This is a genomic window from Streptomyces sp. NPDC048370 (genome assembly GCF_043200825.1).
GTDB lineage: Bacteria > Actinomycetota > Actinomycetes > Streptomycetales > Streptomycetaceae > Streptomyces.
The window spans coordinates 151873-263184 of the sequence record NZ_JBICYI010000001.1; the positions used below are offsets into that span (position 1 = coordinate 151873).

General features: G+C 72.1%; 103 protein-coding genes and 2 pseudogenes (1 of these 105 only partly in view). 41 read left to right on the forward strand and 64 right to left on the reverse strand.

What is annotated here, in order from left to right:
* From ACGFYP_RS00605 to ACGFYP_RS00615, 3 genes are all read right to left on the reverse strand, one after another.
* Positions 1–2368, reverse strand: a 2368-nt coding sequence (locus ACGFYP_RS00605; RefSeq protein ID WP_393485096.1) for a M12 family metallopeptidase, incomplete at its 3' end; no start/stop codon positions are given.
* 36 nt (positions 2369–2404) lie between these two features.
* Positions 2405–2701 (reverse strand): antibiotic biosynthesis monooxygenase, encoded by a 297-nt coding sequence (locus ACGFYP_RS00610; protein WP_361955483.1) that lies wholly within the window; start codon positions 2699–2701, stop codon positions 2405–2407.
* Positions 2702–2806: 105 nt separating this feature from the next.
* Positions 2807–3874 carry a M28 family peptidase gene (locus tag ACGFYP_RS00615; RefSeq protein ID WP_393485097.1) on the reverse strand — a complete coding sequence of 356 codons (1068 nt, stop codon included), beginning with the start codon at positions 3872–3874 and terminating at the stop codon, positions 2807–2809.
* A gap of 206 nt (positions 3875–4080) precedes the next feature.
* On the opposite strand from ACGFYP_RS00615, the gene ACGFYP_RS00620 reads away from it, so the two are divergent.
* Entirely contained in the window at positions 4081–4626 is a 546-nt protein-coding gene (locus ACGFYP_RS00620; RefSeq protein ID WP_393485098.1) for an EF-hand domain-containing protein, read from the forward strand.
* 77 nt (positions 4627–4703) lie between these two features.
* Positions 4704–4925 (forward strand): hypothetical protein, encoded by a 222-nt coding sequence (locus ACGFYP_RS00625; protein ID WP_361955477.1) that lies wholly within the window; start codon positions 4704–4706, stop codon positions 4923–4925.
* Here ACGFYP_RS00625 and ACGFYP_RS00630 read toward each other — a convergent pair.
* Positions 4922–6739 carry a S8 family serine peptidase gene (locus ACGFYP_RS00630; RefSeq protein WP_393485985.1) on the reverse strand — a complete coding sequence of 606 codons (1818 nt, stop codon included), beginning with the start codon at positions 6737–6739 and terminating at the stop codon, positions 4922–4924. The genes ACGFYP_RS00625 and ACGFYP_RS00630 overlap by 4 nt on opposite strands.
* 231 nt (positions 6740–6970) lie before the next feature.
* Between ACGFYP_RS00630 and ACGFYP_RS00635 the strand changes: the two genes are divergently transcribed.
* From ACGFYP_RS00635 to ACGFYP_RS00645, 3 genes are all read left to right on the forward strand, one after another.
* On the forward strand, positions 6971–7636 hold the full coding sequence (locus ACGFYP_RS00635) for a response regulator transcription factor (protein ID WP_361956303.1): 666 nt from the start codon (positions 6971–6973) through the stop codon (positions 7634–7636).
* Positions 7633–9039: a sensor histidine kinase gene (locus tag ACGFYP_RS00640; protein WP_393485100.1), complete on the forward strand. Its 1407-nt coding sequence runs from the start codon at positions 7633–7635 to the stop codon at positions 9037–9039. Before ACGFYP_RS00635 ends, ACGFYP_RS00640 begins: the two co-directional genes overlap by 4 nt.
* A 259-nt stretch (positions 9040–9298) precedes the next feature.
* On the forward strand, positions 9299–10783 hold the full coding sequence (locus ACGFYP_RS00645) for an alpha/beta hydrolase (protein WP_393485101.1): 1485 nt from the start codon (positions 9299–9301) through the stop codon (positions 10781–10783).
* 10 nt (positions 10784–10793) lie between these two features.
* Here ACGFYP_RS00645 and ACGFYP_RS00650 read toward each other — a convergent pair whose 3' ends face one another.
* Positions 10794–11072: a hypothetical protein gene (locus ACGFYP_RS00650; protein WP_393485102.1), complete on the reverse strand. Its 279-nt coding sequence runs from the start codon at positions 11070–11072 to the stop codon at positions 10794–10796.
* A gap of 176 nt (positions 11073–11248) precedes the next feature.
* On the opposite strand from ACGFYP_RS00650, the gene ACGFYP_RS00655 reads away from it, so the two are divergent.
* Positions 11249–11440, forward strand: coding sequence for a hypothetical protein (locus ACGFYP_RS00655; protein WP_361955467.1), 192 nt, complete (start codon positions 11249–11251; stop codon positions 11438–11440).
* Between the two features lie 39 nt (positions 11441–11479).
* On the opposite strand, the gene ACGFYP_RS00660 is transcribed toward ACGFYP_RS00655, so the two are convergent.
* A complete protein-coding gene (locus ACGFYP_RS00660; protein WP_393485103.1) occupies positions 11480–12694 on the reverse strand; it encodes an aromatic acid exporter family protein in 1215 nt (404 codons plus the stop codon).
* A 202-nt stretch (positions 12695–12896) separates the two neighbouring features.
* Here ACGFYP_RS00660 and ACGFYP_RS00665 point away from each other — a divergent pair, with 202 nt between their 5' ends.
* On the forward strand, positions 12897–13625 hold the full coding sequence (locus ACGFYP_RS00665; protein ID WP_393485104.1) for a VOC family protein: 729 nt from the start codon (positions 12897–12899) through the stop codon (positions 13623–13625).
* A 36-nt stretch (positions 13626–13661) separates the two neighbouring features.
* Here ACGFYP_RS00665 and ACGFYP_RS00670 read toward each other — a convergent pair whose 3' ends face one another.
* Positions 13662–14294: a hypothetical protein gene (locus tag ACGFYP_RS00670; RefSeq protein WP_393485105.1), complete on the reverse strand. Its 633-nt coding sequence runs from the start codon at positions 14292–14294 to the stop codon at positions 13662–13664.
* A gap of 160 nt (positions 14295–14454) precedes the next feature.
* Between ACGFYP_RS00670 and ACGFYP_RS00675 the strand changes: the two genes are divergently transcribed.
* Positions 14455–16032: a GMC oxidoreductase gene (locus ACGFYP_RS00675; protein WP_393485106.1), complete on the forward strand. Its 1578-nt coding sequence runs from the start codon at positions 14455–14457 to the stop codon at positions 16030–16032.
* A gap of 58 nt (positions 16033–16090) precedes the next feature.
* Here the strand turns inward: ACGFYP_RS00675 and ACGFYP_RS00680 are convergent, their stop codons facing one another.
* Entirely contained in the window at positions 16091–16576 is a 486-nt protein-coding gene (locus ACGFYP_RS00680) for a carboxymuconolactone decarboxylase family protein (protein ID WP_393485107.1), read from the reverse strand.
* A gap of 2 nt (positions 16577–16578) precedes the next feature.
* A complete protein-coding gene (locus ACGFYP_RS00685; RefSeq protein ID WP_393485108.1) occupies positions 16579–17652 on the reverse strand; it encodes a dihydrodipicolinate reductase in 1074 nt (357 codons plus the stop codon).
* Between the two features lie 128 nt (positions 17653–17780).
* On the opposite strand from ACGFYP_RS00685, the gene ACGFYP_RS00690 reads away from it, so the two are divergent.
* From ACGFYP_RS00690 to ACGFYP_RS00700, 3 genes and pseudogenes are all read left to right on the forward strand, one after another.
* Positions 17781–18140 carry a DUF779 domain-containing protein gene (locus ACGFYP_RS00690; RefSeq protein ID WP_393485110.1) on the forward strand — a complete coding sequence of 120 codons (360 nt, stop codon included), beginning with the start codon at positions 17781–17783 and terminating at the stop codon, positions 18138–18140.
* A 20-nt stretch (positions 18141–18160) separates the two neighbouring features.
* Positions 18161–18567, forward strand: a pseudogene (locus ACGFYP_RS00695) (phosphodiester glycosidase family protein); the annotation flags it as partial.
* Between the two features lie 150 nt (positions 18568–18717).
* On the forward strand, positions 18718–19518 hold the full coding sequence (locus ACGFYP_RS00700; RefSeq protein WP_393485111.1) for a VOC family protein: 801 nt from the start codon (positions 18718–18720) through the stop codon (positions 19516–19518).
* Between the two features lie 65 nt (positions 19519–19583).
* Here the strand turns inward: ACGFYP_RS00700 and ACGFYP_RS00705 are convergent, their stop codons facing one another.
* The 3 genes from ACGFYP_RS00705 to ACGFYP_RS00715 all read right to left on the reverse strand — a co-directional run bounded on the left by ACGFYP_RS00705 (position 19584) and on the right by ACGFYP_RS00715 (position 22453).
* Complete coding sequence (locus tag ACGFYP_RS00705; RefSeq protein WP_393485112.1) at positions 19584–21167, reverse strand: hypothetical protein; 1584 nt, start codon at positions 21165–21167, stop codon at positions 19584–19586.
* A 138-nt stretch (positions 21168–21305) separates the two neighbouring features.
* Positions 21306–21500 (reverse strand): hypothetical protein, encoded by a 195-nt coding sequence (locus ACGFYP_RS00710; protein ID WP_137991798.1) that lies wholly within the window; start codon positions 21498–21500, stop codon positions 21306–21308.
* Between the two features lie 113 nt (positions 21501–21613).
* Entirely contained in the window at positions 21614–22453 is an 840-nt protein-coding gene (locus ACGFYP_RS00715; RefSeq protein ID WP_393485113.1) for a phosphatidylinositol-specific phospholipase C/glycerophosphodiester phosphodiesterase family protein, read from the reverse strand.
* 270 nt (positions 22454–22723) lie between these two features.
* On the opposite strand from ACGFYP_RS00715, the gene ACGFYP_RS00720 reads away from it, so the two are divergent.
* A complete protein-coding gene (locus tag ACGFYP_RS00720; RefSeq protein ID WP_393485114.1) occupies positions 22724–23749 on the forward strand; it encodes a beta-propeller fold lactonase family protein in 1026 nt (341 codons plus the stop codon).
* 9 nt (positions 23750–23758) lie between these two features.
* On the opposite strand, the gene ACGFYP_RS00725 is transcribed toward ACGFYP_RS00720, so the two are convergent.
* The 9 genes from ACGFYP_RS00725 to ACGFYP_RS00765 form a co-directional block, all read right to left on the reverse strand.
* Positions 23759–24442 carry an ABC transporter ATP-binding protein gene (locus ACGFYP_RS00725; protein ID WP_393485115.1) on the reverse strand — a complete coding sequence of 228 codons (684 nt, stop codon included), beginning with the start codon at positions 24440–24442 and terminating at the stop codon, positions 23759–23761.
* Entirely contained in the window at positions 24435–25457 is a 1023-nt protein-coding gene (locus ACGFYP_RS00730) for an ABC transporter ATP-binding protein (RefSeq protein WP_393485116.1), read from the reverse strand. The genes ACGFYP_RS00725 and ACGFYP_RS00730 overlap by 8 nt, the downstream gene beginning before the upstream one ends.
* A complete protein-coding gene (locus ACGFYP_RS00735; RefSeq protein WP_393485117.1) occupies positions 25454–26290 on the reverse strand; it encodes an ABC transporter permease in 837 nt (278 codons plus the stop codon). The genes ACGFYP_RS00730 and ACGFYP_RS00735 overlap by 4 nt, the downstream gene beginning before the upstream one ends.
* Positions 26283–27248 carry an ABC transporter permease gene (locus ACGFYP_RS00740; RefSeq protein ID WP_393485118.1) on the reverse strand — a complete coding sequence of 322 codons (966 nt, stop codon included), beginning with the start codon at positions 27246–27248 and terminating at the stop codon, positions 26283–26285. The genes ACGFYP_RS00735 and ACGFYP_RS00740 overlap by 8 nt, the downstream gene beginning before the upstream one ends.
* Positions 27249–27271: 23 nt before the next feature.
* Positions 27272–28879, reverse strand: a complete 1608-nt coding sequence (locus ACGFYP_RS00745) for an ABC transporter substrate-binding protein (RefSeq protein ID WP_393485119.1) — start codon at positions 28877–28879, stop codon at positions 27272–27274.
* A gap of 99 nt (positions 28880–28978) precedes the next feature.
* A complete protein-coding gene (locus ACGFYP_RS00750) occupies positions 28979–30055 on the reverse strand; it encodes an acyl-CoA dehydrogenase family protein (protein ID WP_393485120.1) in 1077 nt (358 codons plus the stop codon).
* The gene (locus tag ACGFYP_RS00755; protein WP_393485121.1) at positions 30052–31248 is read right to left on the reverse strand and encodes an acyl-CoA dehydrogenase family protein; all 1197 of its coding nucleotides are present in this window, start codon (positions 31246–31248) and stop codon (positions 30052–30054) included. The genes ACGFYP_RS00750 and ACGFYP_RS00755 overlap by 4 nt, the downstream gene beginning before the upstream one ends.
* Positions 31248–32213, reverse strand: a complete 966-nt coding sequence (locus ACGFYP_RS00760) for an NADPH:quinone oxidoreductase family protein (protein ID WP_393485122.1) — start codon at positions 32211–32213, stop codon at positions 31248–31250. Before ACGFYP_RS00760 ends, ACGFYP_RS00755 begins: the two co-directional genes overlap by 1 nt.
* A gap of 123 nt (positions 32214–32336) precedes the next feature.
* Positions 32337–32933 (reverse strand): helix-turn-helix domain-containing protein, encoded by a 597-nt coding sequence (locus tag ACGFYP_RS00765; RefSeq protein WP_393485123.1) that lies wholly within the window; start codon positions 32931–32933, stop codon positions 32337–32339.
* Positions 32934–33009: 76 nt separating this feature from the next.
* Between ACGFYP_RS00765 and ACGFYP_RS00770 the strand changes: the two genes are divergently transcribed.
* From ACGFYP_RS00770 to ACGFYP_RS00780, 3 genes are all read left to right on the forward strand, one after another.
* Entirely contained in the window at positions 33010–33996 is a 987-nt protein-coding gene (locus tag ACGFYP_RS00770) for an NAD(P)/FAD-dependent oxidoreductase (protein ID WP_393485124.1), read from the forward strand.
* 41 nt (positions 33997–34037) lie between these two features.
* Positions 34038–34937 carry an SDR family oxidoreductase gene (locus ACGFYP_RS00775; RefSeq protein WP_393485125.1) on the forward strand — a complete coding sequence of 300 codons (900 nt, stop codon included), beginning with the start codon at positions 34038–34040 and terminating at the stop codon, positions 34935–34937.
* Between the two features lie 121 nt (positions 34938–35058).
* Positions 35059–35838: a VOC family protein gene (locus tag ACGFYP_RS00780; protein WP_361955422.1), complete on the forward strand. Its 780-nt coding sequence runs from the start codon at positions 35059–35061 to the stop codon at positions 35836–35838.
* 48 nt (positions 35839–35886) lie between these two features.
* On the opposite strand, the gene ACGFYP_RS00785 is transcribed toward ACGFYP_RS00780, so the two are convergent.
* The 5 genes from ACGFYP_RS00785 to ACGFYP_RS00805 form a co-directional block, all read right to left on the reverse strand.
* Positions 35887–36720: an enoyl-CoA hydratase/isomerase family protein gene (locus ACGFYP_RS00785; protein ID WP_393485126.1), complete on the reverse strand. Its 834-nt coding sequence runs from the start codon at positions 36718–36720 to the stop codon at positions 35887–35889.
* 108 nt (positions 36721–36828) lie between these two features.
* A complete protein-coding gene (locus ACGFYP_RS00790) occupies positions 36829–37581 on the reverse strand; it encodes a PIG-L deacetylase family protein (protein ID WP_393485127.1) in 753 nt (250 codons plus the stop codon).
* Between the two features lie 84 nt (positions 37582–37665).
* The gene (locus tag ACGFYP_RS00795) at positions 37666–38565 is read right to left on the reverse strand and encodes an SIS domain-containing protein (RefSeq protein WP_393485128.1); all 900 of its coding nucleotides are present in this window, start codon (positions 38563–38565) and stop codon (positions 37666–37668) included.
* A 121-nt stretch (positions 38566–38686) separates the two neighbouring features.
* On the reverse strand, positions 38687–39985 hold the full coding sequence (locus ACGFYP_RS00800; protein ID WP_393485129.1) for an alpha/beta fold hydrolase: 1299 nt from the start codon (positions 39983–39985) through the stop codon (positions 38687–38689).
* Positions 39986–40138: 153 nt separating this feature from the next.
* On the reverse strand, positions 40139–41599 hold the full coding sequence (locus tag ACGFYP_RS00805) for a cellulase family glycosylhydrolase (RefSeq protein WP_393485130.1): 1461 nt from the start codon (positions 41597–41599) through the stop codon (positions 40139–40141).
* Between the two features lie 188 nt (positions 41600–41787).
* Between ACGFYP_RS00805 and ACGFYP_RS00810 the strand changes: the two genes are divergently transcribed.
* Positions 41788–42951 (forward strand): ABC transporter ATP-binding protein, encoded by a 1164-nt coding sequence (locus ACGFYP_RS00810; RefSeq protein ID WP_393485131.1) that lies wholly within the window; start codon positions 41788–41790, stop codon positions 42949–42951.
* Between the two features lie 16 nt (positions 42952–42967).
* On the opposite strand, the gene ACGFYP_RS00815 is transcribed toward ACGFYP_RS00810, so the two are convergent.
* From ACGFYP_RS00815 to ACGFYP_RS00830, 4 genes are all read right to left on the reverse strand, one after another.
* Complete coding sequence (locus tag ACGFYP_RS00815) at positions 42968–43912, reverse strand: ABC transporter substrate-binding protein (protein WP_393485988.1); 945 nt, start codon at positions 43910–43912, stop codon at positions 42968–42970.
* Positions 43913–43971: 59 nt separating this feature from the next.
* On the reverse strand, positions 43972–44646 hold the full coding sequence (locus tag ACGFYP_RS00820; RefSeq protein ID WP_393485132.1) for an ABC transporter permease: 675 nt from the start codon (positions 44644–44646) through the stop codon (positions 43972–43974).
* The gene (locus tag ACGFYP_RS00825; RefSeq protein ID WP_393485133.1) at positions 44643–45323 is read right to left on the reverse strand and encodes an ABC transporter permease; all 681 of its coding nucleotides are present in this window, start codon (positions 45321–45323) and stop codon (positions 44643–44645) included. The genes ACGFYP_RS00820 and ACGFYP_RS00825 overlap by 4 nt, the downstream gene beginning before the upstream one ends.
* 221 nt (positions 45324–45544) lie before the next feature.
* Positions 45545–45784, reverse strand: a complete 240-nt coding sequence (locus ACGFYP_RS00830; RefSeq protein ID WP_361962128.1) for a DUF6381 family protein — start codon at positions 45782–45784, stop codon at positions 45545–45547.
* A gap of 122 nt (positions 45785–45906) precedes the next feature.
* Here ACGFYP_RS00830 and ACGFYP_RS00835 point away from each other — a divergent pair, with 122 nt between their 5' ends.
* Positions 45907–46380 (forward strand): hypothetical protein, encoded by a 474-nt coding sequence (locus tag ACGFYP_RS00835; RefSeq protein ID WP_393485134.1) that lies wholly within the window; start codon positions 45907–45909, stop codon positions 46378–46380.
* On the opposite strand, the gene ACGFYP_RS00840 is transcribed toward ACGFYP_RS00835, so the two are convergent.
* From ACGFYP_RS00840 to ACGFYP_RS00900, 13 genes are all read right to left on the reverse strand, one after another.
* On the reverse strand, positions 46367–46759 hold the full coding sequence (locus ACGFYP_RS00840) for a VOC family protein (RefSeq protein ID WP_393485135.1): 393 nt from the start codon (positions 46757–46759) through the stop codon (positions 46367–46369). The genes ACGFYP_RS00835 and ACGFYP_RS00840 overlap by 14 nt on opposite strands.
* Positions 46760–46923: 164 nt before the next feature.
* Complete coding sequence (nadE, locus tag ACGFYP_RS00845) at positions 46924–47754, reverse strand: ammonia-dependent NAD(+) synthetase (RefSeq protein WP_361962122.1); 831 nt, start codon at positions 47752–47754, stop codon at positions 46924–46926.
* A gap of 109 nt (positions 47755–47863) precedes the next feature.
* Entirely contained in the window at positions 47864–48778 is a 915-nt protein-coding gene (locus tag ACGFYP_RS00850; RefSeq protein WP_393485136.1) for an amino acid ABC transporter permease, read from the reverse strand.
* Positions 48775–49440 carry an amino acid ABC transporter permease gene (locus ACGFYP_RS00855; protein WP_361962118.1) on the reverse strand — a complete coding sequence of 222 codons (666 nt, stop codon included), beginning with the start codon at positions 49438–49440 and terminating at the stop codon, positions 48775–48777. The genes ACGFYP_RS00850 and ACGFYP_RS00855 overlap by 4 nt, the downstream gene beginning before the upstream one ends.
* 10 nt (positions 49441–49450) lie before the next feature.
* Positions 49451–50293: a glutamate ABC transporter substrate-binding protein gene (locus tag ACGFYP_RS00860; RefSeq protein ID WP_361962116.1), complete on the reverse strand. Its 843-nt coding sequence runs from the start codon at positions 50291–50293 to the stop codon at positions 49451–49453.
* Between the two features lie 40 nt (positions 50294–50333).
* Complete coding sequence (locus tag ACGFYP_RS00865; RefSeq protein ID WP_393485137.1) at positions 50334–51074, reverse strand: amino acid ABC transporter ATP-binding protein; 741 nt, start codon at positions 51072–51074, stop codon at positions 50334–50336.
* Positions 51075–51276: 202 nt separating this feature from the next.
* Positions 51277–51726 carry a type II 3-dehydroquinate dehydratase gene (gene aroQ, locus ACGFYP_RS00870; RefSeq protein ID WP_393485138.1) on the reverse strand — a complete coding sequence of 150 codons (450 nt, stop codon included), beginning with the start codon at positions 51724–51726 and terminating at the stop codon, positions 51277–51279.
* Between the two features lie 76 nt (positions 51727–51802).
* A complete protein-coding gene (gene pcaD / locus ACGFYP_RS00875; protein ID WP_393485139.1) occupies positions 51803–53020 on the reverse strand; it encodes a 3-oxoadipate enol-lactonase in 1218 nt (405 codons plus the stop codon).
* Positions 53017–54387: a 3-carboxy-cis,cis-muconate cycloisomerase gene (gene pcaB / locus ACGFYP_RS00880; RefSeq protein WP_393485140.1), complete on the reverse strand. Its 1371-nt coding sequence runs from the start codon at positions 54385–54387 to the stop codon at positions 53017–53019. The genes pcaD and pcaB overlap by 4 nt, the downstream gene beginning before the upstream one ends.
* Entirely contained in the window at positions 54384–54950 is a 567-nt protein-coding gene (gene pcaG / locus ACGFYP_RS00885; protein ID WP_393485141.1) for a protocatechuate 3,4-dioxygenase subunit alpha, read from the reverse strand. Before pcaG ends, pcaB begins: the two co-directional genes overlap by 4 nt.
* A complete protein-coding gene (gene pcaH / locus ACGFYP_RS00890; RefSeq protein ID WP_393485142.1) occupies positions 54947–55726 on the reverse strand; it encodes a protocatechuate 3,4-dioxygenase subunit beta in 780 nt (259 codons plus the stop codon). Before pcaH ends, pcaG begins: the two co-directional genes overlap by 4 nt.
* A 20-nt stretch (positions 55727–55746) precedes the next feature.
* Positions 55747–56442, reverse strand: a complete 696-nt coding sequence (locus ACGFYP_RS00895; RefSeq protein ID WP_393485143.1) for a CoA transferase subunit B — start codon at positions 56440–56442, stop codon at positions 55747–55749.
* Complete coding sequence (locus ACGFYP_RS00900; protein WP_393485144.1) at positions 56439–57191, reverse strand: CoA transferase subunit A; 753 nt, start codon at positions 57189–57191, stop codon at positions 56439–56441. The genes ACGFYP_RS00895 and ACGFYP_RS00900 overlap by 4 nt, the downstream gene beginning before the upstream one ends.
* 146 nt (positions 57192–57337) lie before the next feature.
* Here ACGFYP_RS00900 and ACGFYP_RS00905 point away from each other — a divergent pair, with 146 nt between their 5' ends.
* On the forward strand, positions 57338–57796 hold the full coding sequence (locus ACGFYP_RS00905) for a MarR family winged helix-turn-helix transcriptional regulator (protein ID WP_393485145.1): 459 nt from the start codon (positions 57338–57340) through the stop codon (positions 57794–57796).
* A 26-nt stretch (positions 57797–57822) separates the two neighbouring features.
* Here the strand turns inward: ACGFYP_RS00905 and ACGFYP_RS00910 are convergent, their stop codons facing one another.
* Positions 57823–59520 carry an IclR family transcriptional regulator C-terminal domain-containing protein gene (locus ACGFYP_RS00910; protein ID WP_393485146.1) on the reverse strand — a complete coding sequence of 566 codons (1698 nt, stop codon included), beginning with the start codon at positions 59518–59520 and terminating at the stop codon, positions 57823–57825.
* 161 nt (positions 59521–59681) lie between these two features.
* On the opposite strand from ACGFYP_RS00910, the gene ACGFYP_RS00915 reads away from it, so the two are divergent.
* Positions 59682–60872 carry a 4-hydroxybenzoate 3-monooxygenase gene (locus tag ACGFYP_RS00915; protein WP_393485147.1) on the forward strand — a complete coding sequence of 397 codons (1191 nt, stop codon included), beginning with the start codon at positions 59682–59684 and terminating at the stop codon, positions 60870–60872.
* Between the two features lie 201 nt (positions 60873–61073).
* Here ACGFYP_RS00915 and opcA read toward each other — a convergent pair whose 3' ends face one another.
* Positions 61074–61997, reverse strand: a complete 924-nt coding sequence (gene opcA / locus ACGFYP_RS00920; RefSeq protein ID WP_361962096.1) for a glucose-6-phosphate dehydrogenase assembly protein OpcA — start codon at positions 61995–61997, stop codon at positions 61074–61076.
* Positions 61998–62199: 202 nt separating this feature from the next.
* Between opcA and ACGFYP_RS00925 the strand changes: the two genes are divergently transcribed.
* Positions 62200–63108: an oxidoreductase gene (locus ACGFYP_RS00925; RefSeq protein ID WP_393485148.1), complete on the forward strand. Its 909-nt coding sequence runs from the start codon at positions 62200–62202 to the stop codon at positions 63106–63108.
* A gap of 27 nt (positions 63109–63135) precedes the next feature.
* Here the strand turns inward: ACGFYP_RS00925 and ACGFYP_RS00930 are convergent, their stop codons facing one another.
* From ACGFYP_RS00930 to ACGFYP_RS00945, 4 genes are all read right to left on the reverse strand, one after another.
* Positions 63136–64437 carry a sugar ABC transporter permease gene (locus tag ACGFYP_RS00930; protein ID WP_393485149.1) on the reverse strand — a complete coding sequence of 434 codons (1302 nt, stop codon included), beginning with the start codon at positions 64435–64437 and terminating at the stop codon, positions 63136–63138.
* Positions 64434–65213 carry an ATP-binding cassette domain-containing protein gene (locus tag ACGFYP_RS00935; protein WP_393485150.1) on the reverse strand — a complete coding sequence of 260 codons (780 nt, stop codon included), beginning with the start codon at positions 65211–65213 and terminating at the stop codon, positions 64434–64436. The genes ACGFYP_RS00930 and ACGFYP_RS00935 overlap by 4 nt, the downstream gene beginning before the upstream one ends.
* A gap of 72 nt (positions 65214–65285) precedes the next feature.
* Entirely contained in the window at positions 65286–66377 is a 1092-nt protein-coding gene (locus tag ACGFYP_RS00940; protein WP_393485151.1) for a sugar ABC transporter substrate-binding protein, read from the reverse strand.
* 169 nt (positions 66378–66546) lie between these two features.
* Entirely contained in the window at positions 66547–67461 is a 915-nt protein-coding gene (locus ACGFYP_RS00945; RefSeq protein ID WP_393485152.1) for an EamA family transporter, read from the reverse strand.
* A 79-nt stretch (positions 67462–67540) separates the two neighbouring features.
* On the opposite strand from ACGFYP_RS00945, the gene ACGFYP_RS00950 reads away from it, so the two are divergent.
* From ACGFYP_RS00950 to ACGFYP_RS00960, 3 genes are all read left to right on the forward strand, one after another.
* Positions 67541–68470, forward strand: a complete 930-nt coding sequence (locus ACGFYP_RS00950; protein WP_393485153.1) for a LysR family transcriptional regulator — start codon at positions 67541–67543, stop codon at positions 68468–68470.
* A gap of 81 nt (positions 68471–68551) precedes the next feature.
* Entirely contained in the window at positions 68552–68905 is a 354-nt protein-coding gene (locus ACGFYP_RS00955) for a VOC family protein (protein WP_393485154.1), read from the forward strand.
* A 153-nt stretch (positions 68906–69058) separates the two neighbouring features.
* A complete protein-coding gene (locus ACGFYP_RS00960; protein WP_393485991.1) occupies positions 69059–71455 on the forward strand; it encodes an ATP-binding cassette domain-containing protein in 2397 nt (798 codons plus the stop codon).
* Positions 71456–71526: 71 nt separating this feature from the next.
* On the opposite strand, the gene ACGFYP_RS00965 is transcribed toward ACGFYP_RS00960, so the two are convergent.
* Genes ACGFYP_RS00965 through ACGFYP_RS00975 form a run of 3 tightly spaced genes read right to left on the reverse strand, consistent with a single transcriptional unit; the run spans position 71527 to position 75436 of the window.
* Positions 71527–73593 (reverse strand): iron ABC transporter permease, encoded by a 2067-nt coding sequence (locus tag ACGFYP_RS00965; RefSeq protein WP_393485155.1) that lies wholly within the window; start codon positions 73591–73593, stop codon positions 71527–71529.
* A 5-nt stretch (positions 73594–73598) separates the two neighbouring features.
* Positions 73599–74579: an iron-siderophore ABC transporter substrate-binding protein gene (locus ACGFYP_RS00970; protein WP_361962079.1), complete on the reverse strand. Its 981-nt coding sequence runs from the start codon at positions 74577–74579 to the stop codon at positions 73599–73601.
* Positions 74576–75436, reverse strand: coding sequence for an ABC transporter ATP-binding protein (locus ACGFYP_RS00975; RefSeq protein ID WP_393485156.1), 861 nt, complete (start codon positions 75434–75436; stop codon positions 74576–74578). Before ACGFYP_RS00975 ends, ACGFYP_RS00970 begins: the two co-directional genes overlap by 4 nt.
* 216 nt (positions 75437–75652) lie before the next feature.
* Here ACGFYP_RS00975 and ACGFYP_RS00980 point away from each other — a divergent pair, with 216 nt between their 5' ends.
* From ACGFYP_RS00980 to ACGFYP_RS00990, 3 genes are read left to right on the forward strand one after another with little or no spacing between them, the layout of a single operon-like run.
* The gene (locus ACGFYP_RS00980) at positions 75653–75922 is read left to right on the forward strand and encodes a hypothetical protein (RefSeq protein WP_393485157.1); all 270 of its coding nucleotides are present in this window, start codon (positions 75653–75655) and stop codon (positions 75920–75922) included.
* Entirely contained in the window at positions 75916–76512 is a 597-nt protein-coding gene (locus ACGFYP_RS00985) for an RNA polymerase sigma factor (RefSeq protein WP_393485158.1), read from the forward strand. The genes ACGFYP_RS00980 and ACGFYP_RS00985 overlap by 7 nt, the downstream gene beginning before the upstream one ends.
* Positions 76491–78227 (forward strand): IclR family transcriptional regulator C-terminal domain-containing protein, encoded by a 1737-nt coding sequence (locus ACGFYP_RS00990; RefSeq protein WP_393485159.1) that lies wholly within the window; start codon positions 76491–76493, stop codon positions 78225–78227. Before ACGFYP_RS00985 ends, ACGFYP_RS00990 begins: the two co-directional genes overlap by 22 nt.
* An 88-nt stretch (positions 78228–78315) precedes the next feature.
* On the opposite strand, the gene ACGFYP_RS00995 is transcribed toward ACGFYP_RS00990, so the two are convergent.
* Positions 78316–79287: an alpha/beta hydrolase gene (locus tag ACGFYP_RS00995; RefSeq protein WP_393485160.1), complete on the reverse strand. Its 972-nt coding sequence runs from the start codon at positions 79285–79287 to the stop codon at positions 78316–78318.
* A 246-nt stretch (positions 79288–79533) separates the two neighbouring features.
* Here ACGFYP_RS00995 and ACGFYP_RS01000 point away from each other — a divergent pair, with 246 nt between their 5' ends.
* Positions 79534–80799 (forward strand): MFS transporter, encoded by a 1266-nt coding sequence (locus tag ACGFYP_RS01000; protein WP_393485161.1) that lies wholly within the window; start codon positions 79534–79536, stop codon positions 80797–80799.
* On the opposite strand, the gene cynS is transcribed toward ACGFYP_RS01000, so the two are convergent.
* Complete coding sequence (cynS, locus tag ACGFYP_RS01005; protein WP_393485162.1) at positions 80759–81229, reverse strand: cyanase; 471 nt, start codon at positions 81227–81229, stop codon at positions 80759–80761. The genes ACGFYP_RS01000 and cynS overlap by 41 nt on opposite strands.
* Before the next feature lie 107 nt (positions 81230–81336).
* The gene (locus ACGFYP_RS01010; protein ID WP_393485163.1) at positions 81337–81924 is read right to left on the reverse strand and encodes a carbonic anhydrase; all 588 of its coding nucleotides are present in this window, start codon (positions 81922–81924) and stop codon (positions 81337–81339) included.
* 129 nt (positions 81925–82053) lie between these two features.
* Here ACGFYP_RS01010 and cynR point away from each other — a divergent pair, with 129 nt between their 5' ends.
* Positions 82054–82956 carry a transcriptional regulator CynR gene (gene cynR, locus ACGFYP_RS01015; protein ID WP_393485164.1) on the forward strand — a complete coding sequence of 301 codons (903 nt, stop codon included), beginning with the start codon at positions 82054–82056 and terminating at the stop codon, positions 82954–82956.
* A 125-nt stretch (positions 82957–83081) separates the two neighbouring features.
* Here the strand turns inward: cynR and ACGFYP_RS01020 are convergent, their stop codons facing one another.
* Positions 83082–83516: an ester cyclase gene (locus ACGFYP_RS01020; protein WP_393485165.1), complete on the reverse strand. Its 435-nt coding sequence runs from the start codon at positions 83514–83516 to the stop codon at positions 83082–83084.
* Between the two features lie 195 nt (positions 83517–83711).
* Here ACGFYP_RS01020 and ACGFYP_RS01025 point away from each other — a divergent pair, with 195 nt between their 5' ends.
* Complete coding sequence (locus ACGFYP_RS01025) at positions 83712–84839, forward strand: MBL fold metallo-hydrolase (RefSeq protein WP_393485166.1); 1128 nt, start codon at positions 83712–83714, stop codon at positions 84837–84839.
* Between the two features lie 43 nt (positions 84840–84882).
* Here ACGFYP_RS01025 and ACGFYP_RS01030 read toward each other — a convergent pair whose 3' ends face one another.
* Positions 84883–87141: an MMPL family transporter gene (locus tag ACGFYP_RS01030; RefSeq protein ID WP_393485167.1), complete on the reverse strand. Its 2259-nt coding sequence runs from the start codon at positions 87139–87141 to the stop codon at positions 84883–84885.
* A 374-nt stretch (positions 87142–87515) separates the two neighbouring features.
* Here ACGFYP_RS01030 and ACGFYP_RS01035 point away from each other — a divergent pair, with 374 nt between their 5' ends.
* The 6 genes from ACGFYP_RS01035 (at position 87516) to ACGFYP_RS01060 (ending at position 92719) form a co-directional block, all read left to right on the forward strand.
* The gene (locus ACGFYP_RS01035) at positions 87516–88043 is read left to right on the forward strand and encodes a toxin-antitoxin system HicB family antitoxin (protein WP_393485168.1); all 528 of its coding nucleotides are present in this window, start codon (positions 87516–87518) and stop codon (positions 88041–88043) included.
* A gap of 147 nt (positions 88044–88190) precedes the next feature.
* Positions 88191–89081, forward strand: coding sequence for a DUF4097 domain-containing protein (locus ACGFYP_RS01040; protein ID WP_393485169.1), 891 nt, complete (start codon positions 88191–88193; stop codon positions 89079–89081).
* A gap of 244 nt (positions 89082–89325) precedes the next feature.
* Entirely contained in the window at positions 89326–90348 is a 1023-nt protein-coding gene (locus ACGFYP_RS01045) for an ATP-binding cassette domain-containing protein (protein ID WP_393485170.1), read from the forward strand.
* Positions 90348–91139, forward strand: a complete 792-nt coding sequence (locus ACGFYP_RS01050) for an ABC transporter permease (RefSeq protein WP_393485171.1) — start codon at positions 90348–90350, stop codon at positions 91137–91139. The genes ACGFYP_RS01045 and ACGFYP_RS01050 overlap by 1 nt, the downstream gene beginning before the upstream one ends.
* Before the next feature lie 69 nt (positions 91140–91208).
* A complete protein-coding gene (locus ACGFYP_RS01055) occupies positions 91209–92480 on the forward strand; it encodes a cytochrome P450 (protein ID WP_393485172.1) in 1272 nt (423 codons plus the stop codon).
* A 5-nt stretch (positions 92481–92485) separates the two neighbouring features.
* Positions 92486–92719, forward strand: a complete 234-nt coding sequence (locus ACGFYP_RS01060; protein ID WP_393485173.1) for a ferredoxin — start codon at positions 92486–92488, stop codon at positions 92717–92719.
* Positions 92720–92890: 171 nt separating this feature from the next.
* Here the strand turns inward: ACGFYP_RS01060 and ACGFYP_RS01065 are convergent, their stop codons facing one another.
* The gene (locus ACGFYP_RS01065; RefSeq protein ID WP_393485174.1) at positions 92891–93994 is read right to left on the reverse strand and encodes a hypothetical protein; all 1104 of its coding nucleotides are present in this window, start codon (positions 93992–93994) and stop codon (positions 92891–92893) included.
* Positions 93995–94135: 141 nt separating this feature from the next.
* Positions 94136–95308 (reverse strand): hypothetical protein, encoded by a 1173-nt coding sequence (locus ACGFYP_RS01070; RefSeq protein ID WP_393485175.1) that lies wholly within the window; start codon positions 95306–95308, stop codon positions 94136–94138.
* A gap of 345 nt (positions 95309–95653) precedes the next feature.
* On the opposite strand from ACGFYP_RS01070, the gene ACGFYP_RS01075 reads away from it, so the two are divergent.
* Entirely contained in the window at positions 95654–99121 is a 3468-nt protein-coding gene (locus ACGFYP_RS01075) for a hypothetical protein (RefSeq protein WP_393485176.1), read from the forward strand.
* Positions 99122–99168: 47 nt separating this feature from the next.
* Here the strand turns inward: ACGFYP_RS01075 and ACGFYP_RS01080 are convergent, their stop codons facing one another.
* Positions 99169–100158, reverse strand: a complete 990-nt coding sequence (locus ACGFYP_RS01080; RefSeq protein WP_393485177.1) for a GlxA family transcriptional regulator — start codon at positions 100156–100158, stop codon at positions 99169–99171.
* Between the two features lie 72 nt (positions 100159–100230).
* Between ACGFYP_RS01080 and ACGFYP_RS01085 the strand changes: the two genes are divergently transcribed.
* Positions 100231–101547, forward strand: coding sequence for an MFS transporter (locus ACGFYP_RS01085; protein ID WP_393485178.1), 1317 nt, complete (start codon positions 100231–100233; stop codon positions 101545–101547).
* A gap of 32 nt (positions 101548–101579) precedes the next feature.
* Here the strand turns inward: ACGFYP_RS01085 and ACGFYP_RS01090 are convergent, their stop codons facing one another.
* A complete protein-coding gene (locus ACGFYP_RS01090; protein WP_393485179.1) occupies positions 101580–102326 on the reverse strand; it encodes a class I SAM-dependent methyltransferase in 747 nt (248 codons plus the stop codon).
* A 446-nt stretch (positions 102327–102772) separates the two neighbouring features.
* Between ACGFYP_RS01090 and ACGFYP_RS01095 the strand changes: the two genes are divergently transcribed.
* Genes ACGFYP_RS01095 through xdhC form a run of 3 tightly spaced genes read left to right on the forward strand, consistent with a single transcriptional unit; the run spans position 102773 to position 107557 of the window.
* On the forward strand, positions 102773–104290 hold the full coding sequence (locus ACGFYP_RS01095) for a xanthine dehydrogenase small subunit (protein ID WP_393485180.1): 1518 nt from the start codon (positions 102773–102775) through the stop codon (positions 104288–104290).
* On the forward strand, positions 104287–106746 hold the full coding sequence (gene xdhB, locus ACGFYP_RS01100) for a xanthine dehydrogenase molybdopterin binding subunit (protein ID WP_393485181.1): 2460 nt from the start codon (positions 104287–104289) through the stop codon (positions 106744–106746). Before ACGFYP_RS01095 ends, xdhB begins: the two co-directional genes overlap by 4 nt.
* A 1-nt stretch (position 106747) precedes the next feature.
* Complete coding sequence (gene xdhC, locus ACGFYP_RS01105) at positions 106748–107557, forward strand: xanthine dehydrogenase accessory protein XdhC (RefSeq protein ID WP_393485993.1); 810 nt, start codon at positions 106748–106750, stop codon at positions 107555–107557.
* Between the two features lie 16 nt (positions 107558–107573).
* On the opposite strand, the gene ACGFYP_RS01110 is transcribed toward xdhC, so the two are convergent.
* Positions 107574–108227, reverse strand: coding sequence for a TetR/AcrR family transcriptional regulator (locus tag ACGFYP_RS01110; RefSeq protein WP_393485182.1), 654 nt, complete (start codon positions 108225–108227; stop codon positions 107574–107576).
* A gap of 70 nt (positions 108228–108297) precedes the next feature.
* Between ACGFYP_RS01110 and ACGFYP_RS01115 the strand changes: the two genes are divergently transcribed.
* A complete protein-coding gene (locus ACGFYP_RS01115) occupies positions 108298–109800 on the forward strand; it encodes a serine hydrolase domain-containing protein (RefSeq protein WP_393485183.1) in 1503 nt (500 codons plus the stop codon).
* 87 nt (positions 109801–109887) lie between these two features.
* Here ACGFYP_RS01115 and ACGFYP_RS01120 read toward each other — a convergent pair whose 3' ends face one another.
* Positions 109888–110673 (reverse strand): TSUP family transporter, encoded by a 786-nt coding sequence (locus ACGFYP_RS01120; RefSeq protein WP_393485184.1) that lies wholly within the window; start codon positions 110671–110673, stop codon positions 109888–109890.
* Positions 110674–110788: 115 nt separating this feature from the next.
* Positions 110789–111312 (reverse strand): annotated as a pseudogene (locus ACGFYP_RS01125) (sensor histidine kinase); its annotated part runs 173 nt beyond the window's last position; the annotation flags it as partial.

Below are 111312 nucleotides of genomic sequence, written 5' to 3' on the forward strand. Positions count from 1 at the left end.
CGACCACCCACATCACTTTGACGGCGCCGTCCTCGCCGACGAAGAAGAGATCGATCTGATCGTCGGTCTGCCGGGCCGTCGCCAACGCCGCGTTCGCCGGGGCCGTGTTCGGAGGTGTCAGAGCGAGCGCCTGGTTCCAAGCACCGGTGCCCACCACCCACGCGACATGGACCGCCCCGAACCTGTCGACGAAGAAGACATCGATCTGATCGTCGGTCTGCCGGGCCGTGGCCAGTGCCGCATCCTTCCGAACGGTGTCCGGCGGCGTGAGAGCGATGGGCTTGTTCCAGGCACCGGTGCCGACCACCCACATCACTTTGACGGCGCCGTCCTCGCCGACGAAGAAGAGATCGATCTGATCGTCGGTCTGCCGGGCCGTCGCCAACGCCGCGTTCTCCAGGACCGTCCTGGGGCCTGTCAGGGCGATCGGCCCGTTCCAGGCGCCGGTGCCGACGACCCACATGACGTTCACCGCGCCGGTGCGGTCGACGAAGAAGGTGTCGATCTGCCGATCCGTCTGTGTGAGGGAGCCGGGTGCTGCGGCAGGGACGACTTGTGTGGCGGTGGCGATCCGTGTGCCCGGCACCACGACGTCCGCGGCGGTCAGTTCGATGGGCCCGTCCCATGCGCCGACCCCCTCGACGAACGTCACGGCGATCGCACCGAAGCGGTCGGCGAACGTCACGTTGAGCTGGCCGTCGGTCTGGTGCTCGGTGGCCAGCGCCGCCCCGGCGGTCGTCACCCGGCCGTAGGCGTAGTTGGCGGTCGCGATGTCGCCTGCGCTCAGGCCGAGGTACTGCCCGGCATTCGAGCAGGCCGGGTTGAGGACCTCCAAGGTCGGAGGGTCCGTTTGCGGCGGGTAGTGCATGATCGAGTCGCAGTCGTACGGACCGATGGGCGTGCTGTCCGGTGCCGGACCGTAGTTGGGTGGAGTTCCGCCGACGATGGTCACGAAGGCGACGGAGTCGGGGCGCTGGTGCTCGTGCTTCAGGCCGAGCGCGTGGCCCAGCTCGTGCATGATGTGGCCGGCCGTCAGGTTCAGGGGTTCGAAGACGACCGGACCGTTCCACTGGCCGGTGTCGACCACCCACATCACGGAGAGGCGATCGTCGAAGCCGACGTAGAACAGATCGAGCTGCTTGATCGTCGGCCGGGCCGTGGCGAGCGCACCGGTGTCGGGGATGGTACCGGTGGGCGTCAGGGCCACGGGCTCGTGCCATGCGCCGGTGTCGACGACCCACATGACGTTCACGGCGCCGTCCTCGTCGACGAAGAACAGGTCCAGCTGATCATCCGTCTGCCCCACGGCCGCGAGCGCGCCTCCCGACCGCGCCTTGCCGACCTCGGTGATGCTGATGGGTTCGTGCCATTCGCCGGTGCCGACCACCCACATGACGTTGACGGCACCGTCATGACCTATGTAGAAGAGGTCGATCTGGTCGCCCGTCTGCCGGGCCGCGGCGAGTGGGGCGATGATGGACGCGGTGCCCCGACCTGTGAGGCCGATGGGCTTGCTCCAGGCGCCGTTGCCCACGACGAACACGACGGTGATCACCCCCGCCTCGTTGCCGGTGCCGACGTAGAACAGGTCGAGCTGCTCGTGGGTCTGGTGAACGGTGGCCAGTGACGCACCTGGCGTGACGGAGCCGCGGGGGGCCAGCTCGAGGGGGCCGTTCCACGTGCCGGTGTCGACGACCCACATGACGTTCACGGCGCCGTGCTCGTCGACGAAGAACAGGTCGAGCTGGTCTGCTGTCTGCCTGTCCGCGACCAGTACCGCGTTCGTGGGGACCCTTGTCTTCTCCGGGTCCGTCAAGGTGAGGGGGCCGTTCCAGGGGCCGTTGCCGACGACCCACATGACGTTGACGGCGCCGCGCCCGTCGACGAAGAACAGGTCGATCTGATCCTCCGTCTGCCGGCCCGTGGCCAGTGCCGCGCCGGGCGCCGCCGTGTTCGGCGGGGTGAGGGCGACCGGGCCGTCCCACTCACCCTTCGCGTTGACCCAGATGACCCGGACGGCCCCGCTGTCGTCGACGTACAGGCAGTCGACCTGGTCGCGCTGCTGGTGGATCGTCGCGATCGCCGCGCCGGCCGGGATGCCGGGGTAGGCCGACACTCTCACCTTCTGGCCGCCCCCGCTCCGGCCCGTGGCCGACGAGGTCTTCATCTCGTCCGGCACGATGCGGATGTAGTCCCCCTCCCCGTTGCGGGGCACGAACTGGACGATCGTGTCGCGGTTCCAGCCGGCGAGCGCGGCGTCGATCGTCACCTGGTCCGCCGAGCCGGGTGGGAACGACAAACTGTCGATCTCGTACGGGATGCGGCCCCCCGGCCAGCGCTTGGCCTTCTTGAACAGCGCGTATCCCATGAGCCGTCCCTCCGCGTCCTGGAACTCCGCGTGCGGCTACCGTCCGGGAAGCCCGAGTTCGCCGCCCTGGTAGAAGGCCTCGGTCTCCTCGACGACGTACGGAGCCATGGTCTCGCGGCGGGACCTCTCGGCCTCCGAGGACCGGAAGGCGTCGCACGCCTCCTGGGAGTCCCAGAGGGAGACGCCGGTGATCTCGTGGCCGTCCTCGGTCCAGTAGGCGTACGCCCGGTGGAGACCGTCGGGGGCGAATCCGGGGCGCCAGGCCCGCTCGAACTCGTGCAGGGTGCCCGGCTTGATGCGACGTGTGGTCACCCAGACAAAGCGCTGCTCCATCGCGGCCTCCTCGGGAACTCGGGAGCGGGGATCGATGGGGATCGGTGCGGATCGCGCTCCTTGGACCACGGTAGGTCCGAGGGGCCGTTTCCGCCTCCGAGGCGGCTACCGGCCGTGACCGGGCGCCAGGGGTGGCCGCCAGAGGGCGGCGGTGGCGGCGGTGGCGACGGCGACGGCCGTCAGGCGCGCGTGGTCGAGGGTGTCGGGGGTGTCGTCGGGCCGGTGGTAGCGGGGGTTGCGGAAGTTCGCCGTGCCGGTGAGCAGGACGGCCGGCACGCCCGCGTTCCAGTACGCGGCGTGGTCGCTGCGGCCGAGGTGGTTCAGCGGGGGCACGGCGAGGCCCGCGAGTACGCCCCTGAGGCCGTCCGGACGCGGGTCGCGGAGAGTGACGACGGGCAGCGGGGGTTCGGCGGCGCCCGCCGCACGGCGCCAGAGCTCGGCCGCCGCGGTCGAGGAGCGCCGGTGGACGACGAGGGTGAAGTCACCGCGCCCGTCACGGGCGCGCACGGCTCCGGCCGCACCCCGGAAGAGAGCGCCGAACCCCGCCGGCATCGCCTGTGTCCGGGGCCCGTCGACGAAGCAGCCGACCGACTCCAGGCAGAGCATCCCCGAGACGCGCCGGCCGTGGCGCGCCGCGCGGGCGGCGACACGCGCGCCGACGAAGCCGAGCTCCTCCATGTCGAAGAAGGCGAGCCGCACCGGGGGCGGGCTGCGCAGCCCGCCGAGCAGCCGGGCCACCTCCAGGAGCGCGGCGACACCGGAGGCGTTGTCGTCGGCGCCGGGACTGCCCACGACGGTGTCCAGGTGCGCACCGACGAGCACGGCGGGACCGTCGGCAGCCTGATCTGTCGGCCCGATCGGCAGGTCGGCGAGCAGGTTGGCTCCGGTGAGGCGTCGGTGCACGCGGAAGCGGAGGGGCGAGAGGCGGCCGCCGCCGGGGCGGTCGGTGCAGCCCGGCCGCCACCGGACGTCGAACGGCTGCCGCTCGGTCCGCCAGCCCGCCTCCGCCAGCCGGTCCGCCACACGGGCCTCCGCCCGGAGCATGGCCTCGGGCGCGTGGGTCCGGCCGCGCGGGCGGTCGGCGAGGAACGCGACGTCCTCCCGCAGCCGCGCCGGATCGGCCCGCCGGGTCAGCTCCCGCACGAGGGCGGGCACGTCGGAACCTGCCTCCATGGCGTCGATGGTGGCGTACACCGCCCGGCTCCGCCCGTTCGCGCCGGTGAGATGCCTGAGACGTGCCGGAGAGATGCCGGTGAGCTGCGGGTGACGTGCCCGTGACGCGCCGGTGCCCGACGCGCGCGCGGCCGCGCCCGAGCAACCAGACTGGGGGTTCTGCCGTCCCTCTCCATACGACCCCCCTCCCACGGAAGGAACCCGGCATGGCGACGCTCGATCCGGTCACTCGGCGGCTCCGGCGGCTCTTCGCGGTCCTGGACACCGACGACGACGGGTACGTCACCTGGTCCGACCACCGACGCGTCGTGGAGGCGTACGCCTCCGCGTACGGGCTCGCGACGGACGAACCCCGGATCCAGGCCCTGGAGCGGGCGTACTGGGCGCAGTGGCTCGGGCTGCTCACCCACTCGGCGCCGGGTGTCGAGCGGCTCGACCAGGACGGGTTCGTCGCGGCGCACCGTGCGGTGGGCTACGACACGGATCGGCCCGAGATCCTGGAGAACCTCGCGGCGGCCATCTTCCGCATCATGGACACGAAGGGTGACAAGCGCGTCAGCGCGGACGAGTTCGCCGCCTACCTCACCGTCTGGGGCGTCTCCGGCGACGAGGGCTCCGTGGCGTTCGAACGGCTCGACCTGGACCGGGACGCCTACCTCTCGCACCGGGAGATCGCCCGGTCGCTGCGGGCGTTCCATCTCCACAACGACAACCTGAACAACCCGGGAGGCATCTTCCTCGGCGTGTACTGACGTCTCGGCGTCCCGCCCACGTCCCTGCGGGCAGCGCTGACCGTGCGCGGTGGGCCGGTGTGTGGTCGGATCGGCGCATGGACGTCACTGAGGCGAACGACGGTGCGCCGGGGCCGCAGGGTCCCGGAGAGCGGCGTCGTGCCGCGCGGCGGGCCGTCGCGAGCCGGACGGCCGATCCGGCGGAGCTCGAGGAGTTCCTCGACATACTCGATCTACGGCCCGAGGTCGACCACCTCTACTCCGGCAAGGAGACCGGGCGCCCCCGCCGAAGCGGCGAGGGGCGCCCGGAGAAGGCCTAGAAGGTCAGGTTCCAGGCGTCGATCTTTCCGGTGTCCTGGCTCGCGTTGTCGTTCACACGGAGCTTCCAGACGCCGTTCGCGACCTCGGCGGAGGCGTTGACGGTGAAGGTCTGGACGAGGTTGTCCGTGCCGCCGCCGGTCCGGTTGTGCACGGTGTAGACCGTGCCGTCGGGCGCCACCAGGTCGACCTTCAGGTCACCGATGTACGTGTGCTTGACGTCCACGCCCACCTTCAGGGTGGCCGGGGCGTTGCCCGTCACGCCGCTGACCGTGATCGAGCTCTCGACGGTGGCGTTGTCGGCGATCGCGACGTCCGTGAGGTTCTCGAAGTACGCGCCGGGCGGCGGGGTCGAGCCGCCGACCGCCTTCAGCGCGTCGACCCGGCCCTCGCCGAAGAAGCTGTTGTTGGCCGTGGTGCCGGTGCACCGGCTGTCCGACGGGCAGGCCAGGTCGGTGGCCTGGACGCCCAGCTTCGTACGGATGTCCGCCGGGGTGTCGCCCGGGTTCGCGCTGGCCAGCAGCGCCGCCACGCCCGCCACGTGCGGGGAGGCCATGGAGGTGCCGCTCAGCGAGGAGTACTTGCCACCGGGGATGGTGCTGTAGACCGACTCGCCGGGCGCCGACACCTCGATGACGTTGCGGCCGAAGTTGGAGAAGGACGCCTTGGACGAGCCGTTGGTGCCGTTCGCCGCGACCGTGACCACGCCCGGCAGCTCGGCCGGGATGTCCAGGCAGTCGTTGGTGATGGTGCGGGTCACCGGGGTGGAGTCGTTGGGCGAGGCGGTGTCCGTGGTCTTGTTCGCCAGGTCGTAGTTGGCGTTGCCTGCCGCAGCGACCTGCAGCGAGCCCTTGCCCTCCGCGTACTTCTGGGCGCGGCCGACACCCTCCAGGATGGCCGCCTGGTCCACGTTGTTCGGGCAGTTGAACTGCCACGGGTCCGTGTAGTAGCTGTTGTTGGTGACCTTGAAGCCGTGGTCACCGGACCAGACGAGCCCGCAGATGGTGTTCTCCGGGAAGAAGAGCGTGCTGCCCGGCTCCGCGATGCGGACCGAGGAGATCTTCACGCCCGGCGCGACGCCGATGGCGCCCTTGCCGTTCTTGGCGGCCGCGACCGTACCGGCCACGTGCGTGCCGTGGGTGTCGACGTCGCGCCAGGCCCCGGCCCGGGTGTCCGCCTTGCCGTAGGCGCAGGAGACCGAGTCGGCGGCGTTGAAGTTCGGCGCCAGGTCCTGGTGCTGGTCGTCGACGCCGGTGTCCAGGATGCCGACCTTGACGGTGGGCGAGCCGGTGCTGACGGCCCAGGCCTGGTCGGCCTTGATCTGCGTCATGTCCGAGCGGACCGGCTCGGTGGCCGGAGCCGCCGACTGCGACGGGTTGCTCGGCAGCGCCGGGTTGTAGGCGTCGGCCGGGACGTCGGAGGTGCGGGTGGCGCCGACCTGCTGGACGCCGGAGACGGCGCGCATGGTCGAGGCGAAGGTGCCGGAGGTGGAGTGCGCCACGACGACGCCGATGGCGTCGAAGTACGAGAAGACCGAACCGCCGTTGTTCGCGACCGCCGTGCGGACGGCCGTGGTGTCACCGGGAGCGGTGATCACCAGGTAGGCCCGGGTGCCGGCCGCCCAGGCCGCGGGAGCGGCGGCCCCGCGGGTCGCCGCGGCTGCTGCCGACGCGGCGGAGGCTGCGGTGGTCAGGGGTGCCGCAGAGGCGGACGAGGGCTCCGGGATGCCGGCCGGAGCGGCCGGGGCGGCTCCGACGGGCGCGGCGAGCGCGACGACCGCTCCGAGGGCGGTGACGGCCGTGGCCGGGAGTCTCAGCCTGCTGGATATGTGGGAAAACAATGCGTCCTCCGATGGCCCGGTGACGCTGGTGGCGTCGGCCGGGCCCTGTGATGTGTGGGGTGGAGGCAAGATCCCAGAGGCCGGGAGCGGAAGGAAGCGTTCAGTCCGACAAGCCCGTTGGCGTTACACAGAGTTGACCTGACGGTGTGTCGGTCGGGGTGGGTTTCGACGCGGTTGGGCCGGTTCGTTAGGGTGGGCGCCGTGCGGGTGCTGCTGGTCGAGGACGACGAGGATCTGCGTTTCGGGGTGGCCGCCGCGCTGCGCGCCGCCGGGTTCGCGGTCGACGAGGTCGCGGACCTTCCGCAGGCGGACGAAGCGCTCTTCGTCACGCCCTACGACTGCGCGGTCTTCGACCGGATGCTGCCCGCCGGAGACGCGGCCGGGTACGTCGCGGAGCTGCGCCGCCGGGGCGGGGCCGTGCCGGTGCTCTTCCTCACGGCCCGGGACACCGTCGCCGACCGGGTCGGCGGCTTCGCCAGCGGCGGTGACGACTACCTGGTCAAGCCGTTCGCGGTGCCCGAACTCGTCGCCCGGGTGGGCAGTCTCTGCCGCCGGGCGGCCGTGGTCAGGCCGCCGGTCCACCACGTCGCCGACCTGGAGATCGACACCGCGCGGCGCCAGGTCCGCCGTGCCGGGGTCCTGCTGACGCTCACCGGGCGGGAGTTCGCGGTCCTGGAGGTCCTGGCGGCCCGCGGAGACCAGGCGGTGTCCCGGGCCGAGCTGATCGAGAGCTGCTGGGACGAGATGGCGGAGCCGCGCTCGAACGTCCTGGAGGTCCTGGTCTCCCAACTGCGCCGCAAGCTCGGGGACCCGCCCCTCATCCGTACGGTACGGGGCGTCGGCTACCGGCTGGCCCCGCCGGGGCCCGAGTGAGCAGGCTCCCGGGCCGAACGGGAGAGGCGCCGACCCGGGGGCGCACGGAGGGGGCGTCGGCCCGGGACCGGGCGCTGACGCCCACCGGGCGGGTCCTGCGGCTGCGCAGGCGGATCACCGCCCTCTTCGCGCTCACCAGCGCCGTCGGGCTCGTCACGATGGCCGTCCTCGCCGTGCGCAGCGACGACGCGCGGTGGCGCGAGCAGCTCGACCACGCGATGAACCTGGACACCACGCAGGCGATCAGCCTGCTCGTGTACGACGCGGACGACCGTCTCGACACCACCGATCTCGTCGGGACGATGGACACCGGCTGCCCGCAGTTGACCGTGCTCTCCGTGCCTCGGGACAGGTCCTCGGGCCCGGTCGTCGACCACTCCGGGGAGCGGCCCTGTCTCGTGGGGCGCCCCGCAGACGTCCTGGCCGTGGCCGAGGACGCCCTGCGCCGCGAGGAGGTCGTCGCCGTCGACGGGAGGGCGGTGGACGGGCGGCGCGTCCGACTGTTCGCGGAGCCGTTCTTCGCGCCCGACGCGGAGGGCGACGAGGGCCGGGACGGCGCGGTCGTCACCCTCTACGAGAGCACCGAGGCGCTGGCCGACCACCGGCGGACGACCTGGCTGCTGACCGCCGGCTGCGCGGTCCTTGTGGTGCTGTCGGCGGCGGTCGGCCATGTGCTGTCCGGGCGGGCGATCCGCCCTGCGCTGACGGCGCTCGGCCAGCAGGAGGCGTTCCTCGCCGACGCGGCGCACGATCTGCGCACCCCGGTCGCCTCGCTGCGGATGCTCGCCGAGACCGCGCTGCGCGGCGACACGGACGGCACGGAGGTGCTCCGCCGGACGATGCGGCTCGCGGACGGCATGGGCGGCCTCGTGGACGGGCTGCTCACCCGGGCCCGCCTGATGACCGGGGTGCAGACCCTCGCACGGGAGCCGCTGCGGCTCGACCAGTTGGTGGAGGCGGTGGTCGAGGACACCCCGGCGGAGGGGCACCGGGTGACGGTACGGACCGAGGGGACGATCGTCGTGGCCGACCCCGATCTCGTACGCCGGGCGGTGGCGAACCTGCTCGGCAACGCCCTCGCCCACGGGCACGCGCCGGGCGAGCCCGCGGACGTACGCGTCGAGGTCGCGCGGAAGGGGCGGGAGGCGACGGTGACGGTGGAGGACGCCGGTCCCGGGCTGCCTCCGGGGGTGGCGGACGCGCTGTTCGAGCGCTTCCGCAGCGGGTCGGGGTCGACGGGCCTCGGCCTGTCCATCGCCTCCTGGGTCGCCCACGCGCACGGCGGAAGCCTCACCGCCACGAGCGGCGAGAGCGGCGGATCGGGAACGGGCGGGCGCGGCGGAACGGGCGAGCACCGCGGGGCCCTGTTCGTGCTGCGGCTGCCCGCGGCAGAGGGCGGCTGAGCGCCGGCTGCCGCCCCCGGACGGGGTACCGAGGGGCCTCCTCACGAAAACCTCAGCATCGCCCCGCGAAGCTGAGGCGTACCGCACCCAGGCCCTCAGGAGCACTCCCGTGAAGCGCGCAGTCCGTCCTCGCCCCACCCTCGTCCTGACCCTCGCCGTGCTCGGCGCCACGACCCTCTCCGCATGTACGGCGTCGGCGCCGACGGAGGCTCGGAGCGACGGCCGTCCCGCCGCGGTGGACCCGGCCACGCGACCGGAGTTGAGGTCGTTCTACGCGCAGAAGCTGAAGTGGACCGCCTGTGGTGAGCTGCGGTGCGCGCGCCTCACCGTCCCGATGGACTACGACGATCCGGCGAACGGGCGGACCTTCGTGCTGCCGGTCGCGAAGTCGACGACCGCCGACCCGGCGCACCGCATGGGCTCGCTCGTCTTCAACCCCGGCGGTCCCGGCGGTTCCGGCGTCGACGACCTCAAGGGAGGCGGCGCCGATTCCTTCGGCGCCGAGGTCCGCAAACGCTTCGACATCGTCTCCTTCGACCCGCGCGGTGTGGGAGCCGGCACCCCGGCCCTGAGCTGCGACGACGGCAAGGACGACAAGGGGGCGGCCGACCCCGCGCCGGACGCCCCGCGTGACGAGCACCCCTTGAGCCCTCGTACCGACGCCGACCGGGCGGACGCCCTCGCCCTGGCCAAGGCCGCGGCGGCGGAGTGCGTCGAACGGAGCGGGGACATCCTGCGGGATGTCGGGACGCGCGACGCGGCCCGTGACATGGACGTGCTCCGGGCGGCGCTCGGCGAGTCCCGGCTCACCTATCTCGGCTGGTCGTACGGGACGAGCCTGGGCACCTCGTACGCCGAGCAATTCCCGCGCCGGGTGCGGGCGTTGGTCCTCGACGGGGCGATCGATCCCTCGCTGGACTGGCGGGCGCGCGCGCAGAGTCAGGCCGTCGGTTTCCGCCGGGCCGTCGACGACTACGCGACGTACTGCGCCGATGTCGTCGGCGCCGAGACATGCCCGGGGGCGACCCCGGACGAGATACGCGAGGTCGTCGACGGCCTTTTCACGCGGACGGCACGCTCCCCGCTCCCGGTCGACGGGTCCGAGTTCGGGGTGGACGAGCGGATGCTCATCGACGTGGTGGCGACGGCGATGTACACGCCCGAGGACCAGTGGAAGGGGCTTTCGGAGGCGCTGGCCCAGGCCGACGGCGGCGACGGTACGAAGCTGGCCGCGCTGGCCGACGGCGAGAAGGCTCCCGAAGAGGAGGAGGACGGCGGTGGGGGCCCGGAGGACGCCGGCGAGGCGACGGGCGGGCCGGCCGTGCCCGCCGACAACGAGGACGCGGCGCTCCTCGCCGTGAACTGCGCCGACACCCCGCACCCCCGTACCGCCCAGCCGTACTGGGACGCCCTCGCTCCGGCGGAGAAGGCGGCGGGGCGGTACGGCACCACGAGCGTGCTCGACTCCCTGACGTGCAAGGACCTGCCGACGGGTACGCAGAAGCCGCACCGTGTCCGCGCGGAGGGGGTGCCGCCGGTCCTCGTGGTGGGCACGACGGGCGACCCGGCGACGCCGTACGAGGAGTCCGAGAGTCTCGCGGAGCAGTTCCCCGGCGGCATGCTGCTGACGTACGAGGGTGTGGGCCACACCGCGTACGGACGCGGCGGCTCGTGCGTGACGGATGCCGTCGACGCCTATCTCGTCGGCCTGAAGCCGGTCCGTCCGGGCGCGACCTGTCGGTAGGGCGAGCCGATCAGTAGAGCCGCGGGGACATGACCTGTGGTTCGGCGCCCGGCACTTCGAGGACGCAGCGGGGGATGCCGGGACCGGCGGCGGCGCGGACCGTCGCCGGAGTCGGCGGGTCGGTCGGCAGTTCGATGTGCACGGTCACCGGGCGGTCGGCGCCGGTGGTGGCGTACCCCGTCTCCTTGCCGTCGACGAGGACCTCGACCACGGCCTTGTGGCCGGTCTGGACCGTGACGCTGACCGAGTGCCCCGCGTGGTCGATGTGGAAGTGGTGGCGTCGTCTCATGGGGTCGCCTCCGACCGGTCTCCGTCACGCCCCTCGCTCCAGCGTAGCCATCCGGCACCCGGGCGGCCTGTGATGCCCCTTGGCGCCATCACCCGAACAGCCGCCCTCCGGGCGTGCAACCCGCCGTCGGTCGGGTGCACTGGAGGGGCAAGCGTCCGCCGAGCATGGAGACGACCATGTACGAAATGCACGTCGGCATAGCACCCCGGGACGGGGTCTTCGTCTGGCACGTGGCCGCCATCGGTGGCGCGACCGCCCTCTGCGGGCAGTCGCTCCACGAGGAGCCGCTCGAGGAGCGCGAGAGGACCGACCGTCACTGCACCCCTTGTATGAGTTCTTTCCAGGAGCTGATGAACGACCGGCGGTGACTGCCGGACTTTCCGATGTGCCCGATCCCCGACCACCCCTCACACCCCCAGTCGGTCGTAGAACGCCGACAGCCTCGGCCGCCGCTCGGCGCGTTCGCGCGAGTGGCGGTCGAGTTCTTCCATCAGGCGGCGGCTGCGGTGTTCGAGGTCCAGTTCGTCGAGGATCCGGTCGATCTCGGCGAGCAGCGCTCCGTACAGCTGCCACTGGCGGGGGTCGTGCTGGACGAATCGGAGCAGCAGTTCGGCCGCGTGGTCACGGACCGCGCGGGCGGCGCGGAGTTCGCCGGCGAGCCGGTCCTCGGCGGCGTCGGCGTCCGCGCTGACGTGGGTGGAGACGAGGACGGCGAAGCTCACGAGGGTGTCGGCGACCCGGGCCAGGAGGTCTTCGAGGGCGAGCGCGACGTCCTTCGGGAAGAGGTCGGTCTCTCCTCGTTCCTTGGCGAGGTCGGTGAGCGTCCGGGCGAGGACGCGCAGGACGACGGCGCAGATCTCCAGGGTGTCGAGGCCCGTGCGGAGCACGATGCGGTGCAGGGCCCCTTCCTTCTCCTTGACGCGCGGGTTGAACCGGAGGCTGTCCTCGGCCTGGCGCAGCGCCGCGTCGACGTCGGCCACGTCGTTGTCGAGGCGGCGGGCCTCGTACAGTCGGGCGGCGGCCCGCGCGACGGGCATGGGGGTGGTGAGTCCCTCACCGATCCCCAGGAGGAGCCGGCGCATGCGTCGCGCCAGGTCCTCGATGGACTCGCCCGCCGTGCCGACCCAGACCGGCGGGACGAGGACGGTGTTGAACAGCAGCCCCACCACCGCGCCGATGAGGGTTTCGAGGACCCGGTCCCAGGCCCTGCTGGTGACCTGGGTGACGCCGAGGACGAGCATCGCGCTGATCGCGACCTCGGGGACGAACTCGTCGACGCGCACGAAGCGGCCGACCACCAGCGAGGCGAGGATGATCAGTCCGAGACTCCACCAGGTGAGGCCGACCAGGGCGCTGAACGCGATCGCGATGATGACGCCGACGACCACCGAGTTGACCCGTCGGATGCCGGTGGTGAGCGTGGAGTACAGGGTGACCTGGACGACGAGCAGCGCGGTGAGCGGGGCGGTCAGCGGGGCGGCCTCGGCGCTCAGCTGGAGGGCGACGACATAGGCGATCGTGGCCGCGGCGGTCGACCGGACGGTCTGGACGACCGCCGGTTCCCTGCGCCGCGCCCACAGCTCGGTCGCGGCTCGTCGTAGCGCAGCGCGCACGTCCCTCACCTTGTCAGGTTTCCGTACGGGTGGGCTCTTCGCATGCCGTACGTGGTGCGTACGGCGGTCGTGCGCGGCGACGGCGTGCCGGAATGGCGATCTCGCCGGGGGTACGGTGGGATGAGAGCGATCACGCGTCCACGACGGATGGATGAAGGTTGTGTCGACCTCGAGCCATGCGGTGTCCGGCGCCCCTTGTTGGGTCAGTCTCATGGCCCGCGACCTCGGCGCCGCCGAGACCTTCTACGGGGGTGTCTTCGGCTGGGAGTTCCGCCCCACCCGACTGGGTGAGGAGTTCTCCGTCGCCCTGAGTGACGGCGCACCGGTCGCCGGGATCGGCGCGCTCGCGCCGCGTCTCGCGGTGGCCGTCGCCTGGACCCCGTACTTCGCCGTGGACGACGCCGATGTGACGGCGGCCCGCATCCGGGAGCGCAGCGCCACGGTGGCCGTGGGGCCGCTGCGGTTCGGGACGGGGCGCGCGGCGCTCGCCTCGGACCGCGAGGGGGCCGTCTTCGGCATCTGGGAGGGTGAGATCATCCCCGACTGGAGCGTCGGCAAGGGCGGTGCCCCGGCCTGGCTCGAGCTGCGGACCAGGAACGCCTTCGACGCGGCGATCTTCTACGCCGAGGTGCTCGACTGGGCGGGCGAGCTGCCCGGCTGCTGTCAGGTGAGTTACGAGGACGACCATGTCGTCCTGAGCCACGGCGACATCACCGTCGCGCGGCTCTACGGGGGCGCGGTGGAGGACGCCCCCGACCCGCAGGTCAGGCCCCGCTGGCACGTGCACTTCCGGGTCCCCGACCTCGACGAGGCGGTCGAGACGGCCGTCCGTCTGGGCGGTACGACCGCTTCGGCGGTCCGGCCGTCGGGCAACGGCCGGTCGGTGGCGCTGCGCGATCCGGACGGCGGACTCTTCACGGTGGCGGACAGCGTGGAGTGACGCGGCCCTGCCTTGTTCGGGGGTGCGGCCCCCGGGTCACTCCCCCGAGTGCGCGGCGCGCCGGATCGTCGCGTCGACGAGGGCGAGGGCCTGGTCGGCGGTACGTCCCGGGGCGCGGTTCCAGGGGCCGATGAGGTCCGTCCAGCCCTGGGCGCGCAGTTCGGTGACGATCCAGGCGGCGGAGCGGTTCATGGTGTCGGCGCTGCCGTGGCCGAGGCGGTGCGCGGTGAGCAGCGCTCCGCAGAGGCACCGGGCGCCTCTGGCGTCGCGGAGCCGGTACGGCTTGTTCTGCCAGCCCCACTCGACCAGGACGCGGCGGGCGTGGGCGAGGTGGGTGGAGGGGCGTACGTCGGGCTGTCCGAGGCGGCGCCAGGCGTGCAGCCGGTCGGGCAGGATCGCGCCGAGCCGGCCGGGGAGCGGCCGCTCGGCGGGCGGCGGTGGGGCGAGGGCGTCGAGGGCGGTGGCGACGAGCTGGTCGACGGGGACGGAGAGCAGCCGACGCCAGTCCTCGGGGGCGGGCCCGACCGGGGCGGCCACCGGCTCCTTCGAGCCACCCGCGGGCTCCTCCGGGGCGTCCCAGTGGCGGACGATCTCCTGCCACGCGGCGGTGTCGTGGAGCTCGACGGCGGCGCGGTCGAGGTCGTCGGGGGCGAGGGTCGGCAGGGACATGCGCGCTCCGGGCTCGGCGGATCTCTGACTCATCAGAATGTCGGCTTTGTCCCGAACATTCTTGAGCGATCCAGCCAAAAGTTACCAATTGGTATGCCGTGACTTCCCATGCGGGCGGCAGTAGAACTCGTTCCCATTCCACCGACAGTGAGGGCTTCTCATGGCTGTTACACGCCGTGGATTCATCACGGGAACAGGTTCTATTCTCGGCACCCTGGCACTGCCCGCACACGCCTACGCCTCGGCCACCCAGTCCCGCATCCCCGCCCTGGTCATCGGCACCGGCTACGGCGGCTCCGTCGCCGCGCTGCGGCTGGCCCAGGCGGGCGTCGACGTACGCATGGTCGAGATGGGCATGGCCTGGGACACCCCCGGCCCCGACGGAAAGATCTTCGCCAACACCACCACCCCGGACCACCGGTCCTTCTGGCTGCGCACGCGCACCAAGCAGCCGCTCAGCCAGTTCCTCGGCTTCCCGCTCGACAAGGACGTCCCCCGCCACACCGGGATCCTCGACGCCGAGGAGTTCGGCGGCATCACCGTCTACCAGGGCCGGGGCGTCGGCGGCGGCTCCCTGGTCAACGGCGGCATGGCGGTCACCCCGCGCCGGGAGAACTTCGGCGCGATCCTCCCGACCGTCGACGCCGCCGAGATGTACGACGTCTACTACCCGCGCGCCAACGCCGGGCTCGGCGTCAACCACGTGGACCCGGCCTGGTGGGAGAGCGCGGCCTGCTACCAGTACGCCCGCGTCGGCCGTAAGCACGCACAGCGCTCCGGCTTCCCCTTCGTCTTCGTGCCCAACGTCTACGACTGGGAGTACATGAAGCAGGAGGCGGCAGGCTCCGTCCCCAAGTCGGCGCTGGCGGGGGAGGTCCTGTACGGCAACAACCACGGCAAGAAGTCGCTCCAGAAGACCTACCTCGCGCAGGCCCGGGCGACCGGGCGGGTCACGGTCTCACCCCTGCACAAGGTCACGTCCGTGTCCCCCGCGTCCGGCGGCGGCTACACGGTCGCCATCGACCGCCTCGACACCGCGGGGAACACCACGTCCACCGAGACCGTCCTCGCGGACCGGGTCTTCTTCGCGGCCGGCAGCGTCGGGACGAGCAAGCTGCTGACCCAGCTCAGAGCGACCGGAGCGCTGCCCGGCCTCAACGGCGAGATCGGCAAGGGCTGGGGCGACAACGGCAACGTCATGTGCGGCCGCGCCAACCACATGTGGGACGCGACCGGCAAGCTCCAGTCGTCCATGCCCACCGCCGGCATCGACAACTGGGACGCGGGCGGGGCGTTCGCCGAGGTGGCGCCGCTGCCCACCGGCATCGAGACGTACGCCTCGTTCTACCTCTCCATCACGAAGAACCCGAACCGCGCCCAGTTCACCTGGAACCCCACGACGGGCCGGGTCGAGCTCAACTGGCAGACGGCCTGGAAGCAGCCGTCGATCGACGCCGCCAAGACCATCTTCGACAAGATCAACGCGAAGGAGGGGACGATCTACCGCACCGACCTGTTCGGCGCGTACAAGATCTGGGGCGACCACCTCACGTACCACCCGCTCGGTGGCGCGGTCCTCGGCCGGGCCACCGACAACTACGGCCGCCTGCACGGGCATCCGGGCCTCTATGTTATCGACGGCGCGCTGATCCCGGGCAACACCAGCGTCAACCCGTTCGTCACGATCACCGCGCTCGCCGAACGCAACATCGAGAAGATCATCGCGACCGACCTCTGAGGCCCTGCGGCTCCGAGGCCCTGAGGACCTGCGGCTCCGAGGTCCTGCGGCTCCGAGGTCACTGCGTGGGCAGCACACACGCCGCGTCGAGGCCGAACACCCGGTTGAGCCGGCCGAACGACAACCAGGAACCGATGCTCATCGTCAGCTCCACGATCTCGGGCTGGCTGTAGTGCGCGGTCAGACGGGTCCAGAAGTCCTCGTCCTCGTCGAGACCGTGATGATCCAGGGCGTACCGCTCGGCGTACTCCGCGGCCAGCCGCGTACGGTCGTCGAAGGCATCGGTGGTGCGCCACTGGGTGACGGCGTCGGCGAACGACTCCTCGACCTTCTCGCCGTCGCGGTCGGTCCGCCAGTCGAGGCAGAAGAGACAACCGTTGATCTGCGCGATCCGCAGCCGCGCGGCCTCGAACTCCCGCAGCCCCAGGGTGGTGTGGGCGTAGACGGAGAGGGAGAAGTTCGCCGCGGCCGTCCCGATCTCGGGGACGATCTCGCCCCACACGTACTCGATCGGGTGCCTGCCCTCGGGGACGTCGATCCTCATGGTCACTTCCTTCCCAGTCTGCCCACTGCGGGGCGCAGCGGGACGTCGAGCGCGTCGTAGAGGCCGGGCTCGGCGTCCACGAGCCAGTCGACGGCGTTCACGAGCCGGCCGACGGCCGTGGCGTTCCCGCCCGCGGAGCGGTTCTCGCCCTCGTCGGTGGCCTCGACCGTGACCTCGATGCGCGGGCGGCCCTCGATGACCACCCGGTGGGCGCCCACGCCGTCCGGCGGGGTGGGCCAGTCGGGGGCGCAGGAGGGGTGGATCCGGGTGACGTGCTCGATGACGATCCGGGGTTCGCCGGCGACGACGCCCTGGACCTCGAACCGTACGGCGCCCTGGGTCCCGGCCTCGAAGACGCCCATCGTGCGGGTGGTCACGGTGGTGTCGAGGGGGCGCCGTGCCATGGTCTCGCGGATCTCGTCGAGTTCGACGCCGAGGGCCCGGGCCATCAGCCGTATCTGGCCGCCCCACACCATGGTGGGTATGGAGGGGGCGAGCATCAGCGGTTCGTACTCCATGGGGTGACCCATGCCGATGAGATGGCGGACCGAGTCCTCCTGCTCGTACGTGGAGTAGTCGAAGATCTCCTGGCAGCGGACGACGTCGACGGTGGAGCCGAGGCCGCTGACCAGCAGGGGCAGCACGTCGTTGCCCCACCCGGGGTCCACGCCGGAGACGAAGAGCGAGCCGCCGCCCTCGGCGACGGCGGCGAGCACCGGGTCGCGGAACTCGGGCGGGGCACTCCGCTGGTCGTAGAGCGGGTACAGCGCGGGTGTGACGACGACGGCGCCGGCCCGGACGGCCCGGACGACGTCGGCGAGCGCCTCGTCGGGCCGGATGTCGCCGGAGGCGGCGTACACCACCGCCCTGGGGCGGGCGGCGAGCACGGCGGCGATGTCGTCGGTCGCCGCCACCCCGAGGGGGCGGTCGAGTCCGGCGAGCGGGCCCGCGTCACGGCCGACCTTGGCGGGGTCGTGGACGAGGACGGCGGCGAGGGCGAGCCCCGGGTGGGCGTCGACGGCCCTGATGGCCGCGCGGCCGACATTTCCGGTACCCCAGACAACGGTCGGAATCATGCGGGGAGAGTAACCTGACGCACCGTCAGTTCCTAGAGGCGGGAACGACTTCGCCGGATGCAACTCGGTCGCAACCTCCCACGGTGTTCTCTGGACCACTCGACGGAGCACCGCGAAGGGGGCGGGAGATGGATCAGCCCGGCGCACGTGTGGAGTTGACCCCTGCGGCGGCCGACCTGCTGCGACGGCTGCGGGAGGCGCACGGTCCGCTGATGTTCCACCAGTCGGGCGGCTGCTGCGACGGCAGCGCCCCGATGTGCTACCTGGACGGGGAGTTCCGCACCGGAGCGTCGGACGTGCTGCTCGCCTCGCTGGAGGTCGAGGGCGTCGCGGAGCCGATCGCGTTCTGGATGTCGAAGGCGCAGTTCGAGGTCTGGAGCCACACCCGGCTGATCGTGGACGTCGTGCCGGGGCGGGGCAGCGGCTTCTCCCTGGAGGCCCCGGAAGGCGTCCGTTTCCTCATCCGTTCCCGATTGGTCGGCTCCTGATTTTCGGGCCCGCGCTGCCGCTGGGCACGGGCGACCGGGTCGGCGTACGGCACCGGCTGGTGGCGGAGGGTTCCCGCGTCCCGTACCTCTTCGCGGTGGGCGGCTGTCCGGTGCTGCGGGCGGGCGACCCGCTGCCCGGCCTCGACGGCAGGACGGCCGCCGTCCGCCCGGCGGTGGGCATCGCGACGGCGGACGGCGACTGCTCCTGATGGCGCTCGACGGCGGCCCCGAGTACCGGACCGGGCTGACGATCGCCGAGGTGGCTTCGGTGCTCGACGAGGCCGGCGCGGTCGACGGCTTCAGCCTCGACGGCGGAGGCTCCTCGACGCTCGTCACCCGGGACCGGGGCGCCGCGTCCGTCACCGTGCGCAACCACCCCTCCGGGGGCGTCGAACGCCCGGTGCCGAACGGCATCGGGATCCTCGCCGGGCGCTGGCACAGGGCCGACCCGGGGCCGACCCACCACGGCAACGCTCCGTCACCGAGCGGGGCGCGCGTGCCGTAGTTAGCGTGGGAGTCGACAACCCCCATCGAGACCGTCTGCGACAACCCATCGATCGGAAGAGAGAGTCCCGTCATGGCCGCACGACCTGAAGGCACCCCGGTCTGGTCCGACGCGATGTTCACCGACGTCGAAGGAGCCAAGACCTTCTACGGCGACGTGCTGGGCTGGACCTTCGGCGAAGCATCCTCGGAATACGGCAACTACACCCAGGCCTACCGCGACGGCAAAGCGGTCGCGGCCGTCGTCCCGCCCATGCCGGGCCAGGACGGCTCCCCCCAGTCGGCCTGGTGTCTGTACTTCTCCTCGCCCGACGCCGCCGCCACGGCCGAGAAGATCAAGAGCAACGGCGGCACCGTCCTCATGGAGCCGATGGCGGTCGGCGACTTCGGCTCCATGTGCCTGGCGCAGGACCCGACCGGCGTCACGTTCGGCGTCTGGCAGCCCGGCACGCACAAGGGGTTCGAGCTGGAGGGCGAGACCGGCTCCTACGTGTGGGCCGAGGTCTTCACCCGGGAACCCGCGAAGTCCGACACCTTCTTCACCTCGGTCTTCGGCTACAACACCCAGAAGATGGCCGACGACACCATGGACTACAAGGTCTTCGACCTGGGCGGCGAGACGCCGGTCCTGGGGCGGATGAAGATGGCGTCGGAGGACTTCCCGCCCGAGGTCCCGTCGCACATCCAGATCTACTTCGTCGTCGACAACTGCGACCAGGCGGTCGACCGGGCCGTGAAGCTCGGCGGGCAGAAGGCCTTCGGGCCGATGGACAGCCCCTTCGGGCGGTTCGCGACGATCCTGGACCCGCAGGGCGCGGTGTTCGCGGTGATCGACACGAAGACCACCGTGGGCGAGATGCCCGAGATGGTCTGAGCGGTACGCGCGACGGTGCCCGGGGCCGCGAAGGCCCTGGGCACCGTCATGCCGTGGCGTGCCCGTCAGCCGCCGTCTCGGACGGCGACGATCCCGTTGAAGACGCCGACGTACGCCGTTCCGTCGGGCCCGATGGTGATCGGGGCCCAGTTGTTGTCGTACGCCGGTCCTGTGCCGGTGAGTTGTTTCCAGGCGCGCTTGCCGGTGCGGAAGTCGACGGCCGTCAGGTACCAGGCGTCGATGCCGAGGCGGTTCGGCTGCTTCTCGTAGAAGTAGAGCAGTCCGTTGGCGGTGGAGAGCTTGGGGACGGTGGAGGGTGAGCGGACGTCGCTCTCCCAGACGGTGTCGCAGCCGCTGCCGTCGGGCCGGACGTCGATCCGGGTGGCGCCGCCGACCACGCTCCGGCCGAAGGTGAGCGTGGTGGGGTTCTCGTAGCCGTAGTTGTTCTCGACGACGAGGCTGTTGCCCCAGCTGATCAGGGAGTTGTCGGTGGTGGAGGCGCCGGAACCGAAGACCGGGACCTTGCAGACCAGGCGTTCGGCCTCGGGGACGTCGGTGCCGCGCCGGTAGACGAGGACGTTCATCCGGTCGTCGGCGTTGTCGGTGATCGCGACGAACTCGTCTCCGGTCCCGAAGAGATCGGGCGTGGTGCCCGAACCCTGGTTCACCGAGCCGGGTTTGGTGCCGGTCCCCCGGTCGTAGCTCTGCCGCCACTGGACGCGCGGGGTCCCGTCGGGGTCGGCGCGGAAGCTGTAGAGGGCGTGGTCGGAGACGATGGAGACGCCGTCCCGTGCGACGGAGAAGGAGTTCTGGATCTCCTCGCCGTCAAGACGGAGCGAGCGGAGCGTGCCGGTCGCGGGGTCGACGGTGCCGACCCGGCCGAGTCGGGTCACCCACCAGATGCGGCCGTCGTGGTCCGGCATGACGGAGGTGATGGGGTCGCAGACGCCGCTCGGGAAGAGATTGGTCCAGCTGACACAGTCGTGCGGGACGAGCGGGGTGAGATCCCAGTCGTTCTCGACGGCGAACTCCCATGTCCCGTCGGTCTTCTGACGGTGTGCGATCCGCAGGACGTGCTGGCGGGAGTCGGCGAGGACGACCCGGTCCCGGTTGTCGAGGTAGAAGTAGGCACCGCCGGAGGTGTCCTTGAAGATCTTCTCGAAGTCGAGCCGGGTGATGGCCTCGACGGTCGAGGAGCGCTGCGGCAGCTTGTACTCGGCGAGGGTGTCCAGCGTGCGCGGGTCGAGGAGCTTGAGCAGGAAGCCGGAGAACGTTCCGCAGACGGTGACGAGGCGGCCGCCCGCGTCGAAAGTGGCCGTGGCGCACTCTCCGCCGACGGCGGCGATCTTCTCGCTGGTGACCTGCGGGTCGCGCCCGAGCGGGCCGGAGAAGGGGTGGGTGCCGCTGCCGGCGCCGTCGGCGTGCATGCCGCTGCGCCCGTTGGGTGCGAGGTACGGGTGCTGGTCGGGCGCGTCGCCCGGCACGGGCCGGGCAGGCGCGGGAGCGCCCTCGTAGGCGTCGACGAGTCGGTGGCCGGGGGCCAGAGGTATGTCGTCGGCGAGTGCGGCGGGGGTGGCGAACGCGAGGGCGATCGCGCTCGACACGGCGATCAGGGCGAGCGCGCGGGCTCGTCGTGTGGGGGTGGTCAATGCGGCTCCTCGGGTGCGTACGTCGGTCGCGCCGGCGGCCGACGTTAGGCCCGAGTGTGTGAGATGTACATGGAACTGCCGTTGGTTTCACGGCCACTTCATGATCGCGCAACGAACCGACCGAGGAGTCGCGAAACGTTACGGCTTGAGGCTGCTGACGACGTTGGCGGTGGCGGCGACCCCGTTCTGGATGGTCGGCGCCATGCTCGTGCCGGCGAGGAAGAAGCCGAGCAGGGCGCAGACCAGCGCGTGGGAGAACTTGAGGCCGCCGCTGCGGAGGAAGATCACCGCCAGGACGAGTAGGAGAAGTACAACAGAAACGGACACGGCCATCGCCCACACCCTCCTTGCGCCGCGCCGGAATCGCGGCGTTCGGCGGCCAGTGTGGCGCAGCGGGAGCGCCGTCCGGCCGTACGGCATGCCTGCCGAACGGGTGAGATTCCGCGTCAGCGGTTCAGGAAGGCCCGGAGCCCGGCGAGGTCGTCGGTGTTGATGTGGTCGACGCGGGCGGCGCGCAGTTCGCTCCAGAGGGCGTCGCGGGCGGCGCCGGGCAGGTCGGGGGTGGCCCAGAAGCGGACCCGCTGGCCGCGCGTGTGGGCGGTCCGGACGATCGAGTGGAGCCGGGCGCGCTCCTCGGCGGGGAAGGGGCCGACGCCGGTCCAGCTGAAGGAGTGGGTCCAGTTGGAGCTGATGAGGGGGATGAAGGAGGCGGGCGCGGGCGCCTCGGCCGCGAGGTCGTCGAGCCGGCCGTCGTAGAAGGCGTGTCGGAAGCGCTGGGCCTCCATCGGGGCGCGGGCGGCGCGGTCGCCCGAGATGACGGGGGTCACGGCGCCGAGCCGGACGTGTCCGGCGGCGTAGCTGGACAACATCCTTCGGTACGGCCGGAGTTGGCGGTGGAGCTCCTGGTAGGCGGCGACGCCGTCGCCCTTGATGTCGATGAGCAGCTGCACGGGGTGGCGGTAACCCGGGTACACGGAGCCGTGGTTGGCGTGCACGCGGGCGAACAGCGGGTCGAGGTAGAGCGAGCGGAGGGTGCGGCTCGGGTCGAGCTCGGCGGGCTCGTGGGCGACGAGGAGCTCCCCGTCGACCAGGAAGATGTCCGCCTCGACGCTGGTGAACCCGTGGGCGAGGGCGTCGTGGAGCGGCCGGGCGTGCAGGTAGTCGTTGTGCGCGTGCGCCTGCGGCAGGGGCCGGACGCGGACGGCGACGGCGGTGCCGGGCAGCGCGAGGCCGGCGGCTCCGGCGGCGAGGGCGACGACGGCGGTACGCCGGGGCAGGGGCGCCATGGGGTGACTCCAGGGGGATCGGATCGACGCGGACCCTACCGAGTATGGGCGGCCGATCACCCCAACAGGCCTACTGTGCCCCGGAGTTGGCCCCCGAGCAGCCAACCCGACGCCGCCCGTCCGCCAGGGGTTCGCCCCACGCCACGAACGGCGACGATCTCCGGTTGCAGGCGCCGTCGAAGACGTCATGCTGGAGAGGGAGAGCACCCCCACGGTTCATCGCCTGCCTGACGCACCGGGGACAGGACGCACTGGGGACAGGAGGAGCCCATGCGCACCCTCGTTTCCCGCCTCCGGTCCGGCCGCCGTGCGGGGCGGATCCTGCTCGCCTTCCTGCTCGCCCTCGCCGGTGTGCTGGTGCCGTCATGGGAGGCCGCCCCGAGTACCGCGGCCGCGACCCCGATCGCCTCGACCCCGATCAGCGTCGGCAGCGGACCGGTGGGGGTCGCGGTGACGCCCGACGGCGATCGCGCGTATGTCACCGGCTCCCGATCGCACCGGGTGTACGTGATCGACACCGCGACGAACAAGGTCGTCCGTAGCATCGGAGGCTTCGGCCTGGCTCCCGTCGCGGTCGCCGTCGCTCCGGACGGCGGCCATGCCTATGTCGTCAACTCCGGGTCGGACAGCGTGTCCGTGCTCGACACGGCCACCGAGAAGGTCGTCGATCGCGTCGAGGTCGGCAGCTTCCCGACCGAAATCGTCCTCACCCCGGACGGCCGTCACGCCTACGTCACCAACTCCTGGTCGGACAACGTGTCCGTGATCGACACGCGGACCCGCGAGGTCGTCCGCGTCATCACCGTCGGAAGCAGCCCGACCGGGGTCGCCGTCACACCCGACGGCACCAGCGTCTACGTCGTCAACTCCGGCTACGGATCCCCTGTGCCCCTCTCGGTGATCGACACGAGAACGCACCGTGTTTCCGGCCTGTCCGTCGAGGTCGGCGGGTTCCCGTCCGCGGTGGCGCTGGCGCCCGACGGGAACCATGCGTACATCACCAGCCTGTTGGGCACCGTGTCCGTGCTCGACACGCGCACCGGTGACATCGTGGGGAGCCCCATCCCCGTCGGTTGGCACGCGCGCGATGTCGTGGTGACGCCCGACGGCCGCCGCGCCTACGTCACCGGGTACGGTACGGCCTCCGTGTACGTGATCGACGCCAGGACCGCCACGGTCGTGGGCAGCCCTCTTGAGGTCGGCGGCTCGACGGACCGGATCGCCGTCGCACCGGACGGCCTGCACGCCTATGTCACCCACAACTGTTGCGCCGCCGTGTCGATGATCGACCTCTGAGCCCGGGTGTCAGCCGGACAATCCTCGGGACTTCTCGGCGCCCACGCAGTCGGACCACTCGACCGTACGGTCGCACCAGCGGGTCAGCAGGACGCGGTCGTGGGCGACCGCGAGGAGGCCCGCACCGGACTCCGCGCGGTAGGACTCCACGGCCGCCACGAGCGCCGCCGTCGTCGAGGCGTCCAGCATCGCGGTCATCTCGTCGCAGATGAGCCAGCGCGGGCGGAGCACCAACGCCCGGGCCAGACAGGCCCGTTGGAGCTGCCCGTCGCTGACCTCGTGCGGGCGGCGGGCGAGCAGGTCCTCGGTGAGGCCCACCGTCGGGGCGAGTTCGGCGATCCGCGTCTCGGCCTCCGCGCGACGGCCGGTGGCACGGAGCGGTTCGGCGATGAGGTCGCGGAGCCGTAGCCGCGGGTCGGCGGACATCCGGGGCTGCTGGAACACCACGCCGACCGCCGTCCGCAGCGGCCGAGGCGCCCGGTGGCGCCACCCCCGTACGTCCTCCCCGTCGATCGCGACGCGCCCCGCCTCCGGGCGGTGGAGCAGCGCGGCGACCCGGGCGAGCGTGGACTTGCCGCAGCCGCTGGGGCCGAGGAGACCGACCGACTCACCGGGTACGACGGTGAGCGAGGCGCCACGGAAGACCGGCGTGCGACGGTCGTATCCGGCGGTGATGGAGTCGAGTTCAAGCACGGGGCACTCCGGGTGCGGCGGGTTCCGGGTGGTGGCAGGCCACGCCCGCCAGCGGTCGCGGCAGCGTGTCGCACGCCTCGGTCGCCCGCGTGCAGCGTGGGGCGAACGCGCAGCCGGGCGGCAGGGCGGTCAGCTCGGGTGGCATGCCGGGGATCGGGGTGAACGCGCGGTCGGGCAGGGCGTTCAAGAGGCCCCGGGCGTAGGGGTGACTCGGGCCCGGCTCGCCGAAGAAGCGGTGCGCGGCCGTCGACTCGACGATCCGGCCCGCGTACATCACCGCCACCCGGTCGGCGATCCGCTCCGCGGCCGCCAGGTCGTGGGTGATCAGGAGCAGCGCGCGGCCCTCGTCGGCGTGGCGGCGCAGCTCGTCGACGGTCCGCTCGACGAGGTCGCGGTCGAGCCCTGTGGTCGGCTCGTCGGCGAGGAGCAGCGGGGCGTCGCCGATGAGGGCGAGCGCCGTCGCGGCGCGCTGCGCGAGGCCGCCGGAGAGCTCGTGCGGGTACCGGTCGAGGTGACCGGCGGGGAACGCGGCCCGTTCCGCCGCCTTCTCGACCGCCGCGCGGCGCTCCCGCCTCCGGGCGCCCGTCAGTTCACGGACGGACTCCTCCAGCTGGGCGCGGACGGTCCGCACGGGGGTGAGGTGGGCGGCGGGGCTCTGCGGGACCAGACCGACGCGCCGTCCCCGTACCGTACGGGCCAGGGTCTTCTCGTCGGCGGCGAGCAGGTCGACGCCGTCGATCAGGGCGGTGCCGGAGGTCTCGGCGTTGCCCGGCAGGAGGCCGAGGAGCGCGGAGGCGAGGACGGACTTGCCGCAGCCGCTCTCGCCGACGAGGGCGAGGCACTCCCCCGCCGCCAGGTCGAAGTCGGCGTCGGTGACGGCGGCGACGTGGCGGCCGCCGCGCATGCTGAAGCGGACGGAGAGCCCGCGCACGCTGAGGACGGCCTCGCCGGCGCGTTCGGCGGTGACCGCTTCCAGCGCGCGTACGACGCGCGAGTCCGGGGTCGGGGCGGTCACAGCATCAGCTCCGATCGGCGGCGCGGATTGAGCCGGTCCCGCCACGCTCCGGCGAGCCCGGCGATGGCCAGGGTCGGCACGATGAGGAGCAGACCGGGGAAGAGCGTCGGCCACCAGTCGCCGGCGAGCAGCGAGGAACGCGCGGACTGGACGAGGTTGCCGAGGCTCGCCTGGTGGCTGGGGAGGCCAAGACCGAGGAAGGAGAGCGCGGACTCGTGCCACATGGCGTGCGGCACCATCAGGACGGCCGCGAGTCCGGCCTGCGGCAGGACGGCGGGCAGCAGATGGCGCACGGTCACCCGCCACCGCGAGGCACCGCCGGAGATCGCCGCGTCCACGAAGGGACGGGAGCGCAGCGAGAGGACCTCGGAGCGGACGATCCGGGCGGTCGACAGCCAGTGGGTGAGGGCGACGGAGACGATGACCGGCCAGACGCCGGGCCGGAACATGGCGACGATGAAGATGCCGAGCAGCAGGTGCGGTACGGAGGAGAAGGCGTCGACGATCCGCATCACGACCCGGTCGGTCCAGCCGCCGAGCGAGGCGGCCGCGGCGCCGACGGCGGTGCCGATGACGGTGGCGACGAGCGCGGCGACCACGCCGACGAGGAGCGAGATCCGCAGTCCGTAGACACAGCGCAGCAGCAGGTCGCGGCCGACGTCGTCGGTGCCGAAGGGGTGCTCCCAGGACGGGGGCAGGAGTTTGAGGGAGAGGTCGACGGCCTGTTCGTCGAGCTGGACGATCGGCGGGACGAGCAGGACGGCGAGGACGACCGCGCCGACGATCCCGGCCGAGGACCACAGACGCAGTCGCCGGGTACGGAGCTCAGCCATCGAAGCCCACCCTCGGGTCGGCGAGCCCGTACAGCAGGTCGGAGAGGAGGTTGCCGAGGAGGACGGCGGCGGTCGCGAGAACGGTCAGCGCGGCGAGCAGCGGGAAGTCGACCGAGGTGGCGGCCTGGACGGTGGCGGCGGCGATGCCGGGCCAGCTGAAGACGGTCTCCACGAGCAGGGCCCCGGTGATGAGTTCGGGGACGCGGGAGCCGACGAGGGTGAGCATCGGGAGCATTCCTGAGCGCAGGGCGTGGCCGAGGAGGACGGTCCGTTCCCGGAGGCCACGCGCGCGTGCTCCGCGTACCGGGTCCTCTTCGAGGGCGTCGCCGACGCCCTGGCGGACGTAGAGGAAGAACCAGGGCAGCTGGGAGACGCCGAGGACGAGGGCGGGCAGCACGAGGTGGCCCGCGACCTGGTCGAAGGTGACGGTGTCGCTGGCGGTGTCGGTGAGCCCGCCGGCGGGCAGGACGCCGAGCTTGAGGGCGAAGAACCAGATGGCGAGCAGTCCGAGCCAGAAGGCGGGGGCGGCTTCCAGGGTGTACGCGGCGGAGCTGACGGCCCTGTCGAGCAGGCCGCCCCTGCGGCGCCCGGCGAGGACGCCCAGGGCGGTGCCGAGCAGGATGGCGAGGAGGAAGGCGGTGCTGGCGAGCAGCACCGACCAGCCGATCCGCTCGGTGATGACGTCGGCGACGGGCTGGCGCATCACGCTGGAGTCGCCGAGGTCTCCGTGGAGCGCGGAGGTCAGCCACTCCCACCAGCGGGTGGTGAGGGGCTCGTCGACGCCGAGGTTGGCGCGGAGCTGGTCGAGGTTCGCCTGCGAGGCCGTGAGGCCGGCGGTGCCGGCGTAGGCCTTGACGGGGTCGAAGGGGGAGGCTTCGGCGACGGCGAAGACCGCGAAGGTGACCGTGAGGAGGACGGGGACGGCGAACAGGGCCCGCCGTCCCGTCATCCTGGCCATCGCCCCCCAGGGGAGGCGGCGGCTCACTTCTCGGCGCCCTTGGGCTTCCAGGTCTCGACGTTCCACCAGGGGCCGGACGCGAGGCCGTGGTCGTGCGGCTCCGTCTGGGTGCTCAGGCCGTCCCAGCTGTCGTTCACCACGTAGAGGTGGTCGATGTGGGTGAGGAAGGTGTAGCCGGGGTTCTTCACCAGTTCGCGCTGGACGGTGTCGTAGGCGGCGTGCCGCTTGACGGGGTCGTCGGTGCGGCGGCCGTCGACCAGGGCCTTGTCGACGGTCTTGTTGTCGTACCAGGCCATGTTGTTGAACCCGTCGCCGCCGAGGCTGGAGGTGAGCAGCAGGTACTGGTCGAAGTCCGGGTCGCCGGGCGAGCCGCCGCCGGCGAGGACCGCGTCGGTCTTCATCCGGGGCTCGATGACCTCCCAGGTGCCGCCCTGCGTCTTGATGTCGATGCCGGCCTTCTTGGCGTCGGATGCGTAGGCGAGGGCGTGGTCCTGGCGGAGCTTGTCGCCGGAGAGGTACCAGAGCGGGAACTCGGCCCGTACGCCGTCCTTCACGCGGACCCCGTCGGCGCCGGGCTTCCAGCCGGCCTCGTCGAGGATCTTCTTGGCGGCATCCAGGTCGTGGCGGCGCTCGGTGCCCTTGGCGAACCACTCGCTGTCGGTGGGGACGGGCCCGTAGGCGGGCTTGCCGGCGCCTTCGAGGATCTTGTCGACCATGGCCTGCCGGTCGACGGCGACGTCGAGGGCGCGGCGGACGGCGGTGTCCCCGGCCACCTTGTTGTGGGTGGGGAGGGTGACCGTCCGGTAGTCGTACGTCTTCGCGGTGTACGTCTTCTTCGCCTTGTCGCCCTTGAAGCCGGCGGCGAGGTTGGGCGGCAGGATGGCGCCGTCGAGGTCACCGGCGCGCAGCCGGGTGGCGCGGACGTCGTCGTCCTTGATGATCGCCATGGTGAACTTCTTCACCCGGGGCGCGCCGTTCCAGTGGGTCGGGTTGGCCCTGAAGCTGAGCTTCTCGCCCTTGGACCAGTCGGTGAGGACGTACGGGCCGGTGCCGATGGGCTTGGTGGTGAAGGCGCCGGTGTTCACGTCCTGCTTCCCCGCGACGTGCTCGGGGGCGATGCCGAGGACGGTGCGCTGGGCGAAGGGCGCGTAGGGGTACTTGAGGCGGAAGACGACGGTGTCGTCGCCGACCGACTCGACGCTCTTGAGGGCGTCGAGCTCGGTGCGGGAGGGGTTGTTCGTCTTCGGGTCGAGGATCGTCCGGTAGGTGAAGACGACGTCCTTCGCGGTGAAGAGCGTGCCGTCGCTGAAGGTCACGTCGTCGCGGAGGGTGTACGTGTAGGTGAGGCCGCCGTCGCTGATGTGGGGCAGCTTGGTGGCGAGGGCCGGCTTCAGCTTCAGGTCGGCGTCGAAGGCGAGGAGGCCGTCGAAGATCTTGGAGTTGCCGTCCTTGCCGTAGCCGAGGAGGGGGCTGAGGGTCTCGGGCTCGTAGGCGATGCCGACGACCGCGGAGTCCTTCGCACCGCCGGAGCCCGCGGCGGTCCCGCCCGGGTTCGTACAGGCCGCCGCGGTGAGGGCCACCGCTCCGGCCAGCGTCACGGCGGCCACGCCGCGTATGGATCGGGCGGTCATCGTGCCCACACCCCTCTTCAAGATCAACCGTTGTTGCGAACGACTCGCAATTAAACAGTATGTAAAGGGGTGCGGGCACGTGGGCCCCTTACCTCGGGGTCAGGCGGGGGCCGGGAGGTCGACCAGGGCGGCGATCGCGTCCTGGTGCCGACCCGCCGAACCCAGGGCGATCTGGTCGGACTTGGCCCGCTTCAGGGCGAGGTGGGCGGGGTGCTCCCAGGTCATCCCGATGCCGCCGTGGAGCTGCACGCACTCCTCGGCCGCGTGGACGGCGACCTTGGAGCAGTACGCCTGGGCGACGGCGACGGTCAGCGGCGCCTCGGGGCTGCCGGTGGCCAGGGCGTCGGCGGCGGCACGGGCCACCGCCCGGGCGTTCACGATCTCCAGCCAGAGCTGCGCCATGCGGTGCTTGAGCGCCTGGAAGGAGCCGACCGGCCGGTTGAACTGGTAGCGGGTGCGGGTGTGGCGGACGGTCTCCTCCAGGCACCACTCGGCGAGCCCGAGCTGCTCGGAGGCGAGCAGCCCCGCACCGGCGAGCAGACCGCGCCCGACGGCCGCCGTGGACGTCGCCGCGTCGGCGAGCCGGGTGCCCGAGCCGGCGCCCGTGGTGACCCTCGCGAGCGGCCGGGTGAGGTCGAGCGGGGTCGCCGTCGTGACCGTTGCGTCGGTGACGGGGACCGCGTGGAGTCCGTCCGCGCGGGGGACGAGGAGGACGTCGGCGGCGAGGGCGTCGGCGACCCCGGTCACGGTGTCGCCGGTGGGCAGCCGCCCGCCCGGGGCCGTGGACAGGGGCAGGGCGAGCACCGCGACCGTGCGGCCCGCGGCGAGATCGGCCAGCAGCTCGGCGACCGGGGCGCTCCCGGTGTCCAGGGCGAGCAGGGTCTCGGTCGCGACCACGGCGCTGGTGAGGTACGGCGCGGGGGTCACCGCGCGCCCCAGCTCCTCCAGGACCACGGCCGCCTCGCGGTGGCTCGCGCCCTGGCCGCCGAGGTCCTCGGGGACGAGGAGCCCGGCCGCGCCGATCTCGCCCGCGAGGGACTTCCAGAGGCCGGGGACGTACGGATCGCCGGTCTCGATCCGGCCGAGCAGGACGCTCGGGTCGGCCCGGTCGGCGAGCAGGGAGCGGACCGCGGCGCGCAGGTCGTCCTCGGTCTCGGAGTAGAGGAGGTCAGTCATCGCGCGAGGTCCTTCCAGGCGACGTCCTTGTCGTTGCGGGGCTCGGAGGGCAGGCCGAGGACGCGTTCGGCGACGATGTTGAGCAGGACCTCGGTCGTACCGCCCTCGATCGAGTTGCCCTTGGAGCGCAGATAGCGGTAGCCGGCGTCACGGCCCGTGAAGTCGACGAGCTCGGGGCGGCGCATCGTCCAGTCCCCGTACAACAGCCCTTCCTCGCCGAGGAGTTCCACCTCAAGGCCGCTGATGGCCTGGTTGAGGCGGGCGAAGCCCAGCTTCATGGCGCTGCCCTCGGGTCCCGGCTGTCCCGCGACGAGCTGCTGGCGCAGCCGCTCGCCGGTGAGCCGCGCCACCTCGGAGTCCACCCAGAGGTCGAGCAGCCGCCGGTGGAGGTCGTGAGTGCGCAGCTCGGGGCGGTCGCGCCAGGTCGCGGCGATCGGGCCGATCATGCCGCCCTCGCGGGGGATACGGGCGCCGCCGATCGAGACCCGCTCGTTCATGAGGGTGGTCTGGGCGACCCGCCAGCCGTCGCCGACCTCGCCGAGGCGGTGGGCGTCGGGGATGCGGACGTCGGTGAGGAAGACCTCGTTGAACTCGGCCTCGCCGGTGATCTGGCGCAGCGGCCGCACCTCGACGCCCGGGTCGGTCATGTCGCAGACGAAGTACGTGATGCCCTTGTGCTTGGGCAGCTCGGGGTCGGTGCGGGCGATGAGGATGGCCCAGCGGGCGACATGGGCGCTGGACGTCCACACCTTCTGGCCGTTGACGACCCAGTCGCCGGTGGCGTCGTCGCGGACGGCGCGGGTGCCGAGCGCGGCGAGGTCGGAACCGGCGCCGGGCTCGCTGAAGAGCTGGCACCACACCTCCTCGCCGACCCAGAGCGGCCGCAGGAAGCGCCGCTTGACCTCGTCGGAGCCGTACGCGAGGAGGGTCGGCGCGGCCATGCCGAGGCCGATGCCGATCCGGCGCGGGTCGTTGTCGGGGGCGTCGGCGGCGGCGAGTTCGGTGTCCACGACGGCCTGCAGGGAGCGCGGGGCGTCGAGACCGCCGAGGCCTTCGGGGTAGTGCACCCAGGCGAGCCCGGCGTCGAAGCGGGCGCGCAGGAAGTCGGTGCGGTCCGTGGTGGCGGGCGGGTGCTCGGCGAGCAACCGGCGGGTACGGGCGCGCAGTTCGTCGGCGTCGATCACGGTCGCCATCACGCGGCCCCTTCCGGGAGCACGACCAGGCGGCCGGTGGTGACGCCCTCGCTGACGCGCTGCACGGCGTCGGCCGCGCCCTCGAACGGGACGCGCTCGCTGACCAGAGGCTTGATCAGGCCCTTGGCGGCGTACTCGGTGAGGGTCTCGTGGCAGCGCAGGATCGCCGCGGGGTCCTTGAGGTTGTACAGGCCCCAGTGGAGTCCGACGATCGAGTAGTTCTTGACGAGGGCGTGGTTGAGGGCGGGCGAGGGGATCGCGCCGCTCGCGAAGCCGACCACGACGATCCGGCCCTCGAAGGCGACGACCTTCGCCGACTGGGCGTAGGCCTCGCCGCCGACGGGGTCGTAGATCACGTCGGCGCCCCGGCCGCCGGTGGCCTCCTTGACTGCGGCGATGACGTCCTCGGAGCGCCGGTCGACGACGACGTCGCAGCCGAGCGCCCGGGCGACCTCCGCCTTGTCGGATCCGCCGACGACCCCGATGACGGTGGCGCCGGCCGCCTTGCCGAGCTGGACGGCGGCGCTGCCGACGCCGCCCGCGGCGGCGTGGACGAGCAGCGTCTCGCCCTCCTTGAGGGCGGCGCGCCGGTGCAGGCCGAACCAGCCGGTCTGGTAGCCGATGTGGAGCGCGGCCGCCTCGGCGTCGTCGAGGGCCTCGGGGGCGGGGAGCACGGCGGTCGCGTCGGCCAGGGCGTAGTCGGCGAAGCCGCCGTACGGCAGGGCGGGGGTGGCGATGACCCGTCGGCCGTCCTCTGTCTCGCCGCAGATCTCCACCCCGGGGGTGAAGGGCAGCGGCGGCCGCACCTGGTACTGGCCCCGGCAGAGCAGGGCGTCGGGGAAGTTGACGTTGGCGGCACGCACCTTGAGGAGGAGCTGCCCCTCACCGGGTGTGGGCGTCTCCACCTCGTCGCGCTGCATCACCTCGCCCGGCTCGCCGTTCTCGTGCACTCGCCATGCCTGCATCGCGGTCCTCCACCAGCCGTCGTCCGTACTGCGCGGTCGGTCGCATACTAAGCGGTCGCTTGTGGCTGGTGGAACCATGCGCGGCGGACTTCTTGCCTTGGGCGCGCCCCCGCCCTCCGGCGCTCAGGACTGCTTCGGCCTGGCCCGTACGTGCATCCGCTCGCCCTGCGGCCCGAAGAGGCTCAGGAACTCCACCGGCCCGTCGGACGTGGGCCCGAACCAGTGCGGCACCCGCGTGTCGAACTCGGCCGCCTCCCCCGCCCCGAGGACGACGTCGTGCTCGCCGAGGACGAGCCGGAGCTTCCCGGAGAGCACGTAGAGCCATTCGTACCCCTCGTGGACCCGCGGGTCCGGGTCCTCGTACGGCTTCTCCTGCACCACCTTGTACGCCTGGAGGCCGCCCGGCTGGCGGGTGAGCGGGAACATCGTGCGGCCGTGGCGCTGGATCGGCTTGGCCCGGACCCGGGGGTCACCGGCCGGCGGCGCGCCGACCAGCTCGTCCAGCGGCACCTGGTGGGCGCGGGCGATGGGGAGCAGCAGCTCCAGGCTGGGCCTGCGCTGCCCGGACTCGAGCCGCGAGAGCGTGCTCACGGAGATGCCCGTGGAGGCGGAGAGGTCGCCCAGGGTCGCGCCGCGCTCGCGCCGGATCCGGCGCAGCCGTGGGCCGACCTCGTTGAGCACGGCGTCGATGCGGTCGTCCCCAGTCCCTGATTCAGTCATGCCTCCATCATGCCTCTCGTTGCGGAAACGGCAAGAATGTTTGTCGGGATCACGCCTCATGGGCGACGCTTCCGGCATGAGCGAACACACGGACACACACGGACTTCAGCGCTACGACGTCGTGGCGGTCGGCGGCGGCGCGGCGGGCCTGAGCGCGGCCCTGGTCCTCGGCCGCTCGCGACGCCGGACGCTGGTCGTCGACGCGGGCGAGCCGCGCAACGCCCCGGCCGCCCATATGCAGGGCTACCTCTCCCGGGACGGGATGAGCCCGGCGGAGTTCCTGGAGGTGGGACGGCGCGAGATCGCCGCGTACGGGGTGGAGTGGACGGCCGGCCGGGTGACGGAGGCGGTACGGGAAGGGGAGACCGGCGACTTCGCGGTGACCGTGGACGACGGCCGCCGGGTCCTGGCGCGCCGGCTCGTCGTCACCACCGGGCTCGTCGACGAGCTGCCCGCGATCGACGGGGTGGCCGAGCGGTGGGGGCGGGAGGTGCTGCACTGCCCGTACTGCCACGGCTGGGAGGTCCGCGACCGGGCTTTCGGGGTGATCGCACACCCCGTCTTCGGCGCCCACCAGGCGCTGATCGTCTCCCACTGGTCCCCGGACGTGATCTTGTTCCTGCACACGGCCGGACCGCTCTCCGATGAGCAGAGCGCCCAGGTGGCGGCGGCCGGCATCGAGGTGGTGACGGGCGAGGTGGCCGGTCTCGCCGTCGAGGACGACCGGTTCACCGGCGTACGGATGACCGACGGCCGGGTCGTGGAGCGTGACGTGCTCTTCGTCGGCACGCGGACGACGCCCCGGGACGCCCTGCTGGCCGCGCTGGGCGCCGAGACCCGCGAGACGCCGCTCGGCCCGTTCGTGGCGGTGGACGAGACGGGCCGGACGAGCGTGCCGGGCGTATGGGCGGCGGGCAACGCGATCGGCGCCCAGGAGCAGGTGATCAACGCGGCGAGCGGAGGCTACCGCGCCGGTGTCACGATCAACATGGAGCTGATCATGGAGGACCTTGACCGCAAGGTGGCCGCCGCCGGGCGACCGGTCATCTCGGCCGACAGCTGACGGGGCTTCAGTTCTCGCCCGCGACCCGCTATCGATGCGGCATGACGAACGAAGCGACGGACCCGCAGGGACTGCCCGCCCCTCCCCCGCTCGGCGCGAGCGCGCTGCCGCCGGGGACGTACGAGGGGAGGGTGGTGCTGGTGACGGGCGGCGGGACGGGGCTCGGGAAGGCGATCGGGGCCGAGTTCGCCCGGCTCGGCGCGGAGCTGATGATCGTCGGCCGGACGGCCGCCCGCCTGGAGGCCGCGCGACGGGAGCTGACCGGGATCGCCGGGACCCGGGTGGCGACGGCGGTCTGCGACATCCGCGAACCCGGCTCCGTCGCCGGGGCCTTCGACGCCTGCGAGGCGGCCCTCGGCTCCCGGCCGGACGTCCTGGTGAACAACGCGGCGGCCAACTTCCCCGTACCGGCGGAGGAGTTGTCGCCGAACGGCTGGCGGGCGGTCGTCGACATCACGCTGACCGGGACCTGGTTCATGACCCGGGAGTTCGCCCGCCGCCACCTCGCCGCGCGGTCGCCCGGCTCCGTCGTCAACGTGGGCGCCTCCTACGCCTGGACCGGCGGCCCCGGCTTCGCCCACTCGGCGGCGGCGAAGGCCGGCGTGAAGAACCTGGTGGAGACGCTGGCGGTGGAGTGGGGGCCGTACGGGATCCAGGTGAACGGGCTGGTGCCGGGGCTGATGCCGCACGAGGACATGACGGCCGACATCCGGGGCGCGCTGGCGCGGGCACCGCTCCAGGACGCCCGGCAGCCGGCGCTCCGCGTCGGGTACCCGCGCGAGCTGGGGTGGGCGGCGACGTTCCTCGCCTCTCCGTACGCCCGGTTCGTCTCCGGGCACACGCTGGTCGTGGACGGCGCGAACTGGCAGCGGCGCGTCCTGGTCAACGACCCGGTGGTCCCGGTCCGCGAGCAGCTGGGGCGGGGGCCGTTCGGCGAGTGACCCGCGGGTTGGTCCAGGCGGATGAACCCGCGCGGCTGCGGCTGCGGGGGCGGTGGAGAGCGGCGAGGATCGGCGAGGGTGGCCGGAAGGCCTCTGAGACACCGAAAGGCAGGCACACCACATGCTCGGTACGGACTTCACCAAGGGATCGCCCAACTGGGTCGACCTGGGCAGCCCCGACACGGAGGGCGCCGCCGCGTTCTACACCGCCGTCTTCGGCTGGGAGTTCGCCTCGGCCGGTCCGGACGCCGGGGGCTACGGGTTCTTCCAGCAGGACGGGCAGACGGTCGCCGCCCTCGGTCCGCTGACCGAGGAGGGGGCGAGCAGCGCGTGGACGCTGTACTTCCAGACCCCCGACGCCGACGCCACGGCCAAGGCCGCCGAGAGCGCGGGCGGGTCGGTGCGCGCCGAGCCCATGGACGTCATGGACGCGGGACGGATGGCGCAGCTGACGGACCCGGCGGGCGCGCAGTTCGCGTTGTGGCAGCCGGCTGCGACGAAGGGGCTGCAACGGACCTCCGAGAACCACACGCTGTGCTGGGCGGAGCTGCACGTGCCCGACCCGCGGGCCGCGCTCGACTTCTACGGGAAGCTGTTCGGCTGGCGCTCCCAGGAGATGGAGGCGCCGGGCATGACGTACCGGGTGCTGTCCACCGCCGAGGGGGACCTGGAGGACACCTCGTTCGGCGGTGTCGCCGAGCTCCAGGAGGGCGCGGACCACGCCCGCTGGATCCCGTACTTCGCGGTCGGCGACGCCGACGACATCGTCGCCCGGGCGCAGGGGAACGGCGGCTCGGTCGTCATGCCGGCGGCGGACATCCCCGACGTGGGCCGCATCGCCTGGCTGGCCGACCCTTACGGCGCCCCGTTCGCGGTCCTGAAGCCCGCGCCGCAACAGTAGGCCGGCGAGTCGGCAGCCGGCCGGCCGGCCCGTGGGTCAGCCCGTGGGTCAGCCGCCCTCGAAGCGTGGGGTCCGGCGCGCCGCCTTCGCCGCATAGCCCTCGCGGGCGTCGTCGGAGGAGAGGGTCAGGGCGGCGGCGGAGGCCGTACGGTCGAGGGCGGCGGCCAGGCCCTGGTCGGCGTAGGCGTCGATGTTCCGTTTGATCGCCCGGACCGCGAGCGGCGCGGCGGCCGCGACGGCGGCCGCCGTCTCGCGGGCGGTGCGCTCCAGCTCGTCGCGCGGCGTGACGAGCTGGACGAGGCCGAGCCGTTCGGCGGTGGCCGCGTCGATCCGGCGGCCGGTGAGGGCCAGGTACTTGGCCCAGCCCGCGCCCGCCTCACGGGCGATCCGTAGATCGCCGCCCGCGTCGACGGCGACGCCGATGCCCGCCTCGGGGAGGGCGAAGACGGCGTCGTCGGCGGCGATCCTGATGTCCGCCATGAGGGCCAGCTCGAAGCCGAAGCCCAGGCAGTAGCCCTGGACGGCGGCCACGACCGGCTGCGGCAGCCGGGCGAGGACGGCGAACCGCTCGTGGACCCAGCGGATGCCCTCGTCGTACCGCTGGATCCTCTCGGCGGTCGTCCGCCCGGTGATGCCGCCACCGGGCGCGGTGACATCGATCCCCGCGCAGAACGCCCGCCCCTCGGCCCGCAGCAGCACGACCCGCACGCTCTCGTCGAAGCGGATCCGGTCGGCCATGATCCCGAGCTGCCGACTGGCCTCCCAGCTCCACCCGTTGAGCTTCTCGGGCCGACAGAGCGTGAGGACTCCGACGCCGTCCTCGACGACAAGCCTGAGCCGCTCCTCACCCTCCGGGATCTCCGTGTCGAGCGTGTCGATCACTCCGCACCCCCGGGTCCACGATATGCCTGACACTCCGTCAGGCAAGGGGTCAGGCTAGAGGGTCGGCGCTGCCGCAGGAAGGCATGAAGACGGACACGGAGCCCGGCCTCAGCGGGAGAACAGCTCGAAGGCGACCGTCGGGCGGTCGCCGTACCGGGCCGCGAAGCGCTGGTTGTTGGTGGCCAGGAAGGTACGGACGTACTCCTCGGGGTCCTCGTCCGTCAGGGCCTCGATGTACGCGCGGTGGGCGAGGAGCGAGTGGACCGACCGTTCCTCGCCGGGCGTGGCGTCCACGGCGTGGGTCGGGCTGCTCGATCCGGCGACCGCCACCCAGCGGACGCCGTTCCACGGCTCCAGGCCCTGCTCGGTCAGTTCGGGGAAGATCCAGCGGTTGCCCGCGTCGCCCGCCGCGTCGAGCGTGGCGCGGCCGACGGCCACGTGGTCGGGGGTGTTCCAGTAGCCGCCGACGCCCGTCCCCCAGGTGTCACGGTGATTGAGGGTGATGACCAGTTCGGGGCGGTGGCGGCGGACGGCCGCCGCGATGTCGCGGCGCAGGCCGAGACCGTACTCGATCACGCCGTCCCGATGGTCCAGGAACTCGACCGTCGACACCCCGACCACCTCGGCGCTCGCCCGCTGCTCCTGCTCGCGCAGCGGGCCGCAGGTGGCGGGGTCGAGCGTGTCGATACCGGCCTCGCCGCGGGTGGCGAGGACGTAGACGACCTCCTTGCCGGCGTCCGTCCAGCCCGCGATGGCGGCGGCGCAGCCGTACTCCAGGTCGTCCGGGTGGGCGACGACGGCGAGCGCGCGCTGCCAGTCGTCGGGCATGTCGTCGAGGGGCGGGATGCTCGTGTCGATCATGGGCTCAGGATACGAGCCCCGTCGCGGCCCCGGACAGGGTCCGCAGGACGGCCCCTCCGGACACGGGCGACAGGCCGAAAGACCCTAGCCCCGGATCGCTCCTGAGAGGATCACCGAGCGCGAGGCGTGGCGGGGGCGGTCCGGGTTCAGGCCGCGCCGGGCGGCGAGGGTGACGGCGAGGCGCTGGGCGCGCACCAGGGCGGCCACCGGATCGATGGCGTCGGCGGCGAACAGCGCCCCGGTGGCCTCCACTTCGTCCCGCAGCCCCGTCGGCTCGGGCCCGAGGCAGCACACCAGACTGGTGCGGTCGCTGATGACGATCGGCCCGTGGCGGTACTCCATCGCCGCGTACGACTCCGCCCAGGCGCGGGCCACCCCGCGCAGCTTGTGCGCGGCCTCGTCGGCGAGCCCGACCGTCCAGCCCGTGCCGAGGAAGGTGAACTGGGCGCGCCGCTCCCAGGCGACCGGCAGCGGTTCGTACAGGGCGAGTTCGGCATCCGCGATCGAGGGCGTCAGGTCCACGCCCAGGCCCGCGCGCAGCAGTTGGAAGGCGGTGGTCGCGAACCGGGTCTGGGCGACGGAGCGTTCGTCGGCGAAGGCGAGGCCGATGGTCCGGTCCGCGTGGTGGGCGGCCCGGCTGTCGGGGACGGCGGTCAGGACCAGCGTCGGGATGCGGCCGGAGGCGCGGGCGAGCAGGGTCACCACCTCCGTGGTCGAGCCGGAGCGGGTGAGGGCGACGATCCGGTCGTAGCCGCGGCCGAGCGGGGTCTCGTCGGAGGCCGGGAACGCATCGGTCTCGCCCGCGCCGAGGGACTCGCGCAGGGCGGCGTAGGCACGGGCCATGAAGTACGAGGTCCCGCAGCCGACGACGGCGACCCGCTCGCCCGGGCGGGGCAGCAGACGGGCGTGGTCGGCGGCCGTGTCCGCGGCGCGGCGCCAGCAGTCGGGCTGGGCGGCGATCTCGGCACTGACGTGGGTGGTCATGTCCGGGTCCTCTCCTCGGTGCGCTCCGGACGAGTTCTATCCGCCGCGCCCCGTACGCACCATGAGCAATCAGTACGCACTTGTTGGACTTTTGGGCCATCAGGGCGCGGTACCGGGACCGTCAGAGGTCGCCCCGGGCGAGGCCGAGCAGCCGGTCGAGGACGCGGGGGCCACCGGCCCGTACGCCGTCGTGCTCGAACTCGTCCGTCACCCAGGTCCGCAGGCCCCGGATCGCGCGGGCGGTCTCCAGGGAGTGGGCCGTGTCGACGTACATGTCGTCGTGGTAGACGGCGGCGGCCACGGGCACCTCGTTGGCGGCGAGCCGGGCGGGGTCGTAGAGGGGTGCCCAGTCCGTCCGTTCGGCGAGGAGGTGAGCCGTCTCGCGCAGCGGGCGCAGCGCCGGGTCGGTCTCGAAGTGCCAGGGGTGGACGGTCTCGCCGGTGAAGAGCAGCGGCCCGTCGCCCGCGAGGGTCTTCTCGGCGTCGAACTCGGGGAATTCGGCGCGGACGCGCTCGGCGGCCCAGGCGGTCGGGCCCTCCCCCTGGGCGTAGATGGCCTCGTGGAGGACGGCGTAGAGCGGGTGCCCGGCGTACGAGAGCTGGGCCTGGACGCTCTCCAGGAAGGCGTCGGAGAGCGCGGGGCCCGCGGCGGTGGGGACGAAGGCGTCCTCCAGGAGCAGGTGCAGCTGGTGGGTGCCCTCGCCGCCGCCGAGCAGGATGCCGAGGGACTGGAAGGCCCGGGCGGTGAGGAGCCCGCCGCTCGGCAGGGCCGCCGGGCGGTCCAGGAGATGGGCGGCGATCCGGCGGGCGCGGACGACGTCCTGCGGGTAGCGGGCGTAGTGCGCCTCGACCTTGCGCCGGATCCGGGGGAAGGCGGCCCGGTAGACCTCGTCGGCGCCCGCGTGCAGGGAGGGCAGCCCGCCGGTGACGAGTGCGGTGCTCAGGCCCTCGGGGGCCGCGGAGAGGTAGTGGGTGACACAGAAGCCGCCGAAGCTCTGGCCGAGGACGGTCCAGGGGGCGCCGCCGGTGAGCCGCTTCCGGACGAGCTCGCAGTCCTTGACGATCGCGTCGGCACGGAAGTGCGCGAGGTAGTCGGCCTGCCGCCGGGGCGTGCCGCGCAGCGGGAGGGTCTGGCGGTTGGCGGGGGTGGAGTGGCCGGTGCCGCGCTGGTCGAGGAGGAGGACGCGGTACTCCTGGACGGCCCGGCCGAGCCATGCCTGCGGGCCGATGAAGCGGCGGGCCCCGAAGCCGGGCCCGCCCTCCAGGTACACCAGCCACGGCAGGTCCTCCCCGGCCCTGCCGCCCGCGACGACCTCGCGGCCGTACAGCTCGATCCGCTCGCCGTCGGGGACGGCGTGGTCGAGCGGGACGGTGAAGCGGTGATCGGTGAGGACGAGGCCGGGCTGGCGGTAGCTGGTCAATGCCGCTCCTGTTCGATACGCCCCCGCCCGTCCAGTCCATCACAGGGGGCGGGGCGGGGGCGCATCGAGGGGTCGGGAGATCCGCCGGTCAGGAGATCCACCGATCAGAAGGGCGGGCCGGCAGACGGACCAGGGGCCGGATCAGGGGACCGGTCAGGAGGTCGGGAAGTTGTCGGCCGTCCTGATCCGGTCGCGGATCCAGACGCCGGCCTCCTTCAGGGAGGACGTCCCGGCCCAGGGGCCGTTGCTGTTGCAGGTGCCTTCCTTGAAGACGGCGCCCGAGCGGTGGTCGTCGGAGAAGTTCCAGTTGGTCCAGCTGATCTTCTTGGTGGCCATCAGGTCGATGTACTTCTGCGTCATGGCGAAGTCGTTGGCGCCCTCACCGGCGTAGTCCTGGGTGCCGAACTCGGTGACGAACATGGGGATCCGGTCGGCGGCCCGGGAGAGGGTGTTCAGGTACTCGTCGCGGTGCGACTTCGCGTAGAAGTGGAACGTGTACATGACGTTCGAGGCGTTGACCTGGTTGTTCACGACCTCGGTCTCGGTGGCGCCCTCCGAGACGCCGAGGGAGGACCAGGCGCGGGTGCCGAGCAGGATCGGGGCGTTGCCGTCGATGTTCCGGATCACCGGGATGATCTGCTCGTGGTAGCTCTTGATCTGCGACCAGGCCACGCCGGAGGGCTCGTTGGCGACCTCGTAGAAGATGTTGTTCTTGTTCTTGTGCTTGTCGGCGATGTCCGTGAAGAACTTCTTGGCGTGTCCCAGGTTGGCGTTCGGGTCGCCCGGGTCGAGCATGTGCCAGTCGACGATCACGTACATGCCGCGCGCGGTGGCCTGGTCGATCAGCGTGCTGGCGAGGTTGGTGAACTTGGTCGGGTCGGTCTCCCAGCCGTCCTCCTGGACATAGGTGGAGACGCGCAGGATGTCGGCCTTCCAGTCGGTTGCGAGGGCGTCCAGCGAACCGTTGGTGAGGCACTGCGGGTACCACTGGGTGCCGTGGCTGGACATGCCGCGGAGCTGGATCGGCTTGCCGTACTGGTTGCAGAGCTTGACTCCGCAGACCGTCAGCTGGCCGTTGACCTCGACGGGAGTGCCGGTGACGGGCGGCGGGGTGGTGGCGGTGTCGACCTTGATGTGGTCGACGTTGGGGCCGCCGTTGGCGGTGGTGGCGGTGGCTCGGACGGTGTTGGCGCCTGCCGTGAGGTTCACCGTGAGGGTGGTGGTGGCCCAGGTGGTCCAGGCGCCGGTGCCGGCGAAGGACTTGCCGGCGGCGACGACGGTCCCGTTGACGGCGATGTCCATCGGGCGGTTGGTGGTGGTGCCGTTGGCGTAGCGCAGGGTCAGGGTCGCGGAGCCGGCCTGGGCGGCGTTGACGTTCCACTGCACCGAACTGCCGTTGACGTTGTCGTAGTTGACGAATCCAGCGCCGGTGAAGCCGGTGTGGTTGGACTCGACGACGCCCTGGGAGACGGTGGCGCTCTCCGCCTCGTGGGTGACGGGGGCCGCGACCGCCGCGGGTGGCGCGGTGGCCAGGCCGAGGAGGAGCGCGGCCGCGGCGGTGCCGGCGGCACCCAGGGAACGCAGTCGGAGACGTGCTGTTCGTGCCGATGTCATGGGGGGCTCCCGGGGACGGGGGTATTGGAAGGAAACTTTCCTAACGAAAGATGAATAGCAGTCCCGTCGACCGCCTCGCAAGGGTCATGACAAGGGCTGCGCCCGGGCCGTACGGCGCGGAATCCGGAGGCTCCCCGACTGGTCCCCGCCCCCGTGCGACAGGGCTCCGCGCCTCCTAGCGTGGATCCATGATCCGGTTCGAGCAGGTCAGCAAGGTGTACCCGGACGGCACGACCGCGGTCGACGGCCTGACCTTCGAGGTCTCCGAGGGCGAACTGGTCACCCTGGTCGGTCCGTCCGGCTGCGGCAAGACGACCACGATGATGATGGTCAACCGGCTGATCGAGCCGACCTCCGGCCGGATCCTGGTCGACGGGAAGGACATCGCCTCGGTCGACCCGGTCAAGCTGCGCAGGAGCATCGGCTCCGTGATCCAGCAGGTCGGGCTCTTCCCCCACCGGACGATCCTCGACAACACCGCGACCGTGCCCGCGCTGATCGGCTGGAAGAAGGCGAAGGCCCGGGACCGCGCGGCCGAACTGCTCGACCTGGTCGGCCTCGACCCCAAGACGTACGGCTCGCGCTATCCGTCCCAGCTCTCCGGCGGGCAGCGCCAGCGGGTCGGCGTGGCCCGCGCGCTCGCCGCCGACCCGCCCGTCCTCCTGATGGACGAACCCTTCGGCGCGGTCGACCCGGTGGTCCGCGAGCGGCTGCAGAACGAGTTCCTGAACCTCCAGGCCACCGTCCGCAAGACCGTCCTCCTGGTGACCCACGACATCGAGGAGGCCGTCCGGATGGGCGACCGGATCGCCGTGTACGGGCAGGGCCGCATCGAGCAGCTCGACACCCCGGCGGCCGTGCTCGGCACGCCCGCCACGCCGTACGTCGCCCAGTTCGTCGGCGCCGACCGGGGGCTGAAGCGGCTCTCGGTCACCACGATCGAACCGGACGACCTGGAGCAGCCGCCGGTCGCCCGCCTCGACGAACCGGCCTCGGACGCGGCGGCCCGGCTGCGCGCCGACGGGGCCCGCTGGGCGGTCGTGCTCGGCGCCGACGGCGATCTGCACGGCTGGGTGGCCGCCGAGGCCCTCTCGCTCGCCGGCCAGGAGGGCACGGTCGGCGACCTGGCCCGCCGCATGGAGGCCTGGGTTCCGGTCGGCGCCCCGCTGAAGCACGCGTTCAGCGAGATGCTCCAGCACGACGCGGGCTGGGTGGCCGTCCTCGACGGCACGCGCTTCCTCGGCGTCCTCACCCCGGCGAAGCTCCACGAGGCCCTCCGCCGCTCGGTGGACGCGGACGCGCAGGGCGTGGCGCGGGACGAGGTGGACTTCGACTCGGTCGCCGACGCGTGAGGCGGCCGGGTGGGGCCTAGTCGGCGGGGATGAGCTTCTCCTGCTGGAGGTAGGTGCGCGCGACGTCCTCGGGTAGTCGGCGCCAGCTGTCCACCTGTTCGTTCATGTTCGCCAGATCGGCCGTGGTCAGGACCGAGTTGAGGCGGTCGAGGGCCTTCGTCACGCCCTCGCTCCCGGCGCGGGAGCGGTTGACGACGGGGACGATGTAGTCGGCGTTCTGGAGGTTCTTGTCGTCGGCGAGCAGCACCAGGCCGAATTCGTCGAGGGTGGCGTCGGTCGTCGTCGTCAGGACCATCTGGTCCTGCCCGCTCTGCACGGCCTGCTTGGCCGGCGTGGTGCCGACGCCCTTCGGGTCGACGGCGGTGATGTCGATCCCGTACGTCTCCCGCAGCCCTGGTGCGCAGTACGGCCGCTGCACGCACTCGTCGCCCGCCGCGAGCCGGACGGGCAGCTTCGCCGCGCCCAGGTCGCTCAGGGTCGTGAGCCCGTGCTCGGTGGCGTACGCGTCGGTGACCGCGAAGGCGTTCTGGTCGACGGCCCGGCCCGGGTCGAGGACGGTCAGCCCCCGGGGCGTGGCGAGCCCGCGCAGCGCGGTCATCGTGGCGGCCAGGTCGGGCGAGCCGACGGTCGGCGCCTTTGGCCCGTTGACCTTGGCGTTCAGCCAGTCCGCGAAGGTGGCCGCGTACTCCGGTACGACGTCGATCTGGCCGCTCTCCAGGGCCGGTTCGTAGATCTCGCGGTTGGTGACCGAGAGGATCTTCGTGCTGTAGCCGGCCTCTTCGAGGAGCGCCGCGTACATCTGGGCCAGCAGGTCGCTCTCCGTGAAACCCGCCGAGCCGATGGTGAGATGGCGGCTGTCGCCGGGCGGAGCGGTGACCTCGCCCTGGGTCTCCAGGGAGGGTCCCGTGGTGCAGCCGGCGAGGACGAACAGCGCCACCGCGGCGGCCACCACGGTCGCCATCGCCGAAGCCACCGCCGTCGCCACCGCCCGCCGCGCCCCGATCAGGTCCTCCCCCGCCCTCATCCCGTACTCCCCCGCGCCCAGGCCGGGGCGAGCCGCTGGGCACCCTCGAAGACGCCCTCGACGACCAGCGCGAAGAGGGCGACGAGCACCGCGCCCGCGACGACCTGCGGGGTGGAGGCGAGGTTGAACCCTGCGGTGATGATCCGGCCGAGGCCCCCGCCGCCCGCGAGCGCCGCGACGGTCGCGGTGGCCACGAGCTGCACGGCGGCGATCCGGACCCCGGTGAGGATCAGCGGCAGCGCGAGCGGCAGCTCCACCCCGAGGAGCATCTGCCGGCCGGTCATGCCCATCCCTCGCGCGGCCCGTACGACATCGGCGTCGACGCCGCGCATCCCGACGTACGCGTTGGTGAGCAGCGGAGGGACCGCGAACAGGACGAGCGCGATGATCGTCGGCCAGTCCCCGTACGTGCCGATCGGGCTGAGCAGCAGCAGGACGAGGACGGCGAAGGTGGGCACGGCACGGCCGATGTTGGAGAGGTTGACGGCGAGCGCCCCGCCCTTGCCGAGGTGGCCGAGGACCAGGGCCACCGGCAGCGCGACGGCGCAGCTCAGGGCGAGGCAGACGACGGTCAGGAAGAGGTGCTCGGCGAGGCGGTTCCAGACGCCGTTGTCCCCGGACCAGTTGGCGGAGGTGGTGAGCCAGTCCCAGGTGGCGGAGAGGGTGTTCACGCGGCCTGCCTCCGGGTCCAGGGCGTGAGCAGTCGCTGCAGACCGAGCAGGAGCAGGTCGGCGGCGATCGCGATGATCACGCAGAGGACGGAGGCGGTGAGGACCTGTGCCTTGAAGTAGGTGTTCATCCCGGAGTAGATGAGGTTGCCGAGACCGCCGAACCCGACGATCGCGCCGATGGTGACGAGGGAGACGGCGGAGACGGTGGCGATGCGCAGCCCGGCCATCGCGGCGGGGAGCGCGAGCGGCAGTTCGACGGTGAGCAGCAGCCGGACGGGGCCGTAGCCCATGCCGCGCGCGGCCTGCCGGGTGTCCTCGGGTACGGCGCGGAGTCCGGCCAGAATGTTCCGTACGAGGAGGGTGAGCGAGTACAGCACGAGCCCCGCGATGACGATGGAGGCGCTGAGTCCGTAGACCGGCAGGAGCAGCGAGAACATCGCGAGGGACGGGATCGTGTAGAGGATCGTGGTGATCCCGAGGACGGGCCCTGCGGCCCAGCGCCAGCGGCGGGCGGCGACGGCCAGCGGGACGGCGAAGAGCAGCCCGATGACGACCGAGAGCACGGTCAGCTGGAGGTGCTGGAGGACGGCGTCGCCGAGGATCTCGCTCCGGGAGGACAGATAGTCGCCGCAGATCCATTCGTTGCGCGCGAGGCAGTCGTCGGGAGGCGCGGTCATCCCCCCATTCCAGGCGGGGGGCCGGGGCGGCGCACGCCGGGTCGGGCCGTTCGGGGGTGGTGGCATCACGCCGAGAGCCGCGTGGTCACACTCAAGGCGTGCCCACACTCAAGGTCGCGTGCTCAGACCCAAGGCCGCGCCCTCAGGCTCAAGGCCGCGTCCTCCACGCCCGGAGCGATGGCATCACCCTGGCGCCACCGTCCGCAGCGGACGCGCAGCCGTCACCCGGGGTACCTCTCGTGCTGGTCGTCGGGCCAGGGTTCGTGCTCCTCGCGCAGTACCTGCTCGCTGCGTTCCTTGAGGCGCTCGCCCTGCTCACGCAGCCGGGCCGCCTCCTCGGGGTCGCCGCTCCGCCGTGCCCGCTGCAGCAGGTTCTCGGCCTTGTCGCGCTCGTACTGGGCGTGGGCGTGGGCCGCCTCGCCCTCCCGTCGCCTGTCGTTCCGTCCACTACCGCCGTCCATGGCGCACCTCCTCGGCGCGCGGCTTCCCGCACCGCGCGGACGGAAACCCGGCCCATGACCCGGCGACAGGATGGCACCACGCAACGATTGCTTTGGCGCCAAAGCGGTGCCATCATGGCGTCATGGATCTGGCGCCCTATGTCGACAACCTCCGCCACGAGCTCGCGGCCGCCGCGGCCACCGGCGGCGAGGAGGCCCGCGAACTCGCCGAGCGGCTCACCGCGCCTCTGGAGTCGGCCGCGCGCCTCACGGTGCTGAACACCCTCTCCGCCGCCATGGACGAGATCACCGGCGAGCTGGCGCCCGCCTCCGTCCACGTGCGCATGCGAGGCCTCGACCCCGAGTTCGTCGTGACACCGGGACCGTTCGCAGCCGCCGACGTACGGGCGCCCGCGCCGACCCCGGCGCCGGTACCGGCCCGCGTGCCAGCCGACGGGGACGACGCGGCCACCGCGCGCGTGAACTTCCGGCTTCCGGCCCCTCTGAAGACCCGGGTGGAGGAGGCCGCCGGACACGAGGGCCTCTCGGCCAACGCCTGGCTCGTACGGGCCGTCACCGCCGCGCTCCGACCTGCGGGGTCCCCTACTCCTGAATGATGGACAGCACGTTGCCCGCCGGGTCGGTGAACCAGGCGATCGCCATCGGGCTGTGGGTGTCCGGGCCCTTCACGATGCCCTTGGCGTCGTGCTCGAAATCCGGGTAGCGCTCGAAGGAGACGCCCCGCTTCGTCAGCTCGTCGACGGCGACCTCGATGTCGTCGACGGGGAAGTTCAGGATCGTGAAGGACGCGGGCGTGTGGTTGTCCTTGGGGTAGACGAAGACGTTCGCGCCGCTCCCGAGCTTGATCGTCAGCATCCGCATCTCCCCCTCTCCGGTGTCCTCCACCTGCAGGCCCAGGGTGTCGCCGTAGAACTGGCGCGCTTTGTCGAGATCGTCGACCGAGAAGCCGCTGAACGCCTTCGACTGTCCGAACATTCCGTTGTCTCCTTCGCGTGTGCCGTTCGGGGAATCCGAGGGGCACACCCAGCGGACCACCATCCGGACGCCCAGCACGCGGGCTCGCGTCCGGATGGTCGCCGCCCGTCACTCTCAGGGAGCTCAGGGGCGGGAGCCGAGGGAGCTCAGAAGGCCGGGAGTGCTCAGGGAGCGATCGGCAGCCGACGCTTGTGGTCGGTGAGCCGGTAGCGCCGGACGATCGAGGTGAAGGCGGCCTCCGCGACCGGCTTGCCCTCCAGGAAGTCGTCGATGTCGTCGTACGTGACGCCCAGCGCGTCCTCGTCGGGCTTGCCCGGGTCGAGGGTCTCCAGGTCGGCCGTCGGGGTCTTCCACACCAGCTCGGCAGGGGCTCCCAGGGCCTCGGCGCAGGCCCGCACGCGGCGCTTGGTCAGGCCGGTCAGCGGGACGACGTCGGCCGCGCCGTCGCCGTACTTGGTGAAGAAGCCGGAGACCGCCTCGGCCGCGTGGTCGGTGCCGACGACCAGGCCGTCGTGGGCGCCCGCGACGGCGTACTGCGCGATCATGCGCTGGCGAGCCTTGATGTTGCCCTGGACGAAGTCCTGGTGGTGGGCGTCCCGGAAGGACACCCCGCCGGCGAGGGCGGCGTCGAGGGCGGCGTCGCTCGACGGCCTGATGTCCACGGTGAGGACCCGGTCGGCGGCGATGAAGCCCAGGGCGAGCTGGGCGTCCTTCTCGTCGGCCTGGACGCCGTAGGGCAGCCGCATGGCGTAGAAGGTGGCGTCGTGGCCGGCCGCCCTGGCCCGCTCCACGGCGAGCTGGCAGAGCCGTCCCGCGGTCGTGGAATCCACGCCTCCGCTGATCCCGAGGACCAGGCTGCGCAGCCCGGTGGAGGTGAGGCGCTCGGTGAGGAAGGCCACCCGGCGTTCGATCTCGACCAGCGGGTCGAAGGTCGGGGACACCTCGAGTTCCTCGGCGATCTGCTGCTGCAGGGCGGTGGACGCCGCGTCGGTCACGTCAAGCTCCTCGGGTGGTCGGCGGTTCGAGAACGCCAGGTCGACTGGGTGGGTCGACTCTATGCGGCCGGTCCCCGGACGCCGAAACGCGCCCGCCCCGGCAGGGGCGTCACTTCTCCGGGCCGCTCGGCCCGAGGTGCTCGCCGGGCCGGGCGAGCTCCTCCACCGCGTCGGCGCCGACGACGGCTCCCGTCGACTTCTTCGCCCGCCGCAGCCGGCGCTCCAGCCAGCCGGCGAAGGTGGTGAGCGCGAAGTTGAGGATGACGAAGATGACGGCGACGACGGTGAAGCTCGCGATGGTGTTGGCGCCGTAGTTCGCGCTCATCGGGCGTACGGAGGCGAGGAGCTCGGAGAAGCCGAGCATCGCGCCGCCGAGCGCGGTGTCCTTGACGATGACGACCAGCTGGCTGACGAGCGCCGGGAGCATCGCGGTGACCGACTGGGGCAGCAGCACATTGGCCATGGTCTGGCCCTTGCGCATGCCGATGGCCTTGGCCGCGTCGGTCTGGCCGCTGGGCAGGGAGAGGATCCCGGCCCTGACCACCTCGGCGAGGACCGAGGCGTTGTAGAGGACGAGGCCCGTGACGACGGCGTACAGCGGCCGGTTCTCGGGGCTGACGTCGGTGAACTCGGAGTACGCGGCGTTGGCGAAGAGCATCAGGATGAGGACGGGGATCGCGCGGAAGAACTCCACCACCGTCCCGGCGACGCCCCGCACCCAGCGGTGGTCGGAGAGCCGGCCGATGCCGAGGAGCGCGCCGAGGGGCAGGGCGATGACCATGGAGAGCGCGGCGGCGATCAGGGTGTTCTCCAGGGCGGGCAGGAGGTACGTGGTCCAGACCCGGGAGTCGGTGACGAACGGCTCCCACTTGTCCGCCTCCAGCTGGTCCTTGTCGGCGAGGCTCACCAGGACCCACCAGATCACCGCGGCGACGGCGATCAGGAACAGCAGCGTGTAGAGCACGTTCCGGCGCTTCGCGCGCGGTCCCGGGACGTCGTAGAGGACGGTGGGGCGCTCCTTCATCGTTTCACCGCCACCTTCTTGCTCAGCCAGCCGAGGAAGAGCCCGGTGGGGAGGGTGAGACAGATGAAGCCGCCGGCGAAGATCACCGAGATGAGGATCAGCTGCGCCTCGTTCTCGATCATCTCCCGCATCAGCAGGGCGGCCTCGGCGACGCCGATGGCGGCGGCGACGGTGGTGTTCTTGGTGAGGGCGATCAGGACGTTGGCCAGCGGCCCCACCACGGAACGGAAGGCCTGCGGGAGCACGATGAGGCGCAGGATCTGGGGGAAGTTCAGCCCGATCGCGCGGGCGGCCTCGACCTGGCCGAGGGGGACGGTGTTGATGCCCGAGCGCAGCGCCTCGCAGACGAAGGCGGAGGTGTAGGCGATCAGTCCGAGGACGGCGAGCCGGAAGTTGATCGTGGTGAAGTCCTTGGCGCCCATGTCGACGCCGAGGGTCTGGAAGAGGCCGAGCGAGGTGAAGACGATGATGACGGTCAGCGGGATGTTGCGGACGATGTTGACGTAGACGGTGCCGAAGCCCCGCATCAGGGGGACGGGGCTGACGCGCATGGCGGCCAGCAGCGTCCCCCAGATCAGGGAGCCGATCGCGGAGTAGACGGTGAGCTGCACCGTCACCCAGAACGCTCCCAGCAGGTCGTAGCCTTCGAGGAAGTCGAACACGGCGGCCCACTCACTTCACGACGACGCCGATCTCCGGTGCGGGTTCGTTCTGGTACTCGGCCGGGCCGAAGTTCTTCTTCACGGCCGCGTCCCAGGAGCCGTCCGCGACCATCTTCTCCAGGGCGTCGTTGATCTGTTCCTTCAGTTCGCTGCCCTTCTGGACTCCGATGCCGTAGTTCTCGTTGCTCATCTCGAAGCCGCCGAGCTTGAACTTGCCCTCGAACTCGGGTTGCGAGGCGTAGCCGGCGAGGATCGAGTCGTCGGTGGTCAGGGCGTCGATGACGCCGTTCTCCAGGCCGGTCAGGCACTCGGAGTACCCGCCGTACTCCTGGAGCTGGGCCTGCGGCGCGATCTTGGTCTTGACGTTCTGCGCGGACGTGGAGCCGGTGACCGAGCAGAGCTTCTTGTTGTTGAGGTCCTCGGGCTTGTTGATCGAGTTGTCGTCCGCGCGGATCAGTACGTCCTGGTGGGCCAGGAGGTACGGTCCGGCGAAGTCGACCTTCGCCGCCCGCTCGTCGTTGATCGAGTACGAGGCCGCGATGAAGTCGACGTCACCGCGCTGCAGCAGCGTCTCCCGGTCGGCGCTCTTGGCCTCCTTCCACTCGATGTCACCGGGATCGTGGCCGAGCTGCTTGGCCACGTAGGTCGCCACGTCGACGTCGAAGCCGGTGTACGTGCCGTCCGGCGTCTTCAGGCCCACGCCGGGCTGGTCAAACTTGATGCCGACGGTGATCTTTTCGTCGCCGGAGCCCGAGCCGCTGCTCCCGTCGTCGCCGCAGGCGGCCAGGGAGAAGGAGAGGGCGAGCGCGGCGGCCGCGGCGACGCCGGCCTTGGTGAGCTTGCGAGGGTTCATGGGGTCACCCCTGGGGCTGCTGGACTCCGGACGGCCGCGGTCAGTGGTGCAGGATCTTCGAGAGGAAGTCCTTGGCGCGGTCGCTGCTGGGATTGCTGAAGAACTGCTCGGGTGTCGTCTCCTCCACGATCCGGCCGTCGGCCATGAAGACCACGCGGTTGGCGGCCGAACGGGCGAAGCCCATCTCGTGGGTGACGACGACCATGGTCATTCCGTCGCGGGCGAGCTGCTGCATGACCTCCAGAACCTCGTTGATCATCTCGGGGTCGAGGGCGGAGGTCGGTTCGTCGAAGAGCATCACCTTCGGGTCCATGGCCAGCGCCCGGGCGATCGCGACGCGCTGCTGCTGGCCGCCGGAGAGTTGGGCGGGGTACTTGTCGGCCTGGCTCGCGACCCCGACCCGGTCGAGCAGCTGCCTGGCCCGCTCCTCGGCGGCCTTCTTGTCCTTCTTGCGGACCTTGATCTGGCCGAGGGTGACGTTCTCGAGCACGGTCTTGTGCGCGAAGAGGTTGAAGGACTGGAACACCATGCCGACGTCGGCGCGGAGCGCGGCGAGCTCACGGCCCTCGGCGGGCAGCGGCTTGCCGTCGATGACGATCTCGCCGGAGTCGATGGTCTCCAGCCGGTTGATGGCCCGGCAGAGGGTCGACTTCCCGCCGCCGGACGGGCCGATGACGACGACGACCTCGCCCCGCCCGACGGTCAGGTCGATGGACTGGAGCACATGAAGAGCGCCGAAGTGCTTGTCGACGTTCTTCAGTACGACGAGCGCGTCGGGCATGGCAGCCTCCTGTCGCCGCCCCGCGGCCACCCTCCTCACGTTCATGCTCCGCCCTCGGGGGGTCCCCCGCACGCCGGGCGCCCGCCGTGCGGGCCGAGCCCGTCATGAAAACGGTTTCCCCTGTCGGTCCGAGGTCGGTACGTGGTCGGTCCGAGGTCGGTCCGTGGCCGGTCCGTGGCCGGTCCGTGGCGGCTGTCCGCTGTCAGTCCGTGGTGGTCAGACGGGCGAGGTGGGTGAGGGCGAGGGCGTAGCCGTGGGCGCCTGCTCCGCAGATCACCGCGTCGGCGACACCGGAGACGTAACTGTGGTGCCGGAACTCCTCGCGCCGGTGGATGTTCGAGAGGTGCACCTCGACGACGGGCAGTCCGACGGCGGCGAGGGCGTCGCGCAGGGCGACGGAGGTGTGGCTGTATCCGGCGGGGTTGATGACGATGCCCCGGTGGGCGGTACGGGCTTCCTGGACGGCGTCGATGAGGACGCCCTCGTGGTTGGACTGCCGGAAGTCGACGCGGAGGCCCAGTCGCTCGCCGGTGTCGTGGCAGAGCCGCTCGATCGTGTCGAGCGTGTCCGTCCCGTAGATCGCGGGCTCGCGCAGGCCCAGGAGGTTGAGGTTGGGCCCGTTGAGGACGAGGACGGGGGCGGGGGTCTCCATGGCGTGGCTCCTCTTGTACGAACTGGTGGGTTCAGTACATCGGACACGGAGGCCCGTCGAGGCAACCGGACCGCCGTCACTCCCCCGCTTCATCCACCGATCGCGGCTCTTCCGTCGACCGCGGTTCGTCCGTCGCCTGCGGCTCGTCCGTGGGCGGAGGCTCCTCCGCGAGGACGCGCTGTGCCACGGCGAAGGCCGCGTTGGCCGCCGGTACGCCGCAGTAGACCGCGGTCTGGAGCAGGACGGCTCCGATCTCCTCGGGCGTGAGGCCGTTGCGGCGGGCCGCCCGGACGTGCAGCGCCAGTTCGTCCAGGTGGCCGTGGGCCACAAGGGCGGTGAGGGTGACCATGCTCCGCTCGCGCCGGGACAGGGTGGGATCGGTCCAGATCTCGCCCCAGGCGTAGCGGGAGATGAAGTCCTGGAACGGGGCCGTGAAGGCCGTCTGACGTGCCTGCGCGCGGTCCACGTGGGCATCGCCGAGGACCTGCCGGCGGACCTCCATGCCCCGCTTCCCGGCGCCGTCGCCGAGGTGGTCGCGCAGCGCGGCGAGGACGGCCTCGGGGCGTTCGGCCGGTGCCAGGTGGGAGGCGCCCGGGATCTCGGTGAGGGCGGCGCCGGGAATCGCGTCCGCGATCTCGCGGGCGTGGGCGGGCGGGGTCGCCGGGTCCTCGCGTCCGGCGAGGACCAGCGTGGGCGCGGTGATCGCCGCGATCCGGTCCCGCAGGTCGAAGGCGGCGAGCGCGTCGCAGCAGGCGGCGTACGCGTCGGGGTCTGCGCCGCGGTGATCCGCCACGAGCGCGGGCACGGTGAAGCCGGGGGTGAACCAGCGGGTGTGGGCGCTCGCGGCCAGCGCGGCGAGCCCGTCGAGGCGCACGGTCGCCGCCCGCTCCTCCCACGACGCGGAGCCGCCGAAGTGGGCGGAGGAGCAGACGACCGCGAGCCGTTCCACCCGCTCGGGGTGGTGGGCGGCGAGGTGCAGACCGACCGCGCCGCCGAGCGAGACCCCGGCGTACGAGAACCGGTGGGCACCGAGCGCGTCGGCGAGGTCGAGGACGAGTCGGGCCAGGTCGGCGACGGTCGCTCCGGGGCCGATGAGGGAGGCCGGGGAGCCGCCGTGGCCGGGCAGGTCCCAGCGGACGACCCGGTGCGTGGCCGACAGTTCGGGCGCGACGGCGTCCCAGAGGGCGGTGGAGGTGCCGAGCGAGGGGCCGAGGACGAGGACGGGCGCGGTGGCCGGTCCCTCGACGCGGTGGTGCAGCCCTGCGTACGGCGGCGGGGTGGTGGTGGTGGTCACGGTCGCTCCAGGGCGCGGTCGGTCAGGGCTCCGGCGGAGCCGGTGTAGCGGGTGGGGTCGGTGAGCTCGCGGAGGTCGACGCCCTTCACCTCGGGTACGTCGGCGAGCAGTTCCTCCAGCGAGCGCCCCTCCGCGCGGGTGCGCCGGGCGAGTTCGGTGAGGAGTTCCTTCGCCCGGGAGCGGCCGACGAGGGGTGCGAGGGCGGCGGACAGCCGCTCCGAGACGATCAACCCGCCGGTCAGGTCGAGGTGGTGACGCATCACGTCGGCATGGGCCCGGAGCCCCTCGGCCAGTTCGGCGGTGTCCCGGGCCGCGCCGCCGACGAGGCGGAGCAGCTCGCGCAGCGGCTCCCACTCGGCGTGCCACGCGCCGGCGGGCCGTTCGTCCTCGGCGGCCAGGGAGCCGTACAGCGTGGCGGCGAGGTACGGGGCGCGGCGGCCGGCCGAGGCGACGAGCGTGGCGCGCACGGGGTTCGCCTTGTGCGGCATGGCGGAGGAGCCGCCGCCCGCCCCTTCGGTGACCTCGCCGATCTCGGTGCGGGAGAGGGTCAGGACGTCCACGGCGGTCTTGCCGAGCGCCCCGGCCGTGAAGGCGAGGGCACCGGCGAGGTCGGCGATCGGCGTACGCAGGGTGTGCCAGGGCAGCACGGGAACGGCGAGGCCGGTCTCCCGCGCGTAGGCCGCCACGAGCCGCTCGGCACTCCCCTCCGCCCCGTCGCCGTATGCGCCGAAGGCGGCCAAGGTCCCTGCTGCGCCGCCGAGTTGGGCGGGCAGGGAGTCCCGCACCGTACGGATCCGGTCGCGCGCGTCGAGGGCGAGCGCGCGCCAGCCGGCCGCCTTGAGGCCGAAGGTGGTGGGCACGGCGTGCTGGGTGAGGGTACGGCCGGGCATGACCGTGTCCCGGTGGGTGGCGGCAAGCGCGGCAAGGGCCCGACCGGTGCGGTCGAGGTCGCGCAGGATCAGGTCGAGTGTGCGGCGCGCGACCAGCATCGTCGCCGTGTCCATCATGTCCTGGCTGGTCGCACCCCGGTGGACGTACGCGCGCCACTCCTCGGGCACGGCGGCCGTCAGGTCGGCGACGAGCGGGATGACGGGGTTGCCGCAGGACCGGGCGCGCAGGGCCACGTCCCTGGCGTCGAACCGGGTGGTGACGGTGGCGGCCGTGACCGCTTCGGCGGCTGCGGCGGGGGCCTGCCCGACGGCGGCCTGGGCGCGGGTGAGAGCCGCCTCCGCGTCGAGCAGCGCCCGCAGGAACGCGGCGTCGGCGGTCGCGACCTCGGCCGGGGAGCCCGCCCGCCCGGGCGCGAGGAGGCCCACGTCGGTGAGTTCGGGGTCCACGGAGTCGGGGTCGGCGGGCTGGGAGGTCATGTGAACTCCAGGAAGACCGTCTCGCCCTCGCCCTGCAGCCGTATGTCGAAGCGGTACGTCCGCGGCGCCGCCCGCTCGTCGGGCGTGGCCAGGAGCGTGGCCCGGCGCTCGGCCGGCAGCGCGTCGAGCAGCGGGTCGGCGCCGTCCCGCAGATAGGCCCGGGTGAAGAGGTGGCGGAGCAGCCCCCGCGCGAAGACGCAGACGCTGATGTACGGCAGGCCCGCGTTGCCGGGTGGCAGTGTGGCGAGCGCGTAATGGCCGTCGGCGTCGGTGGGGACGCGCCCGAAACCGGTGAAGTCGGTTGTGCTGCGGCCGAGATGGCCGCCGGTGACCGGGTCGCGGCGCAGCGATCCGGGCGCGCCCGCGAGGGAGCCGTCGGGGGCGGCCTGCCAGAAGTCGAGGAGCGCGTCGGGGACGGGGGCGCCCTCGCCGTCGTGGACGTGGCCGTGCAGGACGATCCGGTCCGGGTGGCCCTCGGGTGCGATGCGGTCGCCGTCGGGGAAGGGCAGGGCGTAGCCGTAGAACGGGCCGACGGTGTGGGAGGGGGTCGGGAGCGGCGTCATCGCGGTCGACGTCCTTCTTCGATCCAGGTGGCGGAGGGTCCGTCGAGCACGATGTCCCAGGCGTAGCCGAGGGAGAACTCGGGCCGCGAGAGCGCGTGGTCGTAGCGGGCGACGAGCCGTTCGCGGGCCGCCGGGTCGGTGACCGAGCGCAGGATCGGGTCGTGGGCGAAGAGCGGGTCGCCGGGGAAGTACATCTGCGTCACGAGCCGTTGGGTGAACGCCGTGCCGAAGACGGAGAAGTGGATGTGGGCCGGGCGCCAGGCGTTGGTGTGGTTGCGCCACGGATAGGCGCCCGGCCTGACGGTGGTGAAGGTGTAGCGGCCCTCGTCGTCGGTGAGGGTGCGGCCGACGCCCGTGAAGTTCGGGTCGAGCGGCGCCGGGTGCTGGTCGCGCAGATGGGCGTACCGTCCGGAGGCGTTGGCCTGCCACAGCTCGATGAGCTGGCCGCGCACCGGGCGGCCCGCCCGGTCGAGGAGGCGTCCCGAGACGGTGATGCGCTCGCCGAGGGGCTCGCCCGCGTGCTGCCGGGTGAGGTCGTTGTCGATCTCGGTGACGTCGGTGGGTCCGAAGACGGGTCCGGAGAGTTCCACCGTCTCCGGGTCGCCGCCGTTCAAGGCCACGAGCGGCTGACGGGGATGGCGAAGGAGGGAGCTGCGGTACGGGGCGTAGTCGCGGGCCGGGTGGGTGCGGGGTGCGGCGCCGGCGGCCAACTCCTTGTCGTAGGAGGCCTGGTGACGTTCCATCTCGGTGTCGATGTCCGACTGGGTGAGGGCCATGGGGGCTCCCGGGGTATGGGTCAGTGGGCGGGGGCGTCGAGGGACCGGGCAGCCCCTGGGGAACGGAGCCCGGGGGCGAGGCTGATCGGCGCGGCGGTCCTGGCGAGGATGTCGGCGGGGTCGACGCCGGGGGCGGTCTCGGTGAGGACGAGACCGTCGTCGGTGACGTCGAGGACGCCGAGGTCGGTGACGATCAGGTCGACGCAGCCCCGGCCGGTGAGCGGCAGGGTGCACTCCTCGACGATCTTCGGGGTGCCGTCCTTGGCGGTGTGGGTCATGACGACGATGACGGTCCGGGCGCCGTGGACGAGGTCCATCGCCCCTCCGATGCCGGTGACGAGCTTGCCCGGTACGGCCCAGTTGGCGAGGTCCCCGCCGGCGGAGACCTGCATGGCACCGAGCACGGCGACGTCGATGTGACCGCCGCGGATCATCCCGAAGGAGAGCGCGGAGTCGAAGTAGGAGGCACCGGGCAGGACCGTGACAGTCTCCTTGCTCGCGTTGACGAGGTCGGGGTCGACCTCGTCCTCGGTGGGGAACGGGCCGGTGCCGAGGATGCCGTTCTCGGATTCGAGGACCACCTCGACCCCTTCGGGGAGGTGGTTGGGGATCAGGGTCGGAAGTCCGATGCCCAGGTTGACGTACTGACCGTCCGTCAGTTCCCGCGCGGCGCGGGCGGCCATCTGTTCGCGGGTCCAGCCCGTCACCGGCCTCATCGGGTGGTCCTCTTCTCTATCCCTTTGTGCGCGGCCTGTTCGGGCGTCAGGGCCACGACCCGTTGGACGAACACGCCGGGGACATGGACGGCGTCGGGGTCGATCCCGCCGGGTTCGACCAGCTCCTCGACCTCGGCGATCGTGACCTTCCCCGCCATCGCCGCGAGGGGGTTGAAGTTCCGGGCCGCCTTGTTGAAGACGAGGTTGCCGTGGCGGTCGCCGCGCGCGGCGCGGACGAGGGCGAAGTCGGTGCGGATGCCGTGCTCGAGGACGTACGCGACGCCGTCGAACTCCCGCACCTCCTTCGGCGGAGAGGCGAGGGCGACGCCGCCTTCGCCGTCGTAGCGCCAGGGCAGTCCTCCGTCGGCGACCTGGGTGCCCACGCCCGCGGGCGTGTAGAAGGCGGGGATGCCACAGCCCCCGGCCCGCAGCCGCTCGGCGAGCGTCCCCTGCGGGATCAGTTCGACCTCCAGCTCGCCACCCAGGTACTGCCGTGCGAACTCCTTGTTGGCGCCGATGTACGAGCCCGTGACGCGTGCGATGCGCCCGGCGGAGAGGAGGACGGCGAGGCCGGAGTCCATGGCACCGCAGTTGTTCGACACGACCCGAAGCCCTTCGACTCCGCGCCGGTGGACGGCGTCGATCAGGACGTTCGGCACACCGCTGAGGCCGAAGCCGCCCACGGCGAGCGACACCCCGTCCCCGACGTCGGCCACCGCCTCGGCGGCACTGGGGACCACCTTGTCCATACGAGCCTCCCATTTAGTCAGTGCACTGAGTATCTGGCGGGGATCCGGCGAGCGTCAAGAGCGGCCTTGCGTTGCCCGAGGCGGCCGAAGTGAGCGCGTATCGTTCCGTACACCGACGAATTCGCACCGGACACGGGAGGCAGACGATGGCCGCGGTGGACCTGACCACCCATCCCGGGCACCTGGCCCGGCGGCTCCAGCAGGCGCACCACCTGCTGTGGACGACGATGGTCTCGGAGGAGATCACCTCCCCGCAGTTCGGCGTCCTCAACGCGCTCACCGCCGAGCCGGGACTCGACCAGCGGACCGTGGGCGAGCGGGTGGGCCTTGACCGCTCGACCATCGCAGAGGTCGTCAGCCGGCTCACCCGCCGGGAGCTGCTCGACAAGGTCCGCGACCCCGAGGACGGCCGGCGGTTCCTGCTGCGGCTCACGGAGGAGGGCCGGCGGACGCACCGCAGGCTGACGGTGCGGACGGCGCGGATGAACCAGGTCTTCCTCGCCCCGCTGTCGGCCGAGGAGCAGACCCAGTTCATGAGCCTGCTGCTACGCGTCTCGGACGCGGCGGAGCGCCTACGGGACCCGGCGGAACCGCTGGCGTCCTGACGGGCGGCGGGGCAGGGGCCGGCCGCTCAGACCTCCGGTACGCGGGCGAAACGCCCCGCCGTGCGTAGGTCGGCCTCGATGCGGGCGACTGCCGCGCGCAGCTCGGGCAGGACCTCGCCGACGCACTCCTCGACGGTACGGCGGCTGCTGTGCATGGCCACGTTGACGGCGGCCACGACGACCCCCGTGCGGTCGCGCACGGGCGCGGCGATCGAGCGGAGGCCCTGCTCCAGCTCCTCGTCGACGAGGGCGTACCCCTGCTCCCGTACCCGCTCCAGGACGGCGGCGAGCTCCGGGCCCGAGGTGAGGGTGTGCGGGGTGAGGGCGCGCGGCTCGACGTCCGCGAGCCAGGCGGCGCGCGCCTCGGGCTGCAGGTCGGCGAGCATGACCCGGCCGAGCGAGGTGGCGTGGGCGGGGAAGCGGGTGCCGACGGTGATGTGGACGCTCATGATCCGACGGGTGGCGACCCGGGCGGTGTAGCGGACGTCGTGGCCGGCGAGGACGGCGAGGGACGCGGAGTCGTGGACGCGCCGGGAGAGTTCGGCCAGGTGCGGCGCGGCGATCTGCGGGAGCGGCAGCCGGGAGAGGTACGGGAAGCCGAGCGCGAGGACCTGGGGGGTGAGCCGGAAGAGCCGCCCCTGGACGGCGACGTACCCGAGGTGCTCAAGGGTGATCAGCGCCCGCCGCGCGGTGGCCCGCGCGAGTCCGGTGGCCTCGGCGACGGCGCTCAGGGTCAACACGGGCCGCCCCTCCCCGAACGCCGTGAGGACGGTCAGCCCACGGGCGAGCGACTCGACGAATCCCCGCCCGAGCTCCTGCTTCGAGGCATGGGTCCAGTCGGCGAGCCCGCCGGCGGGGCCTGCGGGCGGCGCTTGGTTCGCCGCGCGCGCCGGCGACTCCCCCCGTGTCTCCCATTCGGCCGTCGCGGCGCGCAGCCGCGGCAGGACCGCCTCGCAGAGGGAGTCGGCGGTGTGGCGGCTGGTGTGGCTGACCACGCTCGCCACGCAGGCGACGGCGCCGTCGGTGTCCCGTACGGGGAGGGCGAGGGCGACCAGGCCGGGTTCGATGAGCTGGTCGTCCAGGGCCCAGCCGCGCTCGGCGGCCCGTGCCACGCGCGCGGCGAACGCCGCCTCGTCAGGAGCCGCGCCGGCCGGCACGGCGGGGAAGGCGGTGTTGCGGGGGTCGGCGGCCCGGCGGGCCCGCCAGCGCTCCCAGTCCGCCGCCGTCCAGTCGGCGGCGAACAGCGCCCCCGGGGCGGTCCGTTCGGCCGGCAGCGGGTCGCCGATGCGGAAGCTGAGGGACATCGCGCGCCGCCGGGTCGCCTGGTGGACGAAGCGGATGCCGTCGCCGTCGGCGACCGCGAGCGAGACCGACTCGTCCAGCTCGTCGGCGAGCGCGTCGGCGGGGCCGCCGAGCAGCCCGGGGATCCCGAGGGCCGCCAAGTAGGCGTTGCCGAGCTCCATCAGGCGGGGTGCGAGGAAGACGTCACGGCCGTCGAGGCGTACGTAATCCATGCGGGCGAGCGTGCCGGTCACCCGGTCGACGGTGGAGCGGGCCAGGCCGGTGGTGCGCTCCAGATCGCTCAGGCTGAGGACGCCGTCCGCGTCGGTGAGCCGGCGGAGCACCATGAGCCCGCGCATCAGCGGCGCGACGGCCTCCGGCGGCACCCCGCCCGGCTCCCCACCCGACGCCTCGACGGCGGGCGCGTTCTCGATCGGCGGCATGAACTCTCCCTGGACGGGTCTCACTGAACGAGTCTCACTGAACGGGTCTCGCTGGACGGATCTCACTGAACGGATCTCGCCGTTGACAGGCGGGCACGGCGGACGCACACTCACCCCACTCTGAGGTGAAGTTTTCTTCACTATACGAACATGGAGGCCAGATGCACACCACCGTCGGCATCGTCGGCGGCGGCCCCGCCGGGCTGCTGCTCGCCCGTCTGCTGCACGGCGCCGGCATCGACAGCGTGGTCCTGGAGTCCCGCGACCGCGCCTACGTCGAGCAGCGGCAGCGCGCCGGGATCCTTGAGCAGGCCACCGTCGACGCCCTGCGCGCAGCCGGGGCGGGGGCCCGCCTCGACGCCGAGGGGATCCCCCACGACGGCATCGAGCTCCGCTTCGGGGGCCGGGCCCACCGGGTCGACTTCCCCTCGCTCACCGACGGCCGCCGGGTCTGGGTGTACGCCCAGACCGAGGTGGTGAAGGATCTGATAGCCCTTCAACTCGCCGACGGCGGACCGCTGTCGTTCGGGGCGGAGGTGCGCTCGGTGGAGGGCGTCGACACGGACCACCCGGTGATCCGGTATCTGCACGAGGGGCGCGAGAAGACCCTGACGTGCGACTACGTGGTCGGCTGCGACGGCTTCCACGGGGTCGCCCGGACGGCCGTCCCGGAGCGTGAGCGGACGACGTACGAGCGGACGTACCCGTACTCCTGGCTCGGCATCCTCGCCGAAGCACCGCCCGTGTACGAAGAGTTGATCTACGCCCACTCCGAGCGGGGCTTCGCGCTGGCCAGCATGCGCTCCCCCGCCGTGAGCCGGCTCTACCTCCAGGTGGAGAACGGCACCGACCCGGCCGACTGGTCCGACGAGCGGATCTGGGACGAGCTCGACGCCCGTTTCGCGCTCGCGGACGCCCCCGAGTGGCGGCTGAAGCGCGGCCGGATCACGCAGAAGTCGGTGCTGCCGATGCGGAGTTCGGTGACCGAGCCGATGCGGTACGGGCGGCTGTTCCTCGCCGGGGACGCGGCGCACATCGTGCCGCCGACCGGCGCGAAGGGACTCAACCTGGCCGCCGCCGATGTGATCGTCCTGGCGCGGGCCTTCGCCCACCGCGCGACCACGGGCTCGACGGAGCTGCTCGACGCGTACTCCGACACGTGCCTGCGCCGCGTCTGGCGCGCCGAGCACTTCTCGTCCTTCATGACGACGACGCTGCACAGCGCCCCCGAGCGGTCCGGCTTCGACACCCGGCTGCAGCTCTCCCAGCTGGAGCGCATCGCGGACTCCCCGCACGCGGCCGCCGAACTGGCCCAGAACTACGTGGGGTTGCCGATCGACACCACGATCTGAGCAGGCACCGCTACGCCACCGGCGTCCGAGCGGAGACCGCTAGGGCCTCTCGTTTGGATCAGGCCGGATCAGGGAGCGGGGTCTGGTGCGTGCGATCGCAAGGCGGAGGAGGGAGCCAACGCGGAGCGTTGGCGACCGACGACAACGCGGCGAGCGTGCGTGCCAGGGCCCGCGAGCCCGGCATGATCCAAACGAAAGGCCCTAGGCCACCGGCGTCCGAGTCGTCCGCAGGGCCGAGGCGTACGCCTCGTCGGGGTCGAGCCTGCGCAGCTCCTCGGCGATCAGCTCGGCCGTCGTACGGACCTTCAGGGCGAGGACCCGGTTGGGCTGGCCGGGGATGGACAGCCGCGCGACCGGGCCCTCGGGGCGGTCGATCCGGATCTCGCCGTCCGGCGTACCGAGGCGCACGGCGGTGACGACCGGCCCGTCCGAGGCCACCCGCTCGACCGGGACCCGTAGCCGGTCCTCGAACCAGCGGGCGAGCAGTTCGGCGCTCGGGTTGTCCGGTTCGCTCTCCACGGCGGCCGAGACGACCGTCGTGCGGGCCTGGTCGAGGGCGGCGGCGAGCATCGAGCGCCACGGGGTGAGCCGGGTCCACGCGAGATCGGTGTCGCCGGGGGCGTAGGAGGCGGCTCGGGCGTCGAGCGCGGCCAGCGGGTCCTCGACGGCGTACGCGTCGGTGATGCGGCGCTGGGCGAGTGAGCCGAGCGGGTCCGTGGACGGCACCTCGGGGGCGTCGACCGGCCACCAGACGACGACGGGGGCGTCGGGGAGCAGCAGCGGGAGGACCACGGAGTCGGCGCGGGCGCCCAGTTCGCCGTACATCCGGAGGAGGACGGTCTCTCCGGACCCGGCGTCGCTGCCGACGCGGACCTCCGCGTCGAGGCGGGCCTCGTTGCGCCGCCGGGGCGAACGGTCGTGCCTCTTGATGACGACGAGCGTCCGGGACGGGTGCTCGCGGGACGCCTCGTTGGCGGCCTTCAGCGCGTCGTAGGTGTTCTCCTCGTCGGTGACGATGACGAGGGTGAGCACCATGCCGACGGTGGGCGTGCCCACGTCCCTGCGGCCCTGGACGATCGCTTTGTTGATCTTGCTGGATGTGGTGTCCGTGAGATCGATCTTCATGGCCCGCGCCCGTTCCCTCCGTCGCGTGCGATCACCCTGGCCTGTCCCCACGAGCCTACGCGGGCGGCGACGTTCCCGCTGGCGCAGCCCCGTACGGGCCCCGGTCTCCGAAGCCCGGCGTCGGCGAGCGACTCCACGGCGGCCGGCATCCGGCTCCACGGCGGCTGGCGTCCGGGACCCGCGTCGGGAGATCATCCCTGGCATGACCACGGAAACGATCACCGCCGCCGCCTCGGGCACCTGGACGCTCGGAGACCTCACGGTCAACCGGATCGGTTTCGGCGCGATGCGCCTGCCGCAGACGGGAGAGGCCCTCGTCGAGGACGCGGTGCCACGCGACCGGGGCCAGGCCGTCGCCGTACTGCGCCGGGCGGTCGAACTCGGCGTGAACCACATCGACACCGCCGCGTTCTACTTCTCTCCCCTTCGCTCCGCCAATGAGCTGATCAACCGCGCCCTCGCCCCCTACGGGGACGACCTGGTCATCGCCACCAAGGTCGGTCCTGGCCGTGACCCGTGGGGCCGTTGGCTGCCGCACGCGACGGCGGAGCAGCTGCGCGGCCAGGTGGAGGAGAACCTGCGCCAACTCGGCCGCGACCACCTGGACGTGGTGAACCTGCGCGTCGTCGGCACCGACTCCGTCGCCGAGCGGTTCGGGGCGCTGGCCGAGCTCCGCCAGGCGGGGCTCATCCGCCACCTGGGCCTCTCCAACGTCCAGCCGCACCAGGTGGCGGAGGCCCGCGCGATCGCCCCGGTGGTCTGCGTGCAGAACCCGTACGGGATCGGGGTGCGCCCCCATCACGACGCCTTCGTCCGCGAGTGCGGCGAGCAGGGCATCGCCTTCGTGCCGTTCTACTCGATCGCCGGTACGGGCGGCGAGAGCGGCGCGACCGGTGGCGCGGACGACGAGGTGCTCGCCGTGGCCCGGGCGCACGGGGCGAGCCCGGCACAGGTCCGGCTCGCGTGGACGCTGCACCGGGGCCCGCACCTGCTCGCCATCCCCGGGACCGGCGACCCGGAGCACCTGGTGGCCAACGTCGCGGCGGGCGCACTGCGCCTCACCGAGGACGAACTGGCGTCCCTGGACACCCTGCACCGGCGAGGCGCGTAGGCCTCGGATCCGAGCGGGCACGGCGGCTCACGCGCGCCCTGCCGCCTTCTGGCTCCGGCGGGACAGGGAGTCGACGACCACGGCGGCCAGCAGCACCGATCCGGTGATCATGAACTGGACGGCGTTGCTGACACCCATGATGTTCATGCCCGACTGGATCGACCCGATCACCAGCGCGCCCAGCAGGGCGGACCAGACCGTGCCGCGTCCGCCGAAGAGGCTGGTGCCGCCGATGACGGCGGCGGCGATGACGTTCATCAGGAGGTTGCCGCCGCCTGAGGTCTGGCTCGCGGACTGGATCTGCCCGGCCAGGAAGAGGCCGCCGATCGCCGCCATGGTGCCGGCGATCGAGAAGACCGACATCCGGACGAACGGCACGCTGATGCCCGCCCTGCGCGCGCCCTCGATGTTGCCGCCGACGGCGAAGATCTGCCGCCCGTAGGAGGTGCGGCGCAGTACGAAGTCGAGGAGGACCAGGACGATCAGGAAGATCAGGAGCGCCAGCGGCAGCCCCTGGTACTGGTTGAGGATGTACGCGGCGACGAAGGCGATCGCGCCGATGACGACCGTACGGATCACGATCTCGGCGATCGGCCGGAACGGCACCCTGGCGCGGCGGCGCCGCTGGGCGTCGAGGAGTGCGGCCGCGAGGAAGAGTCCGACACCGACGGCCGCCGTGATGTAGGCGGCGGCCGGGCTGTGGAAGATCTTCGAGTACAGCTCCGAGACGATGCTCTCGCTCGGGATGTTGACCGTGCCGCTGGTGCCGAGGATCTGCAGCATGAGTCCGTTCCAGGCGAGGTTGCCCGCCAGGGTGACGACGAACGCGGGCACGCCGACCTTGGCGAAGAAGAAGCCCTGGATGAGTCCGACGGCCGCTCCGCCTGCGATGGCGACCAGGAGGGCCAGCCACTCGTTCATGCCGTTCAGCACGTTGAGCACGGCGAAGATCGCGGCGCACAGACCGCTGACGGAGCCGACGGAGAGGTCGATCTCGCCGAGCATCAGGACGAAGACGATGCCGATGGCGATCATGCCCGTGCCGACGATCTGCTGGCTGAGGTCGGAGAGGTTCTGCGCGGAGAGGAACGCGCTGTCCAGCGTGCCGAAGACCGTCCAGATGATGATCACGGCGACGACGACGGGCAGGGAGCCCAGTTCGCCGCTGCGCAGCTTCCGCTTGAACTCCCCGAGGTATCCCTTGAAGCCCTCCTCCCGGACGATCAGCCGGCTGTCGACGGCGGGTACGGCGTCATGGGCCGGCTCCTGGGTTCCGCCGTCGCCGGGTCCCGGGGCGGAGGGGTCGTGGCGGCCTCGGTCACGCCTCATCGCTCCTCCTCCCGCTTGCGGGCCTGGCGGCGCGTGACCGCGCTGTCGCTGGCCCCGGTGATGGCGGAGATGATCTCCTCGGTGGTGGTGGAGCGCTTGTCGAAGAAGCCGTTGTTCCGGCCGAGGCGCAGGACGGCGATACGGTCGGCGACCGCCATCACGTCCACCATGTTGTGGCTGATCAGGATGGTGCCCAGGCGCTGTTCGCGGAGCCGTTCGACGAGGTCGAGGACCTCGGCGGTCTGCTCCACGCCGAGCGCCGCGGTGGGCTCGTCGAGGATGACGACCTTCGGATCGCCGATCAGGGAACGGGCGATCGCCACGGTCTGGCGCTGGCCTCCGGAGAGGGAGGCGACGGGGATGCGGACGCTGGGGATGCGGATGGAGAGGGTGTCGAGCAGTTGGCGCGAGCGCTGCTCCATGCCGACCTCGTCGAGCACGCCCCAGCGTTTGATCTCACGGCCGAGGAAGAGGTTGCCGACGACGTCGAGGTTGTCGCAGAGCGCCAGGTCCTGGTAGACGGTGGCGATGCCGAGGTTCTGGGCGTCGTGGGGCCTGTTGACGGTGACCGGGCGACCCTCCCAGGTGATGACGCCCTCGTCCGGCGGATTCACCCCGGCGATCGCCTTGACGGCGGTCGACTTGCCGGCGCCGTTGTCGCCGACGAGCGCGACGACCTCACCGGCGTGGACCTCCAGGTCGAAATCCGAGAGGGCCTGCACGGCGCCGAACCTCTTGGAGATCCCCCGCAGACTGAGCACAGGTGTTTCGGGCACCGTCAACCGCCTCCTACCCGGCCCCCGTTGCGTTGCTGCTCGGATGCTCGGACAGGGCTCCAGGGCCCTCGGCTACTCCAGACCGGCCTGCTTGCAGGCGGCGGCGTAGGTGGGTGTGCAGATCTCCTGGACCGTGTACAGACCGTCCTTGACGACCGTGTCCTTGATGTTGCCCTTGTCGACCACGATCGGGGTCAGCAGGTTGGCCGGGACCTTCTGGCCGCTGCCGCTGGTGACGGTGGTGGGCGTCAGGGAGTCGGGAAGCTCCTTGCCCTCGGCGAGATCGACGGCCATGGTGGCGGCGATGTCGGCCTCCGGCTTGTACGGCTTCTCGACCGTGATGGTCTGGGTGCCGAGGAGAATCCGCTGGATGGCGTCGAGTTGGGCGTCCTGACCGGTCAACGGCACGTTGATACCGGCCGCCTTGAGGGCGGTGGCGATACCGGCGGCGAGACCGTCGTTGGCCGAGTACACGCCGACGATGTTGTCCTTGCCCAGTGCGCTGATGGCGCCGGACATCTGCTGGTTGGCGTTGTTCGGGTCCCAGTTGGGGGTGTCGTACTCCTTGCCGATCTTCACCTTGCCGTCGAGGACGGAGTGCGCACCCGCCTTGAACTCGGCCGCGTTGGGGTCGGTGGGAGAGCCGTTGTGCATCACGATCTGGCCGCTGTCGGCCTTGTCACCGAGCGCGTCGAGCAGCGCCTGACCCTGCAACTCGCCGACCTTGCGGTTGTCGTACGAGACGTAGGCGTCGACGGGTCCTTGCGCGAGGCGGTCGTACGCGACGACCTTCACGCCCGCGTCATGGGCCTTCTGCACGGAGGACTGGATGGACTTGGAGTCCACGGCGTCCAGGATCAGCACCTTGTCGCCCTTGGCGAGCGCGGTGTTGACCTGCTGCTGCTGGGTGGTGGCGCTCTCGGCCGCGTTGTAGTAGTCGATCTGCGCGTCGGGCGCCAGCTCCTTGATCTTCTGCTCGATGTAGGGCCGGTCGAACTTCTCGTAGCGCGTGGTCTTGCTCTCGGGGAGCAGGAGGCCGATCTTCACTTCGCCCTGCGCCGCGGTGGCCGAGCCCGGCTGGGCCGCGCCGCTCATCGAGACCGCGCCGAGGGACAGGGCCGCGGCTCCGGCCAGGGCGATCGCGCCACGCAATGTGCGGGTCATGGGGGGCTCCTTCCGTACGCCCCCTTCCCCTCGCCGGGGGAGCGCGGGAGACCAGGGGGTGCACATGTGGCCTTAATACGACATTAGCCGCAACTCCATGACCGGCAAGCGGGTGAATCGCCCTGGTCGCCGCGGCCTGACGTTTACGCAGTTCAGGCGGGTGCGCAGGTCAGAGGTCGGAACGTGGGTCAGGCGGGTACGCAGGTCGGGCGGCCGCCCGGCGCGCGGCCGGCGCGGGCAGTTGCGCCGCGACGATCGCGGCGAGGCAGAGCCCGAACCCGAGGAGCTGGACCGGCCCCAGGGTCTGGCCGAGCAGGGCGACTCCGAGCACCGCGGCGACCAGCGGGGAAAGCAGGACGAGCACCGCGACGGAGGTGACGGGGAGCGCGGTGAGACCGCGGAACCACAGGACGAAGGCGATCAGGCCGCCGACCAGGCCGAGCCAGAGGTAGCCGAGGGCGGCGGGGAGGTCGATCGCGGGAGGCGCCCCCTCGACGAGGCGGGTGAGCGGCAGCAGGAACAGGCCGCCCGCCGTGAGTTGCCAGCCGGCGAACGCGGCGGGCCCGACCCCGGCCGGGCGTCCCCAGCGTCTGGTGAGCGTCACTCCGAGCGCCATCGTGGCCGCGCTGCCGAGGCCGGCGAGGACCCCTATGAGGTCGAACGCGGCGCTCGGCCCGATCACCACAAGGCCGACGCCGACCACGCCCGCCGCTCCCCAGGCCAGCCGCCGGCCGGACAGGCGCTCATGGAGGACCGCCACGGCGAGGACGGCGACGGCGAGCGGCTGGGCCGCGGCCAGGGTGGCGGCCACACCTCCGGGGAGGCGCTCGGCGGCGACCGTCAGCAGCGGGAAGAGCAGCCCGATGTTCAGGACGCCGAGCACGGCGGCCTTCCCCCACCACGCGCCGCGCGGCAGCGCCCTGCCGATCGCGAGGGCGATCAGACCGGCGGGCAGCGCCCGCAGGAGCCCCGCGAACAGGGGGTGCGCGGGCGGGAGGAGTTCGGTGGTGACGACGTAGAAGGTGCCCCACGAGACGGGTGCGAGCGCCGTCAGAAGGGTGCGGGACAGTACGGAACTTGTCATGCCCGCAGTCTCGAACGGGCGTGATCAATGAGTCCAACACATGCTTGTCACGTGATCCATCTCGATACACGATGGATCCGTGGACCTCCAACAGATGCGGTACGTCGTCGCCGTCGCCGAGACGAACAGCTTCACCCGGGCCGCCGAGCGGTGTCTGGTCGTGCAGTCCGCCCTCAGCCACCAGATCGCGCGCCTGGAGCGGGAACTCGGCGCGCGGCTCTTCGAACGCACGAGCCGCAGGGTGCGGCTGACCCCGGCCGGAGCGGCGTTCCTCCCGGCCGCCCGGCAGTGCCTTGAGGCCGCGGAGCGGGCGGCGGCCGAGGTCGCCGCCGCCGTCGGAGAGGTACGCGGACGGCTCGCCGTGGGCCTGATCCCGACCGTCGCGGCGGTCGACGTCCCCGGGGCGCTGCGCACGTTCCGTGGGCGCTACCCGCGGGTCCGCGTCGCCCTGAAGGTGGGCGCGAGCGAGGAGCTCGCCGAGCAGGTCGGGGAAGGCGTCCTCGACCTGGCGTTCCTGGGCCTGCCGACGCCGGCGGCCCCGCCGCGCGGTGTGGCCGCCCACGTCCTCGCGCACGACCGGCTCGTCGCCGTGGTCGCCCCGGACCATCCCCTCGCGGGCGGGCCCGAGGTCGACCTGCGCCGGCTCTCCTCGGAGGTCTTCGTGGACCTGCCTGCCGGGACGGCCGGTCGCGTCCAGTCCGACCTGGCCTTCGCGACCGCCGGCCTCACCCGTGACGTGGCCTTCGAGGTGACCACGGCGGACCTGTTCATGGCCCGCCTGGTCGGGCAGGGCCTGGCGATCGCCCTGCTCCCCTCCACGTACGCGCCCCAACTGACCGGCGTCACCACCGTCGAGGTCTCGGACGCGCCGACCCGGGTCGAGTACGCCGTCTGGAACGCCACCGGGCGCACCCCGGCGGCGACGGCCTTCCTCTCCGTCCTCGGTCTCGATCCGGACGCGGGCGAACCGGTCAGGAATCGAGAAGCGCCGTCCCCGGGCCGCACGTAGCGTGGCTGCCGTGGGCGTCGGAGGGCCGATGTCCGCACCACACCGACCGGGTCCCGGCGACCCACCACCTCAGGAGCGATCATGACCGGCACTCCCACCCAGGGCGTCAAGACCGTGCTGCACCCCGTGTCCGACCTGGCGAAGGCCAAGGAGGTGTACGCCGCGCTGCTCGGCATCCAGCCGCAGACCGACAGCGAGTACTACGTCGGCTTCGACACCGCGGGCCAGCACATCGGGCTCGTCCCGAGCGGCGGCCAGGGCACGGCCTCGCCGGTGGCCTACTGGCACGTGACGGACATCGCGGCGAAGCTGGCCGAGGTGACGGCCGCCGGCGCGACCGTGCGGGACGCGCCCAAGGATGTCGGTGGCGGCCGGCTCGTGGCGACGATCACGGACCTCGACGGCAACGTGCTGGGACTGCTTCAGGACCGATGAACGCGACGGCACGGCGCTGAACCGTTGCCTCCGCCTTCGCCGACGACGTAGAACCTGGGTGGACGGACGGAACGACGGAAAGACGGCAGGACGGCAAGTCGGAAGGACGGAGGCCGCGTGCCGCGCGGCCCCGGCTCACGGATGGAGAGCACGATCAGCATGGCCACGAGGAAGGGCGCGCAGTCGCCCGCGCCGCACGGTGCCGACAGCCACGACGTGATCCGCGTGCACGGCGCGCGGGAGAACAATCTCAAGGACGTCAGCATCGAGATCCCGAAGCGGCGGCTGACGGTCTTCACCGGGGTCTCCGGCTCGGGCAAGAGTTCGCTGGTGTTCAACACGATCGCGGCGGAGTCGCAGCGGCTGATCAACGAGACGTACAGCACCTTCGTCCAGGGCTTCATGCCGTCCCTCGCCCGCCCCGAGGTCGACGTCCTCGAAGGCCTGACGACGGTGATCACCGTCGACCAGCAGCGGATGGGCGCCGACCCGCGCTCGACGGTCGGCACCGCGACCGACGCCAACGCGATGCTGCGCATCCTGTTCAGCCGGCTCGGGAAGCCGCACATCGGCCCGCCCAGCGCGTACTCCTTCAACACGGCCTCGGTCCGGGCGAGCGGTGGGATCACCGTCGAGCGCGGTGCCGCCAAGACCAAGACGGTGAAGGCGACCTTCCAGCGCACCGGCGGGATGTGCACGCGCTGCGAGGGCCGGGGCAAGGTCTCCGACATCGACCTCACGCAGCTCTACGACGACTCCAGGTCGCTGTCCGAGGGCGCGTTCACCATCCCCGGCTGGAAGTCGGACAGTCAGTGGACCGTGCAGCTCTACGCCCAGTCCGGCTTCGTCGACCCGGACAAGCCGATCCGCCGGTACACCAAGAAGGAGATGCAGGCCTTCCTCTACGGGGAGCCGACCAAGATCAAGGTCAACGGCATCAACCTCACGTACGAAGGGCTGATCCCCAAGATCCAGAAGTCGTTCCTGTCCAAGGACAAGGAATCGATGCAGCCGCACATCCGGGCGTTCGTGGAGCGTGCGGTCACCTTCACCGTCTGTCCGGAGTGCGACGGAACGCGGCTCAGCGAAGGGGCCCGGTCCTCGAAGATCAAGCGGATCAGCATCGCCGACGCCTGCGCGATGGAGATCCGGGACCTGGCCGAGTGGGTCCGCGGTCTCAAGGAGCCCTCGGTGGCGCCGCTGCTCGAAGCGCTGCAGCGGACCCTGGACTCCTTCGTGGAGATCGGCCTCGGCTATCTCGCCCTCGACCGGCCGGCGGGCACGCTGTCGGGCGGCGAGGCGCAGCGGGTCAAGATGATCCGGCACCTCGGCTCCTCGCTCACCGACGTCACGTACGTCTTCGACGAGCCGACGATCGGCCTCCATCCGCATGACATCCAGCGGATGAACGAGCTGTTGCTGCGGCTGCGCGACAAGGGCAACACGGTCCTTGTGGTGGAGCACAAGCCGGAGGCGATCGCGATCGCCGACCACATCGTCGACCTCGGCCCCGGCGCCGGTACGGGCGGCGGCACGGTCTGCTTCGAAGGCACCGTGGAGGGACTGCGGGCCGGGAAGACCATCACCGGCCGGCACTTCGACGACCGTTCCTCCCTCAAGGATTCGGTGCGCACGCCCAGCGGCGCTCTGGAGATCCGCGGCGCCACGGCGAACAACCTGCGGGACGTCGACGTGGACATCCCGCTCGGCGCCCTGGTCGTCATCACCGGTGTCGCGGGCTCGGGCAAGAGCTCCCTGGTCCACGGGTCGATTCCGGCCGGCGAGACCGTGGTGTCGGTGGACCAGACCCCGATCCGTGGCTCCCGGCGCAGCAACCCGGCCACGTACACCGGTCTGCTCGACCCGATCCGTAAGGCGTTCGCTAAGGAGAACGGGGTCAAGCCGGCGCTCTTCAGCGCCAACTCCGAGGGCGCCTGCCCCACCTGCAACGGCGCCGGGGTCATCTACACCGACCTGGCGATGATGGCGGGAGTCGCCACCCCCTGCGAGGACTGCGAGGGGAAGCGGTTCCAGGCGGAGGTGCTCGAATACCGGCTCGGCGGACGCGACATCAGCGAGGTGCTCGCCATGTCGGTGACGGAGGCGGAGGAGTTCTTCGGCGAGGGCGAGGCGAAGACGCCCGCCGCGCACAAGATCCTCGAACGGCTCTCCGACGTCGGGCTCGGCTACCTCACCCTCGGCCAGCCGCTCACCACCCTGTCCGGCGGCGAGCGGCAGCGGCTCAAGCTCGCCACCCACATGGGCGACAAGGGCGGTGTGTACATCCTCGACGAGCCGACGACCGGACTCCACCTCGCGGACGTGGAGCAACTGCTCGGCCTGCTCGACCGTCTTGTCGACTCCGGCAAGTCGGTGATCGTCATCGAGCACCACCAGGCCGTGATGGCGCACGCCGACTGGATCATCGACCTCGGCCCGGGTGCCGGCCACGACGGCGGCAAGGTCGTCTTCGAGGGCACGCCTGCCAAGCTCGTCGCCGACCGCTCGACCCTCACGGGCGAGCACCTCGCGGCGTACGTCGGAGGCTGAGCCGACGCGTGAGCCCCGCCCCGGATGGTCCCGGGGCGGGGCTCACGCATGTGCCGTCGCTGTCGCTCTCGCTACCGGCGGCTGCGGATCAGCAGGTAGAGGAAGTACGGCGTGCCGATCACGGCCGTCATCATTCCGGCGCCGAGCTGGCCGGGTGCGATCACGGTGCGGCCCAACAGGTCCGCCGTGCAGACGAGTACGGCGCCCAGAAGGACCGCGACCGGGACCACGCGCGCGTGCTGCCGGCCCACGAGGGCGCGGGCCGCGTGCGGGGCGACGAGGCCCACGAAGCCGATCGTGCCCGCGGCGGCGACGGCGGTGGCGCTGAGCAGGACGCTCAGGGCGAGGAAGCCCAGGCGGCCCCGCCCGAGGCTGAGGCCCAGGAGCCGGGGGGTGTCCTCGTCGAGGGAGACGAGGTCGAGCTCGGTGCGCCGCGCGAACGCGGCCACCACGCCCACCGCGAGGACGACCGCGAGCGGCACGATGTCCGGCATGGTCCGCCCGTAGGTGGAACCGGACAGCCAGGTGAGGGCCTTGGTCGCGTTGAACGGGTCGGTGAGGACGATGAGCAGGCTGATCAGCGCTGCCGCGCCGGTGGCCACTCCGAAGCCGACGAGCACGAGCCGGTTCTGCTGGAACCCGCCCCGCGCGGCCAGTCCGAAGACGATGACGGAGCTGACGGCGGCGCCCGCGAACGCCGCACCGGCCACGCCCCATCCGCCGGCGAGCGGCACGGTGGTGACGAGGAGGACGGCGCCCAGCGCGGCGCCGCCGGAGACGCCCAGCGTCGCGGGTTCGGCGAGCGGGTTACGGGTCACGGCCTGGACGAGCGTGCCGGCCAGGGCGAGTGCCGCGCCCGCCAGGAGCGCCGCGAGGACCCGGGGCACGCGCGTGTCGAGGACGAAGGAGACGGTCCTGCCGGCGTTGCCCTGGGCCCAGTTCACGACGTCGCCGAGGAGCAGCTTGCTGTCGCCGAGGAGGACCGCGGCGATCACCACGCCCACCAGGGCCACGACCAGGCCGGTCGTGGTGGTCAGGAAGACGGCCCGGCTCCGGATGCGGAGCCGGTCGACCGCGGCGGCTCCGGCGGTGTCTCGGACCCGCGTCGCCATGGCGATCAGGAAGACGGCGCCGACCAGGCTGGTGACCACACCGGTCGGCACGGCGACCGCCGCGTCCGCCGGGACGACGGCGCGCAGCAGCACGTCCGAGCCGAGCACGAGGGCCGCACCGGCGAGGCCGGCGATCGGAAACGCGGCACGCGCGCGGGAGAAGGCGCGGAACCGGCGGACCAGAGGCCGGACGAGGGCCGGGGCGCACAGGCCGACGAAGCCGATCGGTCCGGCGAGCGTGACCGCCGCCGCCGAGAGCACCGCGGCGAGCACGACGGCCGTGACGCGGGTGGAGCGCGCCGGGACGCCGAGGCCGCGGGCCGCGTCGTCGCCGAGGGCCAGGGCGTCGACCCGGTGGGAGACCAGCAACAGGCCGATGAGGCCGATGAGTGCGATCGGCGCCATCTGCAGGACGCCGTCGAAGCCGTTCTGGGAGATGCTGCCCTGGTTCCAGGCGAACAGGCCTTCCGTCTCCTGGGGGAAGAGCAGCATCAGGCCCTCGGTGACGGCGGTGAGGCCGAGGGTGAGGGCGCTGCCGGCGAGCACGAGCCGGACCGTGCCGGAGCCGAGCCCGGAGAGCCCGAGGACCACGGCCGCCGCCGCGAGGCCACCGACGAAGGCGACGCCGGAGGAGGCGAGCAGCGGGAGCGAGAGCCCGCTCGCGGAGACGAGTCCGAGGGCCAGGTAGGAGCCCGCGTTCACGCTCAGGGTGTCGGGCGAGGCGAGCACGTTGCGGCTGACGGCCTGGAGGGCGGCGCCCGCGATGCCGAGGACGGCTCCGACGAGCAGCCCCGCGACCATCCGGGGGAGGCGGGAGGCGATGACGACGGACGCGTCGGCCGGGTCGGCCCGGCCCGTGAACGCCTTCCACACCTCGGGGGCGCCGACGGCGGCGGTGCCCTGGGTGATGTCGACGAGGGCGAGGCCCGCGACGAGGAGGATCAGTACGGCCGTCACCGCGGCCGCGCCCGACCGGGACGCGGCCGCCGACGGAAGGGTGGCGGAGGAAGGTGCGGTGACGGCCATGGGGGTTACTTCGTCAGCGCCTTGACGACGGAGTCGACGTACTGGTTCATCGACTCGGGACCGCCGAACATCCAGATGCCGTCGGGCAGCCGGTGCACGTCGCCCTTCTTGACGAACGGGAGCGAGGTCCACACCTTGTCCTTGGCCAGGGCGCCCTCGAAGGGGTTGCTGCTCGTGTCGCCGTCGTTGCTGATGTGCGCGAAGTGCACGCCGTCACCGAGCTTGGTGAGGCCCTCGACGTCGGTGGTGCCGAGGCCGTAGGCCGGGTCGCCCTTGACCGTCCAGGCGTTCTTCAGGCCGAGCTTCTCGTTCACGGCGCCGATGAGCGAACCGCTGGTGAACGGGCGGATCTGGACCTGGTTGGAGACCAGGTAGCCGTCGGCGAAGGCGTACTTGGCGCCACCGAGGCCGGCGTCGGCCAGGGCCTTCCTGCCCTCGGCGAGCTTCGCGTCGAAGCCCTTCTTGAGCTTGTCGGCCTGGTCCGTGGTGCCGGTGGCCTTCGCGATGGCGTCGAGGTTCTTCGTCATCCGGCCGATCGGGTCGGCGGCGTCGGCGGCCGTGAGGTTCAGGACCGGGGCGATCCCGCGGAGCTGCTTCACTGCGGCCGGCGGCAGGTCGCTGGTGGCGACGATGAGGTCGGGCTTGAGACCGGCGATGGTCTCCACGCTCGGCTCACCGCGCGTGCCGATGTCCTTGGGGTCGTTCTTCAGCGGGACGGCGGAGTCCCAGGTCTTGTAGCCCTTGACGTCGGCGACACCGACGGGGTCGACACCGAGGGAGATCAGGGTCTCGACCACGTTCCACTCGGTGCCGACGACCTTCTTGGCGGGCCCGTCGAGCTCCACCTTGGCGCCGGTGTCGTCGGTGAGCGTGATCGGCTCGGCGGACTTCTTCGCGTCGTCCTTGGCGGGCTCGGTCGTGCCACAGGCGGTCAGGGTGAGCGCCGCCGCGGTGGCGACCGCGGCGGTGAGGAGGAGGCGTCTCATGAGGTGGGGCTGAGCCTTTCGCTTCGCGTGTGGTGGCGGCCGATCGCGCGGGTGCGCAGCCGGCCTGTCGAGGGGTCGGTGTCGACCTCGATGCGGATGCCGTAGGTGTCCGTGAGCCGCGGGGCGGTCAGGACGTCTTCGGGGCGGCCTTCGGCGACGATCCGTCCGGCTTGGAGCAAAACGATCCGGTCGGCGACGGCGGCGGCCTGGTCCAGGTCGTGCAGGACGACGCCGACGGCGATGCCGTGGTCGTCGGCCAGGTCGCGGATGAGGTCGAGGAGTTCGATCTGGTAGCGCAGGTCGAGGTAGGTGGTGGGTTCGTCGAGGAGGAGCACGCCGGTCTCCTGGGCGAGGCAGCCCGCGAGCCAGACGCGCTGGAGCTGTCCTCCGGAGAGGTGCTCGGCGCCGCGGTCGGCGAACTCCTCGACGCCCGTCATGCGGAGCGCGCGGTCCACGGCGGGCTGGCCGCCCGGGTCCGCCTTGCCCCAGCGGCCTCGGTACGGGTAGCGGCCGAACTCGACCACGTCCCGTACGGTCAGCCCGCTGGGTGTGGGGCGACCCTGCGTCAGCAGGGCGACGTGCCGCGAGAACTCGCGGGGCGTCAGGGCGAGGCCGTCCGTGTCGGCGTCGATGGTCAGGGTGGCGCTGCGGGGCCGCTGCAACCGGGCGATCGTCCGCAGGAGCGTGGACTTGCCACTGCCGTTCGGGCCGACCAGCACGGTCACGTCGCCGGGCCGCAGCGTCACGGACGCGCCGTGCACGACGTCGACACCGTCGTAGGCGACGGTGACATCTGTGGCCGACAGCGCATGACCGCGTACGGGCGTGGCCTGCGGGCTTTCTTCACCAACTCTCACGCCGCACAGGTTAGCCTAACCTAATTCCGGGGTGAACCAGGGGCGGCTGACCAGGGGCGACCGAGCCCTGCGGGTCAAGGTCGGTCAATTCCGCACAGCTGCCCGATCACTTTCGGAGCATTGCGGTCCTGGGGGGAGAACTGGCCGTCGTCGGCCGTCTGTGAGGCAAGGGCGCGGTACCTGCGTCCCCTTCGGAGCAGATGGAGAACGACTCAGATGACGGCGCCCTTCGAGTGGACCGGGCTCGCCCCGGCGTTGACGAGCGTGGTGATCCCCGGACTCGCCGCCGCTGTGCACCTGTACGTGGACCGGCGGCGGTCCCGGGGCGGCACCGAGCGGCCCGCCGCCGACCGGCGGGACGCACCGGGTTCCTCGACGCGGGCACCCCGGCACGCCGGGGCGGCCACGCACGTCACCGTCGAGGTCGTGGTGGTGTCGGATGCGGCAGGCCGCCCGTCCTCGGCGAAGGAGCGCGCCCCGTGGTAGACGGCGAGACGAGGCAGGCCCCACGCGCGGTGGACGGAGGGGTCGGACAGCGGCTGTACGACCACTACACGGTGTTCATGGGCCGGGAGCCGCTCTTCCTGCGCAGGCGGACCGACGAGAAGCTCTCCCTCCAGGCCTGCCAGGACGTGGCGCAGGAGGCGTTCCTGCGGGTGGCGCGCAAGGCCGCGAAGGGCGAGCTGGACGAGAAGGTGAACGTCCCGGCCTATCTACGGACGGCCGCCTGGAACCTGGCCAGGGACCGGCTCCGCAGCGAGGGCAGGCTGGAGCTCGCGGGCGACGGCCTGACGGTCTCCCTGCCCGAACAGCGGCAGGCGGTGGGCGAGTTCGACCCCCTGGAGGACCTCGTGCTGCCCGCCATCGACGCGATGCCGCAGAGCCGGCGCCGCCAGGTCGTACGGCTCCAGAGCCAAGGGCTCAGCGACGTGCAGATCGCGGCCTCGCTCGGCATGCGGACGGACCGACTCCACCGGGAGCGGCACAAGGCGGTGGCCGAACTGCGGGACGCGCTGGGCGCGTTCATCCGCGACGAGCACCGAAGGACGACACGATGCTTGAAGAAGGACAGGTGACGGTTGTGAGCCGCTTCAACGAGGTCAGCGGCGGCCGCCCGACGCCGGACGTCCCGGCCGGGCTCGTGGAACTGATCGGCCGGCTCGCCGGGCCCCCGGACTTCTGGGACCGGCCCGACGGGACGTTCGGCCCTCTGGCCGAGACGTACGAGACGGGCCGCGAGGACCGCGAGCGGGCGAACTCGCTCTACCGGCTGGGCTCGAAGGCCCTCGGCCGGAACGAGTTGACGAGCGCGGCGCAGTGGCTGGGCGAGGCCGCGGCCGTCGGCCACCCGGGGGCCCTGTTCCGGCTCGCCGTGGTCGCCCTGCGGGCCGGCGGGGAATGGGCCGACGACGCGAGCTACCTGGTCGCCGAGGCGGCCCGGCACGGACACGGGGACGCGGCCCGGCTGCTCGCCGCCCTCGGGAACCGGCGTCCGGCCCCCGGGACGGCGACGCCCCTGTGCGAGGACACCGAGTTCTTCGAGGAGGTCCGCACCCGGCTCGGCGTGCCCGAGCACATGCTCGCCGCGCGGACCCACGTCGAGCCCGAGGCCCCTCCGGCCGGGGCGGCCGCCGAGGCGGGGTCGGTCGCGGGTGGGGAACTCGAAGCACAGCCACAACTCTTCCTCGTACCGGCGCCGCAGGTGCCGAACGAGTACCGGCATCCGCCGACGGACGCCGTCGGGGCGCAGAACTGGCGGCCACGGCTGACGGCGCTGCCGGGCGGCCAGGAGACTGGGCCTGCGCTCCCTTTGCCCGAGCTCCCGGCCGAGACTGGTGCGGTGTTCCCGGCCGAGTCCGCCGCCGTCTTCCCCTCCGAGTCCGCCGGCGTGTGCATGCCGCTCCAGGCGACCGGCACGGGCCGGCGGGCCGAGGAGCCCTGGTGGTCGGCGAACGCCCTGCGGCCGGCCGTCCTCAACGACATGGCCAGGCGGTACCTCTCCCCCGCCGTGATCCCGGCCAGATGGCAGGCCACCCAACGGGCCAGGGACCTGCTCCACCTCATCGTGGGCGCGGGCGGCGCGGACACCCGGACCCTCGCGCAGCGCGCGGGGATGTCCCTGAACGCGACCGCTCTGCTCCTGGAGTGGCTGCGGGGCCAGGGTCTTGTCGTCACCGTCGCCGGCGTCCACCACACCGGACCGGTCATGGAACTGGTCACCGAACCCGACCCCGGCCGCCTGCTGCTCAAGAAGACCCTGGCCGGTCTGCGCGACGAACTCGACGCCGCCGTCTACCTCAGCAGCTACACGGACGGCGAGATCCGCATCCACGAGGCCGCGCACAGCGCGACCGCCCCGCCGGTCGACGAGTGGGCTCCGTTCACCGACACCGGCCACGCCAGCGCCGTCGGCAAAAGCCTCCTGGCCCAGCTCGACTTCGACTCCCGCATGGACCATCTCACCCGCTACCCCTCGATCCAGCTCACCGACCGCACCATCACCAACCCGCGCGCCCTGATCGAGACCCTCGACGGACACGGCCCGCACGCGGCCCAGTTCGACCTGCTCGAATACTCCAGGACGGAGGTGTGCGTGGCGTACTCGCTCGGGCTGCCCGGCCGGGCCACGAGCGTCGCCCTTTCCCTGCCGGCCCACCGGCACCCACGCCTCCTTGCCGCCGCCCACTCTTTGAGCCGCCGCGCCACGGGCCTCCTCCTCGCCCAGCTCCTCACGGAGGACAACCCCCCGGCCGACACCACGACACCGGAGCCTCGCCGTGCTCTGCCCTGAGGCCGGCCCGGATCCGGATGGCGCCCCCGACCGCCCGGATCCGGGTGACGGGCTGCCGGGCCGGGCCGACGGCTGGTCAGACGGCTGGTCAGACGGTGTCGAGGGCCTTGCGGAGCGCGTCCACTGCCAGGGTGATCGCGGCCTCGGCGCCCTCGGTGCCGCGCAGGCCGTCGAGCATGACGAAGTCGTGGACGACGCCCTGGACGCGGACGGCGGTGACCGGGACCCCGGCCTCGCGCAGCTTGTTCGCGTACGCCTCGCCCTCGTCGCGCAGCACATCGGCCTCTGCCGTGATGACGACCGCCCGCGGCAGCCCGGTGAGCTGCTCGGTGGTGGCGCGCAGCGGGGACGCGGTGATCTGCGCGCGGTCCTCCTCGCTCGTCGTGTACTGGTCCCAGAACCACTTCATGCCTTCGCGCCGGAGAAAGTAGCCCTCGGCGAACCGGTGGTACGAATCGGTGTCGAAGGCCGCGTCCGTGACCGGGTAGAAGAGCACCTGCGCGGCCGGCGACACGTCACCGCGCTCCTTCGCCATCAGCGTCAGCGCGGCGGACATGTTGCCGCCGACCGAGTCGCCGGCCACCGCGAGCCGGGTCCCGTCGAGGCCGCGGTCCGCGCCCTGGTTCACGACCCACTGGGCGACGAGGTAGTTCTGCTCGATGGCCACCGGGTAGCGGACCTCGGGCGACCGGTCGTACTCGGGGAAGACGACGGCCGCGCGGACGCCGACGGCCAGCTCGCGCACCAGACGGTCGTGGGTGTGGGCGTCGCCGAAGACCCAGCCGGCGCCGTGGATGTAGAGGACGACGGGCAGCGGACCCTCGTGCCCGGCCGGGCGGACGATCCGCACCCGGACGCTGCCCGTCGGACCACCCTCGACCGTCACCCACTCCTCGTCGATCTCCGGCTTCGCGACGGCGCCGTCCTGCGCCTCGTCGAGCGCCTTGCGGCCCTCGTCCACGGGAAGCTGGTACAGGAACGGTGGCTTGGCCGACGCCGCGGCGAGCTCCGCCGCGGCCTGCTCCAGCACGGGCCGGTTCCTGATCTGCTCGTCGTCCATCGCGAACTGCCTTCCTCGTACACGTCCCGGGTCCCGGGCAGCGGGAGTGCAATCCTCGCGTGGCCCTCGGGGGCCTGCTCCTCGGACACGCGGGCGGCGGCCCGTCCGGCCGAGCGCCCCATCGAGGTGATCCCGACACCGCTCGCGGCCGTTGACGGAGGACGCGGTCCTCGGGGGCGGGAGCGGGCGGGTGATGATGTACGGCGTGACATCGACGACCGGTCCCCGCCCCGCCTGCGGGTCGCTGTGAGGCGGCGGGCGCTGGGGCCGCGGTTCGGGCGGTTGTGGGCGGCGTACGCCGTCAGCGCGTACGGGACCTCGCTCGGGTTCGGCGCGTTTCCGCTGATCGCGGTGCTCGTGCTCGACTCCGGGCCGGCCCAGGTGGCGGCGCTGGCCGCCGCGGGGCGGGCCGTGGGGGCCCTGGTGGCGGTGCCGCTCGGGCCGTGGGTGGAGTTCCGCCGGAAGCGGCCGGTCATGGTGGCGATGGACCTGACGCGGTTCGCGGCGTTGATGAGCGTCCCGGCCGCGTTCGCGCTCGGACGGCTCGGCTTCGTCCAGCTCCTCGTCGTCGCCGTCGTGGTCGCCGCGGCCGACATCGCCTTCAGGGCGGCCTCCGGCGCGTATCTGAGGACGCTCGTGCCACCGGAGGACCTGCTCGTCGCGAACGGCCGGTTCGAGTCCACTACGTGGAGCGCGACCATGGTCGGGCCACCGCTGGGAGGGGCCGCGATCGGGATGTTCGGCCCGGTGACGACCGTGATGGCCGACGGGGTCAGCTACCTGCTCTCGGCCCTCGGCATCCGTTCCATCGGCGGGACGGAACCGCGCCCCGAGCGGACGGCCGGACCGCGGCTGCGCGCGGGCGACCTGTTCGAGGGATGGCGCCACATCCTCACCCATCCCACGTTGCGCCCGCTCTTCCTCAACGCGATCGCGGTCAACGGCCTGATCATGGCCCCCGAGCCGCTGCTCGCCCTGCTCCTGCTGCGCGAACTCGGCTTCGCCCCTTGGCAGTACGGTCTCGTCTTCGCGGTCCCCTGCCTCGGCGGCCTCGTCGGCGCCCGCCTCGCGCACCGGCTCGTGGCCCGGTACGGGCAGCGAAGGATGCTCCTCACGGCCGGAACGCTGCGTGCCGTGTGGCCCTTGGGACTGGCGTTCGTCCAGCCTGGCGTCCCCGGGATCGTCCTCGTCATCACCGTCCAGTTCGGCCTGGTGACCTGCTGCGGCCTGTACAACCCGGTCCTCGCGACCTACCGGCTCCAGCACACCGGCCCCGCCCGCCTCGCCCGTACCTTGGCCGCCTGGTCGATCAGCACGAGCGCCTCCATCGCGGTCCTGACCGCCGCGTGGGGCCTCCTGGCCGTCGCCACCGGCCCCCGCACCGCGATCGCGGCCGCCGGCGCCCTCCTCCTGGCCACCCCCCTCCTGCTCCCCCGCCCCGAGCCCGGCGACCCGACCGCCTGGACGACCCTCAGAAGGGCTTGGTCGGCAGGTACTTGCCGTCCAAGGTGATCACGGCGCGCTCGCCGCCCTCGGGGTCGGCGACCTTCCGTACGTCCAGCTTGAAGTTGATCGCGGAGATGATGCCGTCGCCGAACTGCTCGTGGACCAGCGCCTTGAGGGTGGTTCCGTAGACCTGGAGCATCTCGTAGAAGCGGTAGATCGTCGGGTCGGTGGGGATGCCGCCGGGGATCGAGCCACGGGTCGGCACGGTCCGGAGCAGCATGGCCGCGTCCTCCCCGAGGTCGAGCAGCTCGGCGACCGCGGTGGCGGACTTCTCCGGCAGGGTGTGCTGGCCCAGGACGGCGGCGGTCACGTAGGCGACCGACAGTTCGGCGGCGTCGGCGATCTGCTGCCAGCTGAGGTCCTTGCGCGTCTTGGCCTCGACCGCGCGAGCGGCGAGAACCTGGCGGGCGGTGGGGTCGAACTGTGCGTGCATCATGAGCGGTCTTCCTTCTGTCGAACGTTGCGGATGTTGCGGGTGTTGTGGATGTTGCGGGTGTTGCGGATGGATCCGATGGATCGGCTGGACCCCATGAAGGGTGTGGATCAGGCGGCGATCGGGGCGCCGGTCGTGGCGAGTTCCTCGACGTGGCCGGTGCCGATGTCGTAGACCCAGCCGTGGAGGGTGAGCGCGTTCCGCGCGAGGGCCCGGGCGACGGAGGGGTGGGTCGCCAGATTCGTCAGCTGCGCGGCCACGTTCTGGCGTACCAGAGCCGGTACGTCACCGGGTGCGAGGGTGCGGGCCCGCAAGACGTCCGCATGCCGTAGCCAGCCGGCGACCGCCGGAGTGGCGTCCAGGTCGTGCCCCTCGGCCAAGGCGGTCATCGCGCCGCAGGCCGAGTGTCCGCAGACCACGACGCGGGAGACACCCAGCGCCGCGACGGCGTACTCGACGCTCGCCGCGACCCCGTCCGCGCTCTGCTGATGGGCGGGGACGAGGTTGCCGGCCGTACGGACGACGAACAGCTCCCCCGGCTCGCTGCCGGTGATCAGCTCCGGGACGACCCGGGCGTCGGAACAGCCGATGAACAGCGTGTGCGGTGCGTGATGCGAGGCCAGGTGACCGAACAGCCGCGCCTTCGCGGGGAAGACGTCCCGCTGAAACCGCGCGACGCCCTCGGCGAGGTCCGACATGGCGACACTCCCTCTCTGTGGTCCACAGGGCCCGTGTGCCCCGATGAGATCCACCATGCACGACCTGCACCTATAGCGTCCAAGACGTACTAAACCTGACTCCCATAGGCGACATCTATAATCGATCCCATGGCACTCGAACTGCGGCACGTGCGCTATCTGCTCGCGGTGGCCGAGCACGGCAGCTTCACCCGGGCCGCCGAAGACCTGCGGATCTCCCAGCCGACCCTGTCCCAGCAGGTCAGACAGCTTGAACGCGCGTTGGGCGTCCAGCTCCTGAACCGCACGGGACGCACCGTGCGCCTCACAGACGCGGGGCAGGTCTACGCCGACCACGCCCGGCGCGCGCTACGCGACCTCGCCGCCGCCGAACGCGCCGTCCATGATGTTCAGGACCTCACCCGCGGCCACCTGCGTCTCGGGGTCACCCCCACCTTCACGGCGTACCTCGTCGGCCCCCTCACCGCCGAGCTCCACCATCGCCACCCCGGCATCACCCTCACGGTGACGGAGGCATCCCAGGACCGCGTGGAGTCCGCGCTCCTGGCCGACGAACTCGACCTCGGCATCGCGTTCACCGACGGCGCCGCGCACCTGCCCGGCATCACGGTCACACCGCTGTTCACCGAAGCCCTCACGCTCGTCACCGGCGAGCCCCGGAACACGGCGGCCGCCCAGGAGCCGACACCGGTCCACGCCCTCAAGGAACGACAACTGGCGCTGCTCAGCAGCGACTTCGCCACGCGCGGTCACATCGACGCCTACTTCGCCGACCATCGGGTGAGTCCCCGCATCACCGTCGAGGCCAACTCCATCCAGGCCCTCACCGAGATCGTCCGACGCACCGACCTGGCCACGGTCCTGCCCGATGCCATCACCCACGACCACCCCCACCTGAGCCCCGTCCCCCTCGCCCCGCCCCTCCCCACTCGCACGGTCGCCCTGCTGCACCGCGACGCCACCTACCGCAGCGCCGCCACCCGCGCGTTCACCCGACTCACCCACGACCTGGTACGGGAGCGCGGCTACTGAGGGCGTGGGCGCACGCCGCCGCGACGAGACGGCCCTCGGCAGCGAGCCGCCGGTCACGGTGCACCGGACCAGCGGCTGACGTCACCCCGCACCCGCCGAGGCGGACGCCGGCCGGGCCGGCACGGTCAGTGCCCTGTCGGCTCCGGCGAGATCTGCCGCATGAGGCCGATCATGTCCGGAGCGACCCACTCCTCGGCGACCTTGTCGCCCTCGACGCGGTAGATCTCGATGCTCCGGAAGCTCACCGGCCGGCCCGTCGCCTCGACGCCCTGGAAGGTGCCCCGGTGCGTGCCCTCGAAGTGGACCCTGACCGCGACCTTGTCGTCGACGCCGAACATGTCCTCGACGGTGATCTTCAGGTCGGGGAATCCCTCCCACATGGCCTGCGCCCCCAGCCGCCAGATCTCCCGGCCGTGCATCGGGTCGGGCAGCCCGGGGAGGTTGGCGGTGAAGTCCTCCGTCAGCAGATCGACGCACGCGTCGACATCGCCGCTCTCCAGCGTCTTGTAGGCGGTGCGCATCAGGGCCAGGTTCAGGTTCTTCTCCGTGGTGGTGTTCATCTCGAATGTCCTCTCCAGGGGGTTTCCCGATCCAGGGGCCTTCCGACGTGCGCGGTGACCGCTCCGATCGGCGTGGTTCTCAGTAGAAACCCTGTCGCAACGTCAAGGTCAAGCAGCTCGTACCGAGGCGACGGGACGCATGGTCCGGCGTACGCTCGGCCGCAGGGGACTCATGGCGTGCCGGCGGGAGGACTCGTGACCGCGCTCGGTGATTCCGTCGAGATCGACGACAGGACATTGCTGGTCCTCGGGCAGGGCCTGGACGTCACGCACGATCAGCCGGACGTCGCCAACGCCCTCGTGCACCGGGCCGGCGACACCCTGGTGCTGGTCGACACCGGCGCCACTGCCGCCTTCCGCTCCGCACTCCGGGATGCGGCCGACCGGTTGGGGCCCTGGTCACGGGCGTTGGTCCTGACCACGCACGGCCATCCCGACCACATCGCCAACAACGACCTGGCCGACGAGCTGGGTGTACCGGTCGAGCACTACGTCCCCGCGCTCGACCTCGACCAGATGCGGGACCCGACGTCGTACTGGGTGCGGTCCTTCCAGCGCATCACCGGCCTGGCGCCCCTCCCCGGGTCCGCGACCGACTCCTCGACCGACTCCTCGACCGGGTCCGCGAACGGATCCACGCCCGAGTCCACGCCCGCGCCCGCACTGGCGGCCGACCGGGTCCTGTCGCTGTTCCAGCCGATGCGGCCCTTCGGCGCGACGACCCGGACCTTCGAGGAGCGACCGCTGGAGCGGGTACGAATCGGCTCGCTCCGGTTCTCCGGCTGGACCTTCGCCGACGGCGCGGTCCGCGTGCTGCGCAGCCAGGGCCACTGCGCGGGACACGTGATCGTGCACCTGAGGGACTGCGGCGTCCTTCACCTGTCCGACGAGGGCAACGGAGCCTGCGGCGCGATGGCAGACGCCGACCAGCTCAAGATCCAGACCGCGCTCGGCGCCGTCGCCCACCTCTTCCAGGAGGGAGAAGCCGAACTCCTCACCGACGGGCACACCTTCGCCGTACGCCGTGGCGCCGAGGCGGTAACCCACCTGGACGGACTCCTCGAACAGGCCAGCCTCCTACAGACGGCGGCACTCGAACTGACCAGGGAATCCAGGCAGGTTCGACCGAGTACGTTCCTCGCGCGCTTCGCGGAAGCCATCGCCGCACTGGGGGTCGGCGGCGCCAACCCGAACGCGATGTTCACCGCCATGATGGCGGTCAACCAGCTCCGCGAGCTCGGGCTACGGCCGGAGTCCGACGCCATCGACGCGTACTGGTCCCGACCGGCGCTCCGGATCCACGCGTCGGGCCCAGCGGCATGAAGCCGCTGGGCCCGAGTTCGCATATTCGAGTCAACCCTGGCCGTCAGTCGACCAGTTCACGCTCGCGGCGCTCGGCGCGCGGAGTCGCCACCCGCCCGGACGGGGCCATGTGGGAGAGCTTCTCGCCCTCGACGTCGAGGTTGGGCAGCAGTCGGTCCAGCCAACGCGGCAGCCACCAGGCGCTCTTGCCGAGCAGGGCGAACAGGGCGGGCACGATCGTCATGCGGACGATGACGGCGTCGAAGAGCACCGCGGCCGCCAGGCCGAAGCCGATCATCTTGATGAAGTCGTTGTCCTCCACGATGAATCCGGAGAACACGCTGATCATGATGGCGGCGGCCGCGGCCACCACCCTGCCGCCGTAGCGGAAGCCGGTGACGACGGCCTCGGAGGGCCGCGCCCCGTGGACGTACGCCTCGCGCATGCGGGTCACGAGGAACACCTCGTAGTCCATCGCGAGGCCGAAGACCACACCGATCATGAAGATCGGCATCGTGCTCATGATCGGGCTCGGCTGATCGACCCCGAAGACATCGGCGAGCCAGCCCCACTGGAAGACCGCCACCACCGCGCCGAGCGCCGCCGTCACGGAGAGGAGGAAGCCCAGGGCCGCCTTGAGCGGGACGAGGATCGAGCGGAAGACCACCATCAGCAGCAGGAACGCCAGGCCGACGACGAGGGCGAGGTAGGGAAGCAGCGCGTCGTTCAGGGTCTGCGAGAAGTCGATGAACATGGCAGTCTGACCGGTGACCAGCACCTCGGCACCGGTGTCGGCCCGGAAGCCGTCGGCGAGGCCGCGGAGCGAGCGGACCAGGTCCTCGGTCGCGCCGTCGGTGGGACCGGTCGTCGGGACGACGTTGAGGATCGCGGTGTCACCGGCCGCGTTGGGCGTGGCCGGGGTGACGACTGCGACGCCGTCCTGCTCGGCCAGTCGCTCGCCGACCGTCTTGGCGGCGGCCGCCGCGTCCGGGCCCACGACGATGACCATCAGCGGCCCGTTGAACCCGTCACCGAAGGACTCCGACAGCAGGTCGTAGGCCTTGCGCTGGGTGGTGTCGGGGGCCATGGTCCCCTCACCGGGCAGACCGAGCTCCAGGCTGGCGGCGGGCACGGCGACCGCGCCGAGGCCTACGACGGCCAGGAGCAGCACGGCGACGGGGTGTCGCAGGACGTAACTGGCCCAGCGGGAGCCGAGGTTGGGCTTGCGGTGCGCGTCCTTCTCTGCCTGCTTGGCGGCCTTGCGCTGCCGGCGGGGGCTGAGCGGCTTGCCGGAGAAGCGCGCACGGTCGCGGCGGCGCAGCACCTTGACCGGAGCGAAGGCGAGCAGGGCCGGTACGAGGGTGAGGGCGACGAGTACGGCGATGGCGACGGTGCCGGCGGCGGCCAGGCCCATCTTGGTGAGCATCGGGATGTTCACTATGGCCAGGCCCGCGAGGGCCACGATGACGGTGAGCCCGGCGAAGACGACCGCGGAGCCCGCGGTACCGACCGCCCGCCCGGCCGCGTCCGCCCGCTCGCGGCCCTCGGTGAGCTCGGCGCGGTAGCGGGAGACGATGAAGAGTGCGTAGTCGATGCCGACGGCGAGGCCGAGCATCATCGCAAGCGTCGACGTGGTGCTGGACAGACCGAGGGTGGAACCGAGCGCCGTGATCGCGGAGATGCCGACGCCGACGCCGATGAGGGCGGTGAGCAGCGGCATTCCGGCAGCGATCACCGAGCCGAAGGTGAGGACCAGGACGACGGCGGAGACCAGGATGCCGATCTTCTCGCCCGTACCGCTCATGGCGGCGTCGATCTTCACGGCGTCACCGCCGGCCTCGGCGGTCAGGCCGCCGTCGCGGGCCTTGGCCAGTGCGTCGTCGAGCGCGTCGTGCGCCTTGTCGCCGAGCTCGGTCGCGGGGACCTTGTAGGTGGCGATGGCATAGGCGGTGGTGCCGTCCTCGCTCACCGCCCGCGTCGTGAAGGGGTCGCTCACCGAGACCACCTGCGGGGAGCTCTTCAACTGCGCGACCAGCGCCGCGACTTGATCCTTATGCGCGGGGGCGGAGATCTTCCCGCCCTCGGGCGCCCGGACCACGATGCGCGCGCTGGCTCCGTCGGCGCTCGCGGCCGGGAACTTCTCCTCAAGGAGGTCGAAGGCCTTCTGCGACTCCGTACCCGGCATGGAGAAGGTGTCGGCCGGCGGCATCGGCGCGGAGTTGGCGGCGACGCCCGCCCCGCAGAAGATCACCAACCACAGCAGAGCCATCAGCCATCGACGCCGAAAGGCGAGACGGCCGAGTTTGTAGAGGAAGCTAGCCACGGCTGGGAACTCCTGTCAGTGGGCCGGAAAGAGCGGAACGCTACGAAGAGGGGCCGAGCGGCGAGCGGTGACGGGAAGCGGGACCACCACGGGAGGTAACGGGCCACGGGAGGCCACGGGAGGCCACGGAGGGATGACGCCACACGGGCACCCTGATGACTCCCGATGGCCCCTACTGGCTCCGAATGGCGCCAACCTTGCCGCTCAAGTGGTGCCACCATGGCATCACCGTGCCACCAACGCAAGCCACTTCCCGCACCGAAACAGTCCCGCACCACGCCCTGCGAGCGCCGAAATCCCAGGTCAGGACCGTATGCACCACAGAGAAGCCATCATGGCTCGCCATAGCGCCAAGGGTGTGCCATGATGGCGTCATGGACCTCACGCCCTACGTCGACAACCTCCGGCACGAACTCGCCATCGCGGCGGACGCCGGCGGTGAGGAAGCCCGCGCCCTGGCCGAGCGGCTCACCGCCCCCCTGGAGTCCGCCGCCCGGCTCACCCTGCTCAACGCGCTCTCCGCGGCCATGAGCGAGGTCACCCTGGAGCTGGCGCCCGGCTCGGTCGACGTGCGGCTGCGCGGGCTCGACCCCGAGTTCGTGGTGACACCGCCGCCCGCCCCGGAGCCGCCCCAGGAGGCACAGGCCCCGCTCGCTGCCCCTGCCGCGGCCGCGCTGCCCCCGGCGGCCGGGGAGGACGACGGTTCCATGGCGCGGATCAACTTCCGTCTCCCCGCCCACCTCAAGTCCCGCGCCGAGAGCGCCGCGGCGGCGGAAGGCCTGTCGGTCAACGCCTGGCTGGTACGGGCGGTGTCCACCGCCCTCGACGGCCGGGAGCGCACCCATCAGCCGGGCCGCGGCAAGGACTCGGGCAGCCGGGGCTTCACCGGCTGGGTCCGCTAGCCGGACTCCCCCAGGGCCAGGGCCGTCGGCCCGGCCGCCCCGCCCCGCCCCGCCCACTCTCACCGGCGGATCGCCGATCCCGCCGACGTACGCATCACCCGCCTCACCAGCGGGATCACCCACCCGAACCAAGAGGACGGAACCGTCATGCCTACTTTCGACACCCCCGAGCCGATCTCCGCCATCCTCGAACTGGACGCCGGCACCGCCCGTATCACCGCGGGCAAGCGCACCGACACGGTCGTGGAGGTGCTCCCGCGGGACGGCTCGGAGGACAACGACGTACGCGCCGTGCAGCAGACCCAGGTCACGTTCTCGGGCGGCCGACTGACGGTCAAGACGCCCAAGAAGCGGTCCCCGTTCGGCAAGCCCGGCGCCATCGAGGTGAGCATCGAACTGCCCGCCGGATCGAACGTCCGGGGCACCACGGGCATGGGCGGCTTCTTCTGCGAGGGCCGCCTCGGCGAGACCGTGCTCAGGACCGGCCTCGGTGACCTCCAGCTGGACGAGGTGGCGGGCGCCAACCTGAGGACCGACACCGGCGAACTGCGCCTGGCGCGTTCGACCGGGGACATCGAGGTCATCGGCGCGGGCCGGATCGAGATCGGCGCCGTCGACGGTACGGCGACCGTCAAGAACTCCAACGGCACGACGGCGATCGGCGAGGTCACCGGCGACCTGAAGACCAACGCGGCCAACGGCGACATCTCGGTCGGCATCGCGCACGGCAGCGTCGGCGCCAAGTCCGCCAACGGCCGGATCGAGATCGGCGTCGCCCACTCCGGGGTCGAGGCCTCCTCCGCCAACGGCGGCATCCGCGTCGGCGACGTCACCCGCGGCCGGATCGACCTGCGGACCAGCGTCGGCGACCTCGAAGTGGGCATCCACGAGGGCACCGCCGCCTGGCTCGACCTGACGCCCAGGTTCGGCACGGTACGCAACTCGCTCGGCTCGGCCTCCGGCCCCTCGGACTCCGACGAGACCGTCGAGGTGCACGCGCGGACCACGACCGGCGACATCATCATCACCCGCGCCTGACACCCGTACCCGCGGACCCGGCGGACCCCGCGCACCCCTCTCACCTCACGGCCCCCTCGAACCTCTCGCGCCTCGCGGACTCCGCGGATCCACGTACCTGGCGGACCCCACGTACTTGGCGGACCCCGCGCACCTTGGCGTACCCCTCGCACCTTCGCGTACCCCGCGGAGCCGCGTACGCCGCGGACCCCGCGTACCCCCAACTCCCCTCCCGTCCCCTCCCCTCCCCTGAAGGGAAAGCGGCATGACTACCACCCAGACATCCGCGCCGATCGCCCCGCACGCGGCGGATGCGGCGATCACAGCCGTCGAGCTGCGAAAGTCCTACGGCGACAAGGTCGTGCTCGACGGCATCGACCTCAGCATCGCCGAAGGCACCGTCTTCGCCCTCCTCGGGCCGAACGGCGCCGGCAAGACCACCACCGTGGCGATCCTCTCCACACTCATCGACGCCGACGCGGGCGAGGCATGGGTCGCCGGCCGCCATCTGACCCGGGCCGCCGACGCGGTGCGCTCCGCGATCGGCGTCACCGGCCAGTTCTCGGCCGTCGACAACCTGCTGACCGCCGAGGAGAACCTGCTCCTCATGGCGGACCTGCACCATCTCGACCGCCGCGAGGGCAAGTTCCGGGCCAAGGACCTGCTACGCCGCTTCGACCTGTCCGACGTGGCGGACAAGACCGCCGTCACCTTCTCGGGCGGCATGCGGCGCAAGCTCGACCTGGCGATGACCCTGGTGGGCGACCCGCGGATCATCTTCCTCGACGAGCCCACCACCGGACTCGACCCGCGCAGTCGGCGCACCATGTGGGAGATCATCCGCGCTCTGGTCGCGGACGAGGGCGTGACCATCTTCCTGACGACCCAGTACCTCGAAGAGGCCGATCAACTCGCCGACCGTATAGCGGTGTTGGACCACGGCCGACTGATCGCCGAGGGAACGGCCGACGAGCTGAAGCAGCGGATCCCCGGCGGCCACATCCGGGTGCGGTTCGCCGACGCCCAGGCCCTCGACACAGCCGCGGGCATCTTCGGCGTCGCCACCCGCGACGACGAGTCCCTCACCCTCCAGATCCCGAGCGACGGCTCCATCCCGAACCTGCGCGCCGTCCTCGACACCCTGGAGGCCACCGACGTCCAGGCCGAGTCGCTCACGGTCCACACCCCCGACCTCGACGACGTCTTCCTGACCCTGACCGGCCCGCCCCGCCCCGCCGACGACGCCACCGCAGCCACCGCCACCGCGTCGACCGAGGAGAACGTCTGATGGCCACCATGTCCTACGCCCTCAGGGACTCCAGGACGATGCTGCGGCGCAACCTCAAGAAGGCCCTGCGCTACCCGTCCCTGACGCTCATGGTCGCCTTCATGCCGATCATGATGCTGCTGCTCTTCAACTACGCCTTCGGCTCCGCGCTGGGCGCCGGAATCAGCGAACTGCCCACCGGCAGCGGCGACTACATCGACTACCTGGCGCCCGGCATCATCCTGATGGCCGCCACCTCCGGGGCCCTGACGACCGCGATCAGCGTGTGCGTCGACAAGACCGAGGGCATCGTCAACCGCTTCCGTACGATGCCGATCTCGCGCGCCTCGTTCCTGACCGGGCATGTCGTCGGCAGCGTGATCCAGACGATGATCAGCATGACGCTCGTCATCGGCGTCGCCCTCCTGCTGGGCTTCCGCCCCAACGCGACGCCCGTCGAGTGGGTCGCCGCCGTGGGCCTGCTCACCCTGCTCACGCTCGCCCTCACCTGGCTCTCCGCCGCCATCGGCCTGGTCGCCAGGAACGTCGAGTCCGCGAGCAACATCCCGATGCCACTGACGTTCCTGCCGTTCATCGGCAGCGCCATCGTGCCGACGGACTCCATGCCCACAGGCCTGCGCTGGTTCGCGGAGTACCAGCCCTTCACCCCGATCATCGAGACCCTGCGCGGTCTGTGGCTCGGCACCGAGATCGGCTCCAGCGCCGTCATCGGCCTCGCCTGGACCGTGGGACTCACCCTGGTCGGTTTCCTGTGGGCGCGCCGCACCTTCAGGGCCGGCGGCAAGCGGTAACCGCCGCTCCCCTCAAGCCACTTCACAAGCAAGGCCATCGAAGCCCGTACGACGATCACAGGAGGACCCATGTCGAACGATCCGACGCCCGCCGACACCAACGCGACCAAGGCCGGCGAGGCGACCAAGGCGACCGACGCCACCACCGCCGATGAACTGCCCACCCTGCCCACCGACCGCCGATCCGGCTGCCCCTTCGACCCGCCGGCCGAGCTGACCGCCCTGGCCGACAAGCCGTTACGCCGCATGCGCTACGCGGACGGCCACATCGGCTGGCTGGTCACCGGCCACGCCGCGGCCCGTGCGATCCTGGCCGACCCCCGCTTCAGCTCACGTTACGAGCTCATGCACCTGCCGATGCCGATGGAGGGCGCGCCGGAGGAGATGCCGCCCGCGCAGGTCGGCGACATCGTCGGCCTCGACGCACCCGAGCACACCCGCTACCGACGCCTGCTCACCGGCAAGTTCACCGTCCGCAGGATGCGTCAACTGACCGAGCGCGTAGAGCAGTTCACTCAGGAGCGGCTGGACGCGATGGAGCAGACCGGGCCCACGGTCGACCTCGTCGAGGCGTTCGCGCAGCCGGTGCCCGCGCTCATGATCTGCGAGCTGCTCGGTGTGCCGTACGCCGACCGGGAACGCTTCCAGGGCCAGGTGGCGACGATCTTCGACCAGACGGCGGGTCCGGAGGCGATGGGCGAGGCCTACACGGCGCTGGTCCAGTACCTGAACGAACTGGTCATCGCCAAGCGCGCCGAACCGACCGACGACCTGCTCAGCGATCTGACCGCCTCCGACCTGACGGATGAGGAGCTGGCCGGAATCGGCGGCCTGCTCCTCGCCGCCGGGCTCGACACCACCGCGAACATGCTCGGCCTCGGCACCTTCGCCCTGCTGAGCAACCCGGACCAGCTCGCCGCGCTGCGCGCCGACCCGGACCTCGCCGAGCAGACCGTGGAGGAGCTGCTGCGCTACCTCAGCGTGGCCGACCCGCTGCCGCGCGCGGCCCTCCAGGACGTCGAGGTGGAGGGCCAACTCATCAGGGCCGGCGAGACGGTGACCATCTCCGTACAGGCCACCAACCGCGACCCGCACAAGTTCGCGGACCCCGACCGGCTCGACGTCCACCGCAGGGCCACCGGCCACCTGTCCTTCGGTCACGGCGCCCATCAGTGCCTGGGCCAGCAGCTCGCCCGCGTCGAGATGACCGTCGCGTTCCCGGCGCTCTTCGCCCGCTTCCCCACCCTGCGCCTCGCGGTGCCGCCGGAGGAGGTACCGCTGCGCGACCGCTCCAACATCTACGGTGTGATCAGCCTGCCTGTCACCTGGGACAAGGAGTAGCCCCCATGAGCGACCCACGAGAGCCGCTGCGCCTCAGCGTCGACCGCGACCGCTGCGCCGGCGCCGGAATGTGTGCGCTGACGGCCCCTGAGGTCTTCGACCAGGACGACGAGGAGGGCCTGGTGGTACTCCTCCACCCCGTCCCGGCTCCCGAACAGCGGGCCGCCGCCCGCATGGCCGCCGGCCTCTGCCCCGCCGAGGCCATCACCCTCGACTCCCCGGGCTCCAAGGACGCGTAGACAGCGCGCCCCCTCCCCCGGACCGAGAACCCGCACCGCACGCCGGTGGGGGCTCTCGTGTGTACGGCCCCGGGCGCTTGCGCCCCTCAACGACAACTCCGCTCTGATCGTCGACGCCGACAAAAGCGGCAGGAAGCTCAAACACGGCGCGGGCGCAGCACGGCTGACGGGCTAGAAGAGACCTGCGCGTCCGTACCGCATGAGATTGTCGAGGATCTCCCGCAGCCACTGGTCGCGTACGGCCGGAAGCCTGACCAGGGTGCGCTCGAAGGCTCGCGGGTCGGCCCGGAACAATCGATGGGGGCGCTGCGCGGGCGGATGGTCGCGGAGGACGCCGTCGGGCATGCCCCCCGTCGCAGGGTTGGGCAGGTTCGGCTCGGGGCGGTCCAGCCACAGCCAGACCCCGAACGGCAGCGGCACCAGGGGGACCGGTTCTTCTGCGCCGGCCGGGCTCCAGATCTCCGCCGTCTGCGGATGGACCGGCACCAGGAGGATGTCCGCGTCGGGGTCGGGCCGGCGCCCCGGTCCGGCCAGGGCGACGCGCCGCGCCGGTGGACCCGCGGGCAGCAGCGCGTCGAGGGCGCGTTGGAACACTTCCCCGATCAGACCGCCAGGGACCGTCACCGGCCGTCCTTCCGACGCCACCAGCACGTGGGCGAGGGCCTGTCCGACCGCCGCCTCCCACCGCGGGCTCCACGACCACCAGTACTCCGACCCCGGCCGCGACGCCCACGTGGTGATCGGCTCGAACGGCGGCGTGCCCTCCCCACTCGCCATCACCTCTGCCCAGGAGAGCGGTACGACCTCGGCACCGTCGACGGGGACGCGGCGTACGGCATCCGGGGCGAGCCACACCGCCTGCCAGAGCGAGCAGTCATCAACCCGGCTCGCCACAGGCAGTCCACACGACTCGCAGGCCATGTTGGGGCCGTCACCCCCGTCGAGGCCGCAGCAGTAGCCGCCCGCGTTCTCCGGGATCAGCAGGGTGCCACGAGCGTCGCCGGGGGCGATGACGACGGCACTCTTCGCCCCGTACGACAGTGCGAAGACCGACGCGTAGACCCCCCGTGCGACCGCCTCACCCGGAGGTATTTCCTCCCACCTCCGCCACGGCGGCCCCCAGGGCTCCGGATCCACGGCGAACGTGCCCGCTTCCATGAGCACCGGGAGCTGAATCCCGTTCCCGTACGACTGATGGGCGTGGGCCGGCAGAGCGACCTGGGACAACGGGGCAGTCAGCTCGGCGCCGCACCCCACACATACGAAAACGAACAAATGTCCTCCGCTGAGAAAAGCAGAGGCATCATCACAGCTGGACAGCGCCCGGGGCCAACCAATTTGAAGTGAACCATTTCGCAGCCGGCCAAAGGGACACGCTCCAGGCGCGTAGGCGAGCAGGCATTCCAGGTATCGCGCCTACCGGGCGTCGACGAGGGCGACGGCCTCGGCGAAGTCGGCGTACGCGGGCTCGAAGGTGCGGGCGGCGACCAGGAACATCGAGCGGTCCGTCAAGGCCCGGGCGAGGCGTGCGGGGTCGTCGGGCAGGCGGCGGGCGAGCGCCACGCCTTCGTCGAAGTACGGCTTGAACCGTTCCCCGAACCCATAGGGGTGGTCTCCTTCGCGGAGTGCCGCGCGGATGCTGATTCTGCGCTGGACGTCCACCAGTTCGGGCAGTCGTCCGGCCCTCCGCAGGCCCGCCGCCTTCGTTTCGAGCCCCGGCAGGGTGCCGAGGAAGGCATCCCGCGTGTCGCTCGACCATCTGAGGTCGGTGCCGAACGGCGGCATAGGGGACTCGGCGGTCGCAGCCGGTTCGTCGGCCCGCCCCGACAGGGTGAACAGAGTGACCCACCACCCGAGGATGCAGCTCCAGTTCTTCGGCTCGCCCGTCGTCGCCAGCTCCTCCAGGACGGTCAGGGCCTCCCGCCGGGTGGCCGCGGCGTCCGCCCAGCGTCCGGCGGCCTCTCGCATCCGGGAGAGGTGCACCAGCTCCCAGGTGAGGATGGCCAGCGCCGTGCGCTCCTCGGCTGCCTTGCGTCGGGTCTGGTCAAGGAGCTCGCCGAAGACGGCCGATGCCGCGTCGTGCAAGCCGGCGCCCTCCAGGTTCGCCGCCCACTCGACCATGTTCCAGAAGGAGTGCTCCGGTACGCCGTCCCGGGCTGCCTTCTCGTTGAGCTCCGCGGCCTCCCGAAACCGCCCCTCCTCGGCCAGGACGTTCGCCAACCGCCCGCTCTGTCCCGCCTCGGCCATTTGTTCGCAGGCCGCGCGCCCCTCGGGTCTGCGTCCGAGAGCGAACAGGGCCGCCTGGTAGGCATCCAGGGCCCTGCACAGCCGTTCCGCCCGGGTCGGCGCCCCGGCCTCGATCCTCCGCGCGGCCTCGACCGCCTCGGCTGTCAGCGTCAAGTCCACTTCCGGGTCCCGGCTGCGGTAGCTCATCAAGAGGAGCGCGTCGACCAGCTTCGGCAGATACGCTTTCGGGCTCACTTCCGCCAGAACCCGGTACGCGTGGACCTGTTCGAGCAGACGCAGCCGGCCGGAACCCAGTAGCAGCACCCGTGCCCGCAGCACCGCGTCGTGATCGATCTTTCCCATGTTCCCCCTGTTCTCCGGGTGATTCACGAAGGAGATTCTGGGAGTCGGGGAGCTGACCGGACAAGGCTCGCGAACTGTGCGTTCCGTCCTACGAAAAGCGGCCCTGACCTGTCATGATGGACATGCTTCGTACTAGTCCGCCGGGTGCGTGGCCGACAGCGACGGGAACCGCCCACCGAACGACACCCGACTTCGCCCAGCGGGGTCCGCATCGCGTCGATGTGTAGGTGAAGGTGGGTTGAGCTGGTGGCGAGGTCCACGGGGCCGGCTGCCCGCGGCCGTCGCCCGTCGCCCGGTCCGATAATCGCTGGGGTGCGCGCACGCCGTCAGGCACAATGCCACTCGATGATCTCCACTGCAGACGATCTGCTCGCCGTACTCGATCCCCTGCCGCACGCCGCCCGGCTCCGGTGCACCGCCGTCACCGCTCGCCGGTTCGCCGCCCGTGGCGAACTACGGCCCCTCCTCGCCGCTCTCGACGCGCTCGGCCCGTACGAGCGCCGTCTCGCCGCGCTTGCGGCCCTGACCGCCGGGGAGTTGGAGCATCTGGCGCCCCGGCTCGGCGACCCGGACCCGGTGGTACGACGGTACGCGCTGCGCGGCGCACGGCTGCTGCCCGTCCCCGACGCCGCCGTCGAGGCCGCTTACGACGACGCGCCCGCCGTGGTCCGCGCCGACCTCGCACGGCTGCTGCGCGACGGGCGGCGGCCCGCGCTCGCCGAGCGGCTCGCGCTCCGGGTGCGGAGCGAGTACGGCGACCAGGACGCGGCCCGTCTGCTGCCGGGCTGCTCGCCCGAGTTCACCGCGCGGATGCTGCCCGAACTCGCCAGGGCCATCGCGTACGAGGACTGGAGCACGCTGGCCGTACGCCATCCCCTCGCCGTCCTCGACCAGGCGGCACGGGAGCTCGGTGACCTCACCGAGCGGATGCGCGACACCTGGTGGAGGCGGCATGCCGCAGGAGTCGCCGCTGCCCTGCCCGCCGCGCCGGTGCGCGTGCTCGACCTGCTGGAGCGGTACGGCCCCGACAACCTGCCCGGTCCTGTGCACGACCGGTTGGGCGACCTCGTCGGGGCCGACGCCGAGCGCGTCGCGCGCTGGTTCGCCGACCCGGGTCGGGCGGCCGCGCGGTGGGAACGGACAGCCGGCCGGGCGGTCATGCGGAAGTTGGTGGCGGCGGACCCGCCGTCCCTGCCCAGGCTGGGGGCCCGTTGGTTCCACCGGGACGCCTTCGGTCTTCTGCTGCGTTCGATGCCACCCGCGCGCCGGGCCCGCTTCCTGGACGCCGTCGTCGCCGCGGGCGATCCCCGCAGGAACGTCCGCGCGCACGCAGGCGTCCTCGCCCTGCTGCCCGTCACCGAGCGGCACGCCCGGGCCCGGGCCGCGGTCGAGGCACTCCGCGCCGAGCGCGGGACGGGCTGGGACCTCTGGGGCCTGCTCGCCCTGCTGCCGCCCGCCGAGGCCCGCCCCGAACTCCTGGCCGCGCTCGCTACCGGCGACGCCGAGGATCGCGGGACGATCTGGGCCCTGCTGGCGGACAACGCGGGCCACACCCGTGATCCGGAGCAGGTCGCGGAGGTCCTCGCGCTGGCCGCAGGCCGACTGACCAACGAACGCGACCCCGTGCGCTGGGAGGCCCTGTCCTCCCTCGCCGACCTGCCGGCACCGCTGCTCGTGGCGGCCCTCGGCGTCGGCGCGACCGCCGGGGGCCGTACCGGGTCGGACTCGCTGGAGCAGCTGTGCCTGGACGCCCTGCGGGCCCGGGACTGCTCGTCCGCGACCCGCGACACCATCCGGACCTTGGCCGTGACGCTGCTCGCCGATGGTGCCGCCGCGCGGACCGCCGTACGCATCGTGGAGGCGTTGACCGCTCACACCGGCACGGTCGACTTCGGCGGCGGTCCGGGCGGCATTCTGCCGCGTGGCGGCGGGGCGAGCGCCGTGCTCGACGCACTCGGCCCGTGGCTGGACCGGGCCGCCGCCCGTGGGGACGTCGCGCCTCTGCTCGCGCTGGTCAGGTCCTGCGGACACCGCGCGTACGGGATCCCGGAACTGCAGAACCGTCTCGAACTGGCCCTGCGTAACTGCCCGGACGGGCTCTTCGGCGACGTCGCCGCGGCCTGGCTCGCCGACGGCGCGACCCGCGGTGAGCGTGTGGCCGAGCTGCTGGCACGGGAGCCCTCTGCCGTCTTCCTGCCTCCGGTGCTCGCCGTACTCGCCGCGGAGCGCACCGACCTGCTGGACCGCGCGCTGCCCGAGAACGCACCCCCGGGCGGCCGGTTCCCGGTGGCCGGCACGCACCGTCCCCTGCCTCCCTTCCGGTACGCCGACCGGTGGCTGCCCCGGCAGCAGCGGGCCGCTGTCAGGCTGGCCGAGGCCGTCATCGCCGATCCCGGGCGGGGTCTCGACGAACGTGCCGCGCTGCTCCGTGCGGTGGCCCCTGTGCCGGAGCACGGGCGGGCCCTGCTCCAGCGGTACAGCACCTCCGCACCGACCGCAGCCGGACCCGAGTCCGCGGCGGGATCCCCGACGGGACCCCCGGCGGGCCATGCCGAGTCCGCTCTCACGACGGCCGCTCTGGACGCGGCCGCCCACACGGACGACCCGGCCTCGGCCCTCGGCGCCCTGCTCGACCACGCCGGCGACGAACGGGCGGGGGCCGCCTGGTCCACGGCCGGCCGCGCCGCCGCCCACGCCAGGCCCAGCCAGGTCGCGGCCCTGCTCAGTGACGTCCTGACCCGCGAGAGCGGGGTGAAGGTCACCGTCCGGAAGGCGGCCGCCCGGCTCGCCGCCCGCCATCTGCCCCAGGGCGCCGCAACCGCGCTGCTGGCCACGGTGGGCCGTACGCCGGGTGTCCACCCGGATGTGCGCGCCACCGTCGTCGGGCTGGCCACGACTCTGCTGCCGGCGGAGGAGATGTGGTCCCTGCTCGAGTCGGCGACCGCCGACGGGCCGGCTGCCGCCTGGGGCGCGCTGCTGGACGTGAACCCGGCGGATCTGGACCCGGGCCATCGGTCGCGGTACGGGGAGCTCGTCGCCCGGCTGCCCTTCGTCGCCAAGGAACAGACCGCGGACCATGCCCTGTTCCGCCTCCGTGACTGGGCGCGGTACACGCCCGCGGCCGGTGCGGCCCTTGCGGACATCTACACCGACCTCGCCTCGCCGCTGAGTGTCGGACGCGTGAGTTACGCGATCATGGAGGTGGCCCAGTCGGGACTGCCGCACCCGATCGGTGGCGTGGAGCCCGGCAGCCTTCTGCGCGACATCGTGGACCGACTTCTGGCGCACATCGCGGCCGGCGAACCGGAGGGCGGCGGCGGGCGCGGTGGGGATCTCCCGGCACGCCGTCGCCTGGAGTCCCTCATCGGTTCGTCGATCCGGGACCACCGGACATGCGCCGCCCTGGCCGAGCGGCTGGCGGCCGAGCCGGCGGTCACGGCCGCCCGCACCACCCTCCTCGTACGGGCGATCGACCTGGAGGCAGGTGAGCCCGAACTGCTGTTCTCGCTCCGCGAGTTGACCGCCGCGATCGAGGGCCGGCCCGTCCTCGCGGTCCGGGTGGCCGAAGATCTGGAGGAAGCGCACCGGTACGGCAGCCCGCTCGCCGAGCCCACCGCCGTTCTCGCCGCGGTCCGTGCCCTCGGTGGCCACGGCGGTCTCGGGGAGGGCCTCCTCGCCGTCGCCCTGGCCACGGCCATCGGCGGCCGTCAGAGCTGGCCGGACACCTGCCGCGCCACCGTCGTCGAACTGCGCCGTCACCCGGAGCAGGAGGTCCGGGAGGCGGCGTACGCCACGACTTTGGGCGGCAGCTGAGCCCGCCGGTGCCCCGACCCGGCCTTCCCCTGCCCCCTGCCCCCTGCCTATCCGGCCCTCTCGGCGCGGAAGGCGCGTCGGTAGGCGGCGGGTGTGGTGCGCAGGGCTTCGTGGAAGCGTCGGCGCAGGTTTACGGCGGAGGAGAGGCCGACCCTGCGCGCGATGGTCTCGACGGGCAGGTCGGTCTCCTCAAGGAGCGCCCGGGTGGCGGCGATCCGCCGGTCAAGGAGCCAGCGTCCCGGGCTGATGCCCAGTTGCTCGGTGAAGCGCCGGGTCAGCGTGCGGGCCGAGACCTGGGAGCGGACCGCCATGTCGGCGACGCTGACCGGCTGGTCGAGGCGGCCGGCCAGCCACTCCAGGAGCGGGGCCAGCGAGTCGGCGACAGGACCGGACGTGGGCAGTTCGGCGTACTGCAGCTGGCAGCCCTCGCGGTGCGGCGGCATCACCAACTGCCGGGCGACCCGCATCGCGTATGCGGCGCCCTGGTCGGAGCTCACCAGGTGCAGGCAGAGGTCGACGCCGGCCGCCGATCCGGCGCTGGTGGCGACGTCGCCGTGGTCCACGTAGAGCACTGCGGGGTCTACCCGGACCTGGGGGAAGCGGGCGGCCAGCTCGGCGGCCCGGGCCCAGTGGGTGGCGGCCCGCCTGCCGTCCAGCAGCCCGGCGGCGGCGAGCACGAAGGCGCCCGAGCAGAGGCCGACGATCCGCGCGCCGCGCCGGTGCGCCGTGCGGACGGCCGCGACCACCGCCGGCGGCGCCTCGGTGCCGACCGGCTGCTGCCAGCCGGGGACCAGCACGGTGTCCGCGCGCTCCAGCGCGTCCAGGCCCGCCGCGACCAGGAGGTCGTAGCCGGCCTGGGAGCGTACCGGGCCCGGCTGCTCGGTGCAGACCTCAAAGACGTACCGGGCGGGGATCGCCGGCTCGTGGTCGCCGAACACCTCGGTCGCGCAGGCCAGCGGGAAGGTCGCCTGCGGAGGCTGCAGCAGGGCCACCACCCGGTGCGGCGCTGGGGACTTCAGCAGCGAACGAGGCGTCATGGCGCGAAAGTACCCCATCATGTCGTTCAGGACACTGGGGATGAATGATTGGTCCAAACCAATATCAGTGCTGTGACCACCTCGCAGACCCACACGCACACCGCAACCGATCCGCCCACCGATCCGCCGGCCGCCCGGCCTCCCGCACGGCCCGCGTTGTGGGACCGGCGCTTCACGCTCTTCTTCACCGCCCGCACGATCTCGCTGGTGGGCGACGCGATGATGCCGGTGGCCGCCGCGCTCGCCGTCGGCGCGCTGTACGGGATCTCCGGGGTCGGCTACGTCCTCGGCACCTGGACCGGGACCTTCGTCGTCCTGGTCCTGTTCGGCGGGGTGTTCGCCGATCGGTTCGGCGCGCGCCGGATGATGGTCGGCGCGGACCTCGTCCGGGTACTCACCCAAGGTGTGCTGGCCCTCGCGTTCTTCGCCGGGACCCCGCCGTTCTGGCTCCTGGTGACCATGGCGGCCCTGGCCGGAGCCGCCGTCGCGATGTTCCTGCCCGGGGCGAACGGCATGGTCCCGCTGGTGGCCGACGAGCCGCAGCGCGCCAACGCCACGCTGAAGGTGGCCGACGCGCTCGCCCACCTGGTCGGCCCGGCCCTGGCGGGGCTGCTGATCGCGATGACCGGCGCCGGGACCGTGTACGCGATCGATGCCGGCACCTTCCTGCTCAGCGCCCTCTGCCTGGCGCTCGTCCGGCTCGCCCCGTCCGACGCCGACTCCTCGGCCCGTACCGGCAGTTCACTCCGTCGGGACCTGCGCCAGGGCTGGCAGGAGTTCCGCGCGCGCACCTGGATGTGGTCGGTGATCCTGATCTGGGTGGGCTTCGGCGTGCTGCTCTTCGGCCCGCTGGTACCGCTCAGCTCGGCGCTGATCGGCGACCGACTCGGCCCGAACGCCTACGGACTCGCGGTCTCCTTCCTCGGCGTAGGAACCGTGCTCGGCGGCCTGCTGGCACTGCGGCTGCGCCCGGCCAGGCCGCTGGCGGCCGGCGCCGCGGCGATGGCGCTGTACACCCTGCTGCCGCTCAGCGTGGCGCTGGGCGGCGGCCTGCCGGTGCTGCTGGCCGGTCACGTCATCGGCGGCGGCGCCTTGGCGTTCTGGTCGGTGATGTGGGCGACCAGCGTGCAGACCCACACCCCGCCCGCAGTCCTCAACCGGGTCTCGGCGTACGAGTTGGCCGGCTCGGTGTCCGGCATCGCGCTCGGCCAGATCCTGGCCGGCCCGGCCATCGCGCTCGCCTCCCCGGGGCGGCTGCTGCTGGTGTCGGCGGGCACCTGCCTGGCGGGCTGCGTGGCGCTGCTCGCGATCCTGGCGATCCGCACCCTCCGCCGCGCCGCTCCTGCTACGGAGAGCGGCAAGCAGCCCGCGACACCGGCCGCCGGCTGAGCCTGCCGCTTTCGCAGGGGGCGGGCGGAGGCTCAGCGCAGTCGGCGCGCGCGGAGCACCAGGTCGTCGGTGTGGTGCGCGCCGGCGCCACCGTCGGGCAGGACGCGTGGCCGTTCTTCGTCGACCTCCACCTCCCAGTCGTCGTCGAGCAGGGCGGCGACCATCGAGGGCCAGACGTAGTCGGCCGGGTCGAAGCCGCTCTCGTCCGGCTGCTGGGTGTCCATGCCCGCGTGGTGGACGAGCAGCAGTACACCGCCGGGCGCGACGGCCGCGAGCAGCGCGCGTTCGGCTGCGGCGTCGGGGGTGCGCAGCAGGGCCGGGTACTGCGCGGAGACCAGGTCGAAGGAGGCCGGTGGGAGCGCGGCCCGCGTCAGCTCGGCGTGTACCCAGCGAACGGCCAGGCCGGCGTCCCGCGCGTGCCCTGCCGCCCGCTCCAGCGCGACCCCCGACACTTCGAGCGCGGTCACGTCCCAGCCGCCGCGCGCGAGCCAGACGGCGTCAGCGCCCTCGCCGCAGCCGACGTCGAGCACGCGCCCCGGTGCCAGTCCGGCGACCTCGGCCACCAACGCACCGTTGGGCCGGCCGCTCCACAGCTGGTGCCGGTCTGCGTACCGGCTGTCCCACTCCGCCCGCACGGCGGGGTCTCCGCTGTATGCGCTGTGTCCGCCGTGTCCGCCGTGTCCGCCGTCTCCGCCGTATCCACCGTCTCCGCTGGATCCGCCGGCAGGCGAGGGGGCGTCGGCAGCCGCGGGCAGTCCTTTTGCGATGTCGTCTGTCATTCATCCACCGTCGCCGAAGCGGCCCCGGCCACGCCACTCCTGTTGCCGATCCGGCAAATCGGCGTCCATCGATCCCTTGACCTGCGTGGAACCAGCAACTACGTTGCGGGTCAACGTCGGCCCGAAATCGACCGAGAGGAGGCGACCAGCGGATGTACACCAGCTCTGATCTGAGTCGCCTCGCCCACACCACGGTCTGGGTTCCGGGTCGTATCGCGCACGGCTGCTGACACGCCGTTCTGATGTGCCGGCGCCACGGGCGGCGATCGCCCTTCCGTCGCACATTCCGAGCTTCCCCTTCACCACTTCCTGTTCCTGGCACGTCGCTGTCGCGTGCCGCTTCGCGCCCGCTCCTTGTCACGTGGCGCCTCTGAACACACAGAAAGCTGCCTGAAATTGGCGAATATGATGAATCGGCCGTTCGCGCTCCGAAACGAAGGCCTGTGATGGAGACGGCACGGATCACCGTCAACGGAAACGAAGCACCGATCTCTCCGGCCGCGCCCCACACCACCGTGCTGGAGTTCCTGCGCGAGCGCGGCCTGACCGGCACCAAGGAGGGCTGCGCCGAGGGTGAATGCGGAGCCTGTTCGGTCCTGGTGGCCCGTCCCGGCGTGAACAAGCCCACCGACTGGGTGGCGGTCAACGCCTGCCTGGTTCCGGTCGCGGCGCTCGACGGCCAGGAGGTCATCACCTCCGAAGGTCTCGCCACCGCCGGCGAACCCGGCACGCCGCCCACCCTGCACCCGGTGCAGGAGGAGATGGCGGTCCGCGGCGGCTCCCAATGCGGTTACTGCACACCGGGGTTCATCTGCAGCATGGCCGCCGAGTACTACCGCCCCGATCGCTGCGGGCACGCGCAGTCGGACGCGTACTCAGAGTCGAAATCGACCTCGGAGTCGGCCTCACACTCGGGCTCGGCCGGCACCACCGACCCCGAGCACGGCCCGAACGGTTTCGATCTGCACGCGCTGAGCGGAAACCTGTGCCGCTGCACCGGCTACCGCCCGATCCGCGATGCCGCGTTCGCCGTCGGTACGCCCACCGATCAGGACCCGCTGGCGCGGCGTCGCGAGCAGTCCCCGCCCCCGCCGATGGCCACGGAGTACACCCAGGGCGACAGCGCGTTCCTGCGCAGGAGCACCCTGGCCGAAACGCTGCGGCTGCTGCGCGAGCGGCCCGACGCGGTGGTGGTCGCGGGCTCGACCGACTGGGGCGTGGAGGTGAACATCCGTTCCCGCCGGGAGAATTGCGTGGTCGCCCTCGACCGACTGCCCGAACTGCGGGAGTTGCGCGTCGGATCCGACCACATCGAGATCGGGGCAGCGCTGACGCTCACCGAGATCGAACGCCGCCTCGACGGCGAGGTGCCGCTACTGGCAGAGCTGTTCCCGCAGTTCGCGTCCCGGCTCATCCGCAACGGCGCGACCCTCGGCGGCAATCTGGGTACCGGCTCCCCCATCGGTGACAGCCCGCCCGTACTGCTCGCGCTGGAGGCATCGGTGGTACTCGCCGATGCCGACGGTGAGCGCGAGGTCCCGCTGGCGGACTACTTCACCGGCTACCGCCAGAGCGTGCGCCGTCCCGGCGAGCTGATCCGCGCGGTCCGCATCCCGCTGCCGCTGGCGCCGGTCGCGGCCTTCCACAAGATCGCCAAGCGGCGCTTCGACGACATCTCCAGTGTCGCGGTCGCCTTCGCGCTCGACGTCGAGCACGGGATCGTCGCCAAGGCGCGGATCGGCCTGGGCGGCGTGGCCGCCACCCCGATCCGCGCCCTGGCCACCGAGGCGGCCCTGGAGGGCAGGTCCTGGTCGAAGGAGACCGTCGAGGCCGCGGCCCAGGTGCTGCGGGGCGAGGGGACACCCATGAGCGATCATCGCGCCAGCTCCATCTATCGTTCCGCGATGCTGGGCCAGAGCCTGCTGAAGCTGTACGCGCAGACCACCGAGGCGGTTTCCTCATGAGCCATCTGTCCGAACGCCCCGAAAAGCCGGTCGTCGGCGTCTCGATGCCGCACGAGAGTGCGTTCCAGCACGTCACCGGCACCGCGCTCTACACCGACGACCTGGTCCATCGCACCAAGGACGTACTGCACGCGTATCCGGTCCAGGTCATGAAGGCCTGCGGCAGGATCACCGCGCTGCGCACCGAGCCCGCGCTCGCCGTGCCCGGCGTCGTCAGGGTCCTGACGGGCGCCGATGTGCCCGGCGTCAACGACGCCGGCATGAAGCACGACGAGCCGCTCTTCCCCGACGAGGTCATGTTCCACGGCCACGCGGTCGCGTGGGTCCTCGGCGAGACCCTGGAGGCGGCCCGGCTCGGCGCCGCGGCCGTCGAGGTGGAACTCGACGAGAAGCCGTCACTGATCACGTTGAAGGAGGCGATCGCGGCCGAGAGCTTCCACGGTGCCCGCCCCGTGATGGTGACCGGCGACGTCGAGGCCGGCTTCGCCGACTCCGCGCACGTGTTCACCGGCGAGTTCCAGTTCTCCGACCAGGAGCACTTCTACCTGGAGACGCACGCCGCGCTGGCCCACATCGACGAGGCCGAGCAGGTCTTCGTCCAGAGCAGCACGCAGCACCCCTCGGAGACGCAGGAGATCGTCGCGCACGTCCTCGGTCTGCACAGTCACGAAGTGACCGTGCAGTGTCTGCGGATGGGCGGCGGCTTCGGCGGCAAGGAGATGCAGCCCCACGGCTTCGCGGCCGTCGCCGCGCTCGGCGCCAAGCTGACCGGCAGGCCGGTCCGGCTGCGGCTCAACCGGACGCAGGACCTGACCATGTCCGGCAAGCGCCACGGGTTCCACGCCACGTGGAAGATCGGCTTCGACGCCGACGGCCGGATCCGGGCCCTGGACGCCACCCTGACCTCGGACGGCGGCTGGAGCCTCGACCTGTCCGAGCCGGTGACCGCCCGCGCGCTGTGCCACATCGACAACACGTACTGGATCCCCAACGCGCGGATCGCCGGTCGCATCGCCAGGACCAACAAGGTCTCGAACACCGCGTTCCGCGGCTTCGGCGGACCGCAGGGCATGCTGGTGATCGAGGACATCATGGGCCGGTGCGCGCCGCTGCTCGGCCTCGACCCCATGGAGCTGCGGGAGCGCAACTTCTACGAGCAGGGTCAGTCGACGCCGTACGGACAGCAGGTCACCCACCCCGAACGGATCTCCGCCGTCTGGGACAAGGTGAAGGAGAACGGCGGCCTCGCCGACCGCGGGCGTGAGATCGCCGCGTTCAACGCCGCGCACCCGCACACCAAGCGGGCCCTCGCGCTCACCGGCATCAAGTTCGGCATCTCGTTCAACCTCACCGCCTTCAACCAGGGCGGCGCGCTGGTGCTGATCTACAAGGACGGCTCCGTCCTGATCAACCACGGCGGCACCGAGATGGGTCAGGGCCTGCACACCAAGATGATGCAGGTGGCCGCGACCACGCTCGGCATCCCGCTGCACAAGGTGCGCCTGGCCCCGACTCGTACCGACAAGGTGCCCAACACCTCGGCCACTGCCGCCAGTTCCGGCGCGGACCTCAACGGTGGCGCGATCAAGAACGCTTGTGAGCAACTGCGCGAGCGGCTGTTGCAGGTGGCCGCCTCGCAGCTCGGTTCGAACGCCTCGGACGTACGGATCGTCGAGGGCGTCGCGCGCACCCTGGGCAGCGACAAGGCGCTGGCCTGGGACGACCTGGTGCGCACCGCGTACTTCCAGCGCGTCCAGCTGTCGGCGGCCGGCTACTACCGGACCGAGGGTCTGCACTGGGACGCGAAGGCGTTCAGGGGCTCGCCGTTCAAGTACTTCTCCTACGGCGCCGCCGCGGCCGAGGTGGAGGTGGACGGCTTCACCGGTGCGTACCGCATCCGGCGGGTGGACATCGTGCACGACGTCGGCGACAGCCTGTCCCCGATGATCGACATCGGTCAGGTCGAGGGCGGTTTCGTGCAGGGCGCGGGCTGGCTCACGCTCGAGGACATGCGCTGGGACGCCACGGACGGTCCGCACCGCGGCCGTCTCCTCACGCAGGCGGCGAGCACCTACAAGCTGCCGAGCTTCTCGGAGATGCCCGAGGAGTTCAACGTCACGCTGCTGGAGAACGTCACCGAGGAAGGTGCGGTCTACGGCTCCAAGGCGGTGGGCGAGCCTCCGCTGATGCTGGCGTTCTCGGTACGCGAGGCGCTGCGGCAGGCCGCCGCCGCGTTCGGGCCGAGCGGGGTGAGCGTCGAGTTGGCCTCGCCCGCGACGCCGGAGGCGGTGTACTGGGCGATCCAGGCGGCTCGCGAGGCCGACGTCTCCCGGAGTGGAACCGCCGACGATGGACATTCAGACAACGGGCACGCGGGCGACGGACACGCAGGCAACGGGCTTGCCACCGAGGGTGCGGCGGACCGAGCCGAGGCAGAAGCGTTCAGCGGTGCCTGACATGACATGGGTCGCCGCGGTCGCACGGCTGCGAGCACGACGGGAGGCCGGTGTGCTGGTGACCGTCGCGACCGTGCGCGGCCATGCCCCGCGTAACGCAGGAGCGAAACTCGTCGTGGGGCGGACCGAGACGTGGGGCTCGATCGGTGGCGGCAATGTCGAGGCCGTCGCGATCGATCGCGCCCGGGAGATGGTCGCCGCGTCGAAGCCGGAGCCGGAGCTGATCGATTTCGCGCTGAACGACAAGGTGACCAGCCGGCATGGAGTGCAGTGCTGCGGCGGCACGGTCTCGGTGCTGCTCGAACCACTGCCGGTGGTACGGGCGGTGGCCATCTTCGGCGTGGGACACGTCGGGCTCGAACTGGCGCGCATCCTTGCGCGCCAGGACCTCGACCTCCATCTGATCGACACCCGCTCCGACATCCTCACCGAGGAGCGGCTCGGTGTCCTGGCGGACGCGGTGGCGCAGGTCCACGTGCATCACACGCCGCTGCTGCCCGAGGAGGTGCTCGCGCAGTTGCCGCGCGGCACCCACGTCCTGATCATGACCCACGATCACGCCGAGGACGCCGCGCTGTGCGACGCCGCCCTGCGCACCACGCACCTCGGCGCCATCGGGCTGATCGGGTCGGCGGCCAAGTGGGCGCGGTTCCGCAAGCGCCTCGCCTCCGAGGGCGGTCACGACGAGGCGACCATCGACCGGATCAAGACTCCGATCGGGCTGACGGACATCACCGGCAAGGAACCCGCGACGATCGCCGTGAGCGTCGCCGCCGATCTGCTGCGCACCTTCGAATCCGAGGGGAGTTGACTCAGCGGTTCTCCTTCTACGCCGTCGGGCGCTCGCCGGGAGACCGTCCTCGTAGGCGGCACGCGCCGGTGAAGACGGTGGCGAGATGGTCGCCGAGGGCCGCCAGGACGGCGTCGGCCGGCAGGGCGGCGGGGTCGGCGAAGTGGTGGGCGGTGAGGCCGTCGGCGTACGCGGCGATGCGCGCCGCCTCCTTCGCCACGTCCGCGGACTCGGGGACCTCGCCGCACTCCTGGGCGTTGGTGATCGCCTGCGCGAGCAGCGCGCGGGTACGGCCGAGAGCGGCGGCCTTGGTCGCGCCGAGGCGGGGGTCGTCGGCGGCGCGGCCGGTGAAGGCCAGGGCCACCCGCCACTCCTGACGACGCTGGTCGTCGAGCGGCATGTACTCGGCGAGGCCGTCGAGGACGATGTGCTCGACGCGGGCGCCGACGGCCTCGGAGCGCTCGATCAGTTCGGTGACCCGGTGTTCGATCCGCTCGAGCACCTGGCCGTAGGTGAAGAGCAGCATCTCGTCCTTGCTGCGGAAGTAGTGCTGGACCAGGCCGACCGAGATGCCCGCCTCGGCGGCGGTCTTGGCGACCGTCACCGCGTTCAGGCCCTCCTCCGCGATGATCCGGCCCACCGCGGTGGCCACTTGGAGGCGGCGTTCTTCGTGATCGGCTACGCGAGGCATGCCGTAACCATATCGCGGTACGGTAACGTCGCCTTCGAAACCGTACAGCCATATGGTTATGGGAGGCGCCATGCGTGCTGCTCTTCTGCGTGCCCGGATACGGGCATGGATGCTGCTGTTACTGATGCTCGCGGCCGTCACGACGGCCGGAGTTCCTGCCGCCCGAGCCGCCGACGGCGGAAGCTACGCGGAGATCGACCGCTACGCGGCGGCACAGCGCGAACGGGCCGACGTGCCCGGTACGGCGCTCGCCGTCGTCGACCGCGACAAGGGCCTGGTCCACAGCCGGACTTGGGGTTCGGACGGGAACGGCGCGCCGATCACGACCCGCACCCCTTTCCTGCTCGGCTCACTGGCGAAACCGTTCACGGCTCTGGCCGTGATGCAGCTGGTCGAGGCGGGGAAGGTGGGGCTGGACGACCCGGTGCGGCGCCATCTGCCGTGGTTCCGCCCCACCGGCATCACGGTGCGCCACCTGCTCAACCAATCCAGCGGCCTCTCGCAGGACGACGGCTTCGCGCAGTCGGACCGCTTCGACAACGCACCCGGCGGCATCCAGCGCGTCGCCCGCGGCCTCGCCGACGTCACCCCCGTGGCCCCGCCCGGCCGGCGCCACGAGTACAGCGACGCCAACTACATGCTGCTCGGCGCCCTGGTGGAGACGGTCAGCGGCCGCACCTTCAGCGACCGGATGCACGAGACCGTCTTCGGCCCGCTCGGCATGACCGGCGCGATCACCGACGCCGACGACGCCGAGCGCACCGGCCTCGCCCCCGGCCACCGGTACGTCTTCGGCAAGCCCTGGCGCCACTCCGTACCGTTCGACACCTCAGGCACCCCGTACGGCTATCTCGGCGCGACACTCGACGACCTCGTCCCCTTCGCCCGGGCCCAACTCGGCGGCGGAGCCGCCTCGTCCGTCCTCTCCCCCGCCGGCTTCCGCCAGATGCACACCGGTACGGTGCCGGTGCGCACCTCGCACCACTACGGACTCGGCTGGCGCGACGACCGCTTCGACGACCTGGGCACCCGCGTCGTCTGGCACGGCGGAGCCACCACGGACCACCAGGGCACCATCGTGCTCGCCCCCGACCGGGGCCTCGCCGTCATCCTCCTGCACAACGCCTACGCCGCGTACAAGGACGAGTTCTTCATCCGTACCGGACTCAACGCCATGCGCGTCCTGCTCGGCGGCGAGCCCGAAGCGGTGAGTGACGACCCGATGTTCGGCCGGCTGCTCACCGCCCTGTCCCTGACGACCGCCGTCCTCACGGTCGCGACCGGCTGGTCGCTGTACCGCCTGGTGCGCCCGAGGCGAGACGCGTTCGGCACGAGACGGCGGATCCTCATCCGGTCGGCGGCAGCCGTACTCGTCTGCCTCCTCCTCGCGGCGACGGCCTTCCTGTTCCTGCCCGGGCTCCTGGCGATCGACCTGGGTCAAGTGCTCCTCTTCACCCCCGACGCGGGGTACCTCCTGGTGACGGCAGGCTCGCTCGCTCTTGCCCTCGCGGCCCTCCGCGGCCTCGTCGCCTTCCAGGCGATGCGCAGGTCGGCCGCGCGCGGCCGGAACTGATGGACCTGCGGAGCCGGTGCTTCGGTCTGCCTCGCCGGGACGGCGGTCATCACATACGCACCGCGCTGCCATGTACCTCCCGCGTGCCTACGACAGGGCCTGGACGGCGTACAGCGCTCCGAGGGTCGCGGCGAGGGTGCCGAGCAGGAGGCGGAGCGCGGTTTCGGGGAGATGGGGTTGGAGTCGGGCACCTACGTAGCCGCCGACGAGGCCGCCGAGGCCGCAGGCCAGGCCGAGCCACCAGTCGGGCGCGACGGGGCCTGAACTCGCCAGGGCCAGCAGGGCGTACGCGGCGGCGCCTGCGACGGAGGTGGTGAACGTCGCGGCGAGCGTGGCCGGCGCGAGGCGGGCCATGGGCATGCCGCGCGCTGCCAGGACGGGCCCGAGCAGGGAGCCGCCGCCGATCCCGTAGATCCCGCCCACCACTCCGACCGTCAGGGCGAGGGCGGCGAGCGCGGGCGCCGACGGTTCGGCCGCAGCGCCGGTACGCCGCCGGGCCGGGCGCAGCGTGCGCGCGCACAGCCACACGCCCAGCGGCAGGAGGAGTGCGGCGACGAGGACGCGGAAGACGTCCGGGCCGGGGAGGGCGAAGACGCGGACGGCGGCGCCGGCGATGACACCGGGCAGCGTCCACAGGACCAGGCGCCGGGCCAGGCCACCGCGGAGACCGCCGTCGCGGCGGTACCGCCAGAGTGCGCCGGGCCCGGCCACCACGTTGAACAGCAGGTTCGTCGGCGTGACCGCCGGACTGGGCACCCCGAGGACGCTGAGCTGGACGGGGAGGAGGAAGACCGCACCGGACACGCCGACGGGTGCGGTCACCACCGAGATCAGCAGGCCTGCCGCGAGCCCCGCCCAGATCGTCCACTCCACCGCTGCCCCGCCCCCCGCCGCCCCGCTACTCCTCGACCGCCCGGTCAGTATCGGCGGTCCTGGCGCCGCAGGCGCGGGCCGTCCACGAGATGGCATGGAACTCCGTCCATTCCGTCCGCTGGAACGGTTCGAAGATCCGTTCCCGATCGGTGGGCGGAAGGCCGGGGCCACGATCGACGACGCGCAGTCCGACGCGGTCGGCGAGCGCGCTCGCGGTGACCAGGACCGGGGTTCCTCGGGGGGCGAAGCGCGCGGCGTTGCCGATGAGGTTGGCGATGACGCGTTCGAGGAGCGGCGGGTCGGCGAGGACGGGCGGGATCGCCTCCACTCCGTGGAGCACGGGCGGTGTCGCGTCCAGGGGCAGCGAGTCCAGGGCGGAGGGAAGCACCTCCTCCAGGCTCGTGGCGCGAAGGTTCAGCGTGAGCGCCCCCGCCTGGAGCCTGCTCATGTCCAACAGGTTGTCGATGAGCCGGCTGAGGCGCGCCATGGACTCGTCCGCGGTGGCGAGGAGTTCGCCCCGTTCCTCGTCCGTGAACCGCACGTCAGGGCTGCGCAGGGAGCCGACCGCCGCCCACCCCGCGGCGAGGGGGGTGCGCAGGTCGTGGCTGACGGCCGCGAGCAGCGCGGTGCGCATACGGT

What these genes read in the sequence shown, in the direction of transcription:
- ACGFYP_RS00610 (WP_361955483.1), bottom strand. Translation starts at nt 2,701, where the DNA reads ATGGAGCAGCGCTTTGTCTGGGTGACCACACGTCGCATCAAGCCGGGC.
- ACGFYP_RS00615 (WP_393485097.1), bottom strand. Translation starts at nt 3,874, where the DNA reads ATGGAGGCAGGTTCCGACGTGCCCGCCCTCGTGCGGGAGCTGACCCGG.
- ACGFYP_RS00620 (WP_393485098.1), top strand. Translation starts at nt 4,081, where the DNA reads ATGGCGACGCTCGATCCGGTCACTCGGCGGCTCCGGCGGCTCTTCGCG.
- ACGFYP_RS00625 (WP_361955477.1), top strand. Translation starts at nt 4,704, where the DNA reads ATGGACGTCACTGAGGCGAACGACGGTGCGCCGGGGCCGCAGGGTCCC.
- ACGFYP_RS00650 (WP_393485102.1), bottom strand. Translation starts at nt 11,072, where the DNA reads ATGAGACGACGCCACCACTTCCACATCGACCACGCGGGGCACTCGGTC.
- ACGFYP_RS00655 (WP_361955467.1), top strand. Translation starts at nt 11,249, where the DNA reads ATGTACGAAATGCACGTCGGCATAGCACCCCGGGACGGGGTCTTCGTC.
- ACGFYP_RS00665 (WP_393485104.1), top strand. Translation starts at nt 12,897, where the DNA reads ATGGCCCGCGACCTCGGCGCCGCCGAGACCTTCTACGGGGGTGTCTTC.
- ACGFYP_RS00670 (WP_393485105.1), bottom strand. Translation starts at nt 14,294, where the DNA reads ATGTCCCTGCCGACCCTCGCCCCCGACGACCTCGACCGCGCCGCCGTC.
- ACGFYP_RS00675 (WP_393485106.1), top strand. Translation starts at nt 14,455, where the DNA reads ATGGCTGTTACACGCCGTGGATTCATCACGGGAACAGGTTCTATTCTC.
- ACGFYP_RS00680 (WP_393485107.1), bottom strand. Translation starts at nt 16,576, where the DNA reads ATGAGGATCGACGTCCCCGAGGGCAGGCACCCGATCGAGTACGTGTGG.
- ACGFYP_RS00685 (WP_393485108.1), bottom strand. Translation starts at nt 17,652, where the DNA reads ATGATTCCGACCGTTGTCTGGGGTACCGGAAATGTCGGCCGCGCGGCC.
- ACGFYP_RS00690 (WP_393485110.1), top strand. Translation starts at nt 17,781, where the DNA reads ATGGATCAGCCCGGCGCACGTGTGGAGTTGACCCCTGCGGCGGCCGAC.
- ACGFYP_RS00700 (WP_393485111.1), top strand. Translation starts at nt 18,718, where the DNA reads ATGGCCGCACGACCTGAAGGCACCCCGGTCTGGTCCGACGCGATGTTC.
- ACGFYP_RS00710 (WP_137991798.1), bottom strand. Translation starts at nt 21,500, where the DNA reads ATGGCCGTGTCCGTTTCTGTTGTACTTCTCCTACTCGTCCTGGCGGTG.
- ACGFYP_RS00715 (WP_393485113.1), bottom strand. Translation starts at nt 22,453, where the DNA reads ATGGCGCCCCTGCCCCGGCGTACCGCCGTCGTCGCCCTCGCCGCCGGA.
- ACGFYP_RS00720 (WP_393485114.1), top strand. Translation starts at nt 22,724, where the DNA reads ATGCGCACCCTCGTTTCCCGCCTCCGGTCCGGCCGCCGTGCGGGGCGG.
- ACGFYP_RS00735 (WP_393485117.1), bottom strand. Translation starts at nt 26,290, where the DNA reads ATGGCTGAGCTCCGTACCCGGCGACTGCGTCTGTGGTCCTCGGCCGGG.
- ACGFYP_RS00740 (WP_393485118.1), bottom strand. Translation starts at nt 27,248, where the DNA reads ATGGCCAGGATGACGGGACGGCGGGCCCTGTTCGCCGTCCCCGTCCTC.
- ACGFYP_RS00745 (WP_393485119.1), bottom strand. Translation starts at nt 28,879, where the DNA reads ATGACCGCCCGATCCATACGCGGCGTGGCCGCCGTGACGCTGGCCGGA.
- ACGFYP_RS00750 (WP_393485120.1), bottom strand. Translation starts at nt 30,055, where the DNA reads ATGACTGACCTCCTCTACTCCGAGACCGAGGACGACCTGCGCGCCGCG.
- ACGFYP_RS00755 (WP_393485121.1), bottom strand. Translation starts at nt 31,248, where the DNA reads ATGGCGACCGTGATCGACGCCGACGAACTGCGCGCCCGTACCCGCCGG.
- ACGFYP_RS00760 (WP_393485122.1), bottom strand. Translation starts at nt 32,213, where the DNA reads ATGCAGGCATGGCGAGTGCACGAGAACGGCGAGCCGGGCGAGGTGATG.
- ACGFYP_RS00765 (WP_393485123.1), bottom strand. Translation starts at nt 32,933, where the DNA reads ATGACTGAATCAGGGACTGGGGACGACCGCATCGACGCCGTGCTCAAC.
- ACGFYP_RS00770 (WP_393485124.1), top strand. Translation starts at nt 33,010, where the DNA reads ATGAGCGAACACACGGACACACACGGACTTCAGCGCTACGACGTCGTG.
- ACGFYP_RS00775 (WP_393485125.1), top strand. Translation starts at nt 34,038, where the DNA reads ATGACGAACGAAGCGACGGACCCGCAGGGACTGCCCGCCCCTCCCCCG.
- ACGFYP_RS00780 (WP_361955422.1), top strand. Translation starts at nt 35,059, where the DNA reads ATGCTCGGTACGGACTTCACCAAGGGATCGCCCAACTGGGTCGACCTG.
- ACGFYP_RS00790 (WP_393485127.1), bottom strand. Translation starts at nt 37,581, where the DNA reads ATGATCGACACGAGCATCCCGCCCCTCGACGACATGCCCGACGACTGG.
- ACGFYP_RS00795 (WP_393485128.1), bottom strand. Translation starts at nt 38,565, where the DNA reads ATGACCACCCACGTCAGTGCCGAGATCGCCGCCCAGCCCGACTGCTGG.
- ACGFYP_RS00805 (WP_393485130.1), bottom strand. Translation starts at nt 41,599, where the DNA reads ATGACATCGGCACGAACAGCACGTCTCCGACTGCGTTCCCTGGGTGCC.
- ACGFYP_RS00810 (WP_393485131.1), top strand. Translation starts at nt 41,788, where the DNA reads ATGATCCGGTTCGAGCAGGTCAGCAAGGTGTACCCGGACGGCACGACC.
- ACGFYP_RS00815 (WP_393485988.1), bottom strand. Translation starts at nt 43,912, where the DNA reads ATGGCGACCGTGGTGGCCGCCGCGGTGGCGCTGTTCGTCCTCGCCGGC.
- ACGFYP_RS00825 (WP_393485133.1), bottom strand. Translation starts at nt 45,323, where the DNA reads ATGACCGCGCCTCCCGACGACTGCCTCGCGCGCAACGAATGGATCTGC.
- ACGFYP_RS00830 (WP_361962128.1), bottom strand. Translation starts at nt 45,784, where the DNA reads ATGGACGGCGGTAGTGGACGGAACGACAGGCGACGGGAGGGCGAGGCG.
- ACGFYP_RS00835 (WP_393485134.1), top strand. Translation starts at nt 45,907, where the DNA reads ATGGATCTGGCGCCCTATGTCGACAACCTCCGCCACGAGCTCGCGGCC.
- ACGFYP_RS00840 (WP_393485135.1), bottom strand. Translation starts at nt 46,759, where the DNA reads ATGTTCGGACAGTCGAAGGCGTTCAGCGGCTTCTCGGTCGACGATCTC.
- ACGFYP_RS00850 (WP_393485136.1), bottom strand. Translation starts at nt 48,778, where the DNA reads ATGAAGGAGCGCCCCACCGTCCTCTACGACGTCCCGGGACCGCGCGCG.
- ACGFYP_RS00860 (WP_361962116.1), bottom strand. Translation starts at nt 50,293, where the DNA reads ATGAACCCTCGCAAGCTCACCAAGGCCGGCGTCGCCGCGGCCGCCGCG.
- ACGFYP_RS00865 (WP_393485137.1), bottom strand. Translation starts at nt 51,074, where the DNA reads ATGCCCGACGCGCTCGTCGTACTGAAGAACGTCGACAAGCACTTCGGC.
- aroQ (WP_393485138.1), bottom strand. Translation starts at nt 51,726, where the DNA reads ATGGAGACCCCCGCCCCCGTCCTCGTCCTCAACGGGCCCAACCTCAAC.
- pcaB (WP_393485140.1), bottom strand. Translation starts at nt 54,387, where the DNA reads ATGACCTCCCAGCCCGCCGACCCCGACTCCGTGGACCCCGAACTCACC.
- pcaG (WP_393485141.1), bottom strand. Translation starts at nt 54,950, where the DNA reads ATGACGCCGCTCCCGACCCCCTCCCACACCGTCGGCCCGTTCTACGGC.
- pcaH (WP_393485142.1), bottom strand. Translation starts at nt 55,726, where the DNA reads ATGGCCCTCACCCAGTCGGACATCGACACCGAGATGGAACGTCACCAG.
- ACGFYP_RS00895 (WP_393485143.1), bottom strand. Translation starts at nt 56,442, where the DNA reads ATGAGGCCGGTGACGGGCTGGACCCGCGAACAGATGGCCGCCCGCGCC.
- ACGFYP_RS00900 (WP_393485144.1), bottom strand. Translation starts at nt 57,191, where the DNA reads ATGGACAAGGTGGTCCCCAGTGCCGCCGAGGCGGTGGCCGACGTCGGG.
- ACGFYP_RS00905 (WP_393485145.1), top strand. Translation starts at nt 57,338, where the DNA reads ATGGCCGCGGTGGACCTGACCACCCATCCCGGGCACCTGGCCCGGCGG.
- ACGFYP_RS00910 (WP_393485146.1), bottom strand. Translation starts at nt 59,520, where the DNA reads ATGCCGCCGATCGAGAACGCGCCCGCCGTCGAGGCGTCGGGTGGGGAG.
- ACGFYP_RS00915 (WP_393485147.1), top strand. Translation starts at nt 59,682, where the DNA reads ATGCACACCACCGTCGGCATCGTCGGCGGCGGCCCCGCCGGGCTGCTG.
- opcA (WP_361962096.1), bottom strand. Translation starts at nt 61,997, where the DNA reads ATGAAGATCGATCTCACGGACACCACATCCAGCAAGATCAACAAAGCG.
- ACGFYP_RS00925 (WP_393485148.1), top strand. Translation starts at nt 62,200, where the DNA reads ATGACCACGGAAACGATCACCGCCGCCGCCTCGGGCACCTGGACGCTC.
- ACGFYP_RS00930 (WP_393485149.1), bottom strand. Translation starts at nt 64,437, where the DNA reads ATGAGGCGTGACCGAGGCCGCCACGACCCCTCCGCCCCGGGACCCGGC.
- ACGFYP_RS00940 (WP_393485151.1), bottom strand. Translation starts at nt 66,377, where the DNA reads ATGACCCGCACATTGCGTGGCGCGATCGCCCTGGCCGGAGCCGCGGCC.
- ACGFYP_RS00945 (WP_393485152.1), bottom strand. Translation starts at nt 67,461, where the DNA reads ATGACAAGTTCCGTACTGTCCCGCACCCTTCTGACGGCGCTCGCACCC.
- ACGFYP_RS00955 (WP_393485154.1), top strand. Translation starts at nt 68,552, where the DNA reads ATGACCGGCACTCCCACCCAGGGCGTCAAGACCGTGCTGCACCCCGTG.
- ACGFYP_RS00965 (WP_393485155.1), bottom strand. Translation starts at nt 73,593, where the DNA reads ATGGCCGTCACCGCACCTTCCTCCGCCACCCTTCCGTCGGCGGCCGCG.
- ACGFYP_RS00970 (WP_361962079.1), bottom strand. Translation starts at nt 74,579, where the DNA reads ATGAGACGCCTCCTCCTCACCGCCGCGGTCGCCACCGCGGCGGCGCTC.
- ACGFYP_RS00980 (WP_393485157.1), top strand. Translation starts at nt 75,653, where the DNA reads ATGACGGCGCCCTTCGAGTGGACCGGGCTCGCCCCGGCGTTGACGAGC.
- ACGFYP_RS00990 (WP_393485159.1), top strand. Translation starts at nt 76,491, where the DNA reads ATGCTTGAAGAAGGACAGGTGACGGTTGTGAGCCGCTTCAACGAGGTC.
- ACGFYP_RS00995 (WP_393485160.1), bottom strand. Translation starts at nt 79,287, where the DNA reads ATGGACGACGAGCAGATCAGGAACCGGCCCGTGCTGGAGCAGGCCGCG.
- cynS (WP_393485162.1), bottom strand. Translation starts at nt 81,229, where the DNA reads ATGATGCACGCACAGTTCGACCCCACCGCCCGCCAGGTTCTCGCCGCT.
- ACGFYP_RS01010 (WP_393485163.1), bottom strand. Translation starts at nt 81,924, where the DNA reads ATGTCGGACCTCGCCGAGGGCGTCGCGCGGTTTCAGCGGGACGTCTTC.
- cynR (WP_393485164.1), top strand. Translation starts at nt 82,054, where the DNA reads ATGGCACTCGAACTGCGGCACGTGCGCTATCTGCTCGCGGTGGCCGAG.
- ACGFYP_RS01020 (WP_393485165.1), bottom strand. Translation starts at nt 83,516, where the DNA reads ATGAACACCACCACGGAGAAGAACCTGAACCTGGCCCTGATGCGCACC.
- ACGFYP_RS01035 (WP_393485168.1), top strand. Translation starts at nt 87,516, where the DNA reads ATGGACCTCACGCCCTACGTCGACAACCTCCGGCACGAACTCGCCATC.
- ACGFYP_RS01040 (WP_393485169.1), top strand. Translation starts at nt 88,191, where the DNA reads ATGCCTACTTTCGACACCCCCGAGCCGATCTCCGCCATCCTCGAACTG.
- ACGFYP_RS01045 (WP_393485170.1), top strand. Translation starts at nt 89,326, where the DNA reads ATGACTACCACCCAGACATCCGCGCCGATCGCCCCGCACGCGGCGGAT.
- ACGFYP_RS01050 (WP_393485171.1), top strand. Translation starts at nt 90,348, where the DNA reads ATGGCCACCATGTCCTACGCCCTCAGGGACTCCAGGACGATGCTGCGG.
- ACGFYP_RS01055 (WP_393485172.1), top strand. Translation starts at nt 91,209, where the DNA reads ATGTCGAACGATCCGACGCCCGCCGACACCAACGCGACCAAGGCCGGC.
- ACGFYP_RS01060 (WP_393485173.1), top strand. Translation starts at nt 92,486, where the DNA reads ATGAGCGACCCACGAGAGCCGCTGCGCCTCAGCGTCGACCGCGACCGC.
- ACGFYP_RS01070 (WP_393485175.1), bottom strand. Translation starts at nt 95,308, where the DNA reads ATGGGAAAGATCGATCACGACGCGGTGCTGCGGGCACGGGTGCTGCTA.
- ACGFYP_RS01075 (WP_393485176.1), top strand. Translation starts at nt 95,654, where the DNA reads ATGATCTCCACTGCAGACGATCTGCTCGCCGTACTCGATCCCCTGCCG.
- ACGFYP_RS01080 (WP_393485177.1), bottom strand. Translation starts at nt 100,158, where the DNA reads ATGACGCCTCGTTCGCTGCTGAAGTCCCCAGCGCCGCACCGGGTGGTG.
- ACGFYP_RS01090 (WP_393485179.1), bottom strand. Translation starts at nt 102,326, where the DNA reads ATGACAGACGACATCGCAAAAGGACTGCCCGCGGCTGCCGACGCCCCC.
- ACGFYP_RS01095 (WP_393485180.1), top strand. Translation starts at nt 102,773, where the DNA reads ATGGAGACGGCACGGATCACCGTCAACGGAAACGAAGCACCGATCTCT.
- xdhB (WP_393485181.1), top strand. Translation starts at nt 104,287, where the DNA reads ATGAGCCATCTGTCCGAACGCCCCGAAAAGCCGGTCGTCGGCGTCTCG.
- xdhC (WP_393485993.1), top strand. Translation starts at nt 106,748, where the DNA reads ATGACATGGGTCGCCGCGGTCGCACGGCTGCGAGCACGACGGGAGGCC.
- ACGFYP_RS01110 (WP_393485182.1), bottom strand. Translation starts at nt 108,227, where the DNA reads ATGCCTCGCGTAGCCGATCACGAAGAACGCCGCCTCCAAGTGGCCACC.
- ACGFYP_RS01115 (WP_393485183.1), top strand. Translation starts at nt 108,298, where the DNA reads ATGCGTGCTGCTCTTCTGCGTGCCCGGATACGGGCATGGATGCTGCTG.